113 protein-coding genes, 1 other RNA gene and 3 pseudogenes (2 of these 117 running past the window's edge) are annotated in these 115,343 nt (G+C 28.8%); 80 read left to right on the top strand and 37 right to left on the bottom strand.

The window, feature by feature from the left end:
- Positions 1-1,206, top strand: partial view of a beta strand repeat-containing protein gene (locus A2J15_RS04580; RefSeq protein WP_116980495.1) — the 3' portion only. Its footprint begins 1,200 nt before the window's first position; only the last 1,206 of its 2,406 coding nucleotides appear in the window; the start codon falls outside the window, past its left edge; its stop codon occupies positions 1,204-1,206.
- Positions 1,207-1,301: 95 nt separating this feature from the next.
- On the opposite strand, the gene A2J15_RS04575 is transcribed toward A2J15_RS04580, so the two are convergent.
- The 5 genes from A2J15_RS04575 to A2J15_RS04555 all read right to left on the bottom strand — a co-directional run bounded on the left by A2J15_RS04575 (position 1,302) and on the right by A2J15_RS04555 (position 6,089).
- The gene (locus tag A2J15_RS04575; RefSeq protein ID WP_066777177.1) at positions 1,302-1,952 is read right to left on the bottom strand and encodes a hypothetical protein; all 651 of its coding nucleotides are present in this window, start codon (positions 1,950-1,952) and stop codon (positions 1,302-1,304) included.
- 603 nt (positions 1,953-2,555) lie between these two features.
- Entirely contained in the window at positions 2,556-2,891 is a 336-nt protein-coding gene (locus A2J15_RS04570; protein ID WP_066777174.1) for a hypothetical protein, read from the bottom strand.
- Between the two features lie 361 nt (positions 2,892-3,252).
- Positions 3,253-4,158 (bottom strand): ferrochelatase, encoded by a 906-nt coding sequence (hemH, locus tag A2J15_RS04565; protein WP_066777171.1) that lies wholly within the window; start codon positions 4,156-4,158, stop codon positions 3,253-3,255.
- Complete coding sequence (locus tag A2J15_RS04560) at positions 4,155-5,012, bottom strand: Gfo/Idh/MocA family protein (protein ID WP_066777168.1); 858 nt, start codon at positions 5,010-5,012, stop codon at positions 4,155-4,157. The genes hemH and A2J15_RS04560 overlap by 4 nt, the downstream gene beginning before the upstream one ends.
- 3 nt (positions 5,013-5,015) lie before the next feature.
- Entirely contained in the window at positions 5,016-6,089 is a 1,074-nt protein-coding gene (locus A2J15_RS04555; protein ID WP_066777166.1) for a DegT/DnrJ/EryC1/StrS family aminotransferase, read from the bottom strand.
- 112 nt (positions 6,090-6,201) lie between these two features.
- Between A2J15_RS04555 and alaS the strand changes: the two genes are divergently transcribed.
- The 3 genes from alaS to A2J15_RS04540 are packed head-to-tail and all read left to right on the top strand — an operon-like array spanning position 6,202 to position 11,209.
- Positions 6,202-8,730, top strand: a complete 2,529-nt coding sequence (gene alaS / locus A2J15_RS04550) for an alanine--tRNA ligase (protein WP_066777163.1) — start codon at positions 6,202-6,204, stop codon at positions 8,728-8,730.
- The gene (maf, locus tag A2J15_RS04545; RefSeq protein WP_066777161.1) at positions 8,730-9,281 is read left to right on the top strand and encodes a septum formation inhibitor Maf; all 552 of its coding nucleotides are present in this window, start codon (positions 8,730-8,732) and stop codon (positions 9,279-9,281) included. The genes alaS and maf overlap by 1 nt, the downstream gene beginning before the upstream one ends.
- Entirely contained in the window at positions 9,278-11,209 is a 1,932-nt protein-coding gene (locus A2J15_RS04540) for a penicillin-binding protein 1A (RefSeq protein WP_066777158.1), read from the top strand. Before maf ends, A2J15_RS04540 begins: the two co-directional genes overlap by 4 nt.
- Before the next feature lie 27 nt (positions 11,210-11,236).
- Here A2J15_RS04540 and A2J15_RS04535 read toward each other — a convergent pair whose 3' ends face one another.
- Together A2J15_RS04535 and A2J15_RS04530 are read right to left on the bottom strand one after the other, a co-directional pair.
- Positions 11,237-13,810, bottom strand: a complete 2,574-nt coding sequence (locus A2J15_RS04535) for an ATP-dependent Clp protease ATP-binding subunit (RefSeq protein ID WP_066777153.1) — start codon at positions 13,808-13,810, stop codon at positions 11,237-11,239.
- Positions 13,811-13,919: 109 nt separating this feature from the next.
- The gene (locus A2J15_RS04530; protein WP_066777149.1) at positions 13,920-14,204 is read right to left on the bottom strand and encodes a metal-sensing transcriptional repressor; all 285 of its coding nucleotides are present in this window, start codon (positions 14,202-14,204) and stop codon (positions 13,920-13,922) included.
- Between the two features lie 119 nt (positions 14,205-14,323).
- Between A2J15_RS04530 and A2J15_RS04525 the strand changes: the two genes are divergently transcribed.
- The 10 genes and pseudogenes from A2J15_RS04525 (at position 14,324) to A2J15_RS04480 (ending at position 22,111) form a co-directional block, all read left to right on the top strand.
- Entirely contained in the window at positions 14,324-15,661 is a 1,338-nt protein-coding gene (locus A2J15_RS04525; RefSeq protein WP_116980494.1) for a S41 family peptidase, read from the top strand.
- Positions 15,658-16,368, top strand: a complete 711-nt coding sequence (gene purC, locus A2J15_RS04520; protein ID WP_066777146.1) for a phosphoribosylaminoimidazolesuccinocarboxamide synthase — start codon at positions 15,658-15,660, stop codon at positions 16,366-16,368. The genes A2J15_RS04525 and purC overlap by 4 nt, the downstream gene beginning before the upstream one ends.
- Positions 16,369-16,376: 8 nt before the next feature.
- Positions 16,377-16,622, top strand: coding sequence for a phosphoribosylformylglycinamidine synthase subunit PurS (gene purS / locus A2J15_RS04515; RefSeq protein ID WP_066777141.1), 246 nt, complete (start codon positions 16,377-16,379; stop codon positions 16,620-16,622).
- A 3-nt stretch (positions 16,623-16,625) separates the two neighbouring features.
- Positions 16,626-17,298: pseudogene (purQ, locus tag A2J15_RS04510) on the top strand (phosphoribosylformylglycinamidine synthase I).
- Positions 17,270-18,430 (top strand): SH3 domain-containing protein, encoded by a 1,161-nt coding sequence (locus tag A2J15_RS04505; protein ID WP_066777137.1) that lies wholly within the window; start codon positions 17,270-17,272, stop codon positions 18,428-18,430. The pseudogene purQ and the gene A2J15_RS04505 overlap by 29 nt, the downstream one beginning before the upstream one ends.
- Positions 18,411-19,103, top strand: a complete 693-nt coding sequence (locus A2J15_RS04500; protein ID WP_066777136.1) for a lysophospholipid acyltransferase family protein — start codon at positions 18,411-18,413, stop codon at positions 19,101-19,103. Before A2J15_RS04505 ends, A2J15_RS04500 begins: the two co-directional genes overlap by 20 nt.
- A pseudogene (locus A2J15_RS04495) lies at positions 19,097-19,453 on the top strand (fluoride efflux transporter FluC). Before A2J15_RS04500 ends, A2J15_RS04495 begins: the two are co-directional and overlap by 7 nt.
- 76 nt (positions 19,454-19,529) lie before the next feature.
- The gene (gene htpG / locus A2J15_RS04490) at positions 19,530-21,359 is read left to right on the top strand and encodes a molecular chaperone HtpG (RefSeq protein WP_066777129.1); all 1,830 of its coding nucleotides are present in this window, start codon (positions 19,530-19,532) and stop codon (positions 21,357-21,359) included.
- Positions 21,356-21,673: a rhodanese-like domain-containing protein gene (locus A2J15_RS04485; RefSeq protein WP_066777126.1), complete on the top strand. Its 318-nt coding sequence runs from the start codon at positions 21,356-21,358 to the stop codon at positions 21,671-21,673. Before htpG ends, A2J15_RS04485 begins: the two co-directional genes overlap by 4 nt.
- Positions 21,674-22,111, top strand: coding sequence for a hypothetical protein (locus A2J15_RS04480; protein ID WP_066777123.1), 438 nt, complete (start codon positions 21,674-21,676; stop codon positions 22,109-22,111).
- Between the two features lie 14 nt (positions 22,112-22,125).
- Here the strand turns inward: A2J15_RS04480 and A2J15_RS04475 are convergent, their stop codons facing one another.
- The 5 genes from A2J15_RS04475 to mltG form a co-directional block, all read right to left on the bottom strand.
- Positions 22,126-23,916 (bottom strand): peptidoglycan D,D-transpeptidase FtsI family protein, encoded by a 1,791-nt coding sequence (locus A2J15_RS04475; protein WP_066777121.1) that lies wholly within the window; start codon positions 23,914-23,916, stop codon positions 22,126-22,128.
- A 6-nt stretch (positions 23,917-23,922) separates the two neighbouring features.
- Positions 23,923-24,219: a flagellar hook-basal body complex protein FliE gene (gene fliE / locus A2J15_RS04470; protein ID WP_066777118.1), complete on the bottom strand. Its 297-nt coding sequence runs from the start codon at positions 24,217-24,219 to the stop codon at positions 23,923-23,925.
- Between the two features lie 6 nt (positions 24,220-24,225).
- Complete coding sequence (gene flgC, locus A2J15_RS04465) at positions 24,226-24,720, bottom strand: flagellar basal body rod protein FlgC (protein ID WP_066777116.1); 495 nt, start codon at positions 24,718-24,720, stop codon at positions 24,226-24,228.
- A 9-nt stretch (positions 24,721-24,729) separates the two neighbouring features.
- The gene (flgB, locus tag A2J15_RS04460; protein ID WP_066777113.1) at positions 24,730-25,161 is read right to left on the bottom strand and encodes a flagellar basal body rod protein FlgB; all 432 of its coding nucleotides are present in this window, start codon (positions 25,159-25,161) and stop codon (positions 24,730-24,732) included.
- Between the two features lie 80 nt (positions 25,162-25,241).
- Positions 25,242-26,243, bottom strand: a complete 1,002-nt coding sequence (gene mltG / locus A2J15_RS04455; RefSeq protein WP_066777180.1) for an endolytic transglycosylase MltG — start codon at positions 26,241-26,243, stop codon at positions 25,242-25,244.
- Here mltG and A2J15_RS04450 point away from each other — a divergent pair.
- From A2J15_RS04450 to A2J15_RS04350, 21 genes are all read left to right on the top strand, one after another.
- Positions 26,158-28,725 carry a YhdP family protein gene (locus tag A2J15_RS04450; protein ID WP_066777110.1) on the top strand — a complete coding sequence of 856 codons (2,568 nt, stop codon included), beginning with the start codon at positions 26,158-26,160 and terminating at the stop codon, positions 28,723-28,725. The genes mltG and A2J15_RS04450 overlap by 86 nt on opposite strands.
- Before the next feature lie 116 nt (positions 28,726-28,841).
- On the top strand, positions 28,842-31,046 hold the full coding sequence (locus A2J15_RS04445) for an NADP-dependent isocitrate dehydrogenase (RefSeq protein ID WP_066777107.1): 2,205 nt from the start codon (positions 28,842-28,844) through the stop codon (positions 31,044-31,046).
- Positions 31,043-31,951, top strand: a complete 909-nt coding sequence (locus tag A2J15_RS04440) for a malate dehydrogenase (protein ID WP_066777103.1) — start codon at positions 31,043-31,045, stop codon at positions 31,949-31,951. The genes A2J15_RS04445 and A2J15_RS04440 overlap by 4 nt, the downstream gene beginning before the upstream one ends.
- Entirely contained in the window at positions 31,948-33,111 is a 1,164-nt protein-coding gene (gene sucC, locus A2J15_RS04435) for an ADP-forming succinate--CoA ligase subunit beta (RefSeq protein WP_066777100.1), read from the top strand. The genes A2J15_RS04440 and sucC overlap by 4 nt, the downstream gene beginning before the upstream one ends.
- A gap of 10 nt (positions 33,112-33,121) precedes the next feature.
- Complete coding sequence (gene sucD / locus A2J15_RS04430) at positions 33,122-33,991, top strand: succinate--CoA ligase subunit alpha (protein ID WP_066777097.1); 870 nt, start codon at positions 33,122-33,124, stop codon at positions 33,989-33,991.
- 14 nt (positions 33,992-34,005) lie between these two features.
- Positions 34,006-34,317, top strand: coding sequence for a 4Fe-4S binding protein (locus A2J15_RS04425; protein ID WP_066777095.1), 312 nt, complete (start codon positions 34,006-34,008; stop codon positions 34,315-34,317).
- 8 nt (positions 34,318-34,325) lie between these two features.
- Positions 34,326-35,450 carry a 2-oxoglutarate synthase subunit alpha gene (locus A2J15_RS04420; protein ID WP_066777092.1) on the top strand — a complete coding sequence of 375 codons (1,125 nt, stop codon included), beginning with the start codon at positions 34,326-34,328 and terminating at the stop codon, positions 35,448-35,450.
- Position 35,451: 1 nt separating this feature from the next.
- On the top strand, positions 35,452-36,297 hold the full coding sequence (locus A2J15_RS04415) for a 2-oxoglutarate ferredoxin oxidoreductase subunit beta (RefSeq protein WP_066777089.1): 846 nt from the start codon (positions 35,452-35,454) through the stop codon (positions 36,295-36,297).
- Positions 36,294-36,851 carry a 2-oxoacid:acceptor oxidoreductase family protein gene (locus tag A2J15_RS04410; protein ID WP_066777084.1) on the top strand — a complete coding sequence of 186 codons (558 nt, stop codon included), beginning with the start codon at positions 36,294-36,296 and terminating at the stop codon, positions 36,849-36,851. Before A2J15_RS04415 ends, A2J15_RS04410 begins: the two co-directional genes overlap by 4 nt.
- 121 nt (positions 36,852-36,972) lie before the next feature.
- On the top strand, positions 36,973-37,236 hold the full coding sequence (locus tag A2J15_RS04405) for a DUF2018 family protein (protein WP_066777081.1): 264 nt from the start codon (positions 36,973-36,975) through the stop codon (positions 37,234-37,236).
- Between the two features lie 2 nt (positions 37,237-37,238).
- The gene (locus tag A2J15_RS04400; RefSeq protein WP_066777078.1) at positions 37,239-37,775 is read left to right on the top strand and encodes an exporting protein; all 537 of its coding nucleotides are present in this window, start codon (positions 37,239-37,241) and stop codon (positions 37,773-37,775) included.
- A 9-nt stretch (positions 37,776-37,784) separates the two neighbouring features.
- Positions 37,785-38,678 (top strand): polyprenyl synthetase family protein, encoded by an 894-nt coding sequence (locus tag A2J15_RS04395; RefSeq protein ID WP_066777075.1) that lies wholly within the window; start codon positions 37,785-37,787, stop codon positions 38,676-38,678.
- Entirely contained in the window at positions 38,678-39,976 is a 1,299-nt protein-coding gene (gene hemA, locus A2J15_RS04390; protein ID WP_066777068.1) for a glutamyl-tRNA reductase, read from the top strand. Before A2J15_RS04395 ends, hemA begins: the two co-directional genes overlap by 1 nt.
- Entirely contained in the window at positions 39,963-41,669 is a 1,707-nt protein-coding gene (locus tag A2J15_RS04385; protein WP_066777065.1) for a proline--tRNA ligase, read from the top strand. The genes hemA and A2J15_RS04385 overlap by 14 nt, the downstream gene beginning before the upstream one ends.
- The gene (locus A2J15_RS04380; RefSeq protein ID WP_066777062.1) at positions 41,666-42,049 is read left to right on the top strand and encodes an integral memnbrane protein; all 384 of its coding nucleotides are present in this window, start codon (positions 41,666-41,668) and stop codon (positions 42,047-42,049) included. Before A2J15_RS04385 ends, A2J15_RS04380 begins: the two co-directional genes overlap by 4 nt.
- Entirely contained in the window at positions 42,046-42,972 is a 927-nt protein-coding gene (gene hemC / locus A2J15_RS04375; RefSeq protein WP_066777060.1) for a hydroxymethylbilane synthase, read from the top strand. Before A2J15_RS04380 ends, hemC begins: the two co-directional genes overlap by 4 nt.
- Positions 42,969-44,771: a menaquinone biosynthesis decarboxylase gene (locus A2J15_RS04370; RefSeq protein WP_066777058.1), complete on the top strand. Its 1,803-nt coding sequence runs from the start codon at positions 42,969-42,971 to the stop codon at positions 44,769-44,771. Before hemC ends, A2J15_RS04370 begins: the two co-directional genes overlap by 4 nt.
- A gap of 125 nt (positions 44,772-44,896) precedes the next feature.
- Positions 44,897-45,244, top strand: coding sequence for a FlaG family protein (locus A2J15_RS04365; protein WP_066777055.1), 348 nt, complete (start codon positions 44,897-44,899; stop codon positions 45,242-45,244).
- Positions 45,245-45,246: 2 nt separating this feature from the next.
- Positions 45,247-47,187 carry a flagellar filament capping protein FliD gene (gene fliD, locus A2J15_RS04360; RefSeq protein WP_066777052.1) on the top strand — a complete coding sequence of 647 codons (1,941 nt, stop codon included), beginning with the start codon at positions 45,247-45,249 and terminating at the stop codon, positions 47,185-47,187.
- 10 nt (positions 47,188-47,197) lie between these two features.
- Positions 47,198-47,581 carry a flagellar export chaperone FliS gene (gene fliS, locus A2J15_RS04355; RefSeq protein ID WP_066777050.1) on the top strand — a complete coding sequence of 128 codons (384 nt, stop codon included), beginning with the start codon at positions 47,198-47,200 and terminating at the stop codon, positions 47,579-47,581.
- Positions 47,565-47,840, top strand: a complete 276-nt coding sequence (locus A2J15_RS04350; RefSeq protein WP_066777047.1) for a hypothetical protein — start codon at positions 47,565-47,567, stop codon at positions 47,838-47,840. The genes fliS and A2J15_RS04350 overlap by 17 nt, the downstream gene beginning before the upstream one ends.
- Here A2J15_RS04350 and rnpB read toward each other — a convergent pair.
- An RNA gene (gene rnpB / locus A2J15_RS04345) (RNase P RNA component class A) lies at positions 47,836-48,156 on the bottom strand. The two genes, A2J15_RS04350 and rnpB, sit on opposite strands and share 5 nt — an antisense overlap.
- Positions 48,157-48,269: 113 nt before the next feature.
- Here rnpB and efp point away from each other — a divergent pair.
- Entirely contained in the window at positions 48,270-48,839 is a 570-nt protein-coding gene (gene efp, locus A2J15_RS04340; protein ID WP_066777044.1) for an elongation factor P, read from the top strand.
- Positions 48,840-49,002: 163 nt separating this feature from the next.
- Positions 49,003-49,938, top strand: a complete 936-nt coding sequence (locus A2J15_RS04335; protein WP_066777040.1) for an NAD(P)-binding domain-containing protein — start codon at positions 49,003-49,005, stop codon at positions 49,936-49,938.
- 56 nt (positions 49,939-49,994) lie between these two features.
- Here the strand turns inward: A2J15_RS04335 and A2J15_RS04330 are convergent, their stop codons facing one another.
- Positions 49,995-50,915, bottom strand: coding sequence for a DUF2860 family protein (locus tag A2J15_RS04330; protein WP_066777038.1), 921 nt, complete (start codon positions 50,913-50,915; stop codon positions 49,995-49,997).
- A 170-nt stretch (positions 50,916-51,085) separates the two neighbouring features.
- Between A2J15_RS04330 and A2J15_RS04325 the strand changes: the two genes are divergently transcribed.
- The 10 genes from A2J15_RS04325 to A2J15_RS04280 all read left to right on the top strand — a co-directional run bounded on the left by A2J15_RS04325 (position 51,086) and on the right by A2J15_RS04280 (position 64,883).
- Positions 51,086-52,462, top strand: a complete 1,377-nt coding sequence (locus tag A2J15_RS04325; RefSeq protein ID WP_066777035.1) for a replicative DNA helicase — start codon at positions 51,086-51,088, stop codon at positions 52,460-52,462.
- 267 nt (positions 52,463-52,729) lie between these two features.
- Entirely contained in the window at positions 52,730-56,629 is a 3,900-nt protein-coding gene (locus tag A2J15_RS04320) for an autotransporter outer membrane beta-barrel domain-containing protein (RefSeq protein WP_116980493.1), read from the top strand.
- Positions 56,630-56,712: 83 nt separating this feature from the next.
- The gene (locus A2J15_RS04315; RefSeq protein ID WP_066777323.1) at positions 56,713-57,516 is read left to right on the top strand and encodes an undecaprenyl-diphosphate phosphatase; all 804 of its coding nucleotides are present in this window, start codon (positions 56,713-56,715) and stop codon (positions 57,514-57,516) included.
- A gap of 131 nt (positions 57,517-57,647) precedes the next feature.
- Positions 57,648-59,456 (top strand): threonine--tRNA ligase, encoded by a 1,809-nt coding sequence (gene thrS / locus A2J15_RS04310; protein WP_066777325.1) that lies wholly within the window; start codon positions 57,648-57,650, stop codon positions 59,454-59,456.
- On the top strand, positions 59,453-59,971 hold the full coding sequence (gene infC / locus A2J15_RS04305) for a translation initiation factor IF-3 (RefSeq protein ID WP_066777327.1): 519 nt from the start codon (positions 59,453-59,455) through the stop codon (positions 59,969-59,971). Before thrS ends, infC begins: the two co-directional genes overlap by 4 nt.
- Positions 59,972-60,179: 208 nt before the next feature.
- The gene (locus tag A2J15_RS04300) at positions 60,180-61,268 is read left to right on the top strand and encodes a DNA adenine methylase (RefSeq protein WP_066777333.1); all 1,089 of its coding nucleotides are present in this window, start codon (positions 60,180-60,182) and stop codon (positions 61,266-61,268) included.
- A gap of 95 nt (positions 61,269-61,363) precedes the next feature.
- Positions 61,364-62,392 (top strand): N-acetyl-gamma-glutamyl-phosphate reductase, encoded by a 1,029-nt coding sequence (argC, locus tag A2J15_RS04295; protein ID WP_066777336.1) that lies wholly within the window; start codon positions 61,364-61,366, stop codon positions 62,390-62,392.
- Between the two features lie 9 nt (positions 62,393-62,401).
- Entirely contained in the window at positions 62,402-62,848 is a 447-nt protein-coding gene (locus A2J15_RS04290; RefSeq protein ID WP_066777340.1) for a GNAT family N-acetyltransferase, read from the top strand.
- Positions 62,849-62,857: 9 nt separating this feature from the next.
- Positions 62,858-63,697 (top strand): acetylglutamate kinase, encoded by an 840-nt coding sequence (gene argB, locus A2J15_RS04285; RefSeq protein WP_066777343.1) that lies wholly within the window; start codon positions 62,858-62,860, stop codon positions 63,695-63,697.
- 4 nt (positions 63,698-63,701) lie between these two features.
- Entirely contained in the window at positions 63,702-64,883 is a 1,182-nt protein-coding gene (locus A2J15_RS04280) for an aspartate aminotransferase family protein (RefSeq protein WP_066777345.1), read from the top strand.
- A gap of 3 nt (positions 64,884-64,886) precedes the next feature.
- Here the strand turns inward: A2J15_RS04280 and A2J15_RS04275 are convergent, their stop codons facing one another.
- Positions 64,887-65,516: a protein-L-isoaspartate(D-aspartate) O-methyltransferase gene (locus A2J15_RS04275; protein ID WP_066777348.1), complete on the bottom strand. Its 630-nt coding sequence runs from the start codon at positions 65,514-65,516 to the stop codon at positions 64,887-64,889.
- A gap of 91 nt (positions 65,517-65,607) precedes the next feature.
- On the opposite strand from A2J15_RS04275, the gene A2J15_RS04270 reads away from it, so the two are divergent.
- The gene (locus tag A2J15_RS04270) at positions 65,608-66,153 is read left to right on the top strand and encodes a gamma carbonic anhydrase family protein (RefSeq protein WP_066777352.1); all 546 of its coding nucleotides are present in this window, start codon (positions 65,608-65,610) and stop codon (positions 66,151-66,153) included.
- On the opposite strand, the gene A2J15_RS04265 is transcribed toward A2J15_RS04270, so the two are convergent.
- The 7 genes from A2J15_RS04265 to A2J15_RS04235 form a co-directional block, all read right to left on the bottom strand.
- The gene (locus tag A2J15_RS04265) at positions 66,125-67,501 is read right to left on the bottom strand and encodes a nicotinate phosphoribosyltransferase (RefSeq protein ID WP_116980492.1); all 1,377 of its coding nucleotides are present in this window, start codon (positions 67,499-67,501) and stop codon (positions 66,125-66,127) included. The two genes, A2J15_RS04270 and A2J15_RS04265, sit on opposite strands and share 29 nt — an antisense overlap.
- On the bottom strand, positions 67,488-68,510 hold the full coding sequence (locus tag A2J15_RS04260; RefSeq protein ID WP_066777356.1) for a ribonucleotide-diphosphate reductase subunit beta: 1,023 nt from the start codon (positions 68,508-68,510) through the stop codon (positions 67,488-67,490). The genes A2J15_RS04265 and A2J15_RS04260 overlap by 14 nt, the downstream gene beginning before the upstream one ends.
- 22 nt (positions 68,511-68,532) lie before the next feature.
- Positions 68,533-68,943, bottom strand: a complete 411-nt coding sequence (locus A2J15_RS04255; protein WP_066777359.1) for an RDD family protein — start codon at positions 68,941-68,943, stop codon at positions 68,533-68,535.
- Positions 68,944-69,552 carry an orotate phosphoribosyltransferase gene (pyrE, locus tag A2J15_RS04250; protein WP_066777361.1) on the bottom strand — a complete coding sequence of 203 codons (609 nt, stop codon included), beginning with the start codon at positions 69,550-69,552 and terminating at the stop codon, positions 68,944-68,946. It abuts the gene before it with no gap.
- Positions 69,553-69,554: 2 nt separating this feature from the next.
- Complete coding sequence (gene frr / locus A2J15_RS04245; RefSeq protein ID WP_066777364.1) at positions 69,555-70,112, bottom strand: ribosome recycling factor; 558 nt, start codon at positions 70,110-70,112, stop codon at positions 69,555-69,557.
- A 13-nt stretch (positions 70,113-70,125) separates the two neighbouring features.
- Positions 70,126-70,491: a preprotein translocase subunit SecG gene (gene secG, locus A2J15_RS04240; protein ID WP_066777367.1), complete on the bottom strand. Its 366-nt coding sequence runs from the start codon at positions 70,489-70,491 to the stop codon at positions 70,126-70,128.
- Between the two features lie 98 nt (positions 70,492-70,589).
- Positions 70,590-71,285 carry a Bax inhibitor-1/YccA family protein gene (locus A2J15_RS04235; RefSeq protein WP_066777368.1) on the bottom strand — a complete coding sequence of 232 codons (696 nt, stop codon included), beginning with the start codon at positions 71,283-71,285 and terminating at the stop codon, positions 70,590-70,592.
- Positions 71,286-71,435: 150 nt separating this feature from the next.
- Between A2J15_RS04235 and A2J15_RS04230 the strand changes: the two genes are divergently transcribed.
- Together A2J15_RS04230 and A2J15_RS04225 are read left to right on the top strand one after the other, a co-directional pair.
- Positions 71,436-72,071, top strand: coding sequence for a carbonic anhydrase (locus A2J15_RS04230; RefSeq protein ID WP_066777370.1), 636 nt, complete (start codon positions 71,436-71,438; stop codon positions 72,069-72,071).
- Complete coding sequence (locus A2J15_RS04225; RefSeq protein ID WP_066777373.1) at positions 72,068-73,939, top strand: mechanosensitive ion channel family protein; 1,872 nt, start codon at positions 72,068-72,070, stop codon at positions 73,937-73,939. The genes A2J15_RS04230 and A2J15_RS04225 overlap by 4 nt, the downstream gene beginning before the upstream one ends.
- 21 nt (positions 73,940-73,960) lie before the next feature.
- On the opposite strand, the gene A2J15_RS04220 is transcribed toward A2J15_RS04225, so the two are convergent.
- From A2J15_RS04220 to A2J15_RS04210, 3 genes are all read right to left on the bottom strand, one after another.
- Entirely contained in the window at positions 73,961-74,932 is a 972-nt protein-coding gene (locus A2J15_RS04220) for an iron-sulfur cluster assembly scaffold protein (RefSeq protein WP_066777375.1), read from the bottom strand.
- Positions 74,933-74,941: 9 nt separating this feature from the next.
- A complete protein-coding gene (locus A2J15_RS04215) occupies positions 74,942-76,123 on the bottom strand; it encodes a NifS family cysteine desulfurase (RefSeq protein WP_066777377.1) in 1,182 nt (393 codons plus the stop codon).
- A gap of 205 nt (positions 76,124-76,328) precedes the next feature.
- A complete protein-coding gene (locus A2J15_RS04210; RefSeq protein ID WP_066777380.1) occupies positions 76,329-77,477 on the bottom strand; it encodes a hypothetical protein in 1,149 nt (382 codons plus the stop codon).
- 160 nt (positions 77,478-77,637) lie between these two features.
- On the opposite strand from A2J15_RS04210, the gene rpmI reads away from it, so the two are divergent.
- From rpmI to cheQ, 4 genes are all read left to right on the top strand, one after another.
- Positions 77,638-77,829 carry a 50S ribosomal protein L35 gene (gene rpmI / locus A2J15_RS04205; RefSeq protein ID WP_066777383.1) on the top strand — a complete coding sequence of 64 codons (192 nt, stop codon included), beginning with the start codon at positions 77,638-77,640 and terminating at the stop codon, positions 77,827-77,829.
- A gap of 98 nt (positions 77,830-77,927) precedes the next feature.
- Positions 77,928-78,281, top strand: coding sequence for a 50S ribosomal protein L20 (rplT, locus tag A2J15_RS04200; protein WP_066777386.1), 354 nt, complete (start codon positions 77,928-77,930; stop codon positions 78,279-78,281).
- Between the two features lie 273 nt (positions 78,282-78,554).
- Positions 78,555-79,418, top strand: coding sequence for a cheVAW transcriptional regulator CheP (gene cheP, locus A2J15_RS04195; RefSeq protein WP_066777387.1), 864 nt, complete (start codon positions 78,555-78,557; stop codon positions 79,416-79,418).
- 11 nt (positions 79,419-79,429) lie between these two features.
- On the top strand, positions 79,430-79,909 hold the full coding sequence (gene cheQ / locus A2J15_RS04190) for a cheVAW transcriptional regulator CheQ (protein ID WP_116980491.1): 480 nt from the start codon (positions 79,430-79,432) through the stop codon (positions 79,907-79,909).
- A gap of 102 nt (positions 79,910-80,011) precedes the next feature.
- Here cheQ and A2J15_RS04185 read toward each other — a convergent pair whose 3' ends face one another.
- Positions 80,012-80,161: a highly acidic protein gene (locus tag A2J15_RS04185; RefSeq protein ID WP_066777392.1), complete on the bottom strand. Its 150-nt coding sequence runs from the start codon at positions 80,159-80,161 to the stop codon at positions 80,012-80,014.
- 91 nt (positions 80,162-80,252) lie between these two features.
- Between A2J15_RS04185 and moaC the strand changes: the two genes are divergently transcribed.
- Genes moaC through A2J15_RS04170 form a run of 3 tightly spaced genes read left to right on the top strand, consistent with a single transcriptional unit; the run spans position 80,253 to position 82,125 of the window.
- Entirely contained in the window at positions 80,253-80,726 is a 474-nt protein-coding gene (moaC, locus tag A2J15_RS04180) for a cyclic pyranopterin monophosphate synthase MoaC (protein WP_066777395.1), read from the top strand.
- Positions 80,704-80,967, top strand: coding sequence for an HP0495 family protein (locus A2J15_RS04175; RefSeq protein WP_066777398.1), 264 nt, complete (start codon positions 80,704-80,706; stop codon positions 80,965-80,967). Before moaC ends, A2J15_RS04175 begins: the two co-directional genes overlap by 23 nt.
- A 24-nt stretch (positions 80,968-80,991) precedes the next feature.
- Positions 80,992-82,125 (top strand): hypothetical protein, encoded by a 1,134-nt coding sequence (locus A2J15_RS04170; RefSeq protein WP_066777401.1) that lies wholly within the window; start codon positions 80,992-80,994, stop codon positions 82,123-82,125.
- A 15-nt stretch (positions 82,126-82,140) separates the two neighbouring features.
- Here the strand turns inward: A2J15_RS04170 and A2J15_RS04165 are convergent, their stop codons facing one another.
- The gene (locus A2J15_RS04165; RefSeq protein WP_066777404.1) at positions 82,141-82,899 is read right to left on the bottom strand and encodes an exodeoxyribonuclease III; all 759 of its coding nucleotides are present in this window, start codon (positions 82,897-82,899) and stop codon (positions 82,141-82,143) included.
- A gap of 121 nt (positions 82,900-83,020) precedes the next feature.
- On the opposite strand from A2J15_RS04165, the gene A2J15_RS04160 reads away from it, so the two are divergent.
- The 4 genes from A2J15_RS04160 to pyrC are packed head-to-tail and all read left to right on the top strand — an operon-like array spanning position 83,021 to position 86,151.
- Positions 83,021-84,559: a phosphoethanolamine transferase gene (locus A2J15_RS04160; RefSeq protein ID WP_066777407.1), complete on the top strand. Its 1,539-nt coding sequence runs from the start codon at positions 83,021-83,023 to the stop codon at positions 84,557-84,559.
- The gene (locus tag A2J15_RS04155; protein ID WP_066777410.1) at positions 84,556-84,912 is read left to right on the top strand and encodes a diacylglycerol kinase; all 357 of its coding nucleotides are present in this window, start codon (positions 84,556-84,558) and stop codon (positions 84,910-84,912) included. Before A2J15_RS04160 ends, A2J15_RS04155 begins: the two co-directional genes overlap by 4 nt.
- Positions 84,909-85,154: a replication/maintenance protein RepL gene (locus tag A2J15_RS04150; RefSeq protein WP_066777413.1), complete on the top strand. Its 246-nt coding sequence runs from the start codon at positions 84,909-84,911 to the stop codon at positions 85,152-85,154. The genes A2J15_RS04155 and A2J15_RS04150 overlap by 4 nt, the downstream gene beginning before the upstream one ends.
- Positions 85,144-86,151: a dihydroorotase gene (gene pyrC, locus A2J15_RS04145; RefSeq protein WP_066777415.1), complete on the top strand. Its 1,008-nt coding sequence runs from the start codon at positions 85,144-85,146 to the stop codon at positions 86,149-86,151. Before A2J15_RS04150 ends, pyrC begins: the two co-directional genes overlap by 11 nt.
- Before the next feature lie 10 nt (positions 86,152-86,161).
- Here pyrC and A2J15_RS04140 read toward each other — a convergent pair whose 3' ends face one another.
- Positions 86,162-86,878 (bottom strand): class I SAM-dependent methyltransferase, encoded by a 717-nt coding sequence (locus tag A2J15_RS04140; RefSeq protein ID WP_066777420.1) that lies wholly within the window; start codon positions 86,876-86,878, stop codon positions 86,162-86,164.
- Positions 86,879-86,950: 72 nt separating this feature from the next.
- A complete protein-coding gene (locus A2J15_RS04135; protein WP_116980490.1) occupies positions 86,951-88,909 on the bottom strand; it encodes a methyl-accepting chemotaxis protein in 1,959 nt (652 codons plus the stop codon).
- Positions 88,910-89,115: 206 nt separating this feature from the next.
- On the opposite strand from A2J15_RS04135, the gene A2J15_RS04130 reads away from it, so the two are divergent.
- Complete coding sequence (locus tag A2J15_RS04130) at positions 89,116-90,192, top strand: NAD(P)-dependent alcohol dehydrogenase (RefSeq protein ID WP_066779325.1); 1,077 nt, start codon at positions 89,116-89,118, stop codon at positions 90,190-90,192.
- Between the two features lie 139 nt (positions 90,193-90,331).
- Positions 90,332-90,925: an NAD(P)H-dependent oxidoreductase gene (locus A2J15_RS04125; RefSeq protein WP_066779328.1), complete on the top strand. Its 594-nt coding sequence runs from the start codon at positions 90,332-90,334 to the stop codon at positions 90,923-90,925.
- Positions 90,926-91,063: 138 nt separating this feature from the next.
- On the opposite strand, the gene tupA is transcribed toward A2J15_RS04125, so the two are convergent.
- Positions 91,064-91,873 (bottom strand): tungstate ABC transporter substrate-binding protein TupA, encoded by an 810-nt coding sequence (tupA, locus tag A2J15_RS04120; RefSeq protein ID WP_066779331.1) that lies wholly within the window; start codon positions 91,871-91,873, stop codon positions 91,064-91,066.
- A gap of 84 nt (positions 91,874-91,957) precedes the next feature.
- Here tupA and tupB point away from each other — a divergent pair, with 84 nt between their 5' ends.
- From tupB to A2J15_RS04085, 7 genes and pseudogenes are all read left to right on the top strand, one after another.
- The gene (gene tupB, locus A2J15_RS04115; RefSeq protein ID WP_066779334.1) at positions 91,958-92,644 is read left to right on the top strand and encodes a tungstate ABC transporter permease TupB; all 687 of its coding nucleotides are present in this window, start codon (positions 91,958-91,960) and stop codon (positions 92,642-92,644) included.
- A gap of 1 nt (position 92,645) precedes the next feature.
- Positions 92,646-93,644: a tungstate ABC transporter ATP-binding protein TupC gene (gene tupC, locus A2J15_RS04110; RefSeq protein WP_066779337.1), complete on the top strand. Its 999-nt coding sequence runs from the start codon at positions 92,646-92,648 to the stop codon at positions 93,642-93,644.
- A 126-nt stretch (positions 93,645-93,770) separates the two neighbouring features.
- Positions 93,771-95,744: pseudogene (acs, locus tag A2J15_RS04105) on the top strand (acetate--CoA ligase).
- A 75-nt stretch (positions 95,745-95,819) separates the two neighbouring features.
- Entirely contained in the window at positions 95,820-96,650 is an 831-nt protein-coding gene (gene galU / locus A2J15_RS04100) for a UTP--glucose-1-phosphate uridylyltransferase GalU (protein WP_066779339.1), read from the top strand.
- On the top strand, positions 96,640-97,860 hold the full coding sequence (locus tag A2J15_RS04095; RefSeq protein ID WP_066779341.1) for a glucose-6-phosphate isomerase: 1,221 nt from the start codon (positions 96,640-96,642) through the stop codon (positions 97,858-97,860). The genes galU and A2J15_RS04095 overlap by 11 nt, the downstream gene beginning before the upstream one ends.
- A 72-nt stretch (positions 97,861-97,932) precedes the next feature.
- Complete coding sequence (locus A2J15_RS04090) at positions 97,933-98,382, top strand: Dps family protein (RefSeq protein ID WP_066779344.1); 450 nt, start codon at positions 97,933-97,935, stop codon at positions 98,380-98,382.
- Positions 98,383-98,444: 62 nt separating this feature from the next.
- Positions 98,445-99,482, top strand: coding sequence for a DUF4143 domain-containing protein (locus A2J15_RS04085; protein WP_066779349.1), 1,038 nt, complete (start codon positions 98,445-98,447; stop codon positions 99,480-99,482).
- On the opposite strand, the gene A2J15_RS04080 is transcribed toward A2J15_RS04085, so the two are convergent.
- Genes A2J15_RS04080 through coaE form a run of 3 tightly spaced genes read right to left on the bottom strand, consistent with a single transcriptional unit; the run spans position 99,479 to position 101,539 of the window.
- Positions 99,479-100,213, bottom strand: coding sequence for a glucosaminidase domain-containing protein (locus A2J15_RS04080; protein WP_066779352.1), 735 nt, complete (start codon positions 100,211-100,213; stop codon positions 99,479-99,481). The two genes, A2J15_RS04085 and A2J15_RS04080, sit on opposite strands and share 4 nt — an antisense overlap.
- Entirely contained in the window at positions 100,188-100,937 is a 750-nt protein-coding gene (dapF, locus tag A2J15_RS04075) for a diaminopimelate epimerase (RefSeq protein WP_066779355.1), read from the bottom strand. The genes A2J15_RS04080 and dapF overlap by 26 nt, the downstream gene beginning before the upstream one ends.
- Positions 100,934-101,539, bottom strand: a complete 606-nt coding sequence (gene coaE / locus A2J15_RS04070; RefSeq protein ID WP_066779358.1) for a dephospho-CoA kinase — start codon at positions 101,537-101,539, stop codon at positions 100,934-100,936. The genes dapF and coaE overlap by 4 nt, the downstream gene beginning before the upstream one ends.
- A 60-nt stretch (positions 101,540-101,599) precedes the next feature.
- Here coaE and purM point away from each other — a divergent pair, with 60 nt between their 5' ends.
- Positions 101,600-102,589, top strand: a complete 990-nt coding sequence (gene purM, locus A2J15_RS04065) for a phosphoribosylformylglycinamidine cyclo-ligase (RefSeq protein WP_066779361.1) — start codon at positions 101,600-101,602, stop codon at positions 102,587-102,589.
- Between the two features lie 126 nt (positions 102,590-102,715).
- On the opposite strand, the gene A2J15_RS04060 is transcribed toward purM, so the two are convergent.
- The 4 genes from A2J15_RS04060 to cueO are packed head-to-tail and all read right to left on the bottom strand — an operon-like array spanning position 102,716 to position 106,110.
- Entirely contained in the window at positions 102,716-103,906 is a 1,191-nt protein-coding gene (locus A2J15_RS04060; protein ID WP_066779364.1) for a molybdopterin molybdotransferase MoeA, read from the bottom strand.
- A gap of 2 nt (positions 103,907-103,908) precedes the next feature.
- Entirely contained in the window at positions 103,909-104,355 is a 447-nt protein-coding gene (locus tag A2J15_RS04055) for a molybdopterin synthase catalytic subunit (protein WP_066779367.1), read from the bottom strand.
- A gap of 1 nt (position 104,356) precedes the next feature.
- Positions 104,357-104,578 carry a MoaD/ThiS family protein gene (locus A2J15_RS04050; protein ID WP_066779370.1) on the bottom strand — a complete coding sequence of 74 codons (222 nt, stop codon included), beginning with the start codon at positions 104,576-104,578 and terminating at the stop codon, positions 104,357-104,359.
- A 2-nt stretch (positions 104,579-104,580) separates the two neighbouring features.
- On the bottom strand, positions 104,581-106,110 hold the full coding sequence (cueO, locus tag A2J15_RS04045) for a multicopper oxidase CueO (RefSeq protein WP_066779373.1): 1,530 nt from the start codon (positions 106,108-106,110) through the stop codon (positions 104,581-104,583).
- A 133-nt stretch (positions 106,111-106,243) separates the two neighbouring features.
- On the opposite strand from cueO, the gene nspC reads away from it, so the two are divergent.
- From nspC to ccaA, 9 genes are all read left to right on the top strand, one after another.
- On the top strand, positions 106,244-107,392 hold the full coding sequence (nspC, locus tag A2J15_RS04040; RefSeq protein ID WP_066779376.1) for a carboxynorspermidine decarboxylase: 1,149 nt from the start codon (positions 106,244-106,246) through the stop codon (positions 107,390-107,392).
- Positions 107,393-107,709: 317 nt separating this feature from the next.
- Complete coding sequence (locus tag A2J15_RS04035; protein ID WP_066779379.1) at positions 107,710-108,411, top strand: TorD/DmsD family molecular chaperone; 702 nt, start codon at positions 107,710-107,712, stop codon at positions 108,409-108,411.
- Complete coding sequence (locus A2J15_RS04030) at positions 108,386-108,577, top strand: twin-arginine translocation signal domain-containing protein (RefSeq protein WP_066779385.1); 192 nt, start codon at positions 108,386-108,388, stop codon at positions 108,575-108,577. The genes A2J15_RS04035 and A2J15_RS04030 overlap by 26 nt, the downstream gene beginning before the upstream one ends.
- Positions 108,577-111,381, top strand: a complete 2,805-nt coding sequence (locus A2J15_RS04025; protein WP_116980489.1) for a formate dehydrogenase subunit alpha — start codon at positions 108,577-108,579, stop codon at positions 111,379-111,381. The genes A2J15_RS04030 and A2J15_RS04025 overlap by 1 nt, the downstream gene beginning before the upstream one ends.
- Positions 111,378-112,019, top strand: a complete 642-nt coding sequence (gene fdh3B, locus A2J15_RS04020) for a formate dehydrogenase FDH3 subunit beta (RefSeq protein ID WP_066779394.1) — start codon at positions 111,378-111,380, stop codon at positions 112,017-112,019. The genes A2J15_RS04025 and fdh3B overlap by 4 nt, the downstream gene beginning before the upstream one ends.
- Entirely contained in the window at positions 112,016-112,948 is a 933-nt protein-coding gene (locus tag A2J15_RS04015) for a formate dehydrogenase subunit gamma (RefSeq protein WP_066779397.1), read from the top strand. Before fdh3B ends, A2J15_RS04015 begins: the two co-directional genes overlap by 4 nt.
- Positions 112,949-113,094: 146 nt before the next feature.
- Positions 113,095-113,877 carry a formate dehydrogenase accessory sulfurtransferase FdhD gene (gene fdhD / locus A2J15_RS04010; protein ID WP_066779400.1) on the top strand — a complete coding sequence of 261 codons (783 nt, stop codon included), beginning with the start codon at positions 113,095-113,097 and terminating at the stop codon, positions 113,875-113,877.
- On the top strand, positions 113,870-114,607 hold the full coding sequence (locus tag A2J15_RS04005) for a winged helix-turn-helix domain-containing protein (protein WP_066779403.1): 738 nt from the start codon (positions 113,870-113,872) through the stop codon (positions 114,605-114,607). The genes fdhD and A2J15_RS04005 overlap by 8 nt, the downstream gene beginning before the upstream one ends.
- A gap of 108 nt (positions 114,608-114,715) precedes the next feature.
- Positions 114,716-115,343, top strand: partial view of an aspartate chemotaxis receptor CcaA gene (ccaA, locus tag A2J15_RS04000; protein ID WP_066779406.1) — the start only. 1,475 nt of this gene lie beyond the right edge of the window; the window shows 628 of its 2,103 coding nt (coding positions 1-628); the start codon lies at positions 114,716-114,718; the stop codon falls past the right edge of the window.

The following is a 115,343-nucleotide window of genomic DNA, read 5'->3' as shown; positions in this document are numbered from 1 at the left end:
CATACTCAAAATGATATAAAAATAGGTAAAATCATCCTAACAAAAGATAGCAGCATAGATGCCACACAAAACGCTATCAATGTAAATTTAGTACAAAGTAGTAGGAATTCTCACAACAAAAACCTCTCTATAGACTCCATAAACATCCAAGAAGGTGCCAAGGTTTCTGGGCAAGAAGTAGGTATAAAAATAGAAAAAAGCAATGGCTCTGGTTCTAGATCTGTAGGTCAAATCATAGTAGCTGGAGAAGTCTCAGGTAAGGAAGGTGGTATAGTCAACGAAGGCACCATAAAAGCTAGTGATAACACAGCCATCATAGTAAAAGAAAGTGGAAGCATCACTTCAAGTAATGGTAAATCGGCTATAGTAAATAAAGGAAGCATAGAAGGTGATATTAAAATCCAAGGTACTCTAAGTTCTATTGAAAACTCTTCTACCATAAAAGGAAACATTACAAACAATGGTTCTAATAATTTAGAAATAAAAAATCAAAACAGCGCCAAAATAGAAGGAAATTTATTTAATACCGGAAAAGGTAAATTAACTATAGAAAACCAAAACAATGGTAGTAGTACTGCTACTATAAGTGGAAATATAGCCAACACAGGAGATGGTAGTTTAATGCTTAATAACTCCTCCACTTTAACAGGAAATATATACAATTATGGAAGTGGTAAATTAACTATAGAAAACCAAACTAATACTCAAAATGGCAATACTTCCATCTCAGGTTATGTTGCAAACATAGGAATGGGTCAATTAGAACTCATGAATAATGCAAGCATTAGTGGAAGTGCTTATAATATAGGAGGAGGTAGTTTAATGCTTAATAACTCCTCCACTTTAAAAAGTGTATACAATTATGGAAGTGGCGATTTAAAAATAGAAAATAAAAATAGTGCTACTATTAATTCTATCATGAATCAAGGAAGTGGTAATGTAATACTTGATAATAGTGCTACTATAACTCAAGGCATCACAAATCAAGGAACAGGTAATTTAATGATAACTAACCAAAGTGGTGCTAGCATTGAAAATATTAGCAATGAAAGCTCAGGCGATGTAATGCTTAACAACACTGGTTCTATAACAAAAGGTATAACAAACTCTGGTAATGGTAATCTAAACCTAACCAACCAAGAAAATGCCTCCACTTATGGTGGCAGTGTTGTTATAGGGTTATGTTACCTGAGTCTTCATTTGTGATAGCTCCTAAGATGGTAGCATTTTTTTTGTTATGTAAATTGATATTGCCATTTGCATTATTACTTATATCTCCTATTATTTTAGCATTGGAAGAATTAGTAAGATTTAAGACTCCTAAATCTTGGTTGCTTATATTTCCTAAAATGGAAGCACCTTTTTGATTGTTTAGGACTAAAATCCCTTTTTGCATTATTAGATATATTTCCTTTTATGCTAGCATCAGTATTTTCATCGTCTTTGTTTTCTATGCTTAAATAGCCATCTGCATTGTTTAATATGTTTGCATTTATTTTTGTATTATTTATAATATTTAGTTCGCCTGAGTCTTCATTTGTGATAATTCCACTAATACCTTGGGATGAGGAGTTGATAAGATTTAGTTTTCCTAGGTCGGCATTTATGATAGCTGCTGTAATACTAGCATGGTCTTTGTTTTTTATGTTTAATTTTCCTAAGCCTTTGTTTATAATCCATTTTGAGATATTGGCTTGATCTTTGTTATCTATATCTAGTTTTGCTGAGTTGGTATTGCTTATACCTTTTATGATTTGTGCATCTGTTTGGTTTTTTATACTTAGATCATTGAGGCTAGTGTTGATGATATTTTGGGCTATGATTCCTTCATTAAGGATATCAGCCTCTTTGCCGGAGAGTTCTCCAGAAACTACGATTTGACCTGTTATTTTTTGATTTGGTCCTACATATATGCCAGCTTTATCTCCATGGACTTTAGCTCCTTTTTTCACATTTATAGAACCTATAGCAAGAGTTTTGTTTCCTATTAAATTGACATTGATAGCATTTTTTCCTGCTTGTATGTTGCTATTTTCTTTTAGGATGATTTGATCTATGATATTTTCTTCATCTTGGTTTGATCCTATAAAAGATATGCCATGAGATTGTGCTTTTATGGTTCCATTATTGTTTAGGGTATTTATTTTACTTCCTGTTTGAAGTACAATGGCATTATGTTTTGAGTCAATGATGCCTGTATTGTTGAAATTAATAATAATGCCATTTTTATAAATACACTTTTGTTTGCACCTAATAGTTTTCCGCTATTATTAAAATTGGTTATAATAGGTTTACTTTCTTTGCTTCCATGCATCATGATACCAAATACAGAGTCTTTGCTTCCTATAGTACCTTCGTTATTAAAATTTTCTATTGTAACGCTTTTATCATTTTTTTGCGCTATTTTAACTCCTGAAGCGTGAGTTGCTCCTATGATAGTGCCTTTATTATTGAAATTTTTTACTTGAACATTGCCTTCAAAAAATACCCCATTAACATTGGGCGAGTGTATATCTTTTGTATTTTCAAAATTATCTATAATTATATTTCCTTCATTACCTCATTCCTATGTAAATATTACCATTAATAGTTCCTTTGTTAAGGATGGTAGTGACATTAAGCATATCAGTATTGCTTCCATAAACATGGATGGCTTTTTCTGTAATGCTTATAAGGTTGGCTGTGTTAGTTAGTGTTGCGTCCTTTTGTATGGTTAAAGAATTGGTGCTGTTGTGACCTTGAATTTGTATGGTGCCTGTTTGATCGTTAGTGATGGTACAAGTGTTGCCAGTGCAATTTGGTCCAGTGATTTCAGCCGTGCTATAAGAATTGAAAAAAGAAATGGCAGCTAAAGATAAAACAAGTTTTGTTGACGATGAAGAACAATGCATGTTAATAACTCCTCCCTTTTTGTTTTTTAGAATAATTTTCATTACAAAAATAGTTTTTAGTTTGCAAAATAATTTTGCATTTTAAAAATATTTTTGTTTGAAAAATTCTTTTTAAGATTTTTATAATTTATCTTTAAAAATAAAAGTAAGATAAAATACAAAAATCAACTGAGTAATAATAAGCAATATATCTTTAAAAAAAGATTAAATCATTATAATTTTATTATGAAGTATTTAAAAATTTATTGTTTTATAAGTCTTGAAATATAGGTAAAATTTGACTTTGATGAAATTTATAAATAATATTTAATATCAATAAGAAATAAAATCTTATTGATATGATTTTGATAAAGTTTATCGATTAGCTTTTAAGAGAATTTAAAATAAAGTTTATGAATTCATCACTATCATTAGGGCAAGGTATAAGATCATAATGTTGTTTGGCTAAATGTTTATATTCTATGCCTAATTCAAAAATAGTTTCTGAACAGTCTATGCAAAAAGATATAGGGTAGATTAAAGCTTGCTTGTTTAAATTTGCTAATATATCACTTGTGTTTGGTTCAAGCCATTTAACAGGACCTAGTTTTGATTGGTAAGCTAAAATAAATTCATCAAAATGATCTTTTAAATTTTCTTTTAAAATTTTTACATGCTCGTTGACTTGTTTTTCATATAAATCACCTTTTTTTATTAAAGAAATAGGCAAAGAATGGGCTGAAAAAATTAAAATTTTGGCTTTGCATTCTTCTTGTTTTTTTAAGATGTGCGAGATAATCATTTGATTGTATAAGGCGTCTTTGTAAAAAACATCAATGGTTTTTATTTTAGCTTGAATATTTAAAGCTTGAATTTCATTTTGTAAAACTTCAAGAGAAGTGCTTACTGTGGTAGAGGAATGATGAGGATAAAGGGGAAAAAGGATTAACTCATCTTCTTTATTAAAATGGTATTTTTTTAGTACTTCTTTTGCAAAAGGGGGCACATAAAGATTGACAAAATCAAATTGAAAATCGTTTTGTTTTGAATTTAATTTATCACATAAACTTTGTGTGATTTCATTTAAGGGAGATTTGCCCCCCATTTGTTTATAATTTTCTTGCATGGCTTTTTTACGTGATTTTGTTATAACCCATGCTAATAATTTTCTTAAAAATTTGTTTTTAATGCTTAGTATATAAGGATCATTAAACATATTTTTCAAGAAAGTTTCACATTCTTGTAGATTGTTTGCTCCTCCCATATTTAAAAATAAAACTAATTTCATATAAACCTTTCTAAAATTTCTTGTATTTTATAAGCATCATAAGCATTTGCTAAATGATGAGGCTTGTTGTTTGCTAAATTTAATAAAGCTTCGTGTTGTCCAAAAAGAGGACTTTGTTGATTTGTTTTTAAGGGTTTTCCATCTTTAAATAAAGAAAAATCATTTAAATTTGCTTCATAAAAATGTTTTTGAGTGATAAGATGAAGTTTTCTAAGCTTTTGGGTGCTGTTCCAACTTTGATGTATGCTAGCTATACTTTTTTCGAGTTCGCATAAAAATATACTTTCGCTTTCTTTTTTTGGATCTTGGGTGTATTTTTTAAGTAAATTGGTTTTAAGTATATTTTGTTTGCTTAAAAAGGTTAATAAGTCTAAATCGTGCACTGATAAATCATGTAAAATTCCTACATCGTGAATTCTTTGAGGATAAGAAGAAAATCTTCGTATATTAATACTAATGATTTCTTGGTCGTATAAATCTTGTTTTAAGCTTATAAGGGCTGGATTAAATCTTTCACAAAAACCTACAGCGAGTTTTACTTGGTGTTTTTGAGCTAGGTTTATGATTTGAGAAATTTCATTTAGATTAAGCGCTAAGGGTTTTTCAATGAGTACGTTTTTACAATATGGAAAAACTTTTTTTGCAAGTTCTAAGTGCGAATTAGTAGGGGTTGCTATAATGATAATATCATTTTTTTGTTTTAAAAAATCTTCTAGTTTATTAAAAAAGGGTTGGTGTGATTTTTCATTTTGTACTAGATCAAATAAGGCATTTATTTTAAAATGAGGGTTTTTTGTAAGTTCGTTTAAGTGATTTTGCCCCATTTTTCCTAGACCTATAATACCTATTTTCATAGATTAGTCCTTAAAAACCGCTATAACTTGATCTTGTTCTTTTTGGCTTAAAAAAGGTGAAAAAGGTAAAGATAAGATATGATCGCTAGCATATTGTGCGTTTTTAAGTTCTAAATTTGAAAATGTACTAAAACAAGGTTGTTTATGTAAAGGGGTGGGATAGTGTATAGCATAAGGTATATTTGCTTTTTCAAATTTTTTTAATATACTTGGTCTGTCTTCTACTAAAATACTGTATTGTGCGTAAGTGCTAAAAGCATTTGGATGGATTTTAGGGATTTGGCAATTTTTTAAGTTAGTATCATAAATTTGGGCTAATTTTTGTCTTTGATTTAATTCTTCTTGGAAGTGTTTGAGTTTTACATTTAAAATTGCTGCTTGTAGGGTATCAAGGCGTGCATTTATCCCTATGAGCTCATGTTTGTAGCGTTGGGTTTGTCCGTGATTGAGTAAAATTTTAATTTTTTTGGCTAGTTCATCATCATGGCAAAAAACTGCTCCTCCATCTCCATAAGCGCCTAAAGGTTTGGATGGGAAAAAGCTTGTGCAAGAAATTTTAGCAATAGAGCATGATTTTTCTTGTTTAAAACTTGCACCAAAACTTTGTGCTCCATCTTCAATTAAAGCGATATTTTTTTCTTTTAAGATGTTATTTAACATTCTTAAATCACTCATTTGTCCAAACATGCTTACTGCTATAACTGCTTTAGTTTTAGGGCTTATGGCTTTTTTTACAGCATTAAAATCAAGATTATAATTTGATAAATCAATATCTATAAAAACAGGTTTAGCCCCTACTAAGCTAACCATTTCAGCTGTGGCTATAAAAGTAAAGCTAGGCACTATAACTTCATCATCTTTTCCAATATCTAAAGCTCTTAAAGCAAGATATAAAGCGCTTGTACCACTAGAACAAGTAATAGCGTGTTTAATATTTGCAAAATGGGCTAAATTTTGTTCTAATTCTTGTAGTTTTTCGCCCCCTATAAAAGAAGAACTTGATAAAACACTTTGTATTTGTTCATCGATTTCATCTTTATAGGCAAGATATTGAGCTTGAAGATTGATAAAATTCATAAAAAACCTTAGTGAAGATAAAATAAAATATTTATTGTATTTTAGTTTTACTTAATTTAAAGTAATTTTGGTATGATATATTTATAATAAAAATTCTATTAGGAAAACTTAAATGGATATACGAAAAGCTTATTTAGATTTTTTTGCATCAAAAGGACACGAAGTTACTCCTTCAAGTCCTTTAGTGCCCGATGATACAACTTTACTTTTTACTAATGCAGGCATGGTGCCTTTTAAAAATATTTTTACAGGTGAAATTCCTTGTCCAAATCCTCCACGCAAAACCAGTTGTCAAACTTGTATTAGAGCAGGGGGTAAACATAATGATTTAGATAATGTAGGATATACTGCGCGCCATCATACCTTTTTTGAAATGCTTGGGAATTTTAGTTTTGGTGACTATTTTAAAGAAGAGGCTATAGCTTATGCTTGGGAATTTGTTAGTGAGGTTTTAGAATTGCCTAAAGATAAACTCTATGTAACTGTGCATGAAAATGATAATGAAGCTTTTAAGTTGTGGCAAAAGCATATTTCAAAAGATAGAATTTATCAATTTGGCGATAAGGATAATTTCTGGCAAATGGGAGATACTGGTCCTTGTGGTCCTTGTAGTGAGATTTTTTATGATCAAGGTGCACAACATTTTCATGGCAATGAAGATTATATGGGTGGTGATGGAGATAGATTTTTAGAAATTTGGAACCTTGTTTTTATGCAGTATGAAAGGGATACTGATGGAAAGCTTAGTCCTTTGCCAAAACCAAGTATTGATACAGGTATGGGACTTGAAAGGGTTAGTGCGATTAAAGAAGGAAAGTTAAGCAATTTTGATAGTTCGCTTTTTATGCCTATTATCAATGAAATAGCAAGGCTTTGTAAACAAAGTTATGTTTATGAAAGCGGGGCTAGTTTTAGGGTTATAGCAGATCATATTAAATCAAGTGTGTTTTTACTTGCACAAGGTACAAGTTTTGATAAAGAAGGCAGGGGTTATGTTTTGCGTCGTATTTTGCGTCGTGCTTTAAGACATGGTTATTTGCTAGGATTTAAAGATCCTTTTATGTATAAACTTGTAGATGTAGTTTGTGAGCTTATGAGTAGACATTATACTTATCTTAATGAGAAAAAAGATTTTGTAAAAGAACAAATTCGCCTTGAAGAAGAAAGATTTTTAAATACTATAGAACATGGTATAGCAATTTTTAATGAAGAGCTTAAAAATACTCAAGGAATTTTTAGCGGAGAGGTGGCGTTTAAACTTTATGATACTTATGGTTTTCCGCTTGATTTGACTGCAGATATGCTAAAAGAAAAAAATCTTAAGGTAGATGAAGAACGTTTTGAGCTTTTAATGAATGAACAAAAAGTCCGTGCTAAAGCTTCTTGGAAAGGGAGCGGAGATAAGTTTGCTAGCGGGGATTTTAAAAATTTACTTGAGAAATTTGGAGAAAATGATTTTATAGGTTATGAAAATACACAATGTCAAAGTAAAATTTTAGCCCTTTTAGATGAAAATTTTAAAGAAGTTTCAAGTCTTAAAGATGCAGGTTGGGTTATGCTTGAGCAAACGCCTTTTTATGCTACAAGCGGAGGGCAAAGTGCTGATAGTGGTTTTATAGCTAATCGTGAAGTTTTGGATACGCAGAAATTTTTTGGTCTTAATCTTAGTTTTGTTAAAGCTGGAGAAGAACTTAAGCTTAATGATAAGGTTTGTGCAAGAATTGATCAAGAAAAAAGAGAACAAATTGCGCGTCATCACTCAGCAACCCATCTTTTGCATCATGCTTTAAGAGAAATTTTAGGAGCTCATGTTAGCCAGGCTGGATCTTTGGTTGAAAGCAATAAATTGCGATTTGACTTTACTCATTATAAGGCTTTAGATAAAGAAGAAATAGCAAAGATTGAAAAAAGAGTTAATGAGATGATTATAGATTCAAAAGAAGCTATTTTAGAATATATGTCTTTAGAGGATGCTAAAAAAAGCGGTGCTATTGCTTTATTTAATGAAAAATATCAAGATAATGTACGCGTTTTAAGTTTGGGTGAGAGTAAGGAGCTTTGCGGAGGAACTCATGTAAAAAATACTGCTCAAATAGGAAGTTTTTATATCATTAAAGAAAGTGGTGTAAGTGCTGGAGTTAGGCGTATAGAAGCTGTTGTTTCTAAGGCGGCTTTACAATTTGTCAAAACTCAGTTTGAAGAACTTGCTAAAGTCAAAGATGAATTAAAAAATAATGATATTTTAAGTGCTATTAAAAAGCTTAAAAATGAAATTTTAAATTTAAAAAATGAACTTAAAAATTCTAGTAAATTAGAGCTTGATTCGTGCAGTATTAAAGGGGTTGAAATTTGTGTAAAGCGTGTAGATACAGGTGATATTAAAGCTATGATCGATCAATTTAAAAATCAATTTAGCAAAGCAGTTATTTTGCTTATACAAGTTAAAGATGGAAAAATTACTCTTGCTGCTGGAGTAAAAAATGCTCCTGTAAAAGCAGGAATTTTAGTTAAAGAAATTGCACAAATTTTAGGTGGAAAAGGTGGTGGACGTGATGATTTTGCAAGTGCTGGTGGTAAGGATCTTAGTAAAATTGATGAGGCTTTAAAGCAAAGTTTAGAATTTATAAAAAAAGAACTTTAATGCTTATACTTGCTTCAAGTTCTATATCAAGGGTGCGTTTGCTTGAACAAGCAAAGATTGATTTTAAGCAATTAAAATTAGATTATCAAGAAAATTTAGAAAAAAATGTTACACCTGCTTTTTATGTTCAAAATATAGTGCTTCAAAAAGAAAAACAGTTTTTACAGCTTTTAAAAAAGGATTTTCAAGATTGCAATCTACTTTTTGCTGATAGTATAGTTTGTGCGGGTGAGAAAATTTTAACTAAGGCTCAAAGTAAAAAAGAAGCTTATGAGATGCTTGCTTTACAAGATGGTAAAAGTGCAAGTGTTTTATCTGCTTTTTTACTCATAAAACCACAACAAAGGGTATTTTCTCTTTCAAAAACTAGTTTTTATTTTAGAAATTTTGATAAAAATGCTTTAAAAAATTACGTAGAAAGTGATCTTTACAAGGGTAAGGCAGGTTGCATGATGTGTGAAGGTTTTCATCGTGATTTTATCATAAAGCAAATAGGGAATTTAAGCACTGCTTTAGGGCTTGATACACAAACTTTAAAGGCCTATTTATGAAAATTTTAAAATATATTTTTTCATTTTTCATTTTTTTATTTATAAGTGGATTGGTTTATATTGCTTGTCTTTTCACAGAGGTTGATACCCAAGGTTATACTTTTAAAGAGTATAAACCTCCTCTTACAAGTCAGATTTATGATAAAAATGGTAGACTTGTAGCTAATATTTTTGAACAGCATCGTTTTTATGCTACTTATGAGGAATTACCACCCCGACTTATAGAAGCTTTAGTGGCTATAGAAGATACTAGTTTTTTTGAACACAATGGAGTAAATATCGATGCGATTTTTAGAGCGGCTATAAAGATTATAAAAAGCGGGGGAAAAACTGTTGAAGGAGCTTCTACTCTTACTCAACAATTCATTAAAAATACAGAATTGAGTTCTGAAAGAACCATAACACGTAAAATTCGTGAAGTATTGCTTGCTTATAAAATGGAAACTCTTTTAAGTAAAGAACAAATTTTAGAAAGATATTTAAATTTTATCTTTTTTGGGCACGGATATTATGGTGTTAAAACTGCAGCACAGGGATATTTTCATAAAAATTTAAATGAATTAAGTCTTAAAGAGATTGCTATGTTAGTAGGCATGCCAAAAGCGCCTAGCAGTTATGATCCTACTAAGCATCTTGATCTTTCTATTTCAAGGGCAAATAATGTTATTTTAAGAATGTATAATATAGGCTGGATTTCTAAAGCAGAATATGATAAAGCCATTAAAGAAATTCCAAAAGTTTATGATGAAACTCTTAGTCAAAATGCTGCTCCTTATGTTGTAGATGAAGTTATAAGACAACTTGGTTTAAATATTAAAAATCTTAAAACAGGTGGATATAAGATCATTTTAAACATAGATTTAGATGTTCAAGAATTAGCACAAAATGCTTTAAAATTTGGCTATGATGAGATTGTTAAACGTGATAAGGATGCAAATTTAAGTACTTTAAATGGAGCTATGGTAGTAGTTAATCATCAAAATGGAGATGTTTTGGCCTTAGTTGGAGGGGTGGATTATGATAAAAGCAATTATAATCGTGCCACTCAAAGTATGCGTCAGCCTGGAAGTGCTTTTAAACCTTTTGTGTATCAAATAGCTATTAATTTAGGATATTCTCCTATGAGTGAAATCGCTGATATTTCAAGGATTTTTAAAGGTGGTGCGGGGAATAATCAAGATTGGAAACCAAAAAATTATGGTGGAAGTTTTCAAGGACTTATTACTTTAAAACAAGCTCTTACAGGATCAAGAAATTTAGCTACTATTAATCTTGCTCTTGATATGGGTCTTGATGTAGTTCATTCAAAGCTTCTTGAAATGGGATTTAAAAATATTCCTTCTGATCTTTCTATAGTTCTTGGAAGTTTTGGAATTTCTCCTTTGGAATTTGCAAGATTTTATACTATGTTTGGAAATTATGGAGTCATAAAAGATCCTCAAATTATTAAAGAAGTAAGAGATAAAGAGGGAAATACAGTTTTAGAATTTAAATCAAATGAAACAAAAATCAGCGACGAGGCCCAAAGCTTTTTAGTTTTAGACATGATGAAAAATGTTGTTGAAAAAGGCACTGGACGTAATGCAAGGGTTAAAGATATAGAAATAGCAGGTAAAACAGGAACAACAAATAAAAGTGTGGATGCTTGGTTTTGTGGTATTACCCCTGAAATACAAGCTGTTATTTGGTATGGTAATGATAATAATAAAGCTATGCGTTATACAGAAGGAGGAGCTAGAACTGCTGCTCCTGTATTTAGAGAATTTTTAAGCAAATACATAGAAAAATTTCCTGATACAACTAGAAAATTTAGTATTCCAAAAGGTGTTTATCGTGGAAATTATAAAGGAGAAAGTGCTTATTATACCATTAAATCGCCTTTGCCAAAGGCAAATGCAAGTTTGAATGAAAGTGAGATTATATTTTGAAAGTAGAATTTTCTACTTTCAAGAGGTTTAAATTTTCTTAATGATAATTTTATCATTTTGAGCATCAATGCAAATGTTATCATTTTCATGTAATTCATCAGCAAGTATCATATCGCTTAATTTATCTTCTACCAAATCATAAATAGCTCTTTTTAAAGGTCTAGCTCCAAAGTCAGGATCAAAACCATCTTTAGCGATTAAAAGTGCAGCATTTTCGCTTAAACTTGTTTTTATGCCCTTGCTTTCTAAATTTTTTTGCAAATCTTTAAATAAAAGTTTGACTATTTCATACGCTTCATCTTTGCCTAGAGGATTAAAAGTGATAATATCATCTAAGCGGTTTAAAAATTCAGGTTTAAAAAAGTTTTTTAGTTCTGCTTTAACTGCTTGCTCTTGCTCTTTAGCACTTAAAGTCATAATGGATTGTGAAGCAATGTTTGAAGTTAAAATAATAATGGTATTTTTAAAATCTACTGTGATGCCTTTGCTATCTGTAGCTCTACCATCATCTAAAATACCTAAGAGTATATTAAATACATCTTTGTGGGCTTTTTCTACTTCATCAAATAAAAGCACACTATAAGGTTTTGTGCGTACTGCTTGAGTAAGTTCACCTCCTTCTTCGTGTCCTATATATCCTGGAGGGGCTCCTAAAAGTCTTGAAACACTATGTTTTTCCATAAATTCACTCATATCAAAGCGTATCATTGCTTTTTCATCATCAAATAAAAATTTTGCTAAAGCTTTTGCTGATTGGGTTTTGCCTACCCCTGTTGGACCTAAAAATAAAAAACTTCCTATAGGTTTATTATCAGCATTAAGTCCTGCTTTGTTGCGTTTAATGGCTCTTGCTAAAGCACTTAAGGCTTGATCTTGACCTATGACACTTTCTTTAAGATGTTTTTCTACTTCTAGGAATTTTTGTTTTTCAGAAGTTAGCATTTTTTGTACACTAATACCTGTCCATTTGCTTAATATTCCAGCTACTAAATCTTCATCTACTTGATTTTTAAGTAAGACCCCATTTTCACTCATTTTTTTCCATTTTTCTTCTAAGACTTCAACCTCTTTTTCAAAGCTTGGGATTTTTCCATATTCTAATTCGGCAGCCTTTTGAAATTCTCCTTTGGTTTTAGCTAAGGTGGCTTCATTTTTGAGTATATCAATTTCTTTTTTCTTTGTGCTGATTTTATCAAAAACATTTTTTTCATTTTCAAATTGAGAATTTAGGGTATTTTGTTTTTCTTTTAAGTTGGCTAATTCTTTTGAAATTTCATCGAGTCTTTTTTGATTTTTTTCATCGTTTTCCATTTTTAAGGCTTCATTTTCAACTTCTAAAGTTTCTATGTCTTTGCGAACTTTTCTTAAAGAACTTGGTTCGCTTTCAATTTGCATTTTAAGTTCAGCTGCTGCTTCATCGATTAAATCAATGGCTTTATCAGGTAAAAAACGATCAGCTATATAGCGTTTTGAAAGTTTAGCTGCTGCTACTAGGGCGCTATCATTTATGCTGACATTGTGATGAATTTCAAGTTTTTCTTTTATTCCTCTTAACATAGCTAAAGCTTCATTTAAGGTAGGTTCTCCTACATTTATAGGTAAAAAACGGCGCTGTAAGGCTGCATCTTTTTCGAAGTATTTGCGATATTCTTTTAAGGTTGTTGCTCCTATAGTATGCAGTTCTCCTCTTGCAAGGGCAGGTTTTAAAATATTTGCTGCATCCATGCTTCCTTCGCTTGCACCTGCACCTACTATGGTATGAATTTCATCGATAAAAAGTATAATGTTTTCATTTTTTATCACTTCTTTAACTACTGCTTTTAATCTATCTTCAAATTCTCCGCGGTATTTTGCACCTGCAATTAAAGCACTCATGTCAAGAGCAATTACTTTTTTATTTTGTAAAGATTTGGGTACATCTTGTTTAACGATTCTTTGGGCTAAAGCTTCAACAATAGCTGTTTTTCCTACGCCAGGTTCACCTAAAAGTATAGGATTGTTTTTGGTTTTGCGTATTAAAATTTGCATTAGACGTTGAATTTCTTCTTCTCTGCCTATAACAGGATCAAGCTTTCCTTCGCTAGCTTTTGCACTTAAATCTATACCAAATTTATTAAGAGTATCTAAGGTTTCATCACTTGTTTTGGTGTCGATTTTACGTCCTGCTCTTAAGTTTTGAAGTTCTTTTTGAAATTCTCTTAAATCTAAAAATTGTTCTAAAATTTCTTTTATAGGAGTTTTTTGGCTTTGACTTATAAGCCAAGTGTCTATACTTAAATAACTGTCTTTATTGGCATTCATAAGACCTTTTGCATTTTCTAAAGAGTCTATTAAATCATTTGAAAAACGTATATTTTGAGAATTTACATTAGAACTTGTAGGAAGTTTTGCGATTTTGCTTTTAATTTCAAGTTCTAAGGCTTCTTTGGAAATATTTAATTTATTTAAAATTTGATTTAAAATATTAGTATGATCTAAAGTTAATGCCCACAAAAGATGTAAAGGTTTCACTTCATTGTTTTTAGAGTGTATTGCTAAAGATACTGCATTTTCTAAGCTTGAAAGCATACTATTTGTTAAAAAATCTTGTATATTTGCCATGATTTATCCTTTATTGTTTATTCGATAGTTATTATATAACTTTAGTCAAATAATGTCAACTTAATTAAATAATTTTTTTTAAATAATAAATCAAATCATTAATTTTAAGTTATTTCATGAACATATCTATGGCTTTGTTAAGTTCTTCTATGCTTTTAGTGTCATTTTCTTTTGCAGCATGGATCATGCAATGGGCTAGATGTTCTTTTAAGATTACTTTAGCAGTATTGTTTACTTGTGCTTTTACTGCAGCAAGTTGTATTAAAATTTCGCTACAATCTTTATCGTTTTCAACCATTCTTTTAATAGCATTTAAATGACCTATGGTTCTACTTAAGCGGTTGCAAACTGTTTTTATATGTTTTTGAGAATGCGTGTGTTTTATTTGATGCATGATTTTACTTTCTTTTTTAATATTTTACTTAATTTTAACATATTTTTAAGAAATTCAAATGATTTACGAAATTTTAAGTAATTTTTACTAAAATTTAATATTTAAATCAAAATACTATAATATTGGAGCTTACTTTGAAAACAAAACGATTTTTTACAAGCCTTGCAGGTTTTACTAGCACTTTTATTTTATGTTTTTTTCTAGCTAGCCATTTACAAGCTAAAATTGATCAAAAAGAAGAGCAGGTTAAAAAGCGTTTAGAAGCTTTAGATAAACTTACAAAAACTCTTGCTATAGTAGAACAATATTACGTAGAAGATCAAAATATTAGTGAGTTAGTTGATAAATCTTTATCGGGTCTTTTAAGTAATCTTGATGCGCATTCTTCTTTTTTAAATGAAAAAGATTTTAATGATATGAAAATTCAAACTAATGGTGAGTTTGGTGGACTTGGTATTACTGTTGGGATGAAAGATGGAGCTTTAACGGTAATTTCACCTATAGAAGGTACTCCAGCTGATAAAGCAGGGATTAAGTCAGGGGATATTATTTTAAAGATCAATGATGAGGCAACATTAGGAATTAACTTAAATGATGCCGTAGAAAAAATGCGTGGCAAGCCTAAAACTAAAATAGTTCTTACTATTTTTAGAAAAGGAGCGACTAAACCTTTTGATGTTAGTTTAATAAGAGAGATTATCAAGATCGAAAGTGTTTATGCAAAAATGATAGAAAATCAAAATATACTTTATCTTAGAGTAACTAATTTTGATAAAAATGTTGTGGATATGGCAAAAAAAGAACTTAAAAAATATCCAAAAGTCAAAGGTATTATTTTAGATCTTAGAAATAATCCTGGCGGGCTTTTAAATCAAGCCATAGGACTTGTGAATTTATTTGTAGATAAGGGAGTTATTGTTTCTCAAAAAGGACGTATTGAAAGTGAAAATCAAGAATATAAAGCTGATCCTAAAAATAAAATTTCTAATGCATCTTTGGTGGTTCTTGTTAATGGTGGTAGTGCAAGTGCAAGTGAAATTGTCAGTGGGGCTTTACAAGATCTTAAGCGTGCAGTAGTAGTGGGTGAAAACACTTTTGGAAAAGGTAGTGTACAACAAATCATACCTATAAATCAAAGTGAAGCTTTAAGACTTACTATTGCTAGATATTATCTTCCAAGTGGGCGTACTATTCAAGCAGTGGGTGTTAAACCTGATATTGAAGTTTTTCCAGGTAAGGTAAATATTCAAGAAGATAGTTTTATCATTAAAGAAAGTGATTTAAAGCAACATTTAGAAGGCGAATTAGAAAAAATAAATAAAGATAAAAAAGAAGATAAACAAGAAAATAAAGATAATAAAAATATAATCACTCAAAAGCAAATTAATAATGATATTCAGCTAAAATCAGCTATAGATACTATAAAAATTTTAAATATTAAACAAGGTAATCAATGACAAAAAAACAATTGCTTTATGAAGGAAAAGGTAAAAAAATTTTTAAAACCGATGATGAAGATTTACTCATTAGTGAATTTAAGGATGATTTAACGGCTTTTAATGCTGAAAAAAAAGGAAATGAAAAAGGAAAGGGAAGCTTAAATTGTAAAATTAGTACAGAAATTTTTCGTTTACTTGAAAAAAATGGTATTAAAACACATTTAATTGAAACTATAAGTGATACAGAGCAAGTGATTAAAAAATGTGAAATTATACCTATTGAAATAATAGTGCGTAATGTAGCTACTGGATCACTTACGAAAAGATTAGGTATTAAAGATGGGAGTGTTTTACCTTTTGCTTTAGTGGAATTGTGTCTTAAAGATGATGCTTTAGGCGATCCTTTTATTAATGATGAGCATTGTTTGATTTTAAATTTAGTGCCAAATGAAAATTATATTAAAGAAATCAAAGAGTTAGCTAGAAAAATTAATTCTATTTTAACTGTTTTTTTTGATGCTAAAAATTTAAGACTTATTGATTTTAAAATAGAATTAGGTTTCACTAAGGATAAAGAACTTGTTTTAGCCGATGAAATAAGTCCTGATAGTTGTAGATTTTGGGATAAATTAAGCAATGAAAAATTAGACAAAGATAGATTTCGTCAAGATTTGGGTAATGTTAAAATGGCTTATGAAGAAGTTTTAAAAAGAATATTAAATTAAGGAAAAAAATGAAAGTTATTGTCAATATTTCTTTAAAGGATGGTGTTTTAGATCCTCAGGGTAAGGCTATAGAGAAAGCTTTACATTCTTTAAGTTTTGATCAGGTAAAAGAGGTGAAAATTGCTAAACAAATTCAAATATCTCTTGATGAAGAAGATGAAAATCTTGCCAAAGAAAAAGTAAAAAAAATGTGTGAAGAACTTTTAGTTAATAGTGTTATTGAAAATTATCAATTTATTATTGAAAAAGAGTAGATAATGAAAGTTGCTATTGTCCAATTTTTAGGAACAAATTGTGAATTTGATACAGTTTACGCTTTTGAAAAACTAGGAGTAAAAGCACAAATTATTTGGCATGAAGAAAAAGAATTTGATGCTGATTTAGTGGTTTTACCGGGGGGATTTTCTTATGGAGATTATTTAAGATGTGCAGCTATTGCTAAACTTGCTCCTATTATGCAAGGTGTTTTTAATCATGCAAAAAAGGGAGGTTATATTTTAGGTATTTGTAATGGTTTTCAAATTTTACTTGAAAGTGGTCTTTTAAAAGGAGCTATGAAACATAATAACAATTTAAGTTTTGTTTCTAAAAATCAGAATTTACGTGTAGTTTCAAATGATAATGCTTTTTTAAAAAATTTTAAAAAAGATGAGTTAATTACTCTTCCTATTGCTCATGGAGAAGGCAATTATTATGCTGATGAGAATACTTTAAAGTATTTGCAAGATAAAGATTTGATTCTTTTAAGATATGAATCTAATCCTAATGGATCTATTTTTGATATTGCAGGTATTTGTGATGAAAATAAAAAAATATTTGGACTTATGCCTCATCCTGAACGTGCTTGTGAATCGATTTTAGGAAATGATATAGGTTTAAAAATGCTTGAAGGCTTTTTATTTTGAAAATTTTATCCATTTTGTTTTTTAGCATTGTTATTTTACTGGCTAGAACTCAAAATGCTTTACAACAATTGCCAAAAGAAGAGCAAAAAATTTATCAAAATATTGCTCCAAGTGATGAAACTACTGATTTTGAAACCAATGAAGATGATCCTTTTGTGGCTCAAGGAGCTTTAGTACTTTCAAATGATGAATATCCAAATAAAGTGTATGTTGGAGAAGTTTTTCCTATTACAATTTATGCACGCACTATGGAAAATACAAAATTTGATTTTAATATTAGCGTAGAAAAAAACAATTTATCTTTTTTAAATCCTGAACCAAAATGGGAGTTTATTGATAATGAATATAAAACAACCTTGTGGTTTGAAGCTAAAAATTCAAATGCTAGTTTAGAGAAGATTTTTGTCAGACTTTTGAGAAATAATAAAATTTTTCAAGAAGCTCACATTAATATTAATCCTATTCAGTTTGAAAATACTTTGTCTAGCAAAGATTTTTCACATCTTGTAGCAAGTTCTTTAAAGGTTAAAAAGGTTAAAGCAAGTTATTTTGATAATGCCAATATTATTATGATGCTAGAATTAAATGCAAGTCATGCTAATTTAAAAAGTTTTTTCTTGCAAGGTATAGAAAAACAAGGTATAGAAAATGTTAAAGGAGATTTTAATAGTTCCAATGCTTTTTATTATGCTATTTTACCTTCAACTCAAACAAGTTTTGATTTTTCATATTTTAACAAAGACAGTAAAAAACTTGAAAATATTAATTTAAAACTTAAGATTAGTGATGATGAGGTGAGCACTCAAAGTGATTTAAATCCTGTAAATAAAGACTTTAACATTTATAAGCAATACATACTTTGGTTTTTAGCTTTTGTGTGTGCTATATTATTTATATGGAAAAAAAGTTATTTGATTTTATCTTTTGCACTTGTTTCTTTTGCACTTAGTTTTCTTGTAGATACAAATACTGAAAATGCAGTTATTAAAGCAGGATCTAGGGCTAAAATTTTGCCTACAGAACCTTCAACTTATTTTTATATGGCAAATACAGATGAAAAAGTAGAAATTTTGGCTAAAAGAGAAAATTATATTAAGGTGTTATTTTCCAATGGAAAAATAGGTTGGGTTAATAAAGATGATTTACAGAAGAATTAAGGCTTTTTATTTTTGGTGTTTTTTTATTGTAAGTGTTGCTTTTGTGGTATTTTGTTTTTGTTTTATAAAGTCACAAAACAGGCTTTGGAAAATACGTAAAATTTGGGCTAAATGTCAAAAATATGTTTTGTGGTATAAAAGCGAACTTATTGGAAATTTTAATCTCGATGCGAATATGATTTTAATCAATCATCAAAGCACTTTAGATATTATTGTTTTAGAAGAATTGTACCCTAAAAATTTATGCTGGATTGCTAAAAAAGAATTAGGAGAAATTCCTTTTTTTAAAATTGCTATAAAAAAACCTAAACTTCTTTGTATTGATAGAAAAAATCCACGTGATTTAATGCGTGTTTTAAAAGAAGCTAAAGAAAGGCTTAATGAAAATAGGGTTTTAGCTATATTTCCTGAAGGTACACGCTCAAAAAATACCAAGCTTCTTAAATTTCAAAATGGTACTAAAATTTTAAGTGATAAATTAAATCTTAAGGTGCAACCTATTTTACTCATAGATTCAGCTAAAATTTTAGACACTAAAAGTTTTAGCGCAAAAAGCGGGACTTTAAAAATTATTTGTATGGATTTAGTGGATACTAATGATGAAAAATGGCTTGAAAAAACCAGAAAAAAAATGCAAGAAATTTTAGATCAAGAAAGGGCTAAAATTTGTTAAATACTATTTTAATTGTTGGTTTTGGAGGTTTTATTGGTTCGCTTTTGAGAATGTTGCTTGTAAATTGGATGAATAAATGTTTTCCTTATTCTATTAATTTTGGCACACTTTTAGTTAATGTGCTTGGATCTTTTATAATAGGTTTATTTTTTTCTTATATGCAAAATAAAGGCTTATCTCTTGCATTTAACAATTTCATTGTTACAGGGCTTTTAGGAGCTTTTACTACTTTTTCTGCTTTTTCTTATGATAATTTATTGCTTTTGTAAAATGGAAATTATTTTTATCTTATTTTAAATATTGTCTTTTGTTTATTTGCAGTATGGCTTGGTTTTATAGTTTTTAAATAAGATCTTTTAAAATTTATCTTAGAATTTGTATTTTTTGCTAAAATATTCATTTTAAAAAAATAATAAAGGATGCAAAATGCAATTTCAAACTGAAGTGAATCAACTTTTACAACTTATGATACACTCTTTATATTCTAATAAAGAAATTTTTTTAAGGGAGTTGATTTCTAATGCAAGCGATGCTTTAGATAAACTGAATTTTTTAAGCGTAAGTGAAGATGCGTATAAAAATTTAAAATTTGACCCTAAAATAGAAATTAAAATTGACAAAGATAAAAAAACTCTTATCATTAGTGATAATGGTATAGGTATGAATAAAGAAGATCTTATTAATAATCTTGGAACTATAGCAAAAAGTGGTACTAAAAGTTTTTTAGAGAATTTAAGTGGAGATGCTAAAAAAGATTCTCAACTTATAGGGCAATTTGGAGTTGGTTTTTATTCTGCTTTTATGGTGGCTGATAAAATTGAGGTTTTAAGCAAAAAAGCTTTAGATGATAAAGCTTATCTTTGGACTTCGGATGCGAATGGTTATGAGATTGAAGATGCAAAAAAAGAAGAGCAAGGCACAAGTATTACTTTATATTTAAAAGATGATGAGTTTGCAAATAATTACAAAATTGAAAGCATTATAGAAAAATATTCTAATCATATTCAATTTCCTATTTTCATGGAAAAAGAAGAATTTACTCCTGCTAAAGAAGGTGAAAAAGAAGGAAAAACAGAAATTAAGATTTCACAAATTAATAAGGCAAATGCTCTTTGGAGAATGCAAAAATCAAGTCTTAAAGCTCAAGATTATGAAAGATTTTATGAGCAAAATTTTCATGATTCAAATAAACCTTTATTATATCTTCATACTAAAAGTGAAGGAAAATTAGAATATAATTCTTTATTTTTTATTCCGCAAAATGCACCTTTTGACCTTTTTCGCGTAGATTATCAAAGTGGTTTAAAACTTTATGTAAAACGTGTATTTATTAGTGATGATGATAAAGAGCTTTTGCCTAGTTATTTGCGTTTTGTGCGTGGGATTATTGATGTAGAAGATTTACCACTTAATGTTAGTCGTGAAATTTTACAAGAAAATCAAATCTTAAAAGCTGTTAAAGAAGCTAGTGTTAAAAAGATTTTAGCTGAGCTTGAAAAAATGAAAAATAAAGATAAAGAAAAATATCTTTCTTTTTTTAAAACTTTTGGAAGGGTTTTAAAAGAAGGGCTTTATGGATTTGCTAGTGAGAAAGATAGTCTTTTAAAACTTATGCTTTATAAAAGTACTAAGGGTGAAAATTTACGTTCTTTAGAAGAGTATAAAAATGATTTACTTAGCGAACAAAAAGAAATTTTTTATATCACAGGAAATAATGAAAGCTTATTGAGAAATTCTCCTTTACTTGAAGAATATAAACAAAAAAATATAGAAGTTTTGCTTATGGATGATGAGATTGATTCTTTAATAACTCCTATGTTTGGAGAGTATGAGGGCTTAAAATTTGTAGCTATTAATCAAGTAGAAGATAAAAATGAATTAAGTGATGAAGATAAAAATGAATTTGCTCCATTATTAGCTAAATTTAAAGAACTCTTAAAAGAACAAGTAGAAGATGTAAGACTTACAAGTCGCTTACAAGATAGTCCAAGTTGTATTGTTTATGATAAAAATAAACCTGATTTTGCTATGCAACAACTCTTAAAACAAATGGGACAAGAACAAAATTTTAAACCTATTTTAGAAATTAATCCAAAACATGCCATTTTCAAAGGTCTTAAAAATAATGAAACTTTTAGTGCAGATATAGCTACTTTGGTTTTAAATATGGCTAAGCTTAGTGAGGGTATGGGAGTTGATAATCCTGCTGAATTTAATGCAAGTCTTACAAAAATTATTAATAAGGCTTTTTCATGATAGAAAATATTCCTGCTAATATTTGGACTAAAAGCGATTTAAGCGAATATCAAATTTTTGATGTTCGCACTCCTTTAGAATGGCAAGAAGGTATTTTGCCTAATGCACAGTGTTTGGCTTTATATGATAATAAAGGACTTTTAAACGCGCAATTTTTAGATGAATTTCAAAGCAAAAAAGATGAAAGTAAAAAGTTAGCTTTTGTTTGTCGTAGTGGACACAGAAGTATGCTTGCAGCAGAACTTGTAGTTGAAAAGCTAGGACTTAAAGTTAGCAATTTAGATGGTGGAATGTTGGCTGTTAAAGGTAGATAAATGTTAGGACTTTATTTTCTTATAGCAGCTTTATCTTTTTTAGCTCTTTATTTTAGCATTAAAAAATTGACTTTAAAAATAGATGAGCAAACTCTTTTAGAACCTATAAAAATTGATATTTACCCTCAATTTTGCGATTTAATCCACGAAAAAATTAAGCAATTTCAAGAAGATATACAAAATGAAAATTTATTATTAAAAAATCAAGAACAAAAAGATGAGATTTTAGAAAAACTTGGAGATTTAAGTAGGGAGCTTAGTTTTATACAAACTATGAATTTAAGCAATAAAAGTGATAGTGTTTGGCAAAGTGAGCTTTTTGATTTTTTAAAGGAATTAGAAAATTTATTGCTTGAGTATTTGGAAAATGGTGAAAAAGAAGCTCAAGATTTAAGAGAATTTCTTATGGAGGAATTTGAAAAATTAAAAGCTGATTAAAATAAGATTGAATCTTATTGTTTTGATTCTTGTATAGGTGTTAAAAATTCCTCATTGATTAAAATATCAACAACATCTTTAAACATAGGTAAAGCACTTTGTGCAGCATAATAGCTATAGGCTTTAGTAGGTTGTCTTACTAAAACTCCTATGGTATAAGCTTGGTTTAAATCATTAGCAAAGCCAAAAAAAGAAGCATTATAACGATTAGAAGTATAACCTTGTCTTTCAGCTATACGTGCTGTACCTGTTTTACCCCCTATAATAATACCTTGTGTAATTGCTTTTTTTCCTGTGCCTTTTTCAATAACATTGATGAGGACTTGTTGCATAGTTTTTGCCGCTTGGGAACTTAAAATTCTTTCTTTTTTAATATCATCAAGTTGCACTAAGCGACCATCTTGATAAAATTTTTGGGCTAAACGAGGGGTGATATAAATTCCATCATTATTAAAAACATTGTAAGCACTAAGTAATTGCATAAAAGTTGTTTTAAGTCCATAGCCATAACTTAAGACAGATTTTTCTATATCTTTTAAGCGTTTAGGGTTTGGGATTTCTCCTTTTTGTTCATAAGGTAGATCAATGCCACTTTTTTCTCCAAATTTAAAGATTCTAAGACCTGATAAAATTTCTATATTGCTAAGTCTTTTAGCAATTTGTATCATACCAACATTTGAAGAATATCTTATAACTTCTTCCATGCTTATTTTCTCCATTTTATGATCATCTTTTATAAGAAAACGACCTAGTTTATAAGTTCCACCATAAGTATTGATAATTTCATCTATTTTGATTTTTCCAAGTCTTAAAGCGGTTACAAAAATAAAAGGTTTGATAACAGATCCTGCTTCATACCCGTATTCTATAGCACTAGCATTAAGCACTGATAGATCTTTTCCGCGATTTTGTGGATCATAACGTCTTGAACTTGCTAGGGCTAAAATTTTTCCTGTTTTGCTTTCCATTACCCCAACAATAATTTCATGAGCTTTTAAATCTTTATTCCTTTGATCTATAGCTTTTTCTATGCTTTTTTGTAATTTTAAAGAAAGATTTAAGTGTAAATTGCAACCATTGATTTTTTTTTGTTGGAGTGAATTAAGATTTAAGATAATATTTCCTCCTATATCCTTTAATCCTTGAATTTTTTCATTTTGAACAGGACTTAAACATTCATCATAATATTTTTCTAAGCCTTTAATGCCTATATTTTTTAAAATACCACTTTGTGGATCTAAAACCATTTTTGTATAGCCAATTGCAGGAGTAAAAGAATCTTTAGACATGTAAACCCTATCTTCTTCGTGTTCGATAATGCTTAATCCTCTAGTTTCAACCCTTCCTGAATTATTTGTAAAAGCTTTAAAAAAACCTTGTATATAGAGTTTTTTAGCAAGATCTTTAAGATAACTAGCTTGTTTAGAATCTAAATTTTGCAAAAGTACAAAATTATAGGAGCGTTTTTTTTGTTTTTGCATTCTTTTTTTTATGTCAGCTACTTGTTCATCATCAATACCGCTATAAATTTGAAACAGTTTTAAAAATAAATCAAATTTATCTTTGTTGATACTTCTTAGATCTATTTCTGCGCGATAAATTTGTTTAGAGCTTGTGATAGTAAAATTATCTTTTGTGATGATTAAGCCTCTTAAGGCCAAATCATATTGATCTTTTTCAGTATTAGGTATATGGCGTTTTGAGGTAAGAAAAAAAGTTGAGACAAGGAAGATAATCATAAATAAAAGCGCCATACAATAAGCAAAGGCAACTTTTGAAACCCTATTTTTTTTATATTCTTGCATTAGGGTTTAAATTTGAGTTCTCGTGATTTCTTTATAAGCATTAATGGCTTTATTTCTAACTTCTAACATAAATTTCATACTGCTTTCAGCTTTGGTAATGGCAATGGCAGCTTGATGTAAATCTTTAACTTGTCCTGTGGCAATATCTGTCATTGCAGCTTCACCTGTTTTTTGAGTTTTATTTAAGTCATTGATTTCTTCTTTGAGTATTTTAGCAAATTCTTCTCCTATGTTTTCTTGAGGGCTTTGTTTTTTATCAAGATCTTTAATACTTCCTAATTTTAATTCATTAATATTATTCATTTGCTATTATCCTCTTAGTAAATCAATTGCACTTTGAGCTATAGTTTTTGCACTTGTAAAAGCACTTACATTAGCTTGATAAGCCCTTGTAGCTTCAATTAAGTCTGCCATTTCAATAACAGGATTAACATTAGGATATGCTACATATCCTTGTGCGTTAGCATCAGGGTGAGATGGATCATATTTCATACGAAAATCTTTATCATCTCTTACAACTTTATCAACTACTACAGTTGAAACGGCAGGTTTAGCTTCGTGAGGAGAGCTTGGATCATTTAAAGGATTTTCATATTGTAAAAAATTATTGTTTTGATTGATTTGTTCATTTAAGATTTTGTCAAAATCTGTTGCTTTAAAAATCACTTCACGTCTTCTATAAGGTCCACCTTCAGCTGTTCTTGTTGTATTTGCATTAGCTATATTTGAACTAATGACATTCATTCTAAAACGTTGTGCGCTTAAACCATAAGCACTAATATCAAAATCACTTAAATATGCCATAATTTACCTTTAACTTAATTTAGAGCTTGCATCAAGTATAGATCCAAAAATACTACTTTGTTTTCTTAAAACTCCATCAAGAGCACTAATCATGAGAGTATTTTTACTCATTTCTGAAGTTTCAACATCTAAATCAACTGTATTTGCATCATTTCTTGCTAAATGTCCATCTCTTAGATAAATAGTAGATTTACTAGGATCTGGAAATTTCCAAGGTTTTTGATGTCCTTCTTGGGTAAGTGCTAGTTCTAATTCTTTAGAAGGAGTTTTATAAAAAATTTCATTTGCACGTTTAACCAAGGCGGTTTCAAATTCAATATCTCTTGCTTTATAAAAAGGAGTGTCAACATTAGCAAGATTAGAATTAATAAGTTGATTTCTTAGATTCCTACCCGCTAAAGCCCCTACAACTAGCTCTTTTGATTTAAATGGGCTAATCATTTTGCATCCTTTTCATAAGTTTTTAAATTAATAAGCAAATAATGTTCCAATTTTTTTATTAAATATAATTATAGCATAATTTATTTTCCTTTTTGTAAACTGATGGCTTTATTATGTTCGCTTATACTAGCACTAAAAATATGAGTTTGGGTGCTTTTGTCCCTTACAAAATATAAAAAATCTGTTTTTAAAGGAAATATGGCTGCACGTATAGCTGCTAAAGAAACATTACAAACAGCTTGTTTGGGTAAGCCTTTAAATTTATAGGTATTATAAGAGCTATTATCTTCTTTGATTCTTTGAGGAGTGATTTTAATATGAGAGTAAATTCCATAGTTTAAAGTCCCATCCATTTGAAGCTTCATATCTTTTTTAAGTCTATTGTAAATCACGCTTGCTATTATAGGCATTTCTTTTTCATTAGCAGCTTCTTTTTGTATAATTGAAGCAATGATGATGTATTGGTACCATTTTTTTGCATGGTAATCACCAAAAATTTTTTCAGAAGTTTTTTTATTTGAAATTTCAGCATAATTTAATAGCATTTGTATCAATAAATTTTCTGTAATGCCTTTTGGAATTTTATAAGTTTGCGGCAATAAAACACCTTCTTCATAAGGTGCTTGCTTTCGCAATTCTTCTAAAAGTAAATTCGGATCAAGATTTAATTGTTTGGCAGCTTGTTGTAAAAAAATCACACTGGTTTCTCCAGGGATAAGGGTAATGGTTTCAAGTGCGGCTTTAGCAACTGTAAGTTTGTGTAAAAATTCAGCTCGGTTTAATTCTTTTGTGCCTATATTAATCCATCCTGATTGTGGACGTCCTAAAAAAAATAAAATATATTTATCAATGCTACTCATGTGGTATTTATTTTGTTTTAAATATGTTATAATTTGAGAGATAGAACCTTGAGGAATAAATACTACAGAATTACTTTTTAAAGGTTGAGATAAATAATAAAAAAATCCAAAAATTAATATTAAAAAGAAGTTGCCAATGAAAAAGAAAATTTTATTTATTGTTATATTTTTTGTTATACTTATTTTGGCATTGTTTATAATACTTAAAAATGGCATTGTCATCTCTAGCATCCAATTTGATTTTTTAAAATTAGAACAATTATATATTAAATTAGATAAAAAATTAATTGTACGAGCTAAAAATATTACTATAAATCAAAATAATGATGCTTTAAATGTTAAACCAAAACATCATACTGCTTCAGCAGATATTTTAAAAATAACAAAAAATTTAAAATACCTTTATACTTTTGTTGAAGAGATTGATATACAAAATTTAAATATTAAAGATAATTATGTACGTATTTTATTTAAAGACAATGAATTTTTTATAGATAATGATTTATTATTTTTAAAATTAAGATTGCAAGGTCAAGATAAGGAACTTAGGGCTGATATTAGGACGCTTTTGCTAAAAGATTATAATGTCAATATTGATGGGAATTTAAGTATTAATACTCAAAGTGAGTTTTATTATTTTCAAGGTAGGGCATATGGAGAATTACTTGATTTTAATGCAAGTATTTCTTATAAAAATAAAAATTTAGCTTATAAAATAGAAGATCTTAGTATAAAAGATATTGAAAAATTGGTGCAAAATATCAATAAAAGAGTAGCATTGCCACAGGATTTAAATCTTTGGGTGGGACATAGGGCAAAGGGTGATTTTTATCATTTGGATTATTTAGAAGGATTTATAGATTTTACTAAAAATAATTATTATTTAGATAATATTAATGCTTTAGGTTATGTTAATAATGTTAAAGTGCGTTTAGATGATGAGATCAATGCTATTGAAATTCCTAAATTAGATTTTACTTTAACTAAGCAAAAACTTGATTTTGTGTTTAATAAGGCTTTTTATAATGGTTCTGATTTAAGTTCTAGTAAGATTTATTTGTATGATTTATTTAATGAAAGAAAAGCTGGAATTTATTTGCGTATTAAATCTGAAAATTTGAAATTTGATGAAAAGCTTGCTAAAGCTTTAAAAAATTATCATTTTTCTTTGCCTTTTTATCAAAAAAGTGGAAAAATTAAAAGTGATTTAGAATTTAAAATTGATTTTCATGATAAGGGTGAAATTGCTTATGATGGTATTTTAGCTTTAGATAATGTGCATATTTCTTTGGCTGATTTTAATATTACTAGGGCATTTTTAAAACTTAATCAAAATGATTTAAACATAGAAAATGCTAGTATTAAAAATGGATTTTTAGAAGCAGATTTTAATGCTAAATTTGATTTAGAAAAACAACAAGGGCAATTTGATACTCAAATTGCAAGATTTTATTTTTCTCATGGAGAGCTTTTAGATTTAAAAAATCAAAGAGTTAATATTGATCTAGATTATTCTAATGATATTAATATTAGTATTCCTAAATGGAATTTGGTTCTTAATTTTAAAGATGGTTTAGAAGCTAGGCTTAATAATGCTAAAATGTTTTTAGATCATTCTACTTTACTTAAAAAATTTGGACTTATTGATGCTAAGCAATTGTATTATCATACTTTCGATTTTGAAGATTTTAATGCAAGTATTAGTGATGCTTATTTTAAAAATGATTTATATATTAATGGTAAGATCCCTTATGAAAACGATACTTTTATGATTTTAAAAGATAAGGGTATTACACAAATTCAAACTCAAAGCAATATCATAAGTGCTAAAATAAGTCCTAAGAACAAAGAAATACACTTAAAAAATTTAAGTTATTTTTATAAAAAAGATTCTCATTCTTTAAATGATTTAAATTTTGACATTTTTACTAATTTGCAAAATACTAGTTTTGGTGGAGCTAATATAGCTTTAATTTTAGTAGATCTTAATAAAACTTTAGCTTTTGATAAAGTAGAGGCAAATTTAAAAGAAGGGGCTTTAAATCTTAAAGGTTTTAGAAAAAAAACTTATTTTAATCTTTATTATTCTCCTAATGATTTAAGATTAAATATCAACAATGCCAATGATAGCTATTTTAATGAATTTTTTCAAAAACAAGCTGTACAAGATGGAGTGTTTAATTTAAATATCAAAGGAAGTTCGCCAGAGTATTTTGATGGAGAAATTAATTTTAAAAATACTCATGTAAAAGATTTAAAAGGGATAAACCAATTGATTTCTTTTATTGATACTGTGCCTAGTTTATTAATGTTTAAATCACCTACTTTTAATCAAAAAGGTTTAAAATTACACGATGGAAAAATAGTTTTTAGTAGAAAAAAAGATCTTTTAAATGTTTCAGCTATTAATTTAAATGGTGATAGCGTTGATATTTATGGTTTGGGAACTTTAAATTTAAGATCAAACACTCTTGAGTTTAATTTAGAGTTAAAAACTTTAAAATCAGCATCTGAAGCCATATCTAAAGTACCTATCATTAATTATGTTATTTTAGGTAAAAATCAAGAAATTAGTACTAATTTAAAAATAGATGGAAGTATTGATAATCCTAAATTCCATAGTGAAATTTTTACAGATACTTTAAAAACCCCATTTAATCTTATAAAAAATATTATACAACTTCCTGCTAATTTGCTTAATTAGAAATATTTAAAGTTTATTTGAAAACTAAAATAAACTTTAAATTTCCCCTTGCATTTTTTTTTATTTGTAATATACTTAAAAACTGAAAATAAAAATAGCGTTTTAAAGGACTAAAAATGCACATTACTTATACTTTAACAGATGAATCTCCAGCCCTTGCAACTTATTCGTTTTTACCTATAATCAAAGCTTTTTTAAGCAGGGCTCATATAGGGGTTGAAATTTCTGATATTTCTTTATCTGGTAGGATTTTGGCAAACTTTAGCGAGTATTTAAAAGAAGAACAAAGATGTGAAGATGCTCTACAGTTTTTAGGAGAGCTTGTAAATAAAGCAGATGCTAATTTGATTAAAACTCCTAATATATCAGCTTCTATACCGCAATTAAAAGCTGCTATTAAAGAATTACAAGATAAGGGTTATATGTTACCAAATTACCCAGATAAGGTAAAAAATGATGAGGAATTGCAAATTAAAATAAAATATCAAAAAGTTTTAGGATCAGCTGTAAATCCTGTATTAAGACAAGGCAATTCAGATCGTCGTTCTACAAAGGCCGTTAAAGAATATGCTAAAAATAATCCTTATGGTATAGTTGAGCTTAAATCTCATTGTAAAACACGTATTTCTTATATGAAAGAGGGTGATTTTTTTTCTAATGAAAAAGCGATTTTGCTTGATTGTGATTGCTTAGCAAATATTGAATTTGTAAGCATTGAGGGAAAAAAAGAAATTTTAAAAGAAGGATTAAAGCTTGAAAAAAATGAAATTTTAGATGCCAGTTTTATGGATGTGCAAAAACTTCAAGCATTTTATACTAAAGAAATTAAAGCTTGCAAAGAAGATGATGTACTTTTTTCACTTCATTTAAAAGCTACTATGATGAAAGTAAGTGATCCTATAATTTTTGGTTATGCTTTAAGGGTATTTTTTAAAGAATTATTTGATGAATTTAAAGATGAGTTTGAAAAGCTTGATATTAATCCTAATAATGGACTTAGCGAGCTTTTAAGCAAGATTGAAAATTCGAATAAAAAAGATATTATTTTAAAAAAATATAATGAAATTTTAGCCAAGTCTGCTGATATAGCTATGGTTAATTCTCAAAAGGGTATTACAAATCTTCATGTTCCTAGCGATGTGATTGTTGATGCTTCTATACCTGCTATGCTTAAAAATGGTGCAAGAATGTGGGATAAAAATGGCGAAGAAAAAGATACAAATGTACTTATTCCTGATCAAACTTATGCAACTGTTTATGAAGCTGTGCTTGAAGATTTACGTAAAAATGGCAGTTTAAATCCTTCAAAGTTAGGCAGTGTTTCAAATGTGGGCTTAATGGCTAAAAAAGCTCAAGAATACGGATCTCATGATAAAACCTTTGTGGCTAAAGAAGATGGGGTATTTCAAATCGTTTCTAATGCAAGAGTATTATTAGAGCATAAAGTAAAAAAGGGTGATATTTATAGAGTTAATGAAACTAAGATTGATGCTGTATTAAATTGGATTGATTTGGGTGTACAAAGAGCAGAACTTACAGGATCTGAGGCAATTTTTTGGTTAGATGATAAAAGAGCAAGTAATAAAATTATGATTGATTTAGTGCAAAAGCGTCTTAATGAAAAAGGTAAAAATATAGCTATTTTAGCTCCAAAACAAGCATGTTTAAGAACTTTAGAATTGATTCGTGAGCAAAAAGATAGCATTTCTATTACAGGAAATGTTTTAAGAGATTATTTAACAGATCTTTTTCCTATTTTAGAACTTGGCACAAGCGCTAAAATGCTTTCTGTTGTACCTATGTTAAATGGAGGGGCTATGTTTGAAACGGGAGCGGGTGGCTCAGCTCCTAAACAAGTAGAGCAATTAATTGAAGAAAATCATTTACGTTGGGATAGCTTGGGAGAATTTTTAGCCTTGCAAGCAAGTTTAGAATTTTATGCTAATAAATGTAAAAATTTTAAAGCTAGGGTTTTAGCTGAATGTCTTGATGAAGCTATAGGTGAATGGCTTGAAAATAATAAAACTCCATCAAGAAAAGTTAAAGAAGATGATAATCGTACTAGCCATTTTTATTTAGCTATGTATTTTGCAAATCATTTAGCAAGACAAGCTAATGATATGGAACTTCAAAGTTTTTTTAAAAACATAGCTTTAGAATTATCTTCTAATGAGGAAAAAATTAGATCTGAATTTAACAATGCTCAAGGAATTAAAGTTGATTTGGGTGGATATTATAAATTTGATGATCAAAAAGTAAATCAAATCATGCGTCCTAGTGCAACTTTTAATGCCATTTTAGAAAAAATAGGTCAACAATGAAAATCACTATTATAGGGGCTGGAAATGTAGGCTCAAGTATAGCCTATGCTTTGATTTTAAGGGAATTGGCTAGTCAAATAGTTTTGCTTGATATTAATGAAGATTTATTAATTGCTAAAGAATTAGAATTGCTTCAAAGTATAGCTGCTTTAAATTTAGATATTGATTTAGTTTGTACTAAAGATTACTCATGTACTAAAGATTCTCATATAGTGCTTTTTAGTGCGGGTTTTGCTAGAAAGGCTGGACAAAGTAGAGAAGAACTTTTGCAACTTAATACTAGTATTATGCTTGATTGTGCTAAAAAAATTAAAGAATTTACAAAAGATCCGCTTTTTATTATTTTAACTAATCCTGTAGATTTTTTACTCAATACCCTTTATGAACATAAGATTTTTTCACCAAAAAAAATTGTAGCTATGGCTGGTATTTTAGATAATGCAAGATTTAAATATGAACTTGCTAAAAAACTTAATGTAAAAATGTCAAGTGTAGATACAAGACTTATTGGTTTTCACAATGATGATATGGTTTTGGTTAAGTCTTATGCTAGTGTTAAAAATAAAAATATAAGTGAATTTTTAAATGAAGAGGAATTTGAAGATTTGGAAAATGAGGTAAAAACAGGAGGAGCTAAAGTGATAAAGTATTTAAAAAATTCTGCATATTTAGCACCTGCTAGTGCTTGTGTGAGAATGCTTGAATCTTTAAGAAGCGGAGAATTTTTACCTATGAGTGTGATTTTGCATGGAGAATTTGGTGTACAAAATAAAGCTTTAGGAGTAATGGCAAGATTAGGTCTTGAAGGTGTAATAGAGATTATGAAGTTAGATCTTAGTATACAAGAAAAAGATAAATTAGAAAAATCTTTAATCAAATATCAATATATAAAGGAGAATGAATGAATATACATGAATATCAGGCAAAAGCTATTTTTGCAGACAATGGTATTCCCACTTTAAAAGGTAAAGTTGCCTTTAGCGTAGATGAAGCTGTGAGTAATGCTAAAGAATTAGGAGGCAATGTTTGGGCGGTTAAAGCTCAAATTCATGCAGGTGGTCGTGGTCTTGGAGGGGGTGTTAAAATTGCTAAAAATTTAGAAGAAGTAAAAACTTATGCAAATGAAATTTTAGGTATGAATTTAATTACTCATCAAACAGGACCTGAAGGTAAACTTGTGCAAAAGCTTTATATAGAAAGTGGTGCAAATATCGTAAAAGAATATTATTTAGCTATTTTATTTAATAGAATGGAAGAAAAAATTACTATTATTGCTTCAAGTCAAGGAGGTATGGATATAGAAAAAATAGCCAAAGAAAGTCCTGAAAAAATTATAAAAGTAGGCATTGATCCTCAAATTGGTTTTAAACTTTTTCATGGTCTTGAGGTGGTAAAATTTTTAGATCTTGATAAAGAAGAGAGTCAAAAACTTATTGCTATGATAGCTAAGCTTTATAAATTGTATATGGATAAAGATATGAATATGTTAGAGATAAATCCTTTAATTAAAACTGATCAAGGTGATTTTTATGCTCTTGATGCAAAATGCAGTTTTGATGATAGTGCTCTTTATCGTCATCCTGAAATTGCTGAACTTAGAGATTTTACAGAAGAAAATCCTGCCGAAAGAGAGGCGGCTGAATTTGGTTTAAGTTATGTTAAATTAGATGGAGATGTTGCTTGTATGGTAAATGGAGCAGGTTTAGCAATGGCAACCATGGATATTATTAATTATAGCGGAGCAAAACCTGCAAATTTTTTAGATGTTGGGGGTGGTGCTAGTGCTCAAACAGTTGCAAAAGCTTTTGAAATTATTTTAAGAGATAAAAATGTAAAAGTTATTTTTATTAATATTTTTGGTGGTATTGTGCGTTGTGATAGAATAGCTAATGGAATTTTAGAGGCAACTCAAAATGTAGAAGTAAATCTTCCTATTGTGGTGCGTCTTGATGGTACAAATGCAGCACAAGCAAAAGCAATTTTAGAAAATTCAAATCTTAAAAATATTAAAGCAGTAAGCGATCTGAAAAAAGGCGCAGAGCTTGTAAAAAGTTTAGTAGGATAAAAGGTAAAAGATGAGCATTTTAGTCAATAAAAATACGAAGGTTATAGTTCAAGGTTTTACAGGTAAAGAAGCTACTTTTCATGCAGAACAATGTATAGCTTATGGTACAAATATAGTAGGAGGTGTTACCCCGTATAAAGGTGGGCAAACTCATTTGGGTAAACCTGTTTTTAATACAGTTTTAGAAGCTATTAAAGCTACACAAGCTGAGGTGAGTTTGATTTTTGTTCCTGCTTTTGCAGTAGGTGATAGTGTGATTGAAGCTGCTGATGCAGGGATTAAGCTTGCAGTTGTAATAACTGAACATACTCCTGTAAAAGATATGATGTTTGCTAAAGAGTATGCAAATAAAAAAGGTATGAAAATTATAGGTCCTAATTGTCCAGGTATTATTACTTCTGAAGAATGTAAATTAGGTATTATGCCTGGTTTTATTTTTAAAAAAGGCTGTGTAGGACTTATTTCTAAAAGCGGGACTTTAACTTATGAAGCAGCTAATCAAGTGGTGTTAAGTGGATATGGAATTTCTACAGCAGTAGGAATTGGAGGTGATCCTATTATAGGGCTTGCCTATAAAGAACTTTTAAGTGAATTTCAAAAAGATGAACAAACTAAAGCTATAGTAATGATAGGTGAAATTGGTGGTAGTTTAGAGGTTGAATCGGCTTTATATATCAAAGAAAACATTACTAAACCTGTAGTGGCGTTTATTGCAGGAGCAACTGCACCAAAAGGTAAAAGAATGGGACATGCAGGGGCTATAGTAGGTAGTGCTGATGAAAGTGCTGCAGCTAAAAAAGAAGCTTTAAGCTCTTGTGGAATTTATGTAGTAGATTCTCCTGCTTTAATTGGCGAAGCAATTCAAAAAATATTAGCTTAAATAAAGGAAAAAATATGAGTATGATAGCTCCAAAAGATACCCCTGTTTGGGTAGATGAGCATAGATGTAAAGCATGTAATATTTGTGTTAGTTATTGTCCGGCTGGGGTTTTGGCTATGCGTGATGATGTGCATGCGGTTTTAGGGCAAATGATAGAAGTAGTGCATCCTGCATCTTGTATAGGTTGTGCTGAATGTGAGACGCATTGTCCTGATTTTGCTATTATGGTGGCAAAAAGAGATGAGTTTAAATTTGCTAAACTTACTCCAGAAGCCAAAGATAGAGCAATGGCAGTTAAAAACAACAAATATAAAAAATTATCATAGGAACAATAATGAGAGAACTTATAGCAACGGGTAATGTTTTAATCGCACAAGCAGCGATTGATTGTGGATGCAAATTTTTTGGAGGTTATCCTATCACACCTAGTAGTGAAATAGCTCATGAATTAAGCTATATGCTTCCTGCAAATGATGGAACTTTTATACAAATGGAAGATGAAATTTCAGGTATTAGTGTAGCCATTGGTGCAGCTATGAGCGGAGTAAAATCTATGACTGCAAGTAGTGGGCCAGGAATTTCTTTAAAAGCTGAGCAAATTGGACTTGCATTTATTGCTGAAATTCCTTTAGTGATTGTTAATGTTATGCGTGGTGGTCCTTCTACAGGGCTTCCAACAAGGGTAGCTCAAGGAGATTTATTTCAAGCTAAAGCACCAACTCATGGAGATTTTGCAAGTATAGCTATAGCCCCAGCTTCTCTTGAAGAAGCTTATAGTCAAACTATTAGAGCTTTTAATTTGGCTGAAAAATATATGACTCCTGTATTTTTACTTATGGATGAAACAGTAGGACATATGAATGGTAAGGCTATATTACCTGATTTAAAAGATATTGAGATTTATAATCGTAAAAAATTTGAAGGTGACAAAAAAGATTATAAACCTTATGCAGCAGGAGAAAATGAAGCTGCAACTTTAAATCCTTTTTTTACGGGTTATCGCTACCATGTAACAGGGCTTCATCATGGAGATATAGGTTTTCCAACTGAAGATGGTGCTATAGTTAAGAAAAATATGGAAAGACTTATAGGAAAGATTAAAAATAATACTGATGAGATTTGTGCTTATGAAGAATATATGCTTGATGATGCTCAGTTTTTAATTATAGCTTATGGAAGCGTGAGTCGATCAGCTAAAGAAGCTATTATAAGACTTAGGGAAGAAAATATTAAAGTAGGACTTTTTCGTCCTATTACTCTTTATCCTGTTGCAGAAAAAAAGATTGCGCATTTAGTGAGTCGCTTTGAAAAAGTAATGGTAAGTGAGCTTAATATGGGTCAATATCTTGAAGAAATTGAAAGAGTGAGTTCACGTCGTGATTTTATCACTTTGCACCGTGCAAACGGTCGTCCTATAACCCCGAGTGAAATTATTGCTAAAATAAAGGAGAATATATAAAATGGCATTTAATTATGATGAATACTTAAGAACTGATAAACTTCCAACTCAATGGTGCTGGGGTTGTGGCGATGGGGTTGTTTTAAAATGTATTATTCGTGCTATAGAAAAACTTGCTTGGAATATGGATGATGTTTGTCTTGTTTCAGGTATTGGTTGTAGTGGTAGAATGAGTTCTTATGTAAATTGTAATACAGTCCACACTACTCATGGTAGAGCTATTGCTTATGCAACAGGTATAAAACTTGCAAATCCTACAAAACATGTGATTGTAGTAAGTGGGGATGGCGATACTTTGGCAATAGGAGGAAACCATACTATTCATGGTTGTCGTAGAAATATAGACTTAACTCATATTGTGATTAACAATTTTATTTATGGACTTACTAATTCTCAAACTTCTCCCACTACTCCAAAGGGTTTTTATACTGTAACAGCACAATTTGGCAATATTGATCCTAATTTTGATGCATGTGAATTAACTAAAGCTGCAGGAGCTTCTTTTGTGGCTAGGGGAAATGTTATTGAGGCAAATAAACTTGAAAATTTAATTTATAAAGCTTTAGCACATAAGGGTTATAGTTTTGTGGATGTTTTTTCAAATTGTCATATTAATTTAGGTAGAAAAAATAAAATGGGTGAAGCAGTGGCTATGCTTGATTGGATTAAAAGTCGTGTTGTAGATAAGGCTAAATTTGAAGCTATGAGTTTAGAAGAGAGAAAAGATAAATTTCCAACTGGAATTTTACATGAAGATAATTCTCAGCCAGAATATTGTCATGCTTATGAAGAAGTGCGTCGTGCAGCTAAAGAAAAAAGAATGGTTGACTTAGGAGCTTTAAAATGAAATACCAATTAAGATTTGGAGGTGAAGGCGGACAAGGTGTCATTACTGCAGGAGAAATTTTAGCTGAAGCAGCTATTAAAGAAGGACGTCAGGCTTTTAAAGCTTCAACTTATACTTCTCAAGTGCGTGGAGGTCCTACTAAGGTTGATATTATTATTGATGATAAGGAAATTCTTTTTCCTTATGCAGTAGAAGGTGAAGTAGATTTTATGCTTTCAACTGCAGATAAGGGTTATAAAGGTTTTCGCACAGGAGTAAAAAATGAAGGTATTATAGTTATAGAGCCTAATTTAGTTCATCCTGAAGATGAGGATTATAAAAAATGGAAAATTTTTGAGATTCCTATTATTACTATAGCTAAAGATGAGGTAGGTAATGTTGCTACTCAGTCTGTGGTAGCATTAGCTATTGCTGCTTATATGAGCAAATGTATAGATTTGGATGTATTAAAACAAACTATGCTACATATGGTTCCTGCTAAAACAAGAGATGCTAATGCTAAAGCTTTTGATTTGGGTATACATTATGCTACTCAAGCCAAACCCCATTCATAAGTAAATTCCGTATTTTACGGAATTTCTTCATTTTTTATAAATTGTAAATAAAAATTATAATTTAGCTACTTTTAACGATTAAAATTTTATAATCAAAAACTTATATAATCAAGGAAAATTAATGGATTTTTTTGATGAAATGTTTAATAAAACGCCTAAAGAAAAATTTATAGAAATTATACAAAATGGTAATTTAGGAGCTTTAGAAAAAGTTTTTGCAGATTTTTTTTCTGAACATATTGCCATGATAGAACTTTTAGAAAAACAAGGTTTAAAAGAAATAGATGTAAAAAATTTTATACTTGAAAATGGTCATTTTATTGAACAAAGACAAAATGATATTTATATAGAATTAGGAGCAAAAATTTTAGGACATGAAGGTTAAAATTGTCTAAAATAAGCTTTTATTGTTTCATTTGCATTGTTCTTAGTAATCTTGGAGCATCCGAACCCGTGTTTGATTATATGTATGAATTTGTACTTAAAAAAGATGAGAGAGCTAGTGTGCAAATTCAAGAAAAAGGCTATGAGGATCAAGTGCAAAATTTTGATTTTTATTGGACTTTGTTTGATAATACTAATATTATTGTTCACTCTAAATTCCGTAAATATCCACGTCAATTTGTGATGAGTTTGCGTAGAAATTTAGATTGGGTGAGTCAAACTTTAATTCCTGATTATACTAATCCTCATATTGATAGAGCAAGGCTTATTTTAGAATTTGATAGTTATAATAAAGGTTTAGCAACTTTTAAAGTTTATATAGAGGATAAGGAATCAAGATTGATGGTAGAATTTTTAGATCCACGAAAAAAGGCTTTGAAAAATCCACCATCAAATAATCAAGTTGTTCCTATGATAGATTTTAATCAATTGCAAGTTAAACCATTAACACGTAGAGAAAATAATAATAGCAATGAATAAGGAAAGATTGTGCAAAAAATAGATGATTTAATTAAAGAATTTTTAAAAGATTTAAATTATAAGCCTATTTTAAATATGCTTGAAAATGTAAAATCAGGTAAAAAATTGCGATCAAAATTGCTTTTATCTATTGCTCCACAAAGTGATGATGCTTATAAAATTTGTGCTATTATAGAACTTATACATCTTGCAAGTTTATTGCATGATGATATTATTGATGAAAGTAAATTAAGACGTGGGGCAAAGTCAGTTAATGCAGAATTTGGTACAAAAAATGCTCTTATGTTAGGAGATATTTTATATTCTAAGGCTTTTTATGAATTAAGTCAAATAGGTCTTGAATTTGCAAGTATTATTTCAGATGCTGTAGTTAAACTTGCTATAGGTGAGCTTATGGATGTGGAACTAGCAAAAAGTTTTAATCTTAATAAGCAAGCATATTTAACTATGATTTATAATAAAACAGCTATTTTGATTGAAGCAAGTGCGAGATGCGGGGCTATTTTAGCAAAACATAATGAAGAAGATTTTGCACAATATGGAAAAAATTTGGGACTTGCTTTTCAAATGATAGATGATATTTTAGATATTAAAAGTAATGAATTAACCCTTGGAAAGCCAGTTATGAGTGATTTTAAAGAAGGTAAAACAACCTTGCCTTATATTTATCTTTATGAAAGTTTAGATGAAGAAAACAAGCTTTATTTGCAAAATTTATTTAAAAAAGATTTAAATGAAGATGAAAAACGATGGCTTCTTATGAAATTACAAGAGCATCAAGCCTTGCATAAAGCTATTTTAGAAGCTAAAACTTATGCTAAAATGGCTAGTAAGTCCATTGAACATTATGGCAATAATAAGCTTAATGATATTATTCAAGCTATGATAGATAGGGAATTTTAATGTATTATTGTATTTCTTTCACTCATAAAAATACAGATCTTGCTTTAAGGGAAAAATTAAGTTTTTCTGATGAAAAGAAAAAAAAAGAATTTCTAAAAATCATAAAAACCCATGAAAATATCGATGAATGTTTACTCATAAGTACTTGTAATCGTGTTGAAATTTTAGCTTTTGTGAAAATGGCTTGTGCTGAATTTATTGTTAAAACTTTAGCTTTGCTTTGCGATGTTGATAAAAATATTTTACTTGAGAAAGCTGATATCTTTGAAGATAGTGGGGCTATACACCATTTATTTTCTGTAGCAAGCTCTTTAGATAGTTTAGTAGTAGGTGAAACTCAAATTGCAGGTCAGTTAAAAGATGCTTTTATTTTTGCTTTAAAAAATAATTTTTGCGCGGTTCATCTTTCAAGATCAGTCCATAGTGCTTTTAAATGTGCTGCTAAAATCCGTAATGAAACTCAAATTTCTAAAAATCCTATTTCAGTAGCTAGTGTTGCTGTAGCTAAAGCTAAAGAACTAACAGATTTAACCCAAAAAAAAGTTGTTGTTATTGGAGCTGGAGAAATGAGTGAACTTGCAGCTAGGCATTTAATTGCTGCTGGATCTAGGGTGATTATTTTAAACCGTAGTTTAGAAAAAGCTCAAGATCTTTGTGAGAGATTAGGTGCTTTAAGTGAATGTGATGGTTTAGAAAATTTAAAATATTATTTAAATAAATATGAGTTTTTTTTCTCAGCTACTAATGCTTTAGAGCCTATTATTACAGATTGTCTTATTGAAGATTTTACTTATAAGAGGTATTTTTTTGATATGGCAGTTCCAAGAGATATTAATATCAGTCAAAATGAAAATATTTTTGTTTTTTCTGTAGATGATCTTGATGTAGTGGTGCAAAAAAATTTGGCTTTAAGAGAACAAGAAGCCCGTGCGGCATATAGTATCATAGGTTATGAAACAGCTGAATTTTTTAAGTATTTAAATGATTTAGCCTTATCGCCTATTATTAAAGCTATTCGTTTACAAGCCAAAGAATATGCAAACGAACAACTTCAAATTGCTATTAAAAAAGGTTATTTAAAAAAGTCTGATAAAGAAGAAGCAAGAAAGTTAATCCATCAAGTCTTTAAAGCTTTTTTGCATACCCCTACTATTAATTTAAAACGTTTACAAGGTAAGGTACAAAGTGATACAGTCATTAACGCTATGCGTTATGTTTTTGATTTAAATAATAAACTTGAAGGTTTAAATCAATACAAATGTGAATTTAATATGGAGAATAACGATGAAATTGAGTAAATTATACGCACCAAGTTTAAAAGAAGCACCAAAAGATGCCACTTTACCTAGTCATATTTATTTAACACGTGCAGGATTTATTGAACAAATTGGTAGTGGGCTTTATAATTTTTTGCCTTTAGGAAAAAAGGTTTTAGATAAGATTAAAAATATAGTTAAAGAAGAAATGGATAAAGCAGGCGCTCAAGAGGTGAATCTAAGTTTTATTACTCCTGCAAGTTTATGGCAAGAAAGTGGTCGCTATAGTGTTTTTGGAAAAGAACTTTTACGTTTTAAAGATAGGAAAGACAATGAATTTGTTCTAGGTCCAACTCATGAAGAGGCTATACTTTCTTTAGTAAAAAACAAAATTACAAGCTATAAGCATTTGCCTTTACATTTATATCAAATAGGGTTGAAATTTCGTGATGAAGCAAGACCTAGATTTGGGCTTTTAAGATGTCGTGAATTTTTAATGAAAGATGGTTATAGCTTTCATGCTAATGAAGAAGATTTAAGCCGTGAGTTTGATTTAATGTATGAAACTTATACTAAAATTTTTCAAAGAATGGGATTAGATTTTAGGGCAGTAGAAGCTGATAGTGGAGCAATAGGTGGAAGCGGTTCTAAGGAATTTATGGTTTTAGCAAAAAATGGAGAAGATGATATTGTAATTTGTCAAAATTGTGATTATGCAGCCAATGTAGAAGCTGCTAAAAGAGCTAAAAAAACCTGTGAAGATGAAGCTCCTGAGGCAAATTATGCAAGTAAATTTTATACTGCAAATGTAAAAACTATAGATGAATTAGCACAATTTTTTAAAATCAATACTTTTTATACCATCAAAGCTATAGTTAAAAAGGCTATTTATGAACATGAAAGTAAATTGCTTGTATTTTTTATACGTGGGTGCGATGATTTGCAAGAAACAAAAGCACAAAATGCTTGTAAGGCACTTGAGCTTGTTGATGCTAGTGAAGAAGAATTAAAAAAATCTGGTTTGGTTCCTGGTTTTATAGGTTTTATAGGTTTAAAAGATATAGATTTTTATATAGATCAAGAGCTTGAATATGAAAAACAAATGATTATAGGAGCTAATGAGAAAGATTATCATCTCATAGGCATTGATGTAATCAATTTAAACAAAGAACGCTTTAAAGATTTAGTAGAAGTTAAAGAAAATGATTGTTGTATTAAATGCAAAGGAAAATTAAAAAAAACTAAGGGTATAGAAGTAGGTCATATTTTTAAATTAGGTCAAAAATATTCTAAGGCTATGAATGCAAATTTTTTGGATGAAAAGGGTAAAAATCAAGCCTTTTATATGGGTTGTTATGGTATAGGTGTTTCGCGTTTACTAGCAGTAGCTATTGAAGCAAGCCATGATGAAAAAGGTTGTATTTGGAACAAGGCTTTAAGTCCTTTTGCACTTGAAATTATTGTTTCAAATGTTAAAGATGAAGAGCTTTTAGAATTTGCTAATACACTTTATAAAGATTTATCTCAAGCTGGGATTGAAGTTTTGCTTGATGATAGAAATGAGCGTTTTGGGGTTAAAATGAATGATTTTGAGCTTATGGGTTTTCCTTATGCTTTAGTTCTTGGTAAAGATTTTAAAAATCAAGAAGTAGAACTCATACAAAGACAAGATTTAACAAAAGAACTTATAAAAATAGATCAAATTACAGAAGTGATTAAAAAGAAAATATTATGAATTATAAATTGAGTTTAAGTCCTTTATTCGTATTTGAAATCATTGTAAGTGTGTTGTTTATAATCTTTTTTGGTTTTGGTAATTTTTTATTTTTTATCTTTATGAGTTTGATTTTTGGTGTGGTTTTATTGGCTTTGTTTTGGAAAAATATGTTGGAGTTTCAAATGGGTGGTTTAAGACACATGCTGACTCAATTTACTTTTGTATTAGCAGGAATTTTATTTATTTTTCCAGGTATTATTACTAGTATTTTAGGATTTTGTGTATTCATTTTTGGTATTGTTTTAAAATTAATGACAAAATCAAAACATACTTATCAAAAATACCGCAATTCTAATGAAGAAATCATTGATGTTGAAATTATCGAGGATAAAAAATGAAAGAACTTATTATTGCAACAAGAAAAAGCCAATTAGCTCTTTGGCAAAGCCATCATATAGCCCAAATTCTAAAAGATAAACACCAAATAGAAGTCGTTTTAGAAGGTTTTAAAACTAAAGGAGATGTTTTACTAGATACACCTTTAGCAAAGATTGGTGGCAAGGGGCTTTTTACTAAAGAACTTGAAGAAAGCATGCTAAGAAAGGATGCGCATTTAGCCGTACACAGTTTAAAAGACATGCCAAGTTTTTTTCCACAAGGTTTGGTTTTAGCAGCAGTAAGTAAAAGAGAAAAAAGCAATGATGCTATGCTTAGTCAAAATTATAAAGATTTTCTTTCCTTACCGCAAGGTGCAAAAATAGGAACTACAAGCCTAAGACGTAAAATGCAACTTTTATTATTAAGACCTGATTTAAAAATCATTTCTTTACGCGGTAATGTAAATTCTCGTATACAAAAATTAAAAAATGGAGAATTTGATGCTATTATTTTAGCTATAGCAGGTATTAAACGTTTAAATTTGGATAAAGAAGTCAATTTTGTATATGAATTTAGCAAAGATGAACTTATCCCAGCAGCTTCTCAAGGAGCTTTAGGGATACAAAGTATTGATCAAAGTGATATTTTAGAACTTTTAGAGTGTTTAAATGATGAAGATGCTTTGATTGAAACAACCATAGAAAGAGATTTTATTGCCACTTTAGAAGGAGGTTGTCAAGTACCCATAGGGGTTAATGCAGAGCTTTTAAATGATAAAATTTGTGTGCGTTGTGTGCTTGGACTTCCTGATGGAAGTGAAATTTTAAAAGATAAAAGAATGATTAAAAAAAGCGATTATAAGTTTTTTGGTGAGAAATTAGCTAAAGAATTTATAGCTAAGGGAGCTAAGGAGCTTTTAATTCAAGCTGAAAGTATGATATGAAAGAATTTATTAAACTATTAAAAGAAAATGACTTATTAAGAGTGATTGAAGAGCCTTTAGATGTGAATCTTGAAATCCCTCATATAGCTTATATTGAAGCAAAAAAAAGGGAAAATGCTAAAGCCTTGCTTTTTAAAAATCCTATAGATAAAACATTAAATAAACAATATAAATTCCCTGTTTTGATGAATACTTTTTGTAATGAAAAAGCTTTAAATTTGGCTTTTGGTAGATCTTATGAAGAATTAGCTAATGAAATTGCTAAATTAACTAAATTACATATTCCTACAAGTTTTAAAGCAAAGATAGATTTTTTTATGCATTTATTAAGTCTTAAAAATGCACCCCCTAAAAGATTACAAAAGCAAAAAGCACAATACAATTTTGAAATTTTAAGTTCTCTTGAAGAGCTTCCTATTTTAAAAACTTGGGAGGAAGATGCGGGTAAATTTATCACTATGGGGCAAGTTTATACTCAAAATGTAGATAAAACCCAAAATAATCTTGGTATGTATCGCTTACAAGTAAGTGATAAAAATGAACTTTTAATCCATTGGCAAATTCACAAAGACGGAGCACATTTTTACCATGAGTATAAAAACTCAGGTTTTAAAAAAATGCCTTTAAGTATAGCTATAGGAGGACATCCGCTTTATATTTGGTGTTCTCAAGCGCCTTTACCCAAAGGTATTTTTGAACTTTTACTTTATGGTTTTATTAAAAAAACTCCTGCAAAATTAACCCCTTGTGAAAATGGTATTTTTGTTCCTTATGATAGTGATATAGTTATTGAAGGTTATGTAAACTTAGAAGAATTTAAAATCGAAGGTCCTTTTGGAGATCATACAGGTTTTTATACCCCAGCTGAACTTTTCCCTGTTATGAAAGTAGAAAAAATTAGCGTAAAAAAAGATGCCATTTATCAAGCTACAGTTGTAGGAAAACCTCCTTTAGAAGATAAAATCATGGGGCTTGGTACTGAAAGAATTTTTTTGCCCTTACTGCAAACTTCTGTGCCTGATTTAATAGATTATAAAATGCCTGAAAATGGTGTTTTTCATAATCTTATTTTAGCAAAAATTGATGCTAAATATCCTGCCCATGCTCAACAAATTATGCACGCTTTTTGGGGTATAGGACAAATGAGTTTTGTCAAGCATGCTATTTTTGTGGATAAAAAAGCCCCTGCTTTAAAAGATTATGATGCTTTAATCCCTTATATTTTAAATCGTTTTGATGCAAAAAAAATTTTAATTTCAGAAGGAATTTGCGATCAATTAGATCATGCATCTCCTCAGTCTTGTTTTGGTGCTAAGGCTGGACTTGATGCTTGCGAAAAAACACAAGTAGAAGAGCTTGAAATTTTAGAAGATAAGGTTTTATTAGAGCTTTTTAGTAAAAAAATAGAAATTATAAATTTAAAACAATTCTATAAAGAAAGCAAAAGTCCTATTACTTGTATTTTACTTGATAAAAAAGAAAGGCTTAAACAAAGTTTTCAAAAGCTTTTAGAATTTAAAAAACATTTTAGAATTTTAGTATTTTTAGATCCTTGCAATAACTTAGAAAATCCTTATATGCTCGTATGGCGCGTGGTAAATAATATAGATGCTAAAAGAGATATTTTTATCGAGGAAGATAGAGTGGGTATAGATGCTAGCGCTAAAAATCAAATGGATGCTTATGAAAGAGTATGGCCTAAGCAAACAGATTGTTCTAAAAGTGTCATAGAAGATCTTATTTTACGCAATATTTTAAAAAACGATCCCAAACTTTTTGCTAAATTTGAAATTTTTTAAAACAAATCCTTTGGTACACTTTTTGCTTTTTATAAGCTTAAAATAAAATTTTTTATTAAAGTAATTATAATTTTTGTCGATATGAAATTTAATTAGCAAATAAAAGATTTTAAAAGGATTTTAAAATGGAAGTATTGAAGGCAAATAACAGTATGGATCCATCTTTTACAAAAATAACTCAAAAGACAAATCCATCGCAAACAGATATAAACAAAAGTCAAGAAGGGGATGGGGGACAAGAACAAGATATGAAAGAAAGATTGGCCGATATTGTAAAAAGATTAAACGAGCAAATGGAATCTTTAGATACTAATGTTCGTTTTGGATATAGCGATAAAATCGGATCAATGTATATTAGCGTAACAGAAAAAAACACTGGAAAGGAAATTCGTAAAATTCCTAGCGAAGAAGCTATGAGATTAGCTGAATATTTTAGAGATCTTATAGGAATGATATTTGATAAGGAGAGTTAAAAATGGGATTTGGTAGCTTATCAAGTTTAGGATTTGGTTCTGGGGTTTTAACTCAAGAAACTATAGATAAATTAAAAGAGGCAGAACAAAAAGCTCGCATTAATCCTTATACTAGAAAAATTGAAGAAAACACAGCTAAACAAAAAGATTTAACAGAGCTTAAGACAAAATTACTTACTTTTCAAACTGCTGTTTCTGCTTTAGGGGATGCTACAGCTTTTGCAAAAAGAAAAGTAGTATCTAGTGTGAGTACAAACCCACCTGCAAGTTTAAGTGTGACTAGTGGGGTTGCTTTACAAAGCATGAAGGTTAATGTTACCCAACTCGCACAAAAAGATGTGTATCAAAGCAAAGGTTTAGCAAATGATACAGGATTTATTGATGCAAATATGCAAGGAACTACTAATTTAACCTTTTTTTCTAATGGTAAAGAATGCAGCGTTACTATAGATAAAAATACAACCTATAGGGACTTAGCAGATAAGATCAATGAGGCAAGTGGCGGGGAAATAGTTGCAAAGATAGTCAACACAGGTGAAAAAGATACTCATTATCGCTTGACTTTAACCAGTAAAGAAACAGGGGAAGATAGTGCTATTAGCTTTTATCCAGGCAAGAAAGACTCTGATGGAAAGTATTCAGTAGATGAAAATGCAAAAAATGTTTTTAAAAGCCTAGGTTGGAATTTAGATGAAGAAGCTTTAAAAGACTTTGATCCTGCTAAAAATAAAAAAGGCGTTGGCATTATCGATGATAAAGACAATCCTTTGCATATACAAAAAGCACAAAATGCAGAATTTACTCTTGATGGTATTAAAATGATAAGACAAAGCAATACCATTGATGATCTTGGAGTAGGTCTTACCTTAACTTTAAATACAACAGGTGAAGTCAATTTTGATGTCCAACAAGATACAGAGTCCATCACTAAAGCCATGCAAGATTTAGTAGATGCTTATAATGATTTGGTTTTAAATCTTAATGCAGCTACAGATTATAACAGTGAAACAGGGACTAAAGGAACTTTACAAGGTGTAAATGAAGTAAGTTCTATAAGATCACAAATTGTTGCAGCCCTTTTTGAAACCCAGGTTGTTGATGGTATGGTTGAAGATGCTAATGGCAATAAAGTTAGTACCAAAGTTATGCTTTCTATGCAAGATTATGGTTTGAGTATGAGTGAGTCAGGAACCTTAAATTTTGATTCTTCTAAATTTGAGAGCAAATTTAAAGAAGATCCAAATATGGCTGAGAGTTTTTTTTCTGGCATTACTCAATACAAAGATATCAATTATACTGGAAATTTGATTAAAAAAGATAGTCTTAAAGATTATTTGGGTGAAGGAGAAGATAAGGGTATAAGTTTTGACTTTGGAAAATTTCAAATTATTACTGATTTTGAAACTTATGATTTATCTAAAAATGCTGATGGGACTACTTTTAAATTAACAGGCAAAACAGAAGAAGAAATGCTTCAAAATTTAGCCAATCATATCAATAGTAAAGGCATTAAAGGTTTAAGCGTTAAAGTTGAATCTTATGAAAAAGATAGAGAAAAAGGTTATAAGCTTAATTTTAAAACCGAAGGCAATTCTGATTTTGCTATTAAAGGAGATGATGAGTTTTTAAAACAATTTGGTTTAAGTCAAACAAGTATAAATGCCCAAGCCGTTGAAGGCGTGGGTGTGTTTGCTAAGCTTAAAGTCATTCTTCAAGGAATAACTGGAACTAATGGTTCTTTAACCAAATATGATGAAAGTTTAACTAATGATACAAAAGCTTTAAATAAAAATAAAGAATCAGCTCAAAAATTAATAGATACTAGGTATGAAACCATGGCAAATCAATGGTTACAATATGAAGGTATGTTAGCTAAACTTAATAGACAATTAACCGCTGTGCAAAGTATGATTCAAGCAGCAAATAATAATTCAAACAATTAAGGAAAAACCAATGCAAAACAATCTAGCTTATAATATCTACTCTCAAAATCAAGTAGGCATAGAATCTTCTCAAAAACTCATAGAAATGCTCTATGAGGGAATTTTACGCTTTTGTGCTAGGGCAAAAGTAGCTATAAAAAATGAAGACATAGAACAAAGAGTGTATTTTATAAAAAGAACAAGTGCTATTTTTATAGAACTTATTAATACTTTAGATTATGATAAGGGTGGAGAAGTAGCGCATTATTTAAGCGGTTTATATACAAGAGAAATTCAGTTATTATCTTTAGCTAATTTAGAAAATAGCGAAGAAAGAATCAATGAGGTTATTAATGTAACTAGAGGTTTGCTTGAAGCATGGAGGGAAGTGCATCAAAATGAAACAATGGCTTAATGATTTTAAACTCGCTTTAATAGAAGAAAATATAGATAAGCTTGAAAATTTACTAGATAAACTTGATTTAAAACAATATGTCCAAGATTTAGCTAAAAGTTCGCAGTCTAAAGAGTGTTTAGCAATAAACACTAAGGATATTTTTATCCAACTTCAATCTCTCTTCCAAGAGGCTATACAATTAATCAGCCAAAAGAAAAAAAGCAAAGCAGTAGAAATTCAAAAATTCCAAAAAGCCTTGACTTATTTTAAACCTTAAAAGCATAGCGATAAGCCGAGTTCTGTCGAGAATGCTCATTTATCTAGTTTTGCTTTTGCAAGCAAAATCAAGCGAAGGGTTTAAATAAAGACATCAACCATCCCTTCTTGCTGCACATTGGGTTTACATAGCCGAAATTGTTACCAAAATCGCTGGTGGGCTTTTACCCCACCGTTTCACCTTTTCCGCACATGCGGTAGTTTACTTTCTGTTGCACTATCCCTTAGGTTGCCCTAGCCATCGGTTAGATGGAATGTTTGTCTTTAGCAGCCCGGACTTTCCTCTTCTAAAAAGAAGCGAGCATTTGCTATGCTTTAGGTATAAATTTTAACATTATTTTTCTTATTTTTTTATCAAATCAAATCATTTTATTGTGATCTCAACTAAAATTTGTTAAAATAAAGCTTGATTTTTTAAAAAAGGAAATTTATGGCATCTTATTCAATGGGTGATTTAAAAAAAGGTCTTAAGATAGAAATTGATGGAATTCCTTTTAAAATAGTTGAATATCAGCATGTAAAACCAGGAAAAGGACCTGCTTTTGTACGCATTAAAATAAAATCTTTTATCGATGGAAAAGTCCTTGAAAAAACTTTTCATGCAGGAGATAAATGCGAAGCTCCTAATTTAGAAAATAAAACCATGCAATACCTTTATGATGATGGTGAAAATTGTCAATTCATGGATACGCAAACTTACGAACAAGTAGCAATTAGCGATGAAGATGTAGGCGAGGCAAAAAAATGGATGCTTGATGGTATGATGGTTGAAGTATTGTTTCACAATGGTAAAGCCATAGGTGTTGAAGTTCCACAAGTTGTCGAACTAAAAATAATCCAAACAGCTCCTAATTTTAAAGGTGACACTCAAGGATCTAATAAAAAACCTGCAACCCTTCAAACAGGCGCAGTAGTGCAAATTCCTTTCCATGTTTTAGAAGGTGAAGTCATCCGCGTTGATACTGTGCGTGGTGAGTACATCGAAAGAGCAAATAAGTAAATTTTTAAAGCTTTTAAAAAGCTAAATTTTAAAATTAAAACTTTAATTTAAAAAAAACTTTAAACCTTAGCATTAAGATTTAAAGTCTTTTTAAGTGTATAATCCTTAATTTATAAAAAACTTGATAAATGATACAAAAAATTAAAACCGAAAGGCAGATAAAATGAAAAAATTAGATTTAATCATAATAGGTGCAGGTCCAACAGGTATAGCTTGTGCAGTTGAGGCAAAACTTAAAAATAAAGAAGTTTTGATTTTAGAAAAATCAAATCATATTTGCCAAACCTTAATGCAATTTTACAAAGATGGTAAAAGGGTGGATAAGGCTTATAAGGGTTGTGAAGCAACTAATTATAGTCATATTCCTTTTGAAGATGGTACTAAAGAAAGTACTATACAAACTTTTCAAAATGCTTTAAAAGAACATAATATAGCATTAGAATTAGCTTGTGAAGTAGAAAGCCTTAAAAAAAATGATGAAGGATTTATACTAAGCACAAGTAAGGGGCTTTATGAGTGTAAATATATCATTGTTGCTATAGGTAGAATGGGTAAGCCTAATAAGCCTGATTATAAACTTCCTTCAAGTTTAGCAAAGATTATTAATTTTAATGCCAATGCGGTTTTGGGAAATGAAAATATCTTAGTTGTAGGAGGAGGAAATTCAGCAGTAGAATATGCTTTAGATTTAGCTAAGTCAAATAAAATAAGTCTTTGTTATCGTAAAAAAGAATTCACTAGATTAAATGATATCAATCTTAAAGATATCCATCAAGCACAAGCTTGTGCTAAGATAGAATTAAAATTGGGTGTAGATATTAACCAAGTCCAAGATGAAAACGCTAAAGCTAAAGTAGAATTTAACGATAATACCACCCAAATTTATGATAGAATCATTTATGCCATAGGAGGATCTACTCCTATTGATTTTTTACAAAAATGCGGTATTAGTGTAGATGATAAGGGTGTGCCTTTGATGGATGAAAATAAGCAAAGCAATGTTAAGGGTATTTTTATAGCAGGAGATATTGCTACTAAAAATGGTGCTAGCATAGTTACAGGGCTTAATGATGCTGTAAAAATTCTTTCTGTGCTTTAAAATCAAGATAAATGCTTAAATCTATAAATGTAAAAATTTATAGATTTAAAATATTTTTAAAATTTATAACCTATACCTGTTAAAAGAAATTGATATTTTTCATCATAAAAACTTATATCGCTATTTCTTCTTTCTGTACCATAGTTTACAAAACTGTAAAGCCCATCATATCCTAAAAATTGATTTTTAATGAATTTTACATTAAGTTTTCTAATCTTTCCATTTTGCTTTTGATGAAAAATAGGATCATCTTCTTGTGCTTTATACTTGCTAAGATTTAAATAAGGGTTAAAAATATAATCTTGAGCAAAAGCAAGATAAATTCCAAGATTTATCCCATATCTAGAATAACTTTGTGCTTTCCCTTTTGCGTTATTATGATCATAATGCAAGCCTAAATCAAGTAAAGTAAATTTATAATTAATTTCAAATTCATGATAGTATCCTTCTCTTTTTAAAGAACTATACATAATACTATCTTTATCATATTTATTTTTACTAAGTAAATATGAAGCATTTAGTATGCCAAAATCATTTTCATAGGTTTGAGAGATTTTAAAGCCATATTTACTAAGATCTGTTTTTTCTCTTTGACCTATTTGGTAAACATTAGCATATGCTTTAGTTCTTAAAGATGAAACTAGGGCAAAAGAAGTGCTAAGGTTTTCTAAATAAGCCTTTTCATAGCCTAAAATTACACCACTTATATCTCTTCCATTATAATTTTTAATAAAAATTCTATCCTTTTGGATAAAATTCCCATAATAAAGTTCTACACCCAAAAAAGGTATAAAAGCAGAGCTTGAATTTTTAGCATTATAATCACTTAAGAAATCTTCATTTGTTAAAGTAGAAAGATTGCTTTTTACATTTCTCATACCTACACCTAGGCTTAAATTCCCACTTAATCCATCTTCAAAATCTATAGCCATAGCTAAAATGCAACTTGCAAAACATAAAAATAAATATTTTTTCAGAACTCACTCCTTGAAATTTTATGCATTAAAATTAAAATAATAATTGTAACTGATATTATTTTAAATCGTGATAAATTACATTTTAAGATTCATGTATTATTAACTTGTTTTGGATTTAAGTTTTTTTAGATAAAATTTTATTTTATAAAATATATTTTCAAGGAAAATGAGTGCAACAAGAACACTATGATTTAGATTTAGAAAGAGCTATTTTAAGTACTTGTATGATGAGTGAGGATGCTTATGCAAGTATAGCAGGGGATATTGATCCAAAAGATTTTAGCCTTAAAGCGCATCAAGACATTTTTAAAGCCATGATAGCTTGTGCAAATGCTAATGAACCTATTTCTTTAAGCTTTTTAAGAAAACATGCTAATATAGACGAGCAAATCATAACAGAAATTCTTGCCACTCCTTCTATGATAGATTTGTTAGCTTATGTAAAAGAATTACGTGAAAAATCCATCAAAAGACAGCTTTTAAATTTTGCTCATTTTTTACCAACTCGCATCAACAATAACCTTGATGTTAATCAAATCGCAGATGAAATAGGCAAGGAAATTTTTAACATAACCAATCGTGCTAATTCTAAAAATATAAAAGAAATCACTTTAATCATTTCTGAGCTTCTTGAAGAATACAAAAAACAAAAAGAATTAAAAGATAAAACCATCATAGGTCTTGATACAGGCTTTGTAAATTTAAATAAAATGACTAAGGGTTTTAAAGGCGGTGAGCTTATTATCATCGCTGCACGTCCAGGTATGGGAAAAACTACTCTTTGTCTTAATTTTATAGACAAGGTTTTAAAACAAGATAAAGGTGTAGTTTTATTCTCTCTTGAAATGCCTGCTACACATATTTTACAAAGAATGCTTTCTTCAAAAACTTCAATCCCCTTGCAAAAAATTTTAACAGCAGATTTAAATGATGATGAATGGGGGCGTGTGGGTGATGCTTGCAATGACTATTCTAAAAAGAAATTATACATTTATGATGGCGCTTATGCAAGCATTACAGACTTAAGGGCTATTTTAAGACGTTTAAAATCTCAAGAAGAAAGTATAGGACTTTGTGTGATAGATTATATAGGGCTTATGATGAGCAATTCAAATTTTAATGACAGGCATTTACAAGTGAGTGAAATTTCAAGAGGTTTAAAACTTCTAGCAAGGGAATTAGATATACCTATCATAGCGCTTTCTCAACTTAATCGTAGCCTAGAGCAACGTGCAAATAAACGCCCTTTAATGAGCGATTTGCGTGAAAGTGGTGCCATAGAACAAGATGCTGATACTATTTTATTTGTCTATCGTGATGAGGTATATAGAGAACAAGAAGAAAAAGAAAGAGAAAATAAAGCTAAAGCTGAAGGTAAAACCTATGAAAGGCTTTTTATATCAAATCCTATTCAAGAAAATGCTGAAATCATAGTAGGAAAAAACAGAAATGGACCTGTTGGAACTGTAGAAGTGATATTTCTTAAAGATAAATCTTCTTTTAAAGATAAAAATCCAGCTTATGAAAGCACTGATTTTATAGCCTAAACCTTACTTTTTAACCTTCCTTTAAAACAAAATTACTTATTATTGCTTATTTACTTTATGTATTTTATCTTACTTTTAAGATGAAACATTTTATATAAATTGATTCATTTAAGTTTGTGTTTGAATAATTTATTAAACACTAAAAATCAATATCTAGTTTTTATAATATTTTAGTTTTTACAATTTTTGTATTTTTTTAAAATAAAGGATAATATTTTATGAAAAAATTATATTTAAAGTCTAGTGTATACAACACGGGGGGGGGTAATGGCTTCTTCCAAAAAACTTATTTTATCTTTAGCTACTATTTCTTGTTTAAGCTCTTTAGCCTTAGCTCAAATTAGTGGACCACCTTACGCTATACCTTATACTCAAGGAAATAATTACTACTATACTCTTTTAGGATATTATCCAGGAACTCAAATTGAAGTAAATGGTAATGGAAGTACCAATAGCATCTTTTTAGGTAAATACGCTTATGTTCGTAGTAGCAATAATGGCGTAAAAACACTCTATGTTCATGCAACTACTGATGAAAAAATAGACATAAGAAAAATATTAAATAAAGGAATCATAGCTGGTTTTTTAAACATAGAAAATAAGGGCAGTTTTAATAATGGTTCTATTCATGTAGGTGATATAGACAATCAAGGTTATATTAAAAAAGTTTATATAGGTATATGGGGAGAAAATAATGGAAAGATACAATTAGATTCTTTTAAAAACTCAGGTATTATATATGCTTCAAATGGTGATGGTATTTTATTTGAAGGCAAAGATACACAAATAGGAAACTTCATTAATACAGGTATTATTGTAGGTAATCATAGTAATAGTTCTAATAATGCTAGTGTACTTATAGGAAGACCTGATAAAAACCATGGTAATACTACTATAGATCTTTTTTTAAATGAGGGTCTAATAGGAAGTAATATGGCTAAGTATGGGGTTAAGTTTGATAGTGGTAATGATAGCAATGGTGGCAATAACAATCGTCACAAAGCTACAGTCAAACATTTTATCAATACTGCTACCATACAAGCTAAAGACACTGCATTGCATTTAAGTAATACTACTATTACTGATTTCTTAAATATGGATACTATTAAAGCTGAAAATGGCAAAGCCATAGAAACTTTAAAACAAACAAGAATTACTAATTTTATTAATGCTGGGACTATAAAAAGTGAGAGTTCAAGTCAAGAAGCTATTAAGTTTGCACATTCAATTATTGATAATATTCTTAATACAGGAAATATAGAAGGTAAAAAACAAGCTATTATTTTTAATGGTTCAAATGTTAAAAACTTTATCAATAGTGGGACTATTAAGAGTACTAATAACGATCAAAGTAATGCTATAGAAGTAAATGGTAATAGAACTATTAACAATTTCATTAATAGTGGGACTATTTATGGTAATGATACTATTAGATTTAACAAAACAGCAAAAATTAATTATGTTTATAATACAAGTATTATATATGGTGGCAACACAAGTGTACATGTATATGGTGGCAATATTGATCATTTTGTCAATAAAGGCATCATTGCCAATGATAAAACTGTAAATTACGGTGCTGCTATAAAATTAGAAAATGGTGGAACCATAAAACATATAACCAATACAGGTCTTATAGCCTCCAAAAAAGCTGGCATCTCTGTAACTTATGGTAAGTTTGGTACCATTACTTTAGAAGAAGGTAGTATAGTTTATGGAGAACATTTTGGTGTTTGCATAGCACAGTGGCAAAATTTAGATGAACTTATTATAGTTGGAAGCTCTCAAATAGCTAGTGGAATTTATAGTAATCATTATGGAATTTTTTTAGGCACAGGATCTCAAGCTTCTAAAATAGAACTAAAAAATCAAGCTGTAGTTCAAGCAAAACAAAATGCGATTAAATTAGAAAATCAAGCTAATTTAAGCGGACTTAACATTGATAACTCAACAATAAAATCAGGACAAGAAGCTATTTTAAACGCAAAAGGTAAAATAGCAGATATAAATGTAAATAATGGAGCATTAATTCAATCATATTCTAATACAGCTATAAGTAATTTAGGAACTATCGATAAAATAACCATAAGTGGAACAAATACCAAAATTATAGGTGATATTCAAAACAAAGGCACTATAACATCTGGCATAACAATACAAAATGACGCTCAAATACAAGGACAATTAGTCAACGAAGGCACCATAAAAGCTGATGCTAATGGTAAAAGCAGAAAACGCCGCTCCCTTGATGAAAGCCAACAAAGTGATGAAGAAAGCAAAGCAGCTATTCTTATAAAAGAATCAGGACAAATCACTTCAACTAGTGGTAAAGCTGGCATAATAAACAAAGATAAAGGAAAAATAGAAGGTAATATCATAAGCAAAAGTTCAAATACCATTAGCCTAGAAAACCAAGGTAGTGTAACAGGAAATATATCTAACTCTGGAACAGGTAATTTAATGATAGAAAATAAAAACAATGGTAGCAATAGTGCCACCATCTCAGGTTCTATCATGAATACAAACTCAGGTAATGTAATACTTGATAATAGTGCTACTATAACTCAAGGCATCACAAATCAAGGAACAGGTAATTTAATGATAACTAACCAAAGTGGTGCTAGCATTGAAAATATTAGCAATGAAAGCTCAGGCGATGTAATGCTTAACAACACTGGTTCTATAACAAAAGGTATAACAAACTCTGGTAATGGTAATCTAAACCTAACCAACCAAGAAAATGCCACCATAAGTGGAGGTATAACAAACTCTGGCTCAGGCACCCTAATGCTTAATAACTTTGGCTCTATAGGAACAAATACTGATGGCTATAACATAAGCAATGAAGGAAGTGGTAGTGTTAATATCACTTCTTGGACTATACGTACAGGAAGTAATAATAAACTCCAAACCCTTACAGTAGGAGGAAAAAGTGCTAATTCTGTTATGGTTGGAAACCTTATAGTTGATCAAGGTAATCTTAATATGGATGAACTTAATGATATTAAAAATCTTGTTAAGGGAGTAAGTTTAAATAATATAAAAAAAATAAAAACTAATGGTGGTGGAGAAATGATATTAAACTATGATGCTTTAAGTGGAAAAATCTCTACAGACTTTAATCTTAATGCTTCTATTATAGGAGCAAGCTTTAGATCTTTAAATGCTTCTAGCATTAAAAGAAATGCTTTTGTAGATGGCTTAATGAATAATATGAATTTAAGTTTAACTTTTAATCCTAATCATTTTAATCTTAATACTAATCTTACTTTTAATGAAGATAATTTATATGCTAGTATTAATGATTATATACAAAGTGATATACAAACTTATACTCATGATAATATTAAAGAACATGCCTTAGTTATACTACCTTATTTTTCTTCTCAAAGTGTAGAACTTTCTTTAAATGAAAAAAGTAAAGGACATATTAAAGGTAATATACTTGCTTATTCTACCTTAAAAGAAAGTGGAACTTATAGTTTTTATGCAGGTTATGAAGATACTAAGATGAACTCTTATTATTTTGATGTAAAAAACCGTACTTATTATACAGGTATAAAATATTTTAATACCTTATTTTATACAGACAATAATCAAGAAGTCTATATTAAAGCTCAAGCTAAAGCAGCTTTTATTAAAAATGAGTTCTTAAAGAAAATAGCCAATAATGAAGCTAGTGCTAATCCTAATGCTTATACTTATGGAGGAGGTATAGATTTAGGAATGAATTTTATCTTAGGATCTCATATGCTTACTCCTCAAATAGGTTTAGGTTATGAAGGATCTTATATGCAAGCTTATAGTATAAAAGATATTAAAGGTAGGGCTAGTGTACAAAAAGGAGAAAGAATATATAAAAATATCAATAATCTTTTTTCTACTAAGGCTAGCTTTGCTTATTTTAAAGACTGGTTACCTTATTTAAAGACTTCTATAGAATTAGGAGCTAAACTTTATATGAATACTACTATACATACTAAAGCACGCTTTGGTACTATTAAAGTAGAAGATGAAATAAACTTAGCAAGAATACAAAGATTTGCAAATGCTTCTTTAATACTGCCTTTAAATCAAAGCTTTATTATGAGTATGAATTATAATGCTCAAAATAGTAAAGATGCTACTACTCATACTGCTTATGCTCAATTTAGTTATTTGTGGTAGGGTGTTTTTGGAGGGAAATATTATTTAAGATTTTTAATTCATTTTGTTATAATTTTATCTTATTGTTTTAAAAGGATAGCAAAATGGAAAATTTTTATGCTTTTATACTAGGAATCATTGAAGGTTTGACTGAATTTTTACCTGTTTCTTCAACAGGACATATGATTTTGGGTACGACTATTTTAGGTATTAATATCAATGAATTTTGGAAAAGTTTTTTAATTATCATTCAATTAGGTTCTATTTTAGCCGTACTTTTTGTATTTTGGCGTAGACTTTTTCAAGGAATTGATATTTGGTTTAAGCTTGCTATAGGTTTTTTTCCTACAGGAGTGATAGGACTTTTTGTGGCAAAATATCTAAGCGTTTTATTTAATGGTTGGGTTGTTGTGTTTATGTTGATTTTTGGTGGTGTGATTTTTATATTTATTGAGCTTGTATATAAAAAGAGGTATTATCGTGTTGATTGTTTGGAAAAAATTACTTTTAAACAAGCTTTTTGTGTAGGACTTTTTCAGTCTTTGGCTATGATTCCTGGAACTTCAAGAAGCGGGGCAAGCATTATAGGAGGACTTTTGCTTGGTTTAAATAGAAAAACTGCTACAGAATTTAGTTTTTTATTAGCTATTCCAACTATGATCATTGCTACAGTTTATAGTATTTATAAAGAGCCTCAAATTCTTAGCAATGCAAATTCTTTGATTCCTTTAAGTATAGGTTTTGTTACGGCTTTTGTGGTAGCAGTTTTTGTGATTAAATTCTTTTTGAAATTTATTTCTCGTTTTGATTTTATCCCTTTTGGGATTTATCGTATAGTTTTAGGAATAGTGTTTTTTTATTTGTATTATAGTGAGGTTTTAAGTGCTGGAAATGAATTTAACTTATAAATAAATATTAAATTTATTCTAATATTTTTTTAAAAATAAACTGAAATTCAAAAATAATTAAGTCTTAGAAAGTTAAAATTAGGACTTTATAAACACTCACAGAGTAAGTGAGCAAATAAGGGTTTAAATATATGGAAAAAGAAATTATTGCATATTTAGATAAAGGGAAAATAATTGATTCTCAAAGTTTTAATGGTGCAAATTTAAAAGCAATTTATTTTGATAATTCAAAAGAAAGTTTAGAACTTATTCGTCATTCTTGTGCACATTTAATGGCACAAGCCATTAAAAGTTTGTATCCTGAGGCTAAATTTTTTGTAGGACCTGTGATAGAAGATGGATTTTATTATGATTTTCGTGTAGCAAGTAATATCGGTGAAGAAGATTTAGCAAAGATTGAAAAAAAGATGAAAGAGCTTGCTGAGAAAAAACTTGAAATTGTAAAATATGAAATTACAAAAAAAGAAGCTTTGGAAAAATTTAAAGATGATGATTTAAAACAAGAACTTTTATCACGTATCCCTGAGGATAAGGTAAGCATTTATTCTCAAGGTGAATTTGAGGATTTGTGTAGGGGTCCTCATGTGCCAAATACTAAGTTTTTAAGGTTTTTTAAGCTTACTCGTGTGGCAGGAGCGTATTTGGGTGGTGATGAAAAAAAAGAAATGTTAACTCGAATTTATGGTACAGCTTTTGCAGATAAAGAAAGTTTAAAAGAGCACTTAGCTATTATAGAAGAAGCTAAAAAACGTGATCATAGAAAACTTGGAATGGAGCTTAAGCTTTTTACTTTTGATGATGAAATAGGAGGCGGTCTTCCTATTTGGTTGAGTAATGGGGCAAGATTAAGATCTAAGCTTGAACATATGCTTTATAAAATTCATCGTTTGCGTGCTTATGAGCCTGTACGTGGACCTGAGCTTTTAAAAGCAGATGCATGGAAGATTAGTGGGCATTATACTAATTATAAAGAAAATATGTATTTTACACAAATTGATGATCAAGAATATGGCATTAAGCCTATGAATTGTGTGGGGCATATTAAAATTTATCAAAGTGATATAAGAAGTTATCGTGATTTGCCTTTAAAATTTTTTGAGTATGGAGTAGTGCATAGACATGAAAAAAGTGGTGTGCTTCATGGACTTTTTAGGGTAAGAGAATTTACTCAAGATGATGCACATATTTTTTGTATGCCAGAACAAATTAAAGAACAAGTTTTAGAAATTTTAAATTTTGTGGATAATTTGATGAAATTATTCGATTTTACTTATGAAATGGAAATTTCAACAAAACCAGCTAAGGCTATAGGCGATGATGCTATTTGGGACATGGCAACTCATGCTTTAAAACAAGCTTTAGAAGAGCAGGGTTTAAAATACGGTATTGATGAAGGTGGTGGGGCATTTTATGGTCCAAAAATCGATATTAAAATTACTGATGCTTTAAAAAGAAAATGGCAGTGTGGTACTATACAAGTAGATTTTAACCTTCCTAATCGTTTTGGACTTGAATATATAGATACTAATAATGAAAGAAAACAACCTGTAATGATCCATAGAGCAATTTTAGGATCTTTTGAAAGATTTATAGGAATTTTAACTGAGCATTGCGCAGGAGAATTTCCATTTTTTATTGCTCCTATTGCAGTAGGTATTATCCCTATTTGTGATTCTCATCTTTCTTATGCTAAAGAAATTCAAAAATTATTGTTAAAATTCGATATTGATAGTGAGGTATATGAGAAAAATGAGAGTTTAAGTAAAAAAATTCGTAATTTTGAAAAGCAAAAACTGCCTATGATACTAGTCTTAGGTGATGATGAAGTATCAAAACGTAGTGTTGCTTTAAGAGATAGAAGAGCTAAGGAGCAAAAAAATCTTAGTTTGGATGAATTTATTAATCTAGTCAAAGACAAAATGAGTGAGGTGCATTTTTGAGTAAAGAAAAAGAAGTATTGCTTAATGAAGAAATAAGAGCAGAGCAAGTTAGATGTGTAGGTGATGATGGTAAGCTTTATGGCATTATCAGTAGTGATGAGGCTTTAGAAATTGCAAATCGTTTAGGACTTGATCTTGTAATGATAGCTGCTGATGCTAAACCCCCAGTTTGCAAGATCATGGACTATGGAAAATTCCGTTATCAACAAGAGAAAAAACAAAAAGAAGCAAAGAAAAAACAAAAAGTTATTGATATAAAAGAAATTAAACTTTCTATAAAAATTGCTCAAAATGATATCAATTATAAGGTAAAGCATGCTTTAGAATTTTTATCACAGGGTAAGCATGTGAAATTTCGTGTGTTTTTAAAAGGTCGCGAAATGGCAAGTCCTGAAGCTGGTGTACTTTTACTTGAAAAAATTTGGACCATGATAGAAAATCAAGCCAGTCGTGATAAAGAGCCAAATTTTGAAGGACGCTATGTTAATATGCTTGTTGTTCCAAAAAAAGCTTAATAAAATTTTTGATATTAAAGTATACATGATTAAAAATTTATTAGAGTATAAATTGATATAAAAATAGTAAGTTGATGTAAAAATAAATTAAAATATAATTTAAAATCACTTGGTGTGTAATCAATGTGTTTTTAAAGACTAAGATAATTCGTGTTTTAAAAAGTATAAATTATTTTAATATATCTTGTAGATTTTAATGGAAAATATTGTGAAAGAAAATCCTTCTTTTTTAAAAGAACAAATTATAACTTATTTAGGAAATAAGCGTTCTTTGCTTGATTTTTTAAATCAAGGTTTTTTAATCGCAAAAGAACAATTAAAAAAAGATAAATTTTCTTTTTGTGATGTCTTTAGTGGTTCAGGTGTGGTTAGTCGCTTTGCTAAAGCACATGCAAGTTTTATTATTAGTAATGATTTAGAAGATTATTCAAGACTTATTAATCAGTGTTATCTTACTAATCAAAATAAAATTTTAATACAAAATTTAAAAAAATACTATAAAAAGCTTACATATAATTTAGAATTGCAAAAAGGTTTTATCAGTGAGCTTTATGCTCCAAAAGATGATGAGAATATTAAAGCAAATGAAAGGGTTTTTTATACTTTGAAAAATGCTTTATATCTTGATACGATAAGACAAAAAATCGATAAAGAAATTCCTGAAGAATTAAGACATTTTTTTATAGCTCCTTTGATTTATGAAGCTAGTGTACATTCAAATACTAGTGGGGTTTTTAAGGGTTTTTATAAGGGTAGAAATGGCATAGGTAAATTTGGAGGAGAAGCACAAAATGCTTTAAAGCGTATCAAAGGGGATATCGAGCTTAAAATGCCTATTTTTTCAAATTTTTCTTGTAAGTTTGAAGTGTTTCAAAAAGATGCAAATTTACTTGCAAAAGAACTTGAGAGCATTGATATAGCTTATCTTGATCCTCCTTATAATCAACATCCTTATAGTTCTAATTATTTTATGCTTAATTTACTTGCAAATTACAAAAAACCAAAAATCATTTCTAAGATAAGTGGCATACCAAGGGATTGGAATCGTAGTACTTTTAATAAAATTAAATTTGCTGAAGATGCTTTGTTTGAGCTTATTAGCGATTTAAAGGCTAGGGTGATTTTACTTTCTTATAATTGTGAAGGCTTTATTAAAAAAGAAAATTTTTTAAAGCGTTTGCAAAAATTAGGAAAATGTCAAATTTTAGAGCAAAAATACCCTACTTTTAAAGCTTCTCGCAATCTTAAAAATCGTGATATTCATATCCATGAACAACTTTATGTTTTAATTAAATAATTTTTTTAAAAAATATATTTTTATTTAAGCACTTTGCAAACAAAATTGATTAAAATTATGTTTTAGTGTTAAATTAGGATTTTTAAAGATATATTATGAAAATACGAGTTGGAATTTTAGGATCAAGTGGTTATGTAGGAAGTGAACTTGTACGTATTTTGCTTCATCATCCTAGGGTTGAAATTGTTTATTTAGGATCAAATTCTCATATAGGAAAAAACTATCAAGATCTTTATCCTCATATACCTTTAAATTTATGTTTTGAAAATAAGGCTTTAAATGAACTTAATCTTGATCTTTTGTTTTTAGCTACTCCTCATCAAATGAGTGCTAAGTTGCTAAATCAAGCTATCTTACAAAAGATGAAAATTATTGATTTAAGTGCTGATTTTCGTCTTAAAAATCCTAAAGACTATGAACTTTGGTATGAATTTATTCATCCTAATACACAACTTTTACAAAATGCAGTTTATGGGCTTTGTGAACTTTATAAACAAGCCATAAAAAAAGCTGATTTGATTGCAAATCCAGGGTGTTATACGACTTGTTCTATACTGAGTCTTTATCCTTTATTTAAAGAAAAAATCATTGATTTACACTCTGTAAGTATTGATGCAAAAAGCGGGGTAAGTGGGGCAGGAAAAAATCTAACAGTAAATAATCTTTTTTGCGAAGTCAATGAAAATATTAAGGCTTATGCTTTAAGTTCGCATCGTCATACTCCTGAAATTGAAGAACATTTAAGTTATGCAGCAGGACAAAAAATTACTTTACAATTTACCCCTCATCTTATACCTATGCAAAGAGGAATTTTAATCAGTGCTTATGCGAATTTAAAGAGCAATTTAAAAGAGCAAGATTTACGTGATATTTATACTAAATACTATCAAAATACTAAATTCATAAGGCTTTTACCGCCGCAGTCGTTTCCACAGACTCGGTGGGTTAAATCAAGCAATTTTGTGGATATTAATTTTAGCATAGATCAACGTACTAATCGTATTGTAGTACTTGGTGCTATTGATAATTTAATCAAAGGTGCAGCAGGTCAAGCTGTTCAAAATATGAATTTAATGTTTGATTTTGAAGAAGATGAAGGACTTAAATTCTTTGCAAATTTGTAAAGGATAAAAATGCTAATTCGAGCAATGCAAAAAAGTGATTATCAAGCCGTTTGTGAGCTTTGGTGTCAAATAAAGGGTTTTGGAATCAGAAGTATAGATGATAGTAAAGAAAATATAGAAAGATTTTTAGATAGAAATCCTAATCTTAGTGCTGTAGCACTTATGCATAAAAAGATTATAGGTACTATACTTTGTGGGCATGATGGACGCACAGGAGGATTTTATCATGTTTGTGTGCATCAAGATCATAGAAAAAAAGGTGTGGCACATAAGATGACGCAATTTTGTCTTGAGGCTTTAAAAACAGATAAAATCAATCAAATCGCTCTTATTGCTTTTAAAAACAATGATTTGGGTAATGAATTTTGGAAGCATTATGGTTTTACTTTAAGAGAAGATGCTAATTATTACAATCTTAGCTTAAATGCATACAATCAAACCAGTTTTAATCTTTAGGAGTTTATTATGTATGAGTATTTAGAAAAAGCCCATGTTTTGATTGAAGCTTTACCTTATATACGTAAATTTTCTTCTAAAATTGTTGTGATTAAATATGGTGGATCAGCAATGGAAAATGAAGAATTAAAACATTGTGTTATGCAAGATATAGCTCTTTTAAAGCTTGTAGGTTTAAAACCTGTTATTATACATGGTGGAGGTAGAGATATTTCTAATATGTGTGAAAAACTTGGGGTTAAAACTCAGTTTAAAAATGGGCTTAGAATTAGTGATGAAAATACAACTCAAATAGCTAGCATGGTGTTAAATCATATTAATAAAAACTTAGTTCATAGTTTGCAAAATTTAGGGGTTAAAGCCATAGGACTTTGTGGTAAAGATGGAGCCCTTTTAAAATGTGTAAAAGAAGATGAAAATTTGGCTTTTGTAGGAAAGATAGAAGAGGTTAATTCTAGCATTTTAGAAGAACTTTTAGAGAAAGATTTTTTACCTATTATTGCACCCATTGGAATGGATGAAGGTTTTAATACTTATAATATCAATGCAGATGATGCAGCTTGTGCCATTGCTAAGGCTTTAAAAGCAGAAAAGCTTGTTTTTTTAACTGATACTGCAGGAGTTTATGAAGATTTTGAGGATGAAAATTCTTTAATTTCTAAGCTTTCTATAGAACAAGCTAGAATTTTGGTACAAAAAATTCAAGGAGGTATGCATGTGAAGTTAAAATCTTGCATTGACGCTTGTGAAAATGGTGTTAAAAAAGTCCATATTTTAAATGGATGTGTGAAACATTCTTTATTGCTTGAGTTTTTTACCGATGAGGGTGTGGGTACTTTACTAGGTTAAAAGTATGGATTATAAAGAAGAAAAACATATTATACCTACATATAAACGTTTTGATATAGTTTTACAAAGCGGAGCAGGAGTTTATCTTTTTGATCATCAGGGTAAAAAATATTTAGATTTTGCAAGCGGTATAGGCGTTTGTGCTTTAGGATATAATCATGCTAAATTTAATGCTAAGATTAAAATTCAAATAGATAAAATTTTACATACTAGCAATTTATATTATAATCAAAATATTGCTAAAGCAGCTAAAAACTTAGCTAAGGCTAGTGGTTTAAAGCAAGTATTTTTTACCAACTCAGGTGCAGAAAGCATAGAAGGGGCTATGAAAGTAGCTAGAAAATATGCTTTTAATAAAGGCAATAAAGCGGGTAATTTTATCGCATTTAAAAACTCTTTTCATGGTCGTACTTTAGGGGCTTTATCTTTAACGGCTAATCAAAAATATCAAAAGCCTTTTAAGCCTTTAATTTCTGGGGTTAAATTAGCAAAATATAATGATATATTAAGTGTAGAAAAATTAATCAATGAAAAAACTTGTGCCATAGTTTTAGAAAGCGTTCAAGGAGAAGGTGGGATCAAACCTGCAAATAAAGACTTTTATCAAGCTTTAAGAAAACTTTGTGATGAAAAAGATATTTTGTTGATTGCTGATGAAATTCAATGCGGTATGGGTAGGAGTGGAAAATTTTTTGCTTATGAGCATGCACAGATTTTACCTGATATCATGACTTCGGCTAAGGCTTTAGCTTGTGGGCTTAGTGTGGGGGCTTTTGTGATAAATGATAAGCTAGCGCAAAATTCTTTGCAAATAGGCGATCATGGCAGTACTTATGGAGGAAATCCTTTAGTTTGTGCAGGGATTAATGCGGTTTTTGAAATTTTTAAAGAAGAAAAAATTTTAGAACATGTTTGTGAACTTACACCTTATTTAGAGCAGAATTTGCAAGGTTTAATAAAAGATTTTAGTTTTTGTAAAGAATTAAAAGGTTTAGGTTTTATGCAAGGACTTAGTCTTGATAAAAGTATTAAGGTGGGTGAAGTGATTAAAAAATGTCAAGAAAATTCACTTTTGCTTATTGCTTGTGGGGAGAATGATTTAAGGTTTTTACCACCTTTAATCATTGAAAAAAAGCATATTGATCAAATGTGTGAAAGATTAAGAATAAGTCTTAAAAAATTTTAAGACTTATTCTTTACCGTCGATTATAGGCACAAACAAGCATTCTTCTAAGATTTCTTTTTGTAAATTGCTTCCATTTTTGCTAATTCTTGTGATGAATTGTTTATCTTTGTGTAAGATAGGAGCAACTAAAATTCCATTATCGCTTAATTGATCAAGCAAAATTTCAGGAATTTGCGTGGTATAAGCAGAAAATAAAATCCTATCATAAGGGGCATAATTTTTCCAGCCATTTTGTCCATCATCAAATTTGACATTGATATTTAAAAGTTCTAATTCTCTAAAAGTTTGAGCAGCTTTTTTAGCTAAATTTTCTATGCGTTCTATGGTAAAAACACGTCTTATGACCTTGCTTAAAATGGCTGCTTGATAGCCACTTCCACAACCTATTTCTAAAATACTATCAGCGTCTTTAAAATTTAAAGTCATAGTCATTTTAGCTACTGTTAAAGGTGAGCTAATCCATTGAGAATTAGCTAAAGGTAGGGCATCAAGACGATAAGCATGGGTTTTTAAAGGAGAAAAAATTTCACGTGGAATTTGGCAAAAAGCATTAAAAAGTTCTTCATTGATAAAAATTTTTTGTGAAATTTCTTCAGCCATATTTTGGCAGCGTTTTTGCTCAAAGGCATTCATTGTTTCTCCTGTTAAATTTTAAAGAAAAATTGTAGCTAAAAAAGTTAAAATAGAGTTAAACTTGGTTATACTTTAAATAAAAAGGAAAAAAATGCTTATAAAATTTAAAAATCATATTCCAAAATTAGGTCAAAATGTTTTTGTTGCTGATGGGGCTAAAATTATAGGGGAAGTGCAAATAGGAGATGAAAGCAGTGTCTGGTTTAATTGTGTTTTAAGGGCTGATGTTAATTTTATAAAAATTGGTGCAAGGACTAATATTCAAGATTTAAGTACTATTCATGTTTGGCATAGAGAATTTAATGAAGATGGTAGTTTAAAACAAGCTGGTTTTCCTACTATTATCGGAGATGATGTGACTATAGGACACAATTGTGTTATCCATGCTTGCACTATAAAAGATCGTGTTTTAGTGGGTATGAATGCAGTTATAATGGATGAGGCTTTTATAGAAGAAGATAGCATTGTGGGGGCTGGGAGTGTTGTAACAAAGGGTAAAAAATTTCCTAAAGCTTCTTTAATTCTTGGAAATCCTGCAAGATTAATACGTACATTAACACCAAAAGAAATAGAATTTTTAAAGCAATCAGCTTTAAATTATGTCGAGTTTAAAAATGAGTTTTTAAAAGATCATTAGTAATATTTTGAAGTTTTGGCGAGAGCTTAACTTCAAATTTGCTAAATTGATTAAGATTTAAAAATTTTTCATCTAATTTAGCAATTTGTTCTTTGGCATAGTTTTGAATGACTTTTAAAGAAGGTTTTTCAATGAGTCTTTTTTCTTTATAAACAAGTTTTAGAAGTTCTTTGTATTCTAGATTTTCATTGAAATTAGGTTTTTCATCAAAAACATAAAGCTCATCAAAGAGTATTTTTTTTGTTTTTTTATCATAAATTCTAAAAACTTTTTTAAAATGAGGTATGGTTGATTTTTCGCTATTTTCGCTGATTTTAATTTTGGGTTTGATTTTTCCTTCTTCTTCTAAAGCTACAAGTTTGTAAACACAACTAAAAATAGGATCACTTGAAGCTGTGATTAGTTTTTCGCCTACACCAAAAATATCAATAGGTGCTTGCTGTTTTTTTAAATTTTGTATAGTTTTTTCATCTAAAGCATTAGAAGCTATGATTTTACACTCATGAAGTTGTGCTTGATCAAGTTCTTGTCTGATTTTAAAACTTAAATCTAACAAATTTCCTGAATCAATTCTTATTCCACCGTTGTTAATGCCTGCTTCTTTAAAAACTTTAATAGCGTTTTTAAGACCACTTTTTAAACAATCATAAGTATCGATTAATAAAACAGGTTCTTTAGGATAAATTTTAATATAAGCTCTAAAGGCTTCAAGTTCACTTTCAAACATTTGCACCCAAGAATGTGCCATAGTCCCACTTATGGGGATATTATAAATTTTTCCTGCTAAGGTACAAGCACTTTTAAAACATCCCCCTATAAAAGCTGCTCGAGAGCCTTTTAGTGCTGCTTCGCTTCCTTGTGCTCTGCGTGATCCAAATTCTAAAATTTTACTTTGTTGTGCTGCGCGTACCATGCGGTTTGCTTTTGTTGCGATTAAACTTTGATGATTTAAGGTTAAAAGTAAAAAAGTCTCTAAGAGTTGAGCTTGTATGGCACTAGCTTTGACGCAAAGTAAGGGTTCATTAGGAAAAATCACTTCACCTTCACGCATGGCATAGATTTCACCTTCAAATTTGAAATTACTAAGAAATTTTAAAAATTCTTCATTAAAAATTTCTTGTTTTCTTAAAAAATTGATATCTTCCTTACTAAAACTTAAATTTTCTATATAATCTAAAACATCTTCAAGCCCTGCAAAAATAGCAAAGCATCCTGAATCTGGAATTTTTCTAAAAAAAATTTCAAAATAACAAATTTGATCTTTTTTGTTATTTTTAAAATAGCCTTGAGACATTGTAAATTCATAAAAATCACAAAGCAAGGCTAAAGAATTTTTAGAAATCATCAAAACTTATACTGCCTTTAGAATAGTTTGTTACTTTGCTTTCAAAAAAATTGCTTTTTTGATCGTTAAATTTAGAAAAATCATCCACCCATTTAATAGGATGTTTGGCATTATATAATCTATCAAGATTGATAGCACTAAGTCTTTGATCTACAAGATAATGAATGTATTCTTCAATAATATCATCAGTAAAGCCCATGATTTGATTTTGAGTGATATATTTACCCCATTTAATTTCTAATTCTCCAGCTTTTTTAAACATATCATAAATTTTGTTAATATTTTCATCATGAAATAAATCAGGTCTTTCTTTGCGTACTGAATTAATCATATTTTGAAAAAGCAAAAGATGCGTGATTTCATCTCTTTGGATAAAGCGGATCATTTGAGCAGATCCTAGCATTTTTCCAGCTCTAGCAAGAGCATAAATAGCAGTAAATCCACTATAAAAATATACTCCTTCTAAAATTTGATTTGCTACCATGGCTAAAAGCAGTTTATTATCATCGACATCACCTGCTAGTTCTTCGTAAATACTTGAAATAAAATCATTTTTTTCACGTAAGGTTTCATCATGCTTTTCCATTTCATAAATTAAATCTGTGTTTTCGCAAATAGCTTCTACCATTACAGCATAAGATTTAGAATGATTAGCTTCTTCATAGGCTTGACGTGCTAAAACAGCATTGATTTCAGGAGCAGTGATATAAGGGTTTATATTATCAGCTAAATTATTAGTTTGAAAACTATCCATGGAGATAAGTTGAGACCAAACAAGATCATACATTCTTTTTTCATCTACAGTAAGATTGCAACGATAATCTAGAGCATCCTTAGTTGTGTCTACTTCTTTGGGAAACCAAGTATTTGCTTCCATTAAATCCCATAATTTTAAAGCCCAAGTGTATTTTGCTTTAGTAAAATTTAAAATTCCATGAGGATTACCATTAAATATTTTACGATCTCCTAAATTCTCGCTTGAACTTGGATTATAAATTCTTTTTCTTTGCATTTTTACCTTTCTTTAATATTCTTTATATTTTAACGATTATACAACTTTGAGTTAAAATATCATGTAAATTGAGTTTATCTTTTCTTAAAAAGCTTATAAAAAAGCCGAAAAATAAACCAAAACTTATAATAAATATAATATATCTTAGCAAAATTCTAAGAAAACTTACTTTTTTTCTTGTTTTAATATTAATAAGATATAAATTATAGGCTTTAAGACCTGGACTTTGACCTTTTTTATTTAAAAAAACAGCTTGAATGAAGCCAAATAAAATAGTGCATAAGCTTATAATAAAATGATTGTTTAAAAAAGCTTCTTTAGATCCAAGTAAAAAATAAAATAAATATAAAATAGGAGTGTAAATAATAAAAATATCCACAAGTAAAGCTCTAAACCTTAACCATCTAGAGGCAATGTTTGCTTTATTTTTCATTTAATTTCCACGACTTCCTGGTTTTATAGCCTTACTTCCTTTTTTGCAAAGGGGACAGTTTGATTCTTCATAAATTTTAAAATTAAAATTTCCTAAAGCAAAAAGAGGTAAATTTTGAGGTAATTTAGCATTGTCTTTTTTAGGAGTTTGTAAATTTTCTACTGCACAAAAACCTCTATTAGCTAAAGCTGCAAAACCTACTACAATACCACCTAAGCTTTCTATGATTTGAGCACTTTCTAAAGCACTCCCACCTGTAGTGATAATATCTTCACATATAATAAATTTTTCATTCTTTTTTATTTCAAAACCGCGTCTTAAAGTCATTTTTGCATTGACTCTTTCAGTAAAAATAAAGCGTTTATTGCAAGATCTTGCCAATTCATATCCTGCTAAAATTCCTCCTAAGGCTGGAGAGCAGATGCTATGAAATTCAATGCCATAATCGTTAATGATTTTGGCAAGTTCATCGCAAAGCTTTCCAGCTATTTTAGGATTTTCTAAGACCTTAGCACTTTGAAGATAAAATTGAGAATGTTTGCCTGAGCTTAATAAAAAATGTCCTTCTAGATAAGCCCCACAATCTTTATAAATTTGTTCTAAATTCATCATCAAACCTTTAAAAGTTCTACTTCTTTGTTTTTTACGCTTTCATCAATTTTTGTAGTATAAGTATCGGTGAGTTTTTGTACTTCATCATAAGCTTTTTTTGCTTCATCTTCACTAATTGTTTTATCTTTTTCTAGTTTTTTAATGGAGTCATTGGCATCTTTACGTATATTTCTTATGGAAACTTTTGCTTTTTCTCCCATAGCTTTAGCTTGTTTTACATTTTCTTCTCTTTGTTCTTTAGTCATAGGAGGAAAAAAAAGTTTAACGCTTTCTCCATCATTGTTTGGATTTACCCCTATATTTGCAGCTGCAATAGCACTTTCTATGGTTTTTAATAAAGGTTTTTCCCAAGGAGTGATACTTATGGTTGAAGCATCACTTGCTAAAACTGTTGCTACTTGATTTAAAGGGGTTTTAGCCCCATAATAATCAAGTGTGATATGATCTAAAATGTGAATATTAACCTTGCCTGTACGTAAAGTTGTAAAATCTTTTTTTAAAGCTTCTAAAGATTTTTCATTTTGGGTTTTTTGTTTATTAAAAATTTCATTGAGCATAATTATGTCCTTATTATTTACTTAAATTAGTATCATTTTGAACTTGTGGTGCACTAGGAGCGATAAGATTTGTACTTGGAATAGGTGCATTAGGGATGCTTGGAATAGTGCTGTTGTTTTCTATTTTAATAGTTTCAGCTAATGAGTTTTTATTCATTTTATTGTATAAATAGCCAAGACTAATAGTGTTTATAATCAGTAAAATTCCCATAATAAAAGTAAATTTTGCTAAAAATCCAGCAGGTCCTTTGGCTCCAAATAAACTTTCATTGCTTCCACTATACGCTCCAAGTCCTATATTTGAACTTTTTTGAAGTAAAACTGCTATGCAAATGATTACAACGATGATAAATTGCAAAATGATTAAAAGCGTGATCATTGAATTTCCTACAAAGTTTAATTTAAATTAATATTTTAGCTAAAAAAACTTGAAAAGTTTTGAATTTTAAGATTTTGCGGGAGAAATCCCACAAAATCTTATCTACTATTAAAACTTCTTAAAATGTTAAGTAAAGATACAAAAAGATTGATAAAATCAAGATAAAGTGCTACTGCACCTTCAATTGGAGTTTCATAATTTCCACGTATGATATTTTGGGTATCATAAAGGATATAAAATGAAAATAATATAGCAGCTATTGCTGAAATGGCTAGATTAAGTATACCACTTTGAAAGAAAAGATTTAATAAAGATGCTGCTACTATAACAATAATTGCTATAAATAAAGCTTTTCCCATGACTGTAAAGTCTTTTTTAGTGTTTATAGCAAAGATGCTAAGTCCTGCAAAAGCCACTGTTGTTAAAGCAAAAGCTTGAGCGATAATAATTCCACCAGCAGGTAGAGCTAAAACAGAAATAAGTAAAGGCGTAAGGGTTAAACCTGAACAAAAAGTAAAACCAAAAAGTAAGATTAAATTAAGTGGTGTTTCTCTTTTTTTCCATTGTAAGGCAAATAAAAGTCCTATTTCAACAGCAAAAAGTATCCAAAAACTTACTTGTGATTGTATAAAAAATGATGCTAAGGCAAAAATTCCTACATAAGCACCTACAGTTGCTGCTAGCAATGAAGCGGCAAAAAGTTGATAAGTTTGTTTAATAAAAATACTTAATTCACTTGATCGAGTATTTTCAAATTCTTTTGATCTTGAATAGTCTCTATTGTAAAGACTCATGTATTCTCCTTGCAAAATTTTTAGATTTTAAATCTTATATGTAAATGTATCATATCATACTAAATAAAAGGTTAATTTATATAGGATGAAAATCTTTGCCAAAATTTTGTTATAATTTTTTTATAAAGATTTTATTTGTTAGGATGGTTTATGGAAAATCTTATTAATGGTGCGATTAAATTTATGCAAGAAGACTTTAAAGAGCATGAGGAACTTTTTGAAAGTCTAAAAAATAAACAAAATCCTCATACGCTTTTTATAGGTTGTTCTGATTCTAGAGTTATTCCAAGTTTGATTACTAATACGGGTCCAGGAGAGCTTTTTGTAATACGCAATATTGCAAATATAGTTCCACCTTATCGTGTTGGAGAAGATTATTTAGCGACAACTTCAGCTATAGAATATGCTTTAAATTCTTTACATATTAGAAATATTGTTGTGTGTGGACATAGTAATTGTGGTGGTTGTAATGCGCTTTATTATCCTAGTGAAGAATTGGATAAAATTCCTAATGTAAAAAAATGGCTTACTATGTTAGATCCAATAAAACAAGATATAATGATGTTTTCAAAAAATGATTTAGCTATGCGTTCATGGTTAACAGAAAAATTAAATTTACTTAATTCTTTACAAAATATACTTACTTATCCAGGAGTGCAAGAAGCTTTAGATGAGAAAAAACTTCAAGTACATGCTTGGTATTATATTATAGAAACAGGTGAAATTTATGAATATAATTTTGAAACTAAAACATTTACTTTAATTCAAGATAGGAAAATTCAATGAAAAAAATAATAGCTTTATGCTTTTTTATTTTATGCCTTAGATCTCAAGAAATTCAATTTATTGATATTAATATTAGTAAAGAAAATGCAGGAATTTATTCTCTTGTTGAAAAATATATTGATACTAATAATCAAATTAAAGAATTTAAAAAAAATGAAGATCAAAATTCAAGTACATTTAAGGGTATTTTAGCAGAGCTTGAAAAAGACAAAAAAAATATTTTAAATCAAATACCTGATATGATAGTAGGACAAAAAATCAATGAGGAATCTGTAGCAAGGTTTTTAAAAGCAAAACAAAAATTATTAGATACACAAAGAAAAAATATAAATAAACCTTATATTTATACAGATGTAAGTCTTAATCTTGCTTATTTTAATATAGTGCAAATTTTTTATTCTTGTTTGTTTGAGGTGCAAAAGCTTTTTAAGGATACAGCAAGTAGTCAAGATTTGATTGCTATTATTGATAAGGCTATGGAAAATTTACAAATGTTTTCCCGTATAAATTTAGATAATTTTAAAAATAAGATTAATAATGCAGAAGAATTAGAAAAAATCGCTTTAAAAGAAGATTATATTGATAATGCTTTAGATTCTTATTCAGAAATTCTTAAATATTTACGTTCAAATGCGTATTTGTTAGAGAGTAATTATCTTTTTTCTTTACTTGAACTTCAAGTTTGGATAGATCGTATTAATCAAGTCATTAATATCAGTTTTGTTAATGTTGGTAAAATAGCAATCTCTCTTTTAGTTTTGGTATTTTTTATTTCTTTAAGACGTTTTTTTTCCAATATAGTTTATTTTCTTCTTGTGCAAATTTTTTATAAAAATAAAAATAATATAGATGATATTAAGCTTATTTTTATTGAAAACATTAAAAAACCTGTAGGATGCTTACTTCTTGTTTATGCTGCTTCTCTTTGTTTTACTATAGCAACTTATCCTGCTCCTTTAAGTATTAATTTGAGTAATTTTTTTCATATAATTTATGCTATTTTAATGGCATGGCTTATTTTAAAAATGCTTGATAGTTATGGGGTAGTTTTAGTTTCTAAATTGGCACAAAAAAGTGGAAAAAAAGAAGTGGTTAATTTGGTGATTAAAATTTTGTATTTTGTTGTTGTAATTATTGCCTTACTTTATGTTTTGGCGCAACTTGGCTTTAATATTTCTGCTATTATTGCATCTTTAGGAATAGGTGGTTTGGCTGTAGCTTTGGCAGCAAAAGATATTATCGCTAATTTTTTTGCTTCTATACTTTTATTGTTTGATAATAGTTTTAATCAAGGAGATTGGGTTGAGGTTTCAGGTGTTGAGGGAACTGTAGTTGAAATAGGACTTAGAAAAACTACGATTAGGACTTTTGATAATTCTTTAGTGTTTTTACCTAATTCTACTATTATGGGTGCAAATATTAAAAATTGGAGTAAAAGACGTATGGGTAGGCATGTTAGAATGTATCTTGGGGTTGGTTATGATGCAAGCCCTGAAAAACTAGAACAATGTGTTAAAGATTTAAAAGAATTTTTAAATACTAGTCCTTTAGTGGCACATGATGAAGATAGTGCTTTAAAATATGGGGATCATACTACAAAATACCGTCAAAATTTAGTTTCTATTAATGATTTAGAAGGATATAAAAATACCTGTTATGTGGCTTTGAGTGAATTTGCAGATAGTAGTATTAATATAGAACTTTATTTTTATACTAAAGAAATAGGAGGTAAGGGTTTTAGAGAAGCTAGAGAAAGCTTGATGCTTGAATTTATGCGTATAATTAAGAAAAATGATTTAAATTTTGCATTCCCAAGTCGCAGTATTTATATAGAAAATTTACCGCCTTTAAATTTAGAAGCAAAATAGCAAGAAAATCTTGCTATTTTTTTAAACAGGCATAACGCGTATGTTTGGACTTAGTTCTTCTTGTAAAATGGTTTCAATGGCATAAAGTGTTGCCCCGCTTCCACTAGAACAACCACTACATGCTCCAAGATAACGAATGTATATATCAATAGCTGCACCTTCAGCTTTTTGTATATCAATAACTTCTAAATCTCCACCATCGTTGTGAAGCATAGGACGAATTTCACAATCTAAAATACTTTCAACAGCTTTTAATTGTCCTACTAAGGTCATTTCATCAAAACTAAGATCGTTTTTTATAGAATTTTTAAGTTTTTCTCTGTCCATTTCAGCTCTAGTTTCAGCTAAAATATCTACAAGATAATAATCTCTTTTTTCATGTCCGCCTGGTTTAACACAAGATTTGCAAAAGGCTCCTGCTTTAGTGTATTGTGTGATTTCTTCTACCGTGTGTAAATCATTAAGTTTAATAACTTCTTTAATAGTTCCAAGGCTTACTCTAGCACATTCGCAAACTATAATTTGATCTTCAAAATCTTCAGGACTGACGCCTTTATAGTGTGCTGCAGCTTGTTTGATAACATCATAAGCCATAACAGAACAGTGCATTTTTTGAGGTGGGACAGCTGGTGTTTGTGGATTATCGCGCATAGCAAATTCCACATCTAAATTAGTAATTTTTACTGCTTCATCTACAGTTTTTCCTATGCAAAGATCTACCATAGTATCGCTACTTGCTATAGCAGTACCACAACCAAAACTTTTAAATTTAGCATCAATAATTTTATCAGTTTTTTCATCTACAAGCCAAAAAAGCCTAACTGCATCACCGCAACTTTCTGCTCCAAAATCTGCTACAATGAGTTTTGCATTTCTTGCTTTAGCATCTTCTTCATTGAATTCTCCCATGTGTTGAGGATTATTCATCCTATCTTGAACTTTTTGTGAATATTCATCCCAAATAGATCCGCTAATTAAACTATTTTTTCCCATTTTTGATCCTTATTTGTAATTGTTTGGATTGTAAGCATAAGTACAAGAAATTGCTCTTAATCTTTGCGCCGCATTTTTGATTTGTTCAGCAGCATAATCAATTTCTTCTTCTGTATTAAAACGTGATAAAGAAAGTCTTAAAGCTGTATGAGCTAAATCATTTTCTGCACCAATGGCTTCCATGATAGGATTGCTTTCTAAATCTTCACTCGCACAGGCTGAACCTGTACTTGCTGCTATACCATTTTTATTAAGATCCCAAAGCATGGCTTCTCCTTCTACCCCTTTAATACTTGCTAAAATGGTATTAGGTACACGATGTTCTCTTTTTCCAATGACTGTAGTATCTGGTAGAGCTAAAATTTTATCTTCTAATTTATCTCTTAAACGACGTATATGAGAATCTTCAAAATCAAGCATAGTGTTTGCTATGCGTAAGGCCTCTCCCATGGCTACTATATAGGGTACGTTTAAAGTTCCACTTCTTCTGCCACCCATATGTTCTCCACCATGTAAAAGTGGAGTGAGTTTTAAACCTTTTTTAATAAAAAGTCCACCCACACCTTTTGGTCCATGAAATTTATGAGCTGAGAAAGAAGCAAAATCTACACCAACATGATTAAGATCAACTTTAATTTTTCCAACAGCTTGAGTAGCATCTGTATGGAAAAGAGCACCAAATTCATGGGCAAGTTCTGCCATAGCTTTAATATCAAAAATCATCCCTGTTTCATTATTTGCCCACATAACACTAACTAATGCGGTTTTATCACTAATAACTTTGCGTAAATCTTCTACTGTAGAAATTCCTTCTTCATTAACAGGAAGTTCAATAAGTTTTACACCAAGACTTTTTAAAAAATGTGCTGCAGCAACTACAGCAGGGTGTTCTACGCTAGAAATAATAACCTCATTGCGGTCTTTATTTAAAATATGATCAAAATACACACCTTTAAGCGCCCAGTTAATACTTTCAGTAGCACATGAAGTGATGATGATATCATCTAAATCACTTGCTCCAAGTCCTAAATAAAGTTTATCTAAAGCTTCTTTTAAGGCAGGATGCGCTGCACTTCCCCATTGATGCAAGCTATTTGGATTGCCATACATGTCTTTTAAAAAGGGTAGCATTAACTCATAAGCATTAGGGTCGATCATGGTTGTTGCATTATTGTCTAAATATACTTTCAATTTAAATCCTTACTTTATCCTTAATTTTAATTAGGATATTTTTTATCTTTTTTAAAACAGATAATAACAAAAATTTATAAAAATTAGGTTAAAAATTATAACAAAAATAAAATCTTAAATATTTAAGATTTTTTAATGATATGATACTTTTAGCTTTTTTGTTTTAAATAAACATTAATTATGGATTAAATTATATTTTTTAATTTTAAATCATTACAGATATATATGAGTTTAAAATTTTATTTAAATTAACTTGTTTTTGCCGTTGATCTAGAAAATTTTCTATAGCATTACAACGTATAGAATTAGCTTTTTTTAATCTTTTTATATCTTGACTTTGACTTTGATATTCTTTTTTTAGAAAATCAAAGTCATTGCGATTTTCTTCAATGTAAATTTGAAATATTGAACTTGAATTAGTGAATTCTTTTAAGTCCATATCTTTTTCATAATTGATATATTGTTGAAAAAATATGGAGAGTTTATCTTGTGTACTTGTTTTTTTATTTACACCGTTGACATAAAGATAAAGATCAAAACTCATTTTTTTTTCATTATTTTCTTTAATATAATTTTCTATATCTAATTCACCTTTGAGAATTTTTTGTAAATTTTCATGGGCATTAGATTCTAAAAAACTAGGTTTCATAAAAAAATGGGTTTGCTTATCGTTTTGGGTTTTAATATCATGATAAATGAAATTCATTAAAAGTCCTGATTTTGAAACTTCTGAATTCTTGGTTAAATAAGGTTTTAAAATTTCATTAGATGAGGTGTCGTTAATGGCTTTATCAAAATGAAAATTAGTGATTTGATTATCTAACATTAAAGTATTAAGATTGCTAATATTACTTAAGGCAAAATCTATTTCTTCTTGATTGTTATAAATTCTTGAAATTGTTCCTAAAAATTCCCCATTATCGGTTGAAAAACCTGAAAAGAGTTTGGTAATAGCATTGCGACTTAAATTAGCATTATCATTTTGGAAAAATTCTAAATTGATGGATTTTAATGAATTATAATAAGTATTTAAAATATAAGGCAAGTCTATTTTATTATAGTTTAAATTTTCATCTTGTTTAATAAGTTCTTTGGCTATATTTCTAACACTTCTAATGTGAATATCATAAGATTGTGGTATATTAGCAATTTTATTTAAATCTTTATCAAAAAAACCTTCTTCATTGATTCTAAAACCAAATTCACTTGCGTAAGTATTAGTAAAAGTAATATTAGTGTGATTTTGTTTTTCAGAATTTAAAATGGTATCATTCTTGATGAAATTTAAAATAGAATTATTTTTTAAAGGATTATGTAAGCTTAAATTTTGATAAGCATGTGTTAAAACAGTCATTTTATGGTCTTTCTTTAAATATTGCTTTATAATATTTTATTAAGCAAAACTTGTGCCAAGTTTTTTTAATCTTAAATTCAGTCAAAAATTAGAAAAAATTTGCTAGTATTTGACTTCTTTATTTAAAAATTAAATCTATAAAATTTAAAAAGGAAAGCGTATGCCAAAAATGAAGAGTGTTAAAAGTGCAGTTAAACGCTTTAAAGTAGGTAAAAATAAAATTAAAAGAGGTTCTGCTTTTAGAAGCCATATTTTGACTAAAAAACCTGCTAAAAGAATGCGCGATCTGCGTACAGCTAAATATGTGCATAGCACAAATGTAGAAGCTGTTAAAAAAATGTTAGGAATTTAAGTTTTTGACTAAAGTCATTCAAAACTCCCCTTATTAAAGCTTAATTTTGATTAAGGGAAAGATCCAATTTGGACGCCACTTTATGAAAGGAAATAAAAATGGCAAGAGTAAAAACAGGTGTTGTTAGACGCCGTAGACATAAGAAAATTTTAAAATTAGCACGTGGTTTTTATAGCGGACGCCGTAAACATTTTAGAAAAGCAAAAGAGCAATTAGAAAGAAGTCTTGTCTATGCTTATCGTGATAGACGCCGTAAAAAAAGAGATTTTCGCCGTCTTTGGATAGTGCGAATTAATGCAGCTTGTAGATTAAATGATTTAAGTTATTCAAAATTTATGAATGGTCTTAAAAAAGCAGGTATAGAGCTTGATAGAAAAATTTTAGCAGATTTAGCTATGAATGATGCTAATGCTTTTGCAAAAATTGCAGAAACTGTAAAAAAAGCACTCTAGATATAGTTTTTATCATTTAAGAATTTTGAGTTTAAAATCTTAAAATTCTTACAAAATTGATATCTTCATTAATTTAAACTTTACTTAATTGTGTTATTATTATTACATTGAATAAGATTGAAATTATTTTTTAATTAAAAATTAATTAAAAAATAGAAATATCTAAATATTTGTTATTTTTTGTTATATTTTAGGAATAAAATGTGTAAGTTAAGTAAATTAAATTTTAGATATAATTGCAAATTTATAAATTATTGATAAGGATAAATTAATATGAGCGCAGATATGAATGAGCTTTTATTAAAAAGCGTTGAGGTTTTGCCACCTTTACCTGATACTGTAAGTAAATTAAAAAAATATATTAATGAAGTTAATTCAAATATAGAAACTAATAAGGTTGCTGAGATTATTTCAAGCGATCCTTTAATGACAGCTAAACTTTTACAATTAGCAAATTCTCCTTATTATGGTTTTACAAGAGAGATTACCACTATCAATCAAATGATTACTTTACTTGGGGTAAGTAATATTATTAATATAGTTACAGCAGATTCTATTCGCAATAATTTTAAAATAGATGTTTCACCTTATGGTTTAGATACTGTAAATTTTTTAAAAGCTTGCAATGAAGAAGCAACTTTTATTACAAATTGGTTAAATGAAGAAGATAAAAAACTTTCTCATTTTTTAGTCCCTTGTGCTATGCTTTTAAGATTAGGTATTGTTATTTTTTCGAATTTTCTTATACAAAATCAAAAAGATAAAGATTTTTTAGCGTTTTTAAATGAAAATAAAAATGAAAATATTGCTTTAACGGAAAATGAATTTTTAGGTGTAGATCATATTTCTTTTTTAGGATTTTTGTTGCATCATTGGAATTTTGATGATATTTTAATTGAAACTATTTGTTTTGTTCGCACTCCTCATGCTGCTAGAGAAGAAGTACAAAAGTCTGCTTATGCTTTAGCAATAGCTGATCATCTTTTTGCTCCTTATGATGGTTCTTCTGTATTTAATGTAAAAGCTGCTATTGCTTTACTTGAAGAAGCAAAAACTCAAGGAATTCATTTTAATTTAGATAATCTTTTATCTAAGCTTCCTCATAAAGCTAAGGAGAATTTACATAAAGAAGATTAAAGTTTTATTGCATTATGAAAAGTTTAATTTTGCCTCCTAATGAGTTTTTAGATCATTATATTTTAAATACTGAGTTTCATCGTTTTGCGGGAATTTCAAAAAATGCTTATAAATTTTGGAAAGATGTTGAAATAGGTAGATATCAAGGTACTAGAATTATATTTTTACATAAAAATTGTATCTTAAAAAAACATGAACAAGCTTTAAAAAAATGCACCAATTTAAATGGTTTTGTATTAGCCAGTGCTTTTTGTTCTTTTACGGGTTTAGCTCCATCACATTTAGTAAAAAATAATCATTCTTCTATTTATAAGCTTTTAGAACTTAAAGAAATTTCTGGAATTAAATTTGTTAATTTAAAAAAATTTTATGATTTTTTAGGATTGAATTATTATCAGCATATTTATATAGAAAAATGTCATTTTTTTAGTCCCACACCTTTTGAAAAGCGTATTAAAATTACTGATAGTATGTGTGTTGGGTATTATTAAAATAAAAAAATTATTTTAAAAACGGTATAAAATTTTAATTAAAAAATGAATACATTAAATATAATTAAGTGCTAAAATATAAGATAAAATTTTTTATCTTTTTTAATCTATCTCATAAAAGTCTTCTTCATTATCATCATTGTATTCATAATCATCATCATCATAATTATAGTTTTTGTGATGATCTTGTATAGATTCTTCATATTCATATTCATCATTGTAGTTTAAATCTTCTTCGTTTTCATAATTCATTTTTTTTCCTTAATATAAATTGCAAGGTTTATTTTATCTTAAATTTGTTTGATTTTGATATAATTTTTATAATTTTTTGCAAGGTGAATTTATGGAATTAACTCATTTAGATATAAAAAATCATCCTAAAATGGTAGATATAAGTCAAAAAGATATTACTTTAAGAATAGCAATAGCTAGCGGTATGATATATATGAGTAAAGAAGCATTTAATACAATTAAAAATAATACCGCAAAAAAAGGTCCTGTTCTTCAAACTGCTGTTGTTGCAGCTATAATGGGTGCTAAAAAAACGAGTGAAATTATTCCTATGTGTCATCCTTTGATGCTTTCTAAGATTGAAACAAATATTATTGAATTGGCTAAAGATTATGCATTTAAACTTATTGTAACAGTAAAATGTGAAGGTAAAACAGGGGTTGAAATGGAGGCTTTAAGTGGGGTAAGTATAGGTCTTTTAACTATATATGATATGATTAAAGCTATAGATAAATCAATGAAAATTACTGATATAATCCTTGAAAGTAAAGAAGGGGGTAAAAGTGGTCAATTTGTGCGATCTTAAAAAAGAGCCTAAGATTAATTATCCTATTTTTTGGGATTATAAAGTAATTTTTGAAGCACATATTCAAGTAGATCAGGTTTTTAAAGCAATTTTAGGTCAAAGAGAATATAAATTTAAGCATGCAAATTCGAGCGTAAATGGAAAATATCAAAGTTATTTATTGAGTGTTTATGTTGATAGTAAAAAAGATCGTTTAGATATTTTTGAAAAATTAAAATCTAATTCTAAATTTGTATTGTAAAAATTAAAATAAAAAGGGAAGCTAATGAAAAATACTTTAATTATATTTGAAAATTCTTTAAAAAATATAGATAAAAACGAAGTAAAATGTTTATTAGAAGATTTAAGTTTTAATCTTGCTTATAAACAAGTTTTAAAAAATCCACATAATGCTCAAGAGATTTTAAATTCGCTTTTAATTGATTTTTTATCCGTATTAAAAAAATTAAATTTACTCGATGATGAAAATACCACAAAAATCATTAGAGCGCTTGTTAAAGCTAGTGTAGAAGATGCACAAAATAAACTTTATGCTTATATTAGTGAGGCTGAACTTTTAGGTAGGCAGATTGAACATCAAAAAAATGTGGTTAAAAATCAGATTAATGATCGTTTTATCAATTTTGAAAATGTTATTGAACATTCTAGTTTTAAAGATGAAATTGGTGAAAATTTAAGCGATGCACTTTTGTTCGATTTAGAAATGTTGGGTATTTTAAAAGAAACTGCAGAAAGTGCTTTTTTAACAACTTTAGAAAAGGCTGAAGATATAGAATTAACTAGTTGGGAAATTGCTAAAAATTTGGTTTATAATACTATTTGTGAAGCAGATTTTGAAAAAGAACGTATTTTAAAAATTTCAAATATTATTTTAAATACAGCTTTTGAAATAGCTAATGAATCTATGGCTTATGCTAAAGATCTTTGCCTTGGTGTTATTAAAGGGACTAGAGATGGTATTTCTTTGGCAATAGAAAAATTTAAAAATTCATTAAATTATACTTTTGAAGAAGATCTTATTCTTAAAAGCAAAGAATTAATAGGTATTGAGGATGAATTTATAGCGCTTTTAAAAAGTGAAATTAAAAATCAAAAAAATCCTTCTAAAGATATTATTGAATATCTTTTAAATCATGAACTTGATAGTCTTTTTGCAAAATTTAAGAGAATGGCAGGTGAAACTAGGGAGCAATTTATTTTATCTTTAAATGAATTTAAGAAAAATCCAAAAATTCATGATTTAAATAAGTTAACTCAAAAGAAAATAAGTAAAATCAAGCAAGAATTACTAGAGATGGAAAAAATAGCATCTGAAAAGTATAAAGATTTAAATTCTAAACAAGCTAAAAAACTTGGAATAAGACTTTGGGAAAAAGCTAAAAATTTAATTAAAAAATAATACCCTATAGGAATATTAAATATCTATTTCTATTCCTATAGGAGCATGGTCTGATCCAAAAATATCGTCTCTTATGAAAGCATTTTTGAGTTTATTTTTTAAACCTTGTGAAATAAAAAAATAATCAATTCTCCAGCCTACATTTCTTTCTCTTGCTTTCATCCTATAGCTCCACCACGAATATTTTTCTTTAATATCTCCATTGATTTGTCTAAAAGTATCTATAAAACCTAAAGTCAATAATTGATCAATCCAGGCTCTTTCTATAGGTAAAAAACCTGAAGTATTGGCATTAGCTTTAGGATGGGTAAGATCAATTTCTTTATGAGCAGTATTTACATCACCACAAATAATAATTTCAAATCCATTTTTTAAAAGGGTGTTTAAATATTGTAAAAAATCATTATAAAATTTCATTTTAAAATTTAAACGTTCTTCATCTTTTTGACCGTTGGGAAAATAGATATTAAAAAGTACGATATTTTTAAAGCGATGTTCTAAAACTCTACCTTCTTCATCATCAAAGAATTCGCATTTTTTAACTTCACTATCAAAATTGCAAAGACTCATAACTCCAGAATATCCTGCTTTTTTTGCAGAATTAAAATACATGTGTTTAAAAGGATATTCATAAATTTTTTTAGGAAATTTATCTTCATGAGCTTTAATTTCTTGAAAACCTATAAAATCTATTTTTTCTTCTTTTATCCAATCAAGAGCATTTTTATCACAAATCGCCCTTAAACCATTAACATTCCATGAAAGTAGTTTCATTTTTTTCCTTAAGTTATATCATTAATATAAAAATCATAGCATAAAAAGATTTAAATGTATAATCTATTTATTAAAGAAAATTTATTAAAATTAAAAATTCAATACTTAAAGGTGGCTTGATATGTTAAAATTGACTTGGTTTAAATTTACTTTTTTAAATTCCTTGATCATTACATTATTAAATTTTAATTTATTTTGTTTTGTATATGAGAAAAATGCACAAAATTTTTTTATCACCTTTGTTTTTGTATTGGCTTATTTTGCTCTTGTACATGCGATTTTTTCATTGCTTTTTATAAAATTTTTTACTAAAGTGCTATCCATATTATTTATATTATCTTCGTTTTTAAGTGTTTATTTTATTAGTTTTTATGGCATACTTATAGATTCTGATATGATACAAAATGTTATTCAAACGGATGTGAAAGAAATAAAAGAATTATTAAATTTTAAATTAATCTTAATATTGGTTTTAGTTTTAATCTTAGTTTTTTACATCATGAAGATAAAGATTAATTATTATAATAGTTTTAAATCTTATATGAAAATTAAAATGATTAATATTATACTAGCTTTAATTGTTGTGGGTGCAATCTTATTTCCTTTAAGTAAAACTTTTATACCATTTTTTAGAAATTATAATGAAATAAGAATGTATAATATTCCTTTTTATCAAATTTATGCTTTATATAATTATTGGGATCATTTTGTAAAAACTAAATCTAAATTTAAAACCATAGCAAATGATGCTTATAAAGAAGATAATAGTACAAAAAAATTGTTAGTTTTGGTAGTAGGTGAAACAGCTAGAGCTGCAAATTATTCTCTTGGAACATATGTTAAAAATGATACTAATTTTTATACTAAAAAAGATAAGGTTATCTTTTTTAATAATTTTTATTCATGTGGAACAGCAACAGCAGTGAGTTTACCTTGTATGTTTTCTGTTTCTAAGCGTCAAAATTATTCTAATTCTGAATTTCAAGAAAATGTTGTAGATATACTTAATAAAACAGGGGTAAATATTGCATGGATAGATAATAATTCAGGCGGATGTAAAGGGGTTTGTGATAGATTAACTCAAAAGTACTTACTTGATAGTGGTCTTGATGAGAAATTATTAGCTCCTCTAAAAGAACAATTAAATCATTTAGATGTGCAAAATATTATTATTCTTCATTTACAAGGATCGCATGGTCCAAGTTATTATCAACGCTATCCTTCTGAGTTTAAAAAATTTACTCCAGTTTGTGATACTAATGAATTATCAAAATGTCAAAATGAAGCTTTAGTTAATACTTATGATAATACTTTGCTTTATACTGATTATCTTTTAAGTGAAATGATTAAACTTTTAAAAGAACAAAAAGATTATAAAAGTTCTTTATTTTATCTTTCAGATCATGGAGAGAGTTTAGGAGAAAATGGGATTTATTTACATGGTATGCCTTATTTTATAGCCCCACAAAATCAAACTCATATTCCTGCAATTTTTTGGACTAATGATAAAAATTTGATGAATCAAGTTAAAGCACATAAAGATTTAAAACTTTCTCAGGATAATCTTTTTAGCACGCTTTTAGGATATTTTAATATAAAAACAAGTTTATATGAGCCAGAATATGATTTATTTAATTCTAAACTTAAAGCAAACCCATGAAACCAAAATACCATTTTTTTAATAATGCCAAATATGCTTTAGAAGGAATTTTAACTTTATGTAAAAATGAAACTTCATTTAAGATAGAGCTTTGTATTATTATTCCTTTTTTTATTTTGAGTTTTTTTTTACAAGTAAACATGGTTTTGCATTTAATTTTAATAGCAGTTTTAATACTTATTTTGATTGCTGAAGCTTTTAATTCAGCTATTGAGGCTTGTGTAGATTTGGTGACTCATGAATGGCATGAAAAAGCAAAAATTGCTAAAGATTGTGCTAGTGCTGGAGTATTTTTTAGTATATTGTTAGCCCTTTTTGTTTGGGGTTTTGTTTTATATAGTGTGTTTTTATGAAATTTAAAAATTTAATGAGAGAAATTTTAGGAAAAAAGCGTTTTGAGCTTTTACAGTTTTTATGTCAAAATTGTGATGAGAATGGTTTTATTCTAATTAAAATTAGTGAACTTGAAGAACAATTAAAACAAAGCAAACCTACTATTATTGCAACTTTTAAATTTTTAGAAGAAAAAAAACTTTTTAAGCGTCTTAAAAATGGTTTTTATCAACTTAAATTAGGAGAGAAAAGTGAAGCTTAAAAATCCTTTAGATATGCATTTACATTTAAGAGATGATGAAATGTTAAAGCTTGTTGCACCTTTTAGTGCAAAAGATTTTAGTGCCGGGGTAATTATGCCTAATTTAGTCCCGCCAATTTGTGATTTAGAAAGTTTAAAATCCTATAAAATACGTATCCTTAAAGCTTGTAAGGATGAAAATTTTAATCCTTTAATGACACTTTTTTTTAAATATTATGATGAGAAGTTTTTAGAGCAAGCAAAAGATGAAATTTTTGGTATCAAGCTTTATCCAGCAGGCATTACAACTAATTCAAGTGAAGGGATTTCAAATTTGAGTATAGAAAGTTTAAAACCCACTTTAGAGGCTATGAGTGCTTTAAATATTCCTTTATTGGTTCATGGAGAGACTAATGATTTTGTTATGGATAGAGAAAGTAATTTTGCAAAAATTTATGAAAAACTAGCAAAAAATTTTCCACGTCTTAAAATTGTTATGGAGCATATTACTACTCTAACTTTGTCTAGACTTTTAAAAGATTATGAAAATTTATATGCTACTATTACTTTGCATCATTTAATGATTACCTTAGATGATGTGATTGGAGATAAGATGAATCCTTATCTTTTTTGTAAACCTATTGCTAAACGTTACGAAGACAAAGAAGCCCTTTGTGAATTAGCTTTTAGTGCTTATGATAAGGTTATGTTTGGAAGTGATAGTGCTCCTCATCCTAAACATGCTAAAGAATGTTGCGGATGTGCAGCTGGTGTGTTTAGCGCAGGTGTTATTTTACCTGTTTTAGCTGAACTTTTTGAGCAAAATAGTTCTAAGGCTAATTTGCAAAAATTTATTAGTGATAATGCTTGTAAGATTCATAATTTAAAATTTCAAAAAGATAAAATGATTGTTTTAGAAAAAAAAGAATGGTGTGTTCCTAATTTATATAAAGATCAATACAATCAAGTTATGCCTTATATGGCAGGAAAAAATTTAAAATTTCAAGTAAAATATTGATTTTGTTTGATTAATTATTTATAATTAAAAGTTTAATTTTAGAATTTATAGTTTCAAAAACATCATTTTTTATTAAAGACAAAAGTTCTTTTTTAGAACTTGTAATTGCATTCATATTTAAGTGCCATAAGGCATTTTCTACGGCTTGCTCTCTTGTTCTTTTTATATGACGTGTTTCATTAAATATAGCTTTATGAAAAGTTATATTTTTTTCTAATAAATAATTTTCTAAATCTTGCTCATAAAAACCTTTAAATTGGGTATTAAAATGTTTGAAAATAGGATCTAAAAAATTACTTTTTCTATAATCAGCCCAAGCAATATAAATTTTTATTTTAGCTAAATTTAAAAAATTTTTATAATCTTTTTCATCATTTAAAGCAGGAGACATGCTTAAAAAAGCAAGATCAAAATGAGTATTTAATTTTTTTTGACTCCATGTTTCAAAGCTTAAATTTTCATAAATAATATTTATAAGATTTAAATTTTTGGCATCTTCTTTTAAAATTTCAAGCATAGTTTTTGAGCTATCTAAAGCTAAAATCTTTTTAGCTTTTTTGGCCAAATGTAAGGTCCAAACTCCTGTGCCACAACCAATGTCGATAATATTTTTTTTATTAAAATCAATATTGAGTTTTAAACATTCTTCAAAAATTTGATTTTGAATAGTATTTAATTTGGCACTATATCTTGAGTAAGTTTTAGCTTTTTTATCCCATAAATTCATATATTTTCCTTAAAAAATATATCAAATTATACCACAATCATTAATCTTAGCTTCAAGAGCTAAGATTAAAGGTTAGAATCTTTTTTTCTTTACATCTTCTAAGATATTATTAGCAATATCACTTACTGTATTAGAAATGATAGCTGATTCATTAGCTATTTCAACATTATCTTTAGTGGTTTGATCAATTTGAGCTACACTTTCATTAATTTGAGTAATACCTGAAGTTTGTTCTTTAATAGATTCTGCCATATCATTAATAGATTGGACTAATAAATTAGTATTAGCTTCAATTTCAGATAAAGACTTTTGAGTTCTTTCTGCTAATTTTCTTACTTCATCAGCCACAACAGCAAATCCTCTACCATGTTCACCCGCACGTGCTGCCTCAATAGCTGCATTTAATGCTAAAAGATTGATTTGATCTGCAATATCTCCAATAATACCTGTAACATTTTTAATTTCTTCAGATTGGGTAATAACATCACTAGTTTTAACAGAAACATTTTGCATAGATGAGGTAATTTCTTCTAAAGCTGCTGCTGTTTCTTCTAAGGATTGAGCTTGAGAATTAGAAGAACTAGTTAAACTTTGAACAGCAGTTTGAAGTTTACCACTTTCATTAGCTAAAGCATTAGCAAAATCTGAACTTTGTTTTAGCATTTTTACTATTTCATCGCATAAGGCATTAGTAGTTAATTCTACACTTCCTGAAGCATTATTAATTTTATTTCTAAAGTCTAAAGATTTGTATTCTTCAAAAATTCTATGAATAATATTCATATCAGAACCCACTCTAGCTTGTAAAACATCAAGGAGTTTATTAAGAACATTTTTAAGTTCTATGAGTTGAGGATTTCTTGGATTAGCAGTAATTCTTGCTGTAAGATTACCTCCTTCTACTATAGATACTGTTTGTACTGATTCTTTAACTGCTTGATTATCTTGTTCTAAACCTTTTTTAGTTTGTAAGATATTTTCATTAATAGCACTTGAAATTTGACCAAATTCATCCTTACTTTTCACTTCTATAGTAGAAACATTTTTTGTTTTATGGTTGATAAAGTCAAAGAAGGAGTTAAGTCCTTGTTGGATGGATTTAAGCGGTGAAAGATAGTATGATACTATAAAATAAAGAAGTATAACACTTAAAATTATTATAATAACAACTGCTACAATTTGAATAAAAGCTGCTTTTAATATAGGTTGATTAATAATATCAGCACTTTCAGTGATGCAAGCTGTATAAGAAAATATTTTAGTACAAGTTCCAAGTCTTTCTTGATCGTTAAGTGTATAAGAGAAAAATTTATAATCTCCATATTTTTTAAATGCATTTAAAACAGGTGAGTGATCAACTCCTGGATTTAATAATTCTTTATTGGTTGCAGCAAAAATTTTATTTTTACTATCAAATACAAAAGTATTTCCTGGTGTTTTTGCAATTAAATCTTGTAAATCAGTTAATGAAATGTCAATACCTATAACACCTATAAATTTATTATCTTTATAAATGGCTTTAGAGTAAGTTACTATGTATTTTTTAGTTATGCTATCTATATAAGCTGGAGAAGAAAAAAAGTCATTGCTTTTTACAGCTTCTTGATACCATTCTCTATTTCTGACATCTAAGTTATTTATAATGCTAGAAACTGTATTAGCATCATCACTTTTTTGACTGATTAAAAGTTCGCCATTTTCTAGTCCAATATAAACATTTAATGCATTAGCACTGTGACGATATAATTTTAGCATCGGTCCAATTTTATTGATTATACCTTCTTTTGTATTGATAGATGAATAAGGCATATTCATAATATCTTGTGTTAAGTTATTAATAAATGATAAATCTGCAGCTCTACGATCTTCTATGGCGAGTTGTGTCACTTTAAGCAGTTCCGTTTCGCTGATGAGCGTAGCTTCATATAGAGCACTTTTAGTAAAATAAAAATTTACAATACCTAAAATAATTAAAGCAAAAACTGCAATCAGATTTGCAATAATAGACAATTTGATTTTGATGCTATTCATGTATATTCCTTTTTTTTATTTTGAATAATATCGTTTAGTTTAAAAACTAATTTACATTTGTTATTTTATCAAAAAAATAAAAAAATATAAAGAATTTATCAACTTTAAATTTATTTTTTGTAAAAAATTATAAATTAAATATTTAAAAAATAAATGATTAGTTTTGAAATTTTATAATTGTTAAAAATATAATAAAAAGGAAACAAATGAAATATACTATTTTAAAAAATAATCGTATTGCAAGTAAAGGTTATGCTATGTTTAGTAAGGACGCAAAATTTACCCCTTTTGAATTCAGTCGTCATGCTATAGGTGATAATGATATTTTAATTAAAATTTTATATGCAGGAATTTGTCATAGTGATATTCATACTGCAAAAAGCGAATGGGGAGAAGCTGTTTATCCTTGTGTGCCCGGACATGAAATAGTTGGAGAAGTTTTAGCAGTAGGTAAAAATGTAAGTAAATTTAAAATAGGGGATTATGCAGGAGTTGGTTGCATGGTAAATTCATGTGGAGAATGTGAAGCTTGTAAACAATCACAAGAGCAGTTTTGTGAAAAAGGACAAACGGTTTATACTTATAATAGTTGTGATATTTTTCATGATCATGAAAATACTTATGGAGGTTATTCAAATAATATAGTTGTGAGCGAAAAATTTGCTATTTGTGTGCCAAAAGATGCACCAATGCAAAAAGTTGCACCTTTGCTTTGTGCAGGTATTACAACTTATTCTCCACTTAAATTTTCTAATATCAAAGAAGGTTCAAATGTTGCAGTAGCAGGATTTGGTGGGCTTGGTATGATGGCAGTTAAATATGCTGTGAAAATGGGCGCAAAAGTAAGTGTTTTTGCTAGAAATGATAATAAAAAAGCTGATGCTTTGGCTATGGGTGCGAGTGCTTTTTATATAAACACGGATAAAAATATTATAAAAGAACGTTTTGAACTTATTATATCAACCATTCCAACCCCTTATGATCCTAGCGCTTATATGGATTTACTTAAATTTGGTGGAGAAATGGCTATAGTGGGTTTGCCTCCTCATGAAGTAGCTCCAGGTATTAGTGTAATAGATTTCGTATATAAAGCAGGTAAAAAAGTTTATGGTTCATTAATTGGTGGAATTGCTCAAACTCAAGAAATGCTTGATTTTTCACTTAAGCATAAGATTTATCCAGAAATTGAACTTATTACACCACAAGAAATTGATAAGGCCTATGAAAATCTTACTTCAGGTAAGGCAAAATTTCGCTATGTTATTGATATGACAAAAGAATAATGTTATATTTAATGAATTAAATTTGATTTGATTAATATTTGAAAAATTAGTTGTGCATGGCTTTATAATATTATTTGTTTTTCAAAATATAGCAAATAATAAAATTATTATTAAAACATTTTAAAATAAGGATAAATAAATGAAAAATGTACTTTTACTTAATGGAGCAAAGGAATTTGGAAATTCAAAAGGAGGGCTTAATTTAATTTTGCATAATAAGGCTTTTAGTGTTTTAAAAGAATTAGGATATGAAATTAATCAAACTTATATTGATCAAGGATATGATCCTAAAGAGGAAATTGATAAAATTATAAAAGCCGATGTTTTGCTTTATCAAATGCCAGTTTGGTGGATGGGTGAGCCTTGGATAGTTAAAAAATACATGGATGAAGTATTTGGTTTAGGTGTAGGAGTGCTTTTTGCAAATGATGGAAGAACTCAAGATAATCTTAGAAAAAATTATGGCAAAGGTGGTTTAAATCATGGTAAAAGATATATGTTTAGTCTTACTTTAAATGCGCCTTTTGAAGCTTTTAGTGATAAAAATGAATTTTTTGAAGGCAAAGGAGTAGATGCTTTATACTGGCATTTGCATAAAGCACATGAATTTATAGGTATGAAACCTTTAGCGACTTTTATGTGTAATGATGTGGTTAAAAATCCTCAAGTAGATAAATATTTAAATCATTATGATTTACATTTAAGAAATATTTTTTCTAAAAATGGAATTTAAAATATTGTTTAAAGTTTGTTTTATTTTAACATCAAGATTTTCAATTATCGAGTTTTTATTTTTTACTATTTTTATCTCAAATAAGTATTTATTAGTTTTAGAATAGAAAATTTATATAATAGCAGGGTTACCTGCTATTTATTCTTTTCTTGTTTTTGCATCTACTATAAATAAAGGCTTGTTAAGAAGTTTAAATTCGCTTATAAAATTTAAAGTTTCATTACTTGTAATCCATTTAATAAATTTGCTAGCTTCTGTATAATTGACGTTTTTACAATGTTTAGGATTTATAGCAATGATGGAATAAAAATTTTTAAGACTATCATCACCTTGATTCACAATAACTAAATTAGGATCACCTTTTTCATTAGCTTCGTATTTAATATAGGTTCCACGATCAGTTAAAATGATACCTTTTTTTTCTTCTGCAATTTTAATACTTGCTAACATTCCTTGTCCACTTTGTTGATACCAACTTTCTTTTTCAGGAATATAACCTAAATTTTTCCAAAGACTTTTTTCTTTATTATCGGTGCCTGATTTATCTCCTCTTGAAATGAAAGTGAGTTTTTCATTTTTAATAAGCTCTAAGCTTTCTTTGAGATTTTTATCTTTGAATTTAGGTGCTAAAGATTTATCAGCAATAATAATGAAATCATTGTACATTACAGGAGTTCTATCTATACCAAAATTGTTATTTATAAATTCTTTCTCTGCTTTTGGTGAGTGCACAAAAAGTATATCAGCATTACAATCTTCGCCCATTTTTAAAGCTGCACCTGTACCTACTGCAACCCATTTTAAGGTATTGCCACTTTGTTTTTCATAAAGGGGTTTTAAAGCATCTAAAAGTCCTGTATTATCTGTGCTTGTAGTAGTTGCCATTTTAAGTTCTATTGCATGTGCGCCTAAAATTAAAGTAAAAATTAAATAAATCATTTTTTTCATTTTTTCTCCTTTGGAAATTTTTGTATAATAAAGATATTTTATCACAAATATGCTAAAATTGCTTATTTAAATAAGGATATCTTTTTGGATTATATTTTAGAAGGTTTTAAACAAGCTTTATTGTTGCTTTTTAATGCTGATGAAAGTGTTATTTCAGCGATAAAAATCACGCTTTTAAGTTCGAGTATTTCTATTATTTTAGCTTTATTTGTAGGTTTTCCTTTAGGATTTATTTTGGGTTTTTTTAATTTTAAATTTAAACGTTTTATAAAGCTTATTGTAGATACAAGTCTTTCTTTTCCAACTGTTGCTATAGGGCTTATATTGTATGCTCTGATTTCAAACCGTGGACCTTTGGGTGAATTAGGCCTACTTTTTACTATAAAAGCTTTGATTTTGGGACAATTTGTTTTAGCCCTTCCTATTGTTATAGCACTTTTTTCAAATTTGATAGAAAATATGAATCAAAAACATTTTTTACTTATAAAATCTTTTCATTTAAATTTATTCAATCTTATTTTTTTGATGATTTATGAATTGCGCTTTGCTTTAATTAGTATTATAGCACTTGCTTATGGGCGCATTATTGCAGAAGTTGGAGTAGCTATGATGGTAGGAGGTAATATTAAATATGATACAAGAACTATAACTACAGCCATTTCTCTTGAGACAAATAAAGGTGAATTTGCAAGTGGTATAGCTTTGGCTTTAGTTTTAATTCTTATTGCTTTTTGTTTAAATTTTATTACCCATAAACTTAAAAGAATATGAAATGATAGAAATCACTAATCTTTTTTTTCAATATCAAAAAAAAGAAGTTTTAAAAATTAAACATTTAAAACTTGACACAGGTAAGATTAGTGTTTTAATGGGAGCTAATGGTAGTGGTAAATCTACTTTTTTGAGAATATTAAAATTCTTAGAAGGGGATTTTTCAAAACAAATCTCATATTTTGGAAATTTTAAGCTTACAAGAAAGCAAAAACGTGCAATTTATTTACTTTTTCCAGAGCCTATTTTATTGAATCGTAGCGTGAGATCTAATTTTTTATTTACTTTAAAAACTTATGGCATTAAAGATAATATTCAAAATCGTATAAAAGAAAGTCTTGCATATTTACGATTAGATGAAAGCATTTTAGATAAATATTTTAATGAACTTTCATCAGGACAAAGTCAAAAGCTTGCTTTTGCTATAGCTTTGAGTGTGCGTGCAAGATATTATTTACTTGATGAACCTAGTGCTTTTTTAGACAATAATACGCTTAATTTATTTAAGGAAGCTATTCTTAAAATGCATAAAGAATTTAATACAGGATTTTTAATAGCAAGCCATGATAAACATTTTTTAGATGCTTTAGCTCAAAAAAAATTATATTTGCATAGTGGAGAAATTCTTGAATTTGAAAATACTAATGTTTTTGATTTAGAGTATCATGGTGTGCAATTTAGTAATTTTTTAGATTTTAGTAAGTGTAACAAATATAAAGAATTTATAACAAGATTACCAAGTAAAATTGCCATTAATCCTTATAAAATTTCTCTTTTTTATTCTCATGAATTCTTAAAAAATACTTTTGCATTTATTTTAGAAAAATGTTATATTATAGCACTTAGAAGTCGTAAAAATGATGTTTTTATAAGGGTTAATTGCGGGGATAAAATTTTAGAATTTGCCCTAGAAAAAGAAGAATTTATTAAATTAAATTTAAAATTATACCAAGAACTCAGTCTTTACTTTCTTGAAGATGCTATATGTTTCTTAAATTAACATAATGATATAAAATATTACAAATATTCCCATTTTTTTACAAAATTTATTTTAATTATCTTTTAAAATTATATGTGCTGCAAATAACTTTTATATAATATTTAAAAAATCATTAAAGGAATTTGCATGTATTATGAAAATATTCAAGGATTTTTTAAGCCAAGTAAAGAGTTAGCTCTTAATGCACGTATAAAAAATTTATGCGAATATTATGATTTATGTAATGAAGCAAGAGAAGATTTTGAAGGTTTTTGGAAAAGGCAAGCCCTTGAAAAGATTGATTGGTTTTCACCTTTTTCTAAAGTTTTAAATGAGGATAATGCTCCTTTTTATAAGTGGTTTGAAGATGGAACTTTAAATGTGAGTTATCAATGTCTTGATCGCCATATGAAAACAAAGCGTAATAAAGCTGCTTTGATCTTTGAAGGAGAATTAGGAGATTATGAAGTTTATACTTATAGAAAATTATTTCATGAAACTTGTAAAACTGCTAATTTACTTAAGAAATTTGGTATAAAAAAAGGTGATAGGGTTGTAATTTATATGCCTATGATTCCTCAAACTGCTATTTTTATGTTAGCTTGTGCAAGAATTGGGGCTATACATAGTGTAGTATTTGGTGGTTTTTCTCCTGAAGCTTTAAGAGATAGGATTATAGATGCAAAGGCTAAACTTGTTGTTACTGCAGATGGGGCTTTTCGTCGTGGGAAACCTTATATGTTAAAACCTGCAGTAGATAAAGCTTTGAGAGAGGGTTGTCAAAGTGTTGAAAAAGTACTTATAGTTATACGTAATCATGAAAATATAGATTATGTTAAAGGAAGGGATTATGTTTATAATGAGCTTATTAAAAATGAGTCTTATAAATGTGAACCTGAAATTATGAATAGTGAAGATTTATTGTTTTTGCTTTATACTTCAGGTTCAACAGGTAAGCCAAAAGGGGTGATGCATGCAAGTGCAGGTTATATACTTTGGGCTCAAATGACTATGGAATTGGTTTTTGATATTAAAGATCATGATAATTATTGGTGTAGTGCGGATGTGGGTTAGATTACAGGTTATACTTATGTTGTTTATGGACCTTTAGCTTGTGGGGCAACTACTATTATGTATGAGGGAACTCCTACTTATCCTAATTTAGGACGTTGGTGGAGGATGATAGAAGAATATCAAGTAAGTAAATTTTATACTTCTCCAACTGCTATAAGAATGCTTTATGCAGATGCTCCTGAAGAATCAAGTAAATATGATCTTAGTACTTTAGAGGTTTTAGGAACTGTAGGAGAACCTATTAATCCTAGTGCTTGGCAATGGTTTTATGATAAAATAGGTTAAATGAAAAGTCCTATAGTTGATACTTGGTGGCAAACTGAAACAGGGGGACATATGATAAGTCCTTTACCAGGAGCTACTCCTTTAAAACCAGGTTGTGCTACTTTACCTTTACCAGGAATTTTTGCAGAAATTCTAGATGAAAAAGGGAATTTAAAAAGTGAAGGAGAGGATGGTTTGTTATGTATTACTAAACCTTGGCCTTCTATGATTCGTGGAATTTGGGGAAGTAAAGAACGTTATATAGAAAGTTATTTTTCTCAGGTGACCAAGCAAGGCAAAGCGGTTTATTTTAGTGGAGATGGAGCATTTTATGATGAACATGGTTATATTACTATTACAGGAAGAACAGATGATGTAGTAAATATTGCAGGACATCGTATAGGAACTGCTGAAATAGAAAGTGCTATAGCCAAACATAAAAGTGTAGCAGAAGCTGCTATAGTCAGTGTTTTAGATAATATTAAGGGTGAATCTTTGTTTGCTTTTGTAGTTTTAAATCCTACTTCTAGTTGTGATTTGGGTGGAGCTATAGAAACTTTAAAAGAATTAAATGATATTTTAAAAACAGAAATTGGAGCTATAGTTAAGATTGAAAAAATTCTTTATACCCCTAATTTACCAAAAACTAGAAGTGGTAAGATAATGAGAAGAATTTTAAGAACCATAGCAAGGGGTGAAGAAATTAAACAAGATATTTCAACTCTTGAAGATTCTGAAGTGGTTGGAATTATTATAAAATTAGCTAAGGCTGAATTTGAATAAGGCGGTTTGATGTATAAAAATTTATAAAAATAAGTTATAATTAAGTTATAATATTGAAAAATAAAGGAAATTTTTATGCTTCAAACTTGTATTTTCCCTGCAGCAGGTTATGGGACAAGATTTTTGCCTGCAACAAAAACTTTACCTAAGGAAATGTTACCTATTTTAACTAAACCTTTAATTCATTATGGAGTAGATGAAGCTTTAGAAGCTGGTATGGAAAATATGGGTTTTGTTACAGGACGTGGAAAAAGAGCTTTAGAGGATTATTTTGATATTTCTTATGAGCTTGAACACCAAATTTTAGGTACTAAAAAAGAATATTTACTTGATGAAATCCGTTCTTTGATTGATCGTTGCACTTTTACTTTTACAAGACAAAATCAAATGAAAGGTTTAGGAGATGCGGTTTTAAAAGGCAGACCTTTGGTGGGTGATGAAGCTTTTGGTGTGATTTTAGCGGATGACTTATGTGTTAATGAAGAAGGTTTAAATGTTATGGCTCAAATGGTTAAAATTTATGAAAAATATCGTTGTACCATTATAGCAGTAATGGAAGTACCTAAAGAACAAGTTTCAAATTATGGTGTGATTGCAGGAAATTTAGTGGAAGATAACCTGATTATGGTTAATTCTATGATAGAAAAGCCAGTTCCTCAAGAAGCACCGAGTAATTTAGCTATAATAGGGCGTTATATTTTAACCCCTGATATTTTTGGAATTTTAGAAAATACTCAAGCAGGTAAAAATGGAGAGATTCAGCTTACAGATGCGCTTTTAACTCAAGCTACCAATGGTATGGTTTTAGCTTACAAATTTCAAGGTAAACGTTTTGATTGTGGAAGTGTAGAAGGTTTTGTCGAGGCAACAAATTATTTTTATGAGAAAAAAATAAATGTTAAATAATATTCTTTTTTTTAAAAAAAGTGCACTTTATACTATAAGTTCTTATGCAAACCGTATTAATGATGAGTTTAATAGCGGAGATATAGGTTATTATCATTTAATTGATACGAGTTTACATTTGCTTGATGAAAGCTTTGATTTTATTCAAAATAAAGATTATGTAAAAAATATTGTTTTAGTAGGTATGGGTGGTTCAAGTTGTGGTGTTAAAGCCTTACATAATATGCTTTTTAATGAAAAGAATAATCAAAGAAAACTTTTTATACTCGATAATACAAGTACACATTCTTTTAATAAGATTGTAAAAAAAATCAAACTTGAAGAAACTTTGTTTTTAATCATTAGTAAAACAGGTAGTACTATAGAAGTTATATCGCTTTTTAAACTTCTTATTACTTATTTTAAATTAGATATGCAAGATCTTAACAAATACTTTGTTTTTATTACAGATAAAGATTCTAAATTACATCAAGAAGGTCAAAATTTAGGTATTAAATGCTTTTTTATTCCTGCAAATGTAGGTGGACGTTTTAGTATACTTTCAGCTGTTGGTATAGTACCACTTTGTTTTTGTGGTTATAATGCTAAAGAGCTTTTAAAAGGTGCTAAAGCTTGTTTTGAGGATTTTTTTATTCATAAAAAAGATGAAATTTTGCAAAAAGCTTATCATTATTGCACTCATAAAAATGCAAATATTAATATACTTTTTTCTTATAGCGATGTTTTTAAAGGTTTTAATGAGTGGTATATTCAGCTTATTGCTGAAAGTTTAGGTAAAAAACAAGGTTATAAACGTATAGGTTTAACACCTATTGCTTTAATTGGAGCAAGAGATCAGCATAGTTTTTTACAACTTATTATGGATGGACCTAAAAATAAAACTGTAACTTTTTTAAAAATTAAAGATAGTCAAAATGCTCCTATTATCCCTGATATCCATTTTAAATTTTTAGATTCTTCTAGCAATAAAATTAATCTTCATGAGCTTTTAAATGCACAATGTGATGCGACTATGCATGCTTTAATTGCTGAAAATTTAAGTATTGATGTGATAGAACTTGAAAGACTTGATGCATGGCATGCAGGATACTTAATGTATTATTATGAGCTTTTTACTTCAGTTTGCGGGGTAATGCTTGGAATTAATACTTATGATCAACCAGGTGTAGAAGTAGGAAAGTTAATTTTAAAAAATATATTAAAATCTTGATAAAAATTTATTAAAAAAGAGTATAATAATTTTATGCTATAATTTTAAAAATTAAATTAAGAGGAGTGTAATATGTCCGTTACAAAACAATTATTACAAATACAAGCAGATGCACACCATTTATGGGTTCAATTTCATAATTATCATTGGAATGTTAAGGGTTTGCAGTTTTTTTCTATACATGAATATACAGAAAAAGCTTATGAGGAAATGGCAGAGCTTTTTGATAGTTGTGCTGAAAGGGTTTTACAACTTGGAGAAAAAGCTATTACTTGCCAAAAAGTTTTAATAGAAAATGCAAAGAGTCCGAAAGTGCAAAAAGACTATTTTACTCCAATTGAAGTGATAGAATTTATAAAACAAGATTATGAGTATCTTTTAACTGAATTTAAAAAACTTAATGAAGTAGCAGAAAAAGAAAATGATACCACAACAGCAGCTTTTGCTCAAGAAAATATTGCAAAATATGAAAAAAACCTTTGGATGATAGGTGCTACTTTGCAAGATGCTTCTAAAATGTGATATTTAGGGATTTTCCCTAAATATCATTTATATATAAAATATCCTTTTTTTAAGGATTAAAATTGAAGGTGCTAAATTTCTTCTATGAAAATCCCCCTAAATTTGAAGTAAGTTATAAAAGAAAAATTCAGATTTTAAATGCTAATACTATTTTAAAAGGTCCAAAATTTTGTGGTAAAAAAACCTTAATTTTTAATTACCTATCTCAGTTTAAAACAAGTGAAGTTTTGTTTTTAAATATGGATGATACCCGTTTTGAAAGACAAAGTTTAGATAATCTTTCAGATTTTTTAAATAATAATTTGCAAATTAAAATTCTTTGTCTTTATAATCTTGATTTTATTCCTGATTTAACAAAAATTACTATCCCTATGCTTTTAAGTACCAATAAAAAAGATTTAGTTTTGGAAGGTTTTGAAGAATTAGAACTTGATTATTTTGATTTTGAAGAATTTATTAGCATTCATAAGAAAAATTTACCCATTAATCATTTAGTTGGACTTTTTTTACAAAGTGGACGCAGTGAATTTGGAGAAAAAAATGTACTTTTAAGACAAAATTTTAACTTACTTGAACTAGAAATTTTAAAATATTTAGCTTTAAATTTAGGTCAACAAATTAGTATATCTAAAATTTTTATAGAACTTAAGAAAATATTAAAAACTTCAAAAGACAGTGTTTATTACACTATAAAAGAATTAGAAAATACTTATATGATTTATATTTTAAAACATGATGAAAAAAAACTTCAAAAGATTTATTTTAGAGATTTTGGTTTAAGGAATAATCTTTGTATTTCTAAAAATTTTATTCATTTATTTGAAAATTTAGTTTTAAATGAACTTTTTAAATTTAAACAAGAATTATTTTATAATAAATATTTTAGTTTTTATAGCAAAAAATATAAAATTGCTTATATTTCAAGTCCTACTTTGGATATAGATTTAATTAAGTTACGAGCTAAAAAAATTCTTTCTAAGGCTTTAGAACTTGGAATTTTTCATGTGATTTTTATCACTCTTTCTAATGAAGATAGTTTTTTTGAACAAGGAGTTAAATTTGAAATTATACCTTTTGATAAATTTTCTCTTGGGTTTTAAATATGATTTAAATCTTTGTCATATTTTTCAAGATTATATCGCTTGATGATTTTACTTACAAGATTAATATAATGACCTTTAAGTTCAGAGTATGATTCTAGGGTTTTAATAGCATCTAATCCTGATATTTCTTTACCCTTTTTTTCAAATTCAACCCTTGCATTACGAAATTTTTCATAAGCGAAATGACGATTTAAATTTAAAACATAAGAATCAACGCTATTTTGCAAACTATCAAAAATTTTAATTTTATGTTTTTTTTCTGGGTGTCTTAAATCAGGAATTAAACCTTTATCTCCCCAAGTCCATTCACCAAAAAGATTATTAGCTTCTCTGGCAAAACGACTTGTTCCTGTAGCACTTTCTACTAGGGCTTGAGCTATACCCATGGATTTTGGAATTTTTTGAATACGTTTTTTATATTCTGCAAAATCATAAAGATTTTCAATACGGTATTTATTTTTAAGCATAATAAGTTTTTTAAGATTTGTCTGATTCGAGGTCCTAAAAGCTGTTTTGTAGGCATGTTGAAAAAAAGCTTCAACAAAAGCTCTTTCTTGTTTGATTTCTTCAAAACTTTTGTCAAACATGGCATTCATTTTTGTGAAAAAAACTTGTCTTTTTTGCTTGATGTCAAGTTCGTAATAATTTTCTCCAAATCCATCTTTTAAATTATCAAAAGCATAAAGTGAAAATGAAAAAAAACTAAGAAAAATTATAATGAGCTTCAAAGCAGTATTTTACCTTTCCTTTAAAAAATAATTCTTCTTTTTCCAATTTGAAATAAAGTTCTTCACCACTTTTGGGTGTAATTTTGATTTGATCGTGTACTTTTTGATTAATTAAAGCAAAGTAAAAGCAAGCTCCCATACCTGTTCCACAAGCTAAAGTTTCATTTTCTATACCACGTTCATAGGTGCGAACTTGTAAATGATTTGCATTAATGATTTTTGCAAAATTAACATTTGCATTATATTTTTGTCTCATTTTTTGGCAAAGTATTATATCAAATTCATTTAAATTTTTGCAAAAATGTACTAAATGAGGTACTCCTGTGTTGCATAAGTGCCAAGTTTTCCCTAAATCTTGAAAACTATTTTGTATATTCTTAACTTGACCTAAAGACACTTCAACAATATCTTGACAAACTTTAGCTTTAATGATTCCTGCTCCTGTTAAAAAACTCATATGAGGATTTATTTTATTAATATGGTGCGCAAAATGTGCTGCAGCTCTTGATCCATTGCCACACATATTTGCTTTTGATCCATCATTATTATAAAATTCCCATTCAAAATCATATTTTTCATGAGGTAATATGACAATAAATCCATCAGCACCTATACCCTCATAACGATTGCAAAGTTCTTTAGCTAAGATATTTCTATTTTCTTTTTTATCAGCATTGATGATGATAAAATCATTACCACTAGCACAGTATTTGTAAAATTTCACATTTTTCCTTTGGAAATATTTTGTATTACTTTAACACATTCTTGCCTAAAATCAGCATAAGATCCTGTATTTTTGATAATAAAATCTGCTTTTTTGAGTTTTTCTTCAATATCTATTTGAGAATTAAGTCTTGCTTTTGCTTCTTTAAAATTTAGATGATCTCTTTGCATCATTCTTTTTAAGCTTAATTCTTTTGGCGCATAAATTAAAATAACTTTTCCTAAATTATTATAAGCTCCGCTTTCAAAAAAAAGAGGTATTTCTACAAAAAAAGCTTTATTTTCTTGATCTAAAATTTGCATTTGTTCTAAAATTTTTGCTCGAATTTTAGGGTGCATAAAATTTTCTAATAATTGCTTTGCCTTTTTGTTATGAAAAATAATACTTCCAAGTAGTTTTCTATCGATTTTTTGATCTTCTATTAAGAGGCTTTTGTGATGAAATTGAGAAAAAATTTGTGCTAATTCAATAGCATGTTTATCTAAAATTTTATGACTTATTTTATCAGCATCAATACTTTTAAAATTCATGGAATTTGCTATGTTTATAAAAGTACTTTTACCACAAGCAATTGAAGCTGTTACAAAAAAAGCATTTTTCATCTTATGCCTTATTAAATTTTTTTTCGTTAAAATACCTTTTTACTTCTTAAAGGAAAATAAATGAAAATTTCATATGAAGATGCAGGTGTAAGTATAGATAATGGAAATGCTTTTGTAAAAGCAATAAAACCTTTAGTTAAACAAACTTTTAATGAAAATGTTATAGGCAATATAGGGTCTTTTGCAGGTGCTTTTAAAATGCCAAATACTTTTAAAAAACCTGTCATTTTAGGGGCTACAGATGGAGTTGGAACCAAACTTCGCTTAGCTATTGATGCTAAAAAATATGATACTATAGGGCAAGATTTAGTAGCTATGTGTGTGAATGATTTAATTTGCAATTTTGCTACGCCTTTATTCTTTTTAGATTATTATGCTAGCGCTAAGCTTGATGTAGATCTGGCTAAAACTATTATAAAGGGTATTGTTAAAGGGTGTCAATTAGCAAATTGTGCATTAATTGGTGGAGAAACTGCTGAAATGCCTGGAATATATGCACAAAATGATTTTGATCTTGCAGGTTTTGCTGTAGGTATGGCTGAAGAAGATGAAATTGATAGAACTAGGTTTGTTAAAAATGGTGATATTTTACTTGCACTTCCAAGTTCAGGACTTCATTCAAATGGTTATTCTTTAGCTAGAAAAGTGCTTTTTGAAACTTTAAAAATGCAATTTGATGACAAAATAGAAGGAAAAAAAATAATTGATATTTTATTAGAGCCTACAAGAATTTATGTGAATGATTTTCTTGTTTTAAAACCTTATATTAATGCTTTAGCGCATATTACTGGAGGGGGTTTAGCTGAAAATTTAGCACGTGTTTTACCTAATGGTATAGGAGCAATTATACATAAGCATCATCTTAAAACTTCTGAAATTTTTTATACTATAGGACAAGTTGTAGAAGAAAATGAAATGTATAGAACTTTTAATATGGGTGTGGGTTTGGTTATGGCAGTTGATCCAGCTAATGTAAGTAAAGTCTTAGAATTAAGCCATGCTTTTATAATAGGTGAGCTTGTATTAAATGAAGGTATTATTTTAGAATAATATAAGTAATTTATAGCATTAAGATTAGTTATTTTTTCAATATTTATCTTAAAATAATGACAAGATTATTTTAAGATAGGATTTTAACTTATTAAGGATATGATTAAAAGCATAAAAAATTATTTCTTAGGGCATAAAAATAATGTCTATTAGGCTTTCATTTTCTAAAATTTCGCATTCTTTAGGAACTATCATGAGTGCGGCTTGGTGATTAAGATTGTTAATAATTGCACTTGATCCTTCTTTTTTCCCTTCTAGATTAGCTAAAATACGCCCATTTTTAAATTCTATATTGCAAGCTACAAATTCTAAATGAGATGTTTTTTTCTTATAATGACCTTGTAAAAATGCTTTGCAAATATAATCTTTTGGTTGGCATAACCAAGTATTTAAAATTTCTCTTGCATAAAGATTAAACATTACCATAGCTGAGTAGGGAAATCCTGGCAAAGCTATAATAAACTTTTCATTTGCTTTAGCTATTTTTATATGGCGTCCTGGTTTTATATCAGCTTTATCAATAATGAGAGTATATTCTTTAATAGCTTTTTTTAAGAAATCAAAATCTCCCATGGAAACTCCACCTGTTGTAATTAATATATCACAACTTTCTAAAGCACTTTTAAGTGCGTAAAAAGTAGTTTTTTCATCATCTTTTAAAAGAGGAAAAATTCTTGCTTCGCAAGCTAAATTTTTGGCTAGATTAGCTATAGCAATATGATTTGAAGATCTAATTTGTGCTGGATTTTCCAAACATTCACCTAGATCTTTAATTTCACTACCACTGCTTAAAACTCCTATGATAGGTTTAACAAATACGCTAAGATGAAAAAGTCCTAGTTCAGCTAAAAGTGCTATTTCGCTATAATTTAGTTTGGTACCTTTTTTAAGTAAGATTTCATCTTTTTTATAGTTTTCTCCTACACTGCGTACAGCAAAACCTTTGGAAACTTTTTTTTCAATAAAAAGCATATCTTTTTCTACGTTCACGTTTTCTACAGGGATTAAAGTATCACTTCCTTCACTCATTAAAGAACCTGTAAAAGTTTTTACACAAGTGTTATTTTTCACTTTAAATTGAGGCATAGTACCTGCAGGAGTTGATCCTAAAATTTTTAAGGCTTTATCTTGATCTTCAAATTTAATAGCATAGCCATCCATGGCTGAAGTTGGAAATTCAGGTTGACTTTTAGGAGCTCTTATATCATGGGCTAAGATCCGTCCTAAACACTCTGTAAGAGCTATTTTTTCTATTTTTTTATAGTTTTTTATGTGAGAGTGTAAAATGGTTAAACTTTCTTCATAAGACATAAGCATTTTTATCCTTTTAAAATTCCTGCGCCATAAAGTTTTTTTGATCTTTCTTTGGCGTAAATTCTTTCTTTATTAATCACATCATATTTCCAAATGGGGGCATTTGCTTTAAAGTCTTCAACAAAGTCATTAATAAGTTTAAGCCCTATTTTTCTTTGTTTGCTAATGATCCCTGCTATATAGGAGCTTTCATGGACGTTAACATTACCTATAGAATGTGCAAAAAGTAGAGTAATATTTTCTGATTTTACTTCTTCTTGCCAATGATTAAACCATTTTTTTAGAAGGGATTCATAAATATCAAAACTAAGACCTTGAATTTCTTTTTCTTCACGTACAATTCCGCAAAAAGTTAATAAAGTGCCACAATTTTGATCTTTGGCTAATTCATACCATTGTGTATAAATTTGAGGAATAGGTAGGGCTCCTTGATAAAGGATAAAATTTGACATTTTATCCCCCACAAACTGGTGGTAAAAGAGCGATTTTATCACCGTCTTTTAAAGATGTATTGATATCAAAAACGATTTCATCATTTAAAGCTATAGCACAAAGATCTAACCATGTTTTTAAATCTTCATCTTTTTGTAAAATTGCTTTGAGTTCTTTTAAATTTTTTATATCAAGTTCTAATTTTTTTTTCTTTATTGGACCTAAAAATTCAACCTTTACCATTTTTACCCCTTTACTTCTAAATTTCCCATCATACCTAAATTTTCATGCTCTAAAATATGACAATGATACATTCTAAGACCTGCAAAATCTTGTTTCATTCTAAGTCTTAATTCTTCGTTTGGACGTACATTAATAGTATCTCTTAAAGCTCTAAATTCAGCTTTTTTAACCTCTCCTTTAAATTTAGATGAAATGAGTTCAAATTGTGTTCCATGTATGTGAAAAGGATGATCCATATGAGATTTATTGATTATTATCCAATCTTCAACAACCCCAACTTTAGAATTTAAATCGCTACGTTTTAAATCATAACTTTTTCCATTAATTAAAAACATAGAAGCTAATGCATTTTTTAGCTCATGTTGGTTTTTATTCATCATACCATGCATTTGTGCATGATCTTCGCTCATAATCACTTCTTTAAAATCTCGAGGTTCTTCTAAAGGTTTGAAAGTTCTTAAGGTATTAGGCAAGTTTAATGCTTCTTTTTTAAGACTAATATTAGCTAAAAAAAGTGTATTTGGTTCTTCTTTAACCATCATTTTATCTCTATCATAATAAACACTTTCAAGTTTAAATTCTCCATTTTGTGAAGCATGGATTAAAACTTCTATGCGTGAAGCAGGGCTTAATAAAATTTCATCTTTAAATACAGGTTTTTCTATAAGTCCACCATCTGTTCCAACGAGTATGAATTGAGCTCCTTGTATGCGTAAGTTAAGATATCTTGCCGCACTAGTATTATAAATGCGTATGCGTTCATTTGTAGCAAGTTGAATTTTGGGTTGATATTGTCCATTAATGAGTACAAATTCACCTTCTCGACCATTTAACCAATCATTAAGTGTATTTTTTGGGATTTGAGCTTTCTCATCAAGACGTAAATCACTAATCATAAGATCTTTTTCTTTAAGATGGCTTAGAGCATCTTTTTTAGCTTTGATTACAAAAACTCCTGCTAATCCCATAAAAACTTGTTTAGAAGTGATAAAATGAGGGTGTGGATGATACCAATAAGATCCAGCACTATTTTGTGGAATTTCAAAATGATATATTTTTTCTTCTCCTGCTAAAATTGGATCATGAGGACTTCCATCTTGATCAGCAGGTACAAGAACACCGTGCCAATGTATAGTTGTGGGTTCTTTAAGTTTGTTTTTTACTAAAATTTCAACTTTATCTCCTTCAAAAACCTCTATTTTTGGACCAGGTATTAAACCATTATAAGTATAAAATTTTGTTTTTTTGCCTTTAATAAGTTCTATTTGGCTTTCTTTTATTTCTAATGTTGCACGAAAAGTATTTTTTTCTTTACTTTCATTTTTAAGTAAAGTTAGTGGTTTTAGAATATGATTTTTGGGAAAATCTTTTGGATTTAAAAGTTTGAGATTTTTTGGAGCAAATTCTATAAAAGAAGTATCTATAGTATCTGTATTAATATTGCTATGATGTTCATGCATAGGATTTGCATAAGCAAGGCTTATGCTTGCTAAACTTGCTATATTGAATTTTAAAAAATTTCTTCTATTCATTATTTTATTATTTTCCTTTTTTATATTGATTTTTGAATATTATATTATTACTTATTTTAATTTGAGTAAATATTTTTTTTGAAAATTTGATTTAATTTTGTTATGATTTTAAGAATTAAATTAAGGAAAAATCATGTTTTATGAAACTATTCAAACACCAGCTTATATTTTAGAAGAGCATAAGTTGAGAAAAAATTGTGAAATTTTATCTCATATACAAGAAAAAAGCGGGGTTAAAATACTTCTAGCTTTAAAGGGTTTTGCTTTTTCAGGAGCAATGAAAATTGTAGGGGAATATTTAAAAGGTTGTGCTTGTAGTGGTCTTTGGGAGGCAAAATTTGCTAAAGAATACATGGGTAAAGAAATTCATACTTATTCTCCTGCTTTTAAAGATGATGAAATGAATCAAATAGCAAGTTTATCTGATCATATCATCTTTAATTCTTTAACCCAATTTGATAAATTTAAACACAGCGCTCAAAGCAATTCTATAGGACTTCGTTGCAATCTTGAATTTTCTATTGCTCCTAAAGAACTTTATAATCCTTGTGGGAAATATTCAAGATTGGGAATCCGTGCTAAAGACTTAGAAAATATGGATTTAAGTTTGGTTAAAGGGCTTCATTTTCATGCACTTTGTGAAGAAAGTGCACATTCTTTAGAGAGAGTTTTAGAGGTTTTTGAGAAGAAATTTGGAAAATGGATCGGACAAATGCAGTGGATTAATTTTGGTGGGGGGCATCATATTACTAAAAAAGCTTATGATATAGAAAAACTTATAGTTTTGTGTCAAAATTTTAGTGATAAATATGGAGTTCAAATTTATCTTGAACCTGGAGAGGCAGTGGGTTGGCAAACAGGTAATTTGGTTGCTAGTGTTATAGATATAGTAGAAAATGAAAAGCATATTGCTATTTTAGATACTTCAAGTGAGGCTCATATGCCAGATACTATTATTATGCCTTATATGAGTGAAGTGCTTAATGCAAGAAATTTAGCTACAAGAGAAAATGAAAAACTCTCAAATTTAAAAGATAATGAATTTGCTTATGTGCTTGCAGGTAATACTTGTTTAGCAGGTGATATAATGGGTGAATATGCTTTTAAGAAAAAACTTAATATAGGAGATAAAATTGTTTTTTTAGATCAAATTCATTATAGTATAGTTAAAAATACAACTTTTAATGGAATAAAACTTCCTAATTTAATGCTTTTAAATACTCAAAATAAACTTCAAATGATAAGGGAATTTTCTTATAAAGATTATGCTTTAAGAAATTAATATTATTTTTAATTTGCATAAAATAATATTAATTTTTATAAATATAAAAAAGATTAATTTTTTAAGTAAATGATTTTATTTGTTTTAGGTATTATTTTGTTTAGTATCTATTTTTTCATTATTTAATATTATTTTTTAATATTTTTATTTCTTACAAAATTGGGCTTAAATTCAGTGATTTTTAAATTAAATAGTACTAAGATAAATTGATTCAAAAATCAGTTTTATGAGTATATTAGGTATATTTTGCATAATATTCATCTATCATGATTTATTATATTGATTTTTGAAAATCTTTAAGTATACAGGAAGCTTTTATGGATATAGAAAAATTAAGATTAGCAAGAAGTCTTTATTATCAATGTCTAGGAGAGCTTTTTATTTTTTCGTTTTCTAAAAAGAGATTATCAAAATTGCAAGAATATTTGAAAATAATGCAAGAATGCTTATTTGATGAAAATTTAAAACTTAGTTTTGATACTTTACTTAAATGTTTAGAGGGTGAAAATTCTATTCAAATATTTTTTAAAGAATATGATTTACTTTTTTTAAATTTTAAAAATAATATTCCAACAACTTTTTCTTATATTGAAGAAGGATTTGAAAATTCAAATCCTTTGCTTTATGTACGTCAAATTTTGGCAAATAGCAAAATAAGACCTAATAAGAAATTTTTTAAAGAAAATGAAGATACTGTAGGATTTTGTTTGTTATTAATGGCTGAGTTTTTAAAACAAAATGAAGATAATTTGGCTAAGGAACTTTTTGAAAAAGTGATTAATAAAAATATAGATGAATTTTTAGATTATGTTTTTATAAATAAAAATGCAAATTTATATAAAGAAATTGCAAAAATCGCAATGGCTTTTATTCAACTTGAAAGATTTTGCTTTCAAGTTGAAAAACCAATAAAAATAAATTCCAAAAAGGTGCAAAATAATCTATCACGTTCAGAATTTTTAAGAAGAGAAACAAATAAACAAAGGAGGGCTCTTGAAAAATCGCAGGGAATTTCTTAAAAAATCTGCTCTGGCTTTAGGGGCTGCTGGAATGTTTGGCAGTACTACTTTAGCTTTAGCTGAAAATGAAGAAAGAAAAGATTTGGTAAAAGGTAAAAGTAAGAAAAAAGAAGTGCTTTTTCAAAGAAGTGCTAATTGGGAAAAATATTATACAAAGGCTCAATAATGTTAAATATGAATGACAATATTAAACTTACGCGTCGCTCTTTTTTGAAAATGGCTATGCTTTCAAGTTTAGCAACACCTTTGCTTGCTAGAAATGAGACTTTAAGAGAGGCGCATGCTTATGAACTTAAAGAAGCTTATGAAGGAAGTAAAAAAGTAAAAACCGTTTGTACGGCTTGTTCTGTAGGTTGTGGAATTATTGCAGAGGTGCAAAATGGCGTTTGGGTACGCCAAGAAATAGCTCAAGATCACCCTATAAGTTTAGGTGGACATTGTTGCAAGGGTTCTGATATGATTGATATGGTACGTTCGCATGTACGTTTAAAATATCCTATGAAGAAAGAAAATGGAGAATGGAAACGTATAAGCTATGAACAAGCTTTAAATGAGATTGGAGAAAAACTTGCTTCTTATCGCAAGGAAAATCCTGAAAGTGTGATGTTTTTAGGATCTGCAAAAATAAATAATGAGCAAGCTTATTATGTACGTAAATTTGCAGCATTTTTTGGTACTAATAATGTAGATCATCAAGCTAGAATTTGACATAGTGCTACAGTCGCTGGTGTGGCGAATACATTTGGTTATGGTGCTATGACAAATCATCTTGGGGATATTCAAAGAAGTAAATGCATTATCATTATTGGTGCAAATCCAGCTGTGAATCATCCTGTTGGTTTTAGACATTTTTTAAAAGCAAAAGAAAAAGGTGCTAAACTTATTGTTGTAGATCCTAGATTTACAAAGAGTGCAGCTAAAGCAGATATTTATGCAAGAATTCGTCCAGGTACAGATATTGCTTTTATGTATGGGATGTTAAAAATCATTTTTGATGAGGGTTTAGAAGATACTAAATATATTGATGAAAGAGTTTTTGGAATTGATAAAATTCGTGAAGAAGCTGCAAAATGGAATGCAGAAGAAGTAGAAAATGTTACAGGTATTGCTAAAGAGCTTTTAATACAAATTACTCATGAAGTAGCTAAAAACAAACCTACAACATTGATTTGGGCTATGGGTTTAACTCAGCATACTGTAGGAACTTCAAATACGCGTTTGGCACCCATTGTGCAAATGGTGCTTGGAAATATAGGTAAATTTGGCGGGGGTGTAAATATTTTACGCGGGCATGATAATGTTCAAGGTGCTTCAGATATGGCATGTTTGAGTGAGAATTTGCCAGGTTATTATCCTTTAAATGAGGCAAGCTGGAGGTATTATGCTAAAATTTGGGGTGTAGATTATGAGTGGCTTTTAGGGAATTTTGTAAGTAAAGATTGGATGCATAAAACAGGGTTGACTTTGGCTAGATGGTGGGCAGCAGCTTTAAATGGTAAAGATGGAAATGATACTGTGCATAATGCAGGAACACCTTTAAAGGCTTTAGTGGTTATGGGTAATGGCATTACCTCAACTGCACAACAAGTTAAAGTTAAAGAAGGTTTAGAGGCTTTAGAACTTCTTGTTTTAGCTGATCCTTTTGTTAATGAAGCTGGAATTATTTCAGAAAGAAAAGATGGAATTTATCTTTTACCTGCAGCAACGCAGTTTGAAACAAGTGGAAGTGTAACAGCAACAAATCGTAGTGCGCAATGGAGATTTAAAGTTATTGATCCTTTATATGAAAGTATGGAAGATCAAGAAATTTTATTTGAACTTGCTAAAAGACTTGGTTTTTATGAAGAATTTACTAAAACTTTACGTGATGAAAACAATAAGATTATTTGGCCTGAAAATGCTACAAAAGAATTTGCAAAAGCGGTTAGAAGCATAGGACTTAATGGTTGGAGTCCTGAGAGGCTTAAAAAGCATGCTTTAAATTGGGACAAATTTGATGAAATAACTCTAGAGGGAAAAGACGAATTTGCAGGTGAGTATTATGGTCTTCCTTGGCCTTGTTGGAACCATAAACATCCAGGTTCTCCTGTGCTTTATAATACAGATATTGAAGTAGCAAAAGGAGGTATGGGTTTTAGAAATAATTTTGGGCTTGAGTATGAAGGAGAAAGCTTATTAGCTAAAAATGCACCGCTTAATTCATTTATTGATACAGGTTATGCGCAAATTACTAAAGATAATATAGAACAAATTTTAGGTATAACTTTAAGTGCAGAAGAAAAAGCTAAAATGGGTGCGACTTGGTCTTATGATGATAGCGATATTATTGTTAATAAATGTTTAGAAAAAGGTATAGTTCCTTATGGAAATGCAAAAGCTAGAGCTTTTGTTTGGACTTTTAAAGATAAAATTCCTCTTCACCGTGAACCCCTTCATTCTCCAAGGAATGATTTGGTGCAAAAATATCCTAGTTTTGAGGATCAAAAAGCACTTTATCGTGTTGACACTCGATTTATTTCTGTACAACAGGCTAAAGATTATTCTAAAGAATTTCCTTTAAATTTAGTCACTGCAAGACTTGTAAATTTAAATGGTGCTGGTATGGAAAATAGAGCATCTATGTATTTAACGCGTTTAACACCTGAAATGTTTTGTGAAATCAATCCTCAATTAGCACAAGAGCAAAATATCAAAGCAGGTGATATGATTTGGATACATTCTCCAGAGGGAACTAAGATTTATGTTAGGGTTAAAATTAATCCAGGGGTAGCTAAAGATATGATTTTTTTACCTTTTCATTTTACAGGTGTGATGCAAGGGGTAGATTTAACACATAATTTTCCTAAAGGGACTAAACCTTATGCAAATGGAGAAAGCGCTAATACTATAACAAATTATGGTTATGATATTATGTGTCAAATTCCAGAAACTAAAGGCGGGCTTTGTAGAATCAGCAAGGATGGAAAATGAGTAGAGTAAATTTTACTAATTTGGAAAAAGAACGTTTGAAATTTTTTTGTGATAATGAACGTTGTATAGATTGTAATGGTTGTGCTGTAGCTTGTGATGAGGCACATGAGTTGCCTATTAATGTGCGTCGTCGTAGGGTAATTACTTTAAATGAGGGAGTTGAAGGTAAAGAAGTTTCTACTTCTATTTCTTGTATGCATTGTGATGATGCGCCTTGTTCTATTGTTTGCCCTGTAGATTGTTTTTATACTCGTGCTGATGGCATTGTTTTACACGATAAAGAAATTTGCATAGGCTGTGGGTATTGTCTTTATGCATGTCCTTTTGGTGCCCCTCAGTTTCCAAAAGATGGTATTTTTGGCAATAAAGGCATTATGGATAAATGCACCATGTGTGCAGGTGGTCCTGAAGCAACTAATTCAGAAAAAGAAAGAGAGCTTTATGGACAAAATCGTATTGCAGAAGGAAAGGTTCCTGTATGTGCAGCTATGTGTTCAACAAAAGCACTTTTAGTTGGAGAAAGCTCTAAGATCGAAGAAATTTATCATAATAGGCTTATTAATAGAAATTATGGTATTGCAAATCCTTCTCAAAGCTTAGAATGGAAAATAGCTTATACAAGAAAGGAGCGTTTATGAATAAGATATTAATAACGCTTTTAGTAAGTTTTATGAGTTTATTTGCTTATGGTGATAAAAATATGGGACAAGACACTCAAATTTGGGATTTTCATCGTATTAGTAATATACCAAATTATAATACTCTTGGTAAACTTTGGACAACTTTACAAGGTGAATATATAGCTAGTATAGCTTTAATAGCTATTATTGCTGTATTAGCTGCTTTTGCTTTACATTATATGGTAATAGGTCCTAAGCAGTTTTCTCATGAGGGAAAAAAAATTTATGCTTTTACCTTGTTTGAAAGAATTTTTCATTTTATTGCAGCTATTTCTTGGGTTATTTTGGTGCCAACTGGCTTTATAATGATGTTTGGTTCAAGTTTTGGCGGAGGGGTTTTTGTACGGGTGTGTAAAAATTTACATGCTTTTGCAACAATATTATTTATTATTTCTATTATCCCTATGTTTTTGTGGTGGATTAAAAGAATGCTTCCTGCAAGTTATGATATTAGATGGATGATGATTGTTGGAGGTTATTTAAGTAAGATAAAAAGACCAATACCTGCAGGTAAGTTTAATTTTGGACAAAAGTCATGGTATTATATTGCTGTATTTGGTGGTTTTTTGATGATTGTTACTGGTGCTTTTATGTATTTTCTTGATTTTAATTCAAGCCCTATACAAAGTTTTTTAAGTCTAAGTCATATTGAACTTTTAAGAATTTCAGCCATTGTTCATAATTTTTTAGGCATAGTTTGTGCAGTATTTTTTGGTATACATATTTATATGGCTGTCTTTGCAATTAAAGGTAGTATACATTCTATGATTCATGGTTATAAAGAAGAGGAAGAAGTTTATATTTTACATTCTTATTGGTATAAGGAATTAAGCAGTAAAAAACAAATTGATCCTAGTTTTTCTTATGATCCTAATATAAAAATTTAATTTTATACTGCTATGCAATTTTGTATAGCAGTAATTTTAATTTATATCAATCTTTTTATAAATATTACCCTTAAAAGCTATTTTTCCATTCTAAAATTTTTATGTTTTTTTGATATAATGTTTTTTAAGATTTTAAAAGGATAAAGGTGGAACCGCTATTTACAACCCAGATTCTAAAATATAAAGGTGAAAATTCCTTTAGGTGTGATGATACTTTAGTACGTGAAATTAAACTTGAAATTTATGTCAATGGTGAAAAAATTGGTGCTTTAATGGCAACTCCTATTGATGAACAAGCTTTAGCTATAGGATATTTGATGAGTGAAAATATTATTGCTAAAGTGAGTGATATACAAAGTATTGAAAGTAAAGATGACGGTATGAGTGTTCATATTAAAGCAAAAATTGACAAGAAGAATTTAGCTAAACTTAATGCTGAGGGTGTAGTTATTAGCGGATGTGGTAGAGCACATACAGCAAATATTGACCCAAATGCTATTGAGGCAAGTAAAATTGTTTCTGATATTAAATTCCATAAAGATGAAATTTTAACTCAAATGAGTACTTTTTATACTCAATGTGAACTTTATGAAAAAACAGGTTGTGTGCATACAGCTAAACTTTTTGTTGATGAAAAAACCTTTTTTATAGGAGAAGATATTGCACAACATAATACTATAGATAAAGCTTTAGCAAAGGCACGTTTAGCAGGAGTGAATTTAAATGAATGTTTTTTAATGGTTAGCGGGAGATTAAGTTCTGAGATGGTAGCAAAAGCTATTATGCATAAAATTCCTGTGCTTGTGTCGCGTACTGCTCCAACTTGTTTAGGAGTGATGATAGCTAGAAAATTTGATTTAACACTTTGTGGTTTTGCTAGAGAAAACAAGATTAATATTTATAGCGGGGAGTTTAGGATTTATGGATAAAAATCAAAAACAAAAAATTATTAGTTTTATGAAAGAATTATTAAACAGTAATGAAAAATTAGATTGTGGTAGCGCCTTTAAGATTGCTAAAAAATTTAATGTAGATATAGAAAAAATTGGTCAATTAGCTAATGAGAATAATATAAAAATTGATAATTGTGAGTTAGGTCAATTTGGACATTTAGATTTTGAAAAAGCAAAGATTGAAGTACTTAAGAGTATAGAACCTAGTTTAGATCAAAAGCGCAGAATTTTTTGTCAAGATGCTAGAGACATAGCTAAAGAAGGTTGTGGACTTAAGAGTATGCGTTCAGCTTTAAAAGCTTATAAAATTGATGTTAAATACTGTAAATTAGGTTGTTTTAAAGAAAAAAAAGGTAAAAAATTTATAGTAAGAACAAAAACTTGGATAGAAAATGCTGATGGAGACTTGCTTTTTGGAAAAGGTAAAACTGAACTTCTAGAGCTTATAGGACAAACAGGGAGTTTACTTCATGCTTCAAAGCTTATGGGAATAAATTATAAAAAAGCTTGGATGCATTTACAAATTTTGCAAAAAAATTCTCAAGAAATTTTAGTGAGTACAAGACAAGGACGCTCTAAGCAATCAGGTACAAAACTTACACCCAGAGCTATAGAATTGATGGAAAATTATTCTATCTTACAAAAAGATATTGAAGAATATGCTAATAAACGTTTTAAAGAATTATTTTTAAAAGAAAAAAAATAATTCTTTAAAAATTAAAATACAGACTCTACAAATATTTTTATAATTAATATTATTTTCTTGAAAGGCATGTTAGAATTAAAAAAAAATTTATTATTTAGGAGTTGTAGGATGTTTAAATCTTTAAATATAGGTTTAAAACTTATTTTTTCTGTGGCAACAGTTGTTGTTATTGGACTCATTGTTTTAATTTCTTTAATTACTAAACAAGTAAGTCAAAATATCACTGAAAATACAGAAGATATTCTTGCTTCTATTGCAAAAGAGTATGCTACGCAAACTCAAGGAATCTTTAGAGAAATGATTGTTTTAAATAAAAGTATTTCAGGTACATTAACAGAAATGTTTAGATCAACTTCTAAAGAGGATTTAGATATAGATAATATAACAAATATTATAATTAATACTTTTGATAATAGCGCTTATTCTAATTTTACTTATTTATATCTTATTAATCCTCCGCAATATTTTAAAGAAGAAAGTAAATTTTTTAATACTCAAAGTGGTAATTTTATTATGCTTTATGCAGATAGAGAAAAAGAGAGTAAAGGTGGGATAAAAGTTATACAAGCTACTAATGAAATAGCAAATTTACAAGTTGTGCAAGATATTATAAAACAAGCTCAATATGGAGAAAATAAAGTTTATATAGGTCGCCCTATAAGAATGAATTTAGAAGGAGAAGACTTTGATGCTATTAATATAGCTATGCCAATTTTTGATAAAAAAAATCAGGCTG

The organism is Campylobacter hepaticus, from assembly GCF_001687475.2.
Lineage (GTDB): Bacteria > Campylobacterota > Campylobacteria > Campylobacterales > Campylobacteraceae > Campylobacter_D > Campylobacter_D hepaticus.
The sequence above is the reverse complement of the archived record's forward strand: the minus strand, read 5'-3'. Positions and strand labels throughout refer to the sequence as shown.

Coding starts and splice junctions, on each gene's coding strand:
- A2J15_RS04570 (WP_066777174.1), bottom strand. CDS start 2,891: ATGCATTGTTCTTCATCGTCAACAAAACTTGTTTTATCTTTAGCTGCC.
- hemH (WP_066777171.1), bottom strand. CDS start 4,158: ATGAAATTAGTTTTATTTTTAAATATGGGAGGAGCAAACAATCTACAA.
- A2J15_RS04560 (WP_066777168.1), bottom strand. CDS start 5,012: ATGAAAATAGGTATTATAGGTCTAGGAAAAATGGGGCAAAATCACTTA.
- A2J15_RS04555 (WP_066777166.1), bottom strand. CDS start 6,089: ATGAATTTTATCAATCTTCAAGCTCAATATCTTGCCTATAAAGATGAA.
- alaS (WP_066777163.1), top strand. CDS start 6,202: ATGGATATACGAAAAGCTTATTTAGATTTTTTTGCATCAAAAGGACAC.
- maf (WP_066777161.1), top strand. CDS start 8,730: ATGCTTATACTTGCTTCAAGTTCTATATCAAGGGTGCGTTTGCTTGAA.
- A2J15_RS04540 (WP_066777158.1), top strand. CDS start 9,278: ATGAAAATTTTAAAATATATTTTTTCATTTTTCATTTTTTTATTTATA.
- A2J15_RS04535 (WP_066777153.1), bottom strand. CDS start 13,810: ATGGCAAATATACAAGATTTTTTAACAAATAGTATGCTTTCAAGCTTA.
- A2J15_RS04530 (WP_066777149.1), bottom strand. CDS start 14,204: ATGCATCAAATAAAACACACGCATTCTCAAAAACATATAAAAACAGTT.
- purC (WP_066777146.1), top strand. CDS start 15,658: ATGACAAAAAAACAATTGCTTTATGAAGGAAAAGGTAAAAAAATTTTT.
- purS (WP_066777141.1), top strand. CDS start 16,377: ATGAAAGTTATTGTCAATATTTCTTTAAAGGATGGTGTTTTAGATCCT.
- A2J15_RS04500 (WP_066777136.1), top strand. CDS start 18,411: ATGATTTACAGAAGAATTAAGGCTTTTTATTTTTGGTGTTTTTTTATT.
- htpG (WP_066777129.1), top strand. CDS start 19,530: ATGCAATTTCAAACTGAAGTGAATCAACTTTTACAACTTATGATACAC.
- A2J15_RS04485 (WP_066777126.1), top strand. CDS start 21,356: ATGATAGAAAATATTCCTGCTAATATTTGGACTAAAAGCGATTTAAGC.
- A2J15_RS04480 (WP_066777123.1), top strand. CDS start 21,674: ATGTTAGGACTTTATTTTCTTATAGCAGCTTTATCTTTTTTAGCTCTT.
- A2J15_RS04475 (WP_066777121.1), bottom strand. CDS start 23,916: ATGCAAGAATATAAAAAAAATAGGGTTTCAAAAGTTGCCTTTGCTTAT.
- fliE (WP_066777118.1), bottom strand. CDS start 24,219: ATGAATAATATTAATGAATTAAAATTAGGAAGTATTAAAGATCTTGAT.
- flgC (WP_066777116.1), bottom strand. CDS start 24,720: ATGGCATATTTAAGTGATTTTGATATTAGTGCTTATGGTTTAAGCGCA.
- flgB (WP_066777113.1), bottom strand. CDS start 25,161: ATGATTAGCCCATTTAAATCAAAAGAGCTAGTTGTAGGGGCTTTAGCG.
- A2J15_RS04450 (WP_066777110.1), top strand. CDS start 26,158: ATGAAAAAGAAAATTTTATTTATTGTTATATTTTTTGTTATACTTATT.
- mltG (WP_066777180.1), bottom strand. CDS start 26,243: ATGACAATGCCATTTTTAAGTATTATAAACAATGCCAAAATAAGTATA.
- A2J15_RS04445 (WP_066777107.1), top strand. CDS start 28,842: ATGCACATTACTTATACTTTAACAGATGAATCTCCAGCCCTTGCAACT.
- A2J15_RS04440 (WP_066777103.1), top strand. CDS start 31,043: ATGAAAATCACTATTATAGGGGCTGGAAATGTAGGCTCAAGTATAGCC.
- sucC (WP_066777100.1), top strand. CDS start 31,948: ATGAATATACATGAATATCAGGCAAAAGCTATTTTTGCAGACAATGGT.
- sucD (WP_066777097.1), top strand. CDS start 33,122: ATGAGCATTTTAGTCAATAAAAATACGAAGGTTATAGTTCAAGGTTTT.
- A2J15_RS04425 (WP_066777095.1), top strand. CDS start 34,006: ATGAGTATGATAGCTCCAAAAGATACCCCTGTTTGGGTAGATGAGCAT.
- A2J15_RS04420 (WP_066777092.1), top strand. CDS start 34,326: ATGAGAGAACTTATAGCAACGGGTAATGTTTTAATCGCACAAGCAGCG.
- A2J15_RS04415 (WP_066777089.1), top strand. CDS start 35,452: ATGGCATTTAATTATGATGAATACTTAAGAACTGATAAACTTCCAACT.
- A2J15_RS04410 (WP_066777084.1), top strand. CDS start 36,294: ATGAAATACCAATTAAGATTTGGAGGTGAAGGCGGACAAGGTGTCATT.
- A2J15_RS04405 (WP_066777081.1), top strand. CDS start 36,973: ATGGATTTTTTTGATGAAATGTTTAATAAAACGCCTAAAGAAAAATTT.
- hemA (WP_066777068.1), top strand. CDS start 38,678: ATGTATTATTGTATTTCTTTCACTCATAAAAATACAGATCTTGCTTTA.
- A2J15_RS04385 (WP_066777065.1), top strand. CDS start 39,963: ATGAAATTGAGTAAATTATACGCACCAAGTTTAAAAGAAGCACCAAAA.
- A2J15_RS04380 (WP_066777062.1), top strand. CDS start 41,666: ATGAATTATAAATTGAGTTTAAGTCCTTTATTCGTATTTGAAATCATT.
- hemC (WP_066777060.1), top strand. CDS start 42,046: ATGAAAGAACTTATTATTGCAACAAGAAAAAGCCAATTAGCTCTTTGG.
- A2J15_RS04370 (WP_066777058.1), top strand. CDS start 42,969: ATGAAAGAATTTATTAAACTATTAAAAGAAAATGACTTATTAAGAGTG.
- A2J15_RS04365 (WP_066777055.1), top strand. CDS start 44,897: ATGGAAGTATTGAAGGCAAATAACAGTATGGATCCATCTTTTACAAAA.
- fliD (WP_066777052.1), top strand. CDS start 45,247: ATGGGATTTGGTAGCTTATCAAGTTTAGGATTTGGTTCTGGGGTTTTA.
- fliS (WP_066777050.1), top strand. CDS start 47,198: ATGCAAAACAATCTAGCTTATAATATCTACTCTCAAAATCAAGTAGGC.
- A2J15_RS04350 (WP_066777047.1), top strand. CDS start 47,565: ATGAAACAATGGCTTAATGATTTTAAACTCGCTTTAATAGAAGAAAAT.
- efp (WP_066777044.1), top strand. CDS start 48,270: ATGGCATCTTATTCAATGGGTGATTTAAAAAAAGGTCTTAAGATAGAA.
- A2J15_RS04335 (WP_066777040.1), top strand. CDS start 49,003: ATGAAAAAATTAGATTTAATCATAATAGGTGCAGGTCCAACAGGTATA.
- A2J15_RS04320 (WP_116980493.1), top strand. CDS start 52,730: ATGGCTTCTTCCAAAAAACTTATTTTATCTTTAGCTACTATTTCTTGT.
- A2J15_RS04315 (WP_066777323.1), top strand. CDS start 56,713: ATGGAAAATTTTTATGCTTTTATACTAGGAATCATTGAAGGTTTGACT.
- thrS (WP_066777325.1), top strand. CDS start 57,648: ATGGAAAAAGAAATTATTGCATATTTAGATAAAGGGAAAATAATTGAT.
- argC (WP_066777336.1), top strand. CDS start 61,364: ATGAAAATACGAGTTGGAATTTTAGGATCAAGTGGTTATGTAGGAAGT.
- A2J15_RS04290 (WP_066777340.1), top strand. CDS start 62,402: ATGCTAATTCGAGCAATGCAAAAAAGTGATTATCAAGCCGTTTGTGAG.
- argB (WP_066777343.1), top strand. CDS start 62,858: ATGTATGAGTATTTAGAAAAAGCCCATGTTTTGATTGAAGCTTTACCT.
- A2J15_RS04280 (WP_066777345.1), top strand. CDS start 63,702: ATGGATTATAAAGAAGAAAAACATATTATACCTACATATAAACGTTTT.
- A2J15_RS04275 (WP_066777348.1), bottom strand. CDS start 65,516: ATGAATGCCTTTGAGCAAAAACGCTGCCAAAATATGGCTGAAGAAATT.
- A2J15_RS04270 (WP_066777352.1), top strand. CDS start 65,608: ATGCTTATAAAATTTAAAAATCATATTCCAAAATTAGGTCAAAATGTT.
- A2J15_RS04260 (WP_066777356.1), bottom strand. CDS start 68,510: ATGCAAAGAAAAAGAATTTATAATCCAAGTTCAAGCGAGAATTTAGGA.
- A2J15_RS04255 (WP_066777359.1), bottom strand. CDS start 68,943: ATGAAAAATAAAGCAAACATTGCCTCTAGATGGTTAAGGTTTAGAGCT.
- pyrE (WP_066777361.1), bottom strand. CDS start 69,552: ATGAATTTAGAACAAATTTATAAAGATTGTGGGGCTTATCTAGAAGGA.
- frr (WP_066777364.1), bottom strand. CDS start 70,112: ATGCTCAATGAAATTTTTAATAAACAAAAAACCCAAAATGAAAAATCT.
- secG (WP_066777367.1), bottom strand. CDS start 70,491: ATGATCACGCTTTTAATCATTTTGCAATTTATCATCGTTGTAATCATT.
- A2J15_RS04235 (WP_066777368.1), bottom strand. CDS start 71,285: ATGAGTCTTTACAATAGAGACTATTCAAGATCAAAAGAATTTGAAAAT.
- A2J15_RS04230 (WP_066777370.1), top strand. CDS start 71,436: ATGGAAAATCTTATTAATGGTGCGATTAAATTTATGCAAGAAGACTTT.
- A2J15_RS04225 (WP_066777373.1), top strand. CDS start 72,068: ATGAAAAAAATAATAGCTTTATGCTTTTTTATTTTATGCCTTAGATCT.
- A2J15_RS04220 (WP_066777375.1), bottom strand. CDS start 74,932: ATGGGAAAAAATAGTTTAATTAGCGGATCTATTTGGGATGAATATTCA.
- A2J15_RS04210 (WP_066777380.1), bottom strand. CDS start 77,477: ATGACTGTTTTAACACATGCTTATCAAAATTTAAGCTTACATAATCCT.
- rpmI (WP_066777383.1), top strand. CDS start 77,638: ATGCCAAAAATGAAGAGTGTTAAAAGTGCAGTTAAACGCTTTAAAGTA.
- rplT (WP_066777386.1), top strand. CDS start 77,928: ATGGCAAGAGTAAAAACAGGTGTTGTTAGACGCCGTAGACATAAGAAA.
- cheP (WP_066777387.1), top strand. CDS start 78,555: ATGAGCGCAGATATGAATGAGCTTTTATTAAAAAGCGTTGAGGTTTTG.
- A2J15_RS04185 (WP_066777392.1), bottom strand. CDS start 80,161: ATGAATTATGAAAACGAAGAAGATTTAAACTACAATGATGAATATGAA.
- moaC (WP_066777395.1), top strand. CDS start 80,253: ATGGAATTAACTCATTTAGATATAAAAAATCATCCTAAAATGGTAGAT.
- A2J15_RS04170 (WP_066777401.1), top strand. CDS start 80,992: ATGAAAAATACTTTAATTATATTTGAAAATTCTTTAAAAAATATAGAT.
- A2J15_RS04165 (WP_066777404.1), bottom strand. CDS start 82,899: ATGAAACTACTTTCATGGAATGTTAATGGTTTAAGGGCGATTTGTGAT.
- A2J15_RS04160 (WP_066777407.1), top strand. CDS start 83,021: ATGTTAAAATTGACTTGGTTTAAATTTACTTTTTTAAATTCCTTGATC.
- A2J15_RS04155 (WP_066777410.1), top strand. CDS start 84,556: ATGAAACCAAAATACCATTTTTTTAATAATGCCAAATATGCTTTAGAA.
- A2J15_RS04150 (WP_066777413.1), top strand. CDS start 84,909: ATGAAATTTAAAAATTTAATGAGAGAAATTTTAGGAAAAAAGCGTTTT.
- A2J15_RS04140 (WP_066777420.1), bottom strand. CDS start 86,878: ATGAATTTATGGGATAAAAAAGCTAAAACTTACTCAAGATATAGTGCC.
- A2J15_RS04135 (WP_116980490.1), bottom strand. CDS start 88,909: ATGAATAGCATCAAAATCAAATTGTCTATTATTGCAAATCTGATTGCA.
- A2J15_RS04130 (WP_066779325.1), top strand. CDS start 89,116: ATGAAATATACTATTTTAAAAAATAATCGTATTGCAAGTAAAGGTTAT.
- A2J15_RS04125 (WP_066779328.1), top strand. CDS start 90,332: ATGAAAAATGTACTTTTACTTAATGGAGCAAAGGAATTTGGAAATTCA.
- tupA (WP_066779331.1), bottom strand. CDS start 91,873: ATGAAAAAAATGATTTATTTAATTTTTACTTTAATTTTAGGCGCACAT.
- tupC (WP_066779337.1), top strand. CDS start 92,646: ATGATAGAAATCACTAATCTTTTTTTTCAATATCAAAAAAAAGAAGTT.
- galU (WP_066779339.1), top strand. CDS start 95,820: ATGCTTCAAACTTGTATTTTCCCTGCAGCAGGTTATGGGACAAGATTT.
- A2J15_RS04095 (WP_066779341.1), top strand. CDS start 96,640: ATGTTAAATAATATTCTTTTTTTTAAAAAAAGTGCACTTTATACTATA.
- A2J15_RS04090 (WP_066779344.1), top strand. CDS start 97,933: ATGTCCGTTACAAAACAATTATTACAAATACAAGCAGATGCACACCAT.
- coaE (WP_066779358.1), bottom strand. CDS start 101,539: ATGAAAAATGCTTTTTTTGTAACAGCTTCAATTGCTTGTGGTAAAAGT.
- purM (WP_066779361.1), top strand. CDS start 101,600: ATGAAAATTTCATATGAAGATGCAGGTGTAAGTATAGATAATGGAAAT.
- A2J15_RS04060 (WP_066779364.1), bottom strand. CDS start 103,906: ATGCTTATGTCTTATGAAGAAAGTTTAACCATTTTACACTCTCACATA.
- A2J15_RS04055 (WP_066779367.1), bottom strand. CDS start 104,355: ATGTCAAATTTTATCCTTTATCAAGGAGCCCTACCTATTCCTCAAATT.
- A2J15_RS04050 (WP_066779370.1), bottom strand. CDS start 104,578: ATGGTAAAGGTTGAATTTTTAGGTCCAATAAAGAAAAAAAAATTAGAA.
- cueO (WP_066779373.1), bottom strand. CDS start 106,110: ATGAATAGAAGAAATTTTTTAAAATTCAATATAGCAAGTTTAGCAAGC.
- nspC (WP_066779376.1), top strand. CDS start 106,244: ATGTTTTATGAAACTATTCAAACACCAGCTTATATTTTAGAAGAGCAT.
- A2J15_RS04035 (WP_066779379.1), top strand. CDS start 107,710: ATGGATATAGAAAAATTAAGATTAGCAAGAAGTCTTTATTATCAATGT.
- fdh3B (WP_066779394.1), top strand. CDS start 111,378: ATGAGTAGAGTAAATTTTACTAATTTGGAAAAAGAACGTTTGAAATTT.
- A2J15_RS04015 (WP_066779397.1), top strand. CDS start 112,016: ATGAATAAGATATTAATAACGCTTTTAGTAAGTTTTATGAGTTTATTT.
- A2J15_RS04005 (WP_066779403.1), top strand. CDS start 113,870: ATGGATAAAAATCAAAAACAAAAAATTATTAGTTTTATGAAAGAATTA.